The following is an 84,487-nucleotide window of genomic DNA, read 5'->3' as shown; positions in this document are numbered from 1 at the left end:
GATACAATTGCTTCTATTTCAGTTGATAATTCAGCGATAGCTCAACAAATAGCTGCATCCTCTGAGGAGATGAGTGCATCTGTAGAAGAGGTAGCTTCTACTGTGCAAGTGCTAAATGAAATGACCTATGATATGAAAAATGAAGTTGAAAAGTTTAAAGTGTAAAAAGAAAAAGCCTCTAACAAGGCTTTTTCTTTTTAGGAAGACTTTGTTTTATGATTTTTGGTATGATCTATTTCGCTATTCCACTCCTTTTCAAAAAAACTTCTAGAATCAAAGGCATCTACATCCCGCATCATATCTAAAGGCATTACGTAGGAATTCATGTCTTTTTCTGGTATCTCAAAATCTCGTGCGTTATAGGTGTCATCAATTATATCCTGTGGATTTCGTGTAGTATGCTGACGATCTTTTTTCAAATGATCCCTCCTTGTTTAGAAACAACTTTACCATATTCTATAGGTAACCAACTACAGAACTTAAGCAGATGACTGAAATCTATGATTTCATGTCAGTCGCTTATACAAGGTGAAATTTTGATATACTAAGGGCTACATTTGCAGCCCATGGTTTTGGGCGAAACCGTAGACCGTGTATATCAAAAGTAGATGACCCAAATCTTTGATTTGCTGTCAGTCACTTTCACAGAGTGCAATTAAAGTTTAAAATTGGTTATCTATAATAATCTTTAAAAATTCTAAAAATATTTTAAGCGGCATGATTATATTAGTATTTGTTATCATCAAAAAAATAAAATGGTAAATTTTGAATATAGACAAAACACTGGCAAAATTGCAAAAAAGTAGAGGGGAATCTACAATTATTGAGAACTGTAAATAAAAGCGAGACAGGCTAGGAAGTAAAATCTAGGCTCAATTTAACTACTTCCGTTGACTTTAACGTTTTTCTTTTTCAGAGTATAAATAATACAGATAAGCAAAGGTATGATGAAGAAGTTGAATAATGTAATATATGTATACCAATTTAAAAACTTGAAAAGTATAAATAAGTTATTTCCAACGAAATAGGCTATAATACCTGCTAAAGTACTAATGATGATGGTCAAATATTTATGCCGTAAATTTAAAGCAGAAAGAATTTTAATCAAAGCATAAAGGGTAATAACATATCGAATATACCATCCCCCTACGATTTGAAGCATCACATAAAGTTCCCCTGCCTCTATAAACCTAAGTTTACTTATCATTTGAGTCTGTAACAATTTCGGATAAGGGATTGAATTAACTCTAGTAATTTCGAAGGTCATTAAAGTTCCTGTAATAGATACAATTAATATCTGTATGACAAAAATCATACCAAGTATTGAATGTAAAAATAATTTTCTTTTATCTTTAATTTCTGTTAAGTAGGGGAATATTATTGTTAAACTCCCATAAAGTCCTAATGTCTGTAGAATGGATAAGAAAAAGCCTTTTGTAATACCATCACGAAAGATAGGAAACAATAGTCTGGAGTCTTTATATTCAGAGGTTAACATCCCTAGATTGATTCCAGCAAGGATAATTAAAGTAATACCTATTAGTGTGATGGTTATAATTGATACTAAATCTCTTGAAGCACTATAGGCAGCGGGGATAACAAAGAATAGAATGAAGAACCACACGGGGGTGTCCAACAACATATTGGTATGCATAGAACTGGCCTCTACAGCAGCTGATTCCACTAACGTTATAAAAAGTGTAATGGCAAATACAAATAATAATAGATTTCCTGCCTTATGACCAAGGGCTTGTCGATATATGCTAATAAAATCATAGTTATTGGTTTTTTGACAAATTTTCAAAAAAAGCATTAGATACAATAATATGATTATAGAGGAAATGATTACTGCAATCCAGCTGTCTCGACCTCCATTGAGAGTAAAAACCTTTGGATATGTTTTTTGAGATACAATCGTAACTGAAAGAATAAGAAAAGCAAAGTGTTTTGTGTTGAATTTATCCATACAAACAACCTTTCCCTTTTTAAAAATGATGTTATTAATATTCAATGATTATTTCCAGCTAATGTAATATTATTCAATTCTATAGTGATAAGGGTGATTAGATGAGTAAAAAGAAAATATCTCTGAAAAAATATGAAGAGCACCTTGCAATTATCAAAGAACAATTAAGGAATAACTATGATGTAATTTATCGAAGTATAGATACAGAAAAGGGTCCTATTACTGTTATTTATATAACCAATATCTGTAATAAGAGTTTTATCAGTGATTATATTGTAAAGCCCTTGGTAACTTGTGAAAACATTCCAGAAAATATAGAAAAAATAAAAAATGATCTTATCTTTGCAGATGATATTGGTTTTGTCAATGATGTTGATCATGCACTGCAATTGATTTTATCTGGCAATGCTGTAGTCCTATTTGGTTTTATAGATAAAATGATTTACTGTGAAGCAGAAGAATATACCTCCAGAAATATTGAGGAACCTCCCACAGAAATAGTTATTAAAGGGCCACGAGAAGGTTTCAATGAAAAGCTTTCTGATAATATCTCTTTGATTAGGCGTCGTATCCATAACCCTAAACTAAAGTTTGAGAAATTGTTAATAGGAGAACAAAGTGATACTGCTGTTGTTTTAATGTACATAGAAGACCAAGCCCCTGCAAAAGTAGTGGAATTTGTTAGAAATCGCATACAGAAGGCAAAAATAAAGTTTCTACTGGAGTCTAAAACTTTAGATGAAGCACTACAAACAAAAAGAACTATCTTTGATACCATAGGTTATACGGAAAAACCAGATAAAGTTGTTGCAAAATTAACAGAAGGTAGGGTGGCCATCCTACAAGAAAATACCCCTTTTGCTGTGACGGCTCCCCACTTTTTTGTTGAATATTTCAGTGTAGGTGAAGATTATTATTTAAATGGATATGGACAAAGCTATTTTAGAACCGTTCGTTGGGTAGCCTTTTTTGTTTCCCTATTACTACCAGGACTGTATATGGCTTTAATTGCTTACCACTTTAAGCTGATACCCTATATCTTTGCTTTTAGAATGGCAATTACCAGGTCGGGGGTGCCTTTTCCTGCCGTCGTAGAGATTATGATTATGATGTTCTTTTTTCAGGTATTGCGGGAGGCTGGTATCCGATTGCCTCAGCCCATAGGCTCTGCCCTCAGTATTGTGGGGGCATTGATTTTAGGAGATGCTGCCATTGGAGCTGGTCTAGCATCAGAGATTACACTTCTTATCATAGCTTTGTCATCGATTTCATTGTTCTTAATTCCTAAAATGTATGCTGCTATTCTTTTATGGTCTAATATTCTTCTATTATTGTCGGCACTTTTAGGTTTACCAGGGTTCTATGTAGGATTTATTTTATTTTGGTCCCATGTAGCAGACTTAACTACCTGTGGCTATCCCTATTTATATCCAATGGGGACCTTTAAAACCTTTAATTTCCAAGATTTGATTTTAAGAGATGATTTAGATGATATTTCTAAAAACATTTTCTATAAGGATGAGAAATAATGAAGGTAAAAATGATTGCTATTCTTTTATTATGTAGTATTTTTTTGACTGGTTGTTTTAGTTATATAGATATTAATAGAGTAATTTTTGTTACTGCCCTCATTATTGATGTAGATGAAGAGGGAGCCCCCATATTTATAGCAGAAGCTTTCCACTCTTTCCGTAGCAATGAAACCAATACAGAAAGAGGGAATAAAGTCTTTTATAAAAGTAAGGGAGAGACTGTTTTTGATGCGGTGCGTCAACTTAATGCCTATTCCAGTTATAAACTTAACTACACGCAAAATAGAGCCATTATTTTTACTGAAAGGGCTGCTAGGCATGGATTGAAGGAATTTCTTGATTTTTTGCACCGTGATCAGGAACTATTAATAAGAACTTTTATTTTAATTTATATAGGGAATGATCCGGAGGAATTGATGGAAACGAATTTAAAAGAGAATGAATATCTAGGGCTATACTTATATGAAACCCAGGAGAATCCTGTTTTAGCAGGACAAAGAGCAATTGAACGGTTTAATCAATATCTAAATAACCGTTTAAAAGGAAGAAGGGTAGACATACTAACTACTTTCACCCATGATAAAATTATGGGTGAAGATAAGATTAATATAGCTGGTGCCGCTGTTATGCAGGAGGATAAATTAGTGAGTATTTTAAGTAACGATGAAGTAAGAATATATCACCTATTGATGGATACATTACATACGGGTTTGCTCATTGTCCCTCACCCTGCTTATCCAGATAAAAAGGTGGTATTGGAAGTGTTAAAGGGTAATACGAAAACCTCTATTAAAATGGAGGAGAATACGATTATCTTAAAAAAGTCTATCGATATTAGAACGACCTTTGCAGAAACCCAAGAAAGCATTGTCTTAGATCAGGGTACTATTGAAAAGCTTCAGCAAGAGGCTGATTTTAAAATTGAAAATGAAGCGAAGGAATTGTTCAACTTATACAAAGAAAAGGGGATTGACTTATTTGATGTCCAAGATATTTTTGAAACAAAATATCCACAAGTGACTATACCTAATGTTATGGAAGTTACTGATTTGGAGATTGATGTGAATGTCAAAATCGAGGGGAGTACAGATATACTAAATTTTAGATAGTGCAGTATATGTATAGTCGTACGACCCTGTCGTCCCCTACAAAATTTCAGACACGTAAAGGGGTGGACAGAGTCGTCCACCCCTACGGGAGAAAATAGATTTTATTTTTAGTTACCTAAAATGCAGGCACAATAGCACCTTCATATTTTGTTTCAATGAACTCTCTAACTTCTGGGGAATTTAATATAGCAACTAAAGCTAAGATGTTTTCATCTTTTACATCCTCTGGACGTACTGTCAAGATATTTGCGTAAGGAGAGTTTGCATCCTCAATAATTAACGAATCATTAACAGGATTAAAGCCTGCCTCTAAAGCATAATTGGTATTAATAACAGAAGCATCAACATCATCTAATGATCTAGGTAATTGTGGAGCCTCTAATGCAATGAATCTAAGATTTTTAGGGTTAGAAACAATATCCTTCTCTGTAGCTGTTAAAGGAGCATCCTTTTCTAGTTCTATCAATCCATAGTATTGAAGTAACAATAATGCTCTACCTCCATTGGTTGGATCATTTGGAATAGAAATTCTTGATCCATCTGCTAAATCTTCTATACTGGATAATTTTTTAGAGTAAAGTCCTAATGGCTCAACATGAACTTTCGCAGCTGAAGCTAGGTTCAGACCATTGTTTTCTGCAAAAGTCTCCATATAAGGTACGTGTTGGAAGAAGTTAGCATCAATTCCACCATCAGCTAAGGCTAAATTTGGTGTAGTATAATCTGTAAATTCCACGATCTCTAGCTCAATACCTTTTTCAAGTAAAATAGGTGCTGCAAACTCTAATATTTCTGAATGAGGCACTGGTGTAGCACCAACCTTTAACACCTTCACCTCATTTTCCACAACAGCTGTATCACTAGGATTTTCAGACTGTGTGCAACCTACTAATAAAGCAACCACCAATACGCCTACAATAAATAATATTCCTCTTCTTTTCATTGTCATTACCTCCTGTCAATTTTCTTTGCAATATAGTTTCCTGAAACCTGAACAAACTGTACCATGATAATTAATAAAAATACTGTCCATATCATAATGCTTTTATCAAAGCGATGATATCCGTAGCGTATAGCTAAATCTCCTAAACCACCTCCTCCCACTGCGCCTGCCATAGCAGAATAACTAATAACACTAACGATAGTAATCGTAAGACCTAATATGATTGCTGGCATGCTTTCTGGTATTAATACCTTATAAATAATCTCTAAATTTGTAGCGCCCATAGCTTGGGAAGCCTCTATAACTCCTTTATCAACCTCTAGTAGAGCATTTTCTATAACCCTAGAGAAGAAGGGGATCGTGCCCACTGTTAAAGGAACAATAGCGGCGGTAGTACCAATAGATGTTCCCACAATCATACGGGTAAAGGGAATGATGGAAATCATAAGTATGATAAAGGGAAAGGATCGTCCTATATTAACAATATAAGAGAAACAATGATGAATTATTTGATTATCCATAATATGATCCTTCTTCGTTACTACTAAGATGATTCCTATAGGAGTTCCTATGAAAACTGCTAGCAAAGTAGATAGGGAAACCATATAAAGTGTCTCATATATAGAGGGAAGCAATAGATTTAACAATCTTTCCATTTATAATCCACCTACCTTAACATTTCTAAAAAAGTCTAGTGAAATAGGATCATGTTTTTCAAAGTCTCTGTGGCCCAGTAGAAGTTTAGTATAGGGATGCTGAGGAGCTTTAAAGACTCTACTGACCAAACCCTGTTCTACGATATTCCCATCCTTCAAGACAGCAGTCTTGTTACATATCTGTTCTATTACCTCCATTTGATGAGTGATTAAAACAATGGTAATACCTAATTTATTATTAATTTCCTTTAACAAGTTAAGAATACTCCTACTTGTTATGGGATCTAAGGCAGAAGTAGCCTCATCACTTAACAATATTTTAGGGTTAGTAGCTAAGGCTCTGGCAATGGCAATTCTCTGTCTTTGGCCGCCGCTTAATTGAGATGGATAATTGCTTCTTTTTTCCTTCAAGCCTACTAAATCAAGTAGTTGATCCACTCGTTCTTTAATTTGATTCTTAGGTAATCCATTAAGTTCTAAAGGATAAGCGATGTTTTTTTCAACATTTCTACTAGTAAGTAAATGATAGTGTTGAAAAATCATCCCCATGTTTCTACGAGATTGGCGAAGTAAGTTAGAGGAAAGCTTTGTTAACTCTACGTTATCTACCCAGACTTCTCCAGAAGTAGGACATTCTAATAAATTAATACAACGGATTAATGTAGATTTGCCAGCACCACTAAGACCCATAATCCCATAAATATCTCCTTTTTCTACAGTTAAATCAATATTGTTGAGAGCTAATACATTTCCCTCATTAGACTCATAAAGCTTACTGACGTTTTTTAATTCAATCATGTGATCACTCCTTAAGTTGTAATTACAATAAAAAAACCTCTTTCACAGGGAAAGAGGCATCATTCAAAAACAGTTGCTCTTCCCTTATCTTTCAGCACTTTGTGCTGCTGGAATTGGCACCTTCGATGATGATCGTGGTTGCCGGGCTTCATAGGGCCAGTCCCTCCGCCTCTCTAGATAAGAGTATCTAAGTATTAAATTTTTCCAATAAAAAAACCTCTTTCGCAAGGAAAGAAGCATCACTTATAAACCGTTGGCTTCTCCCTCATCTTTCAGCACCTTTTGTGCTGCTGGAATTGGCACCTTCGATAATGATCGTGGTTGCCGGGCTTCATAGGGCCAGTCCCTCCGCCTCTCTAGATAAGAGTATAATATTCATTTGTTTTTTTGTAACATCAATCATGAATTAGATTATATTAGCTTTCTTTAAAAAAGTCAATACTAAAATTTAAAAATAAATTTGGATAGTTAGTTAAATAAAACCATAAACTTAGTAAAAAACACCGATGATCTTCTAGATAAGAAATCTAATAGAAAATCTGTAGTGTAAATATACGCTTGAAAAAATTAATACATTAAGAGATATCTTTTTTAGTTAAAAACAGAACAATAGACCGTGTATATTTAAATTTAATTATAAAGGCGTATATCTATAAAAAATGAAAAACTTTTAGAAGTTAATTTTAAAACTTAAAAGGAAATAGAGAAAAAAAGGCGAAATTTATATTTAAAATCTGTATTTGAGGTGAGAGCATGTCTTATCAATCCAAAATTCAAGATGAGTTTACGGACGCTTTGTTTAAGTCTATATTAAAATTAGAAACAATAGAAGAATGCTATAGATTTTTTGAAGATATTTGTACGATTAAGGAGATACAATCGATTTCCCAAAGGTTAGAGGTGGCAAAGCTACTAAAGGAAGGACGAACCTATAGCGAAATAGAAAAGGTCACTGGTGCTAGTACCGCTACCATTAGTAGGGTCAATCGATGTCTTCATTATGGAGCAGATGGATATAAGTTAATTTTACAAAGACTAGAGGAAGAACAGGAAGAAGAGACAGAGTGAACTGGTTTCATCAAGCGAAACGAGTCCATTTAAAAAGAAGATTGCTTTTCAAAAGCAATCTTCTTTTTTATGTCATTTTTTAGCTTTTGCTTTATCTCAACTTTAACCTATCAAAATACTTTTGATAAGCTATTTATTGATCTAAATGAAAAGCTTCATGTAGAAGATTTACAGCTTTTTTAGCAGCATCTTCCTTTACAAGGCAGGAAATTGTAGCATGGGAATCAGAGCTTTGTAGTATCTGAATATTCTCTTTTGCTAAGGCATTAACTACCGTAGCCATAACACCTGGAATACCTGTAATTCGAGAACCTATAATTGTAACTTTACTACAACCATCTAAAACATTGTACTCCAACTGAAAATCTTCTAATACTTCCTCAAGAGAATGTTTTTGTTCAGTAGCGATTGTAAAAACCTTTTTATCAACAAAGAAATTAATCATATCAATGCTGATGGTTACTTGGGCTAAGGCTGACAACAATTGACTATCTTTTTGAAGGTTTTCTTTGAGGTGGATAAAAACCTGGGAGATACCATCCTTATGAGTGATTGCTGTCAGAAGCCGATGAACTCGTTTAGAAGAATAGGGAATATGACCATTTTTACGACAAGAAAAAATACTGGTTCCTGGATGTGCAGACATAGTATTTTTAACTTTTACTGGCAGATTACCGTATTGAGCAATTTCTACTGCCTTGGGATGAATAACCTTTGCTCCTTTTTCTGCCATCTGAAATACTTCATCGTAATTTATTTCATCAATAATTTTTGCATTAGGCACAACATTTGGATCCGCTGTCATAATCCCATCCACATCCGTATAGATTTCTACATACTTGGCATGTAATGCTACTCCTAGTGCAGTGGCAGTAGTATCACTTCCTCCTCTTCCTAAGGTTGTAATTTCTCCGTCATTTGTAGCCCCTTGAAATCCTGAAACAATAACAATGTTCCCCTCCTCTAAATAGGGTAGAATTTTGTTAGCATCCACAGATAAAATATCAGCATTACCGAAGGTATCGTCCGTTAAGATACCTGCTTGAAAGCCTGTAAGTACAGCTACTTTGTAACCTAATGCTTCTAAAGAAGAAGCCAGTACAACAGAAGAAATAATCTCACCACAGGACATTAATAAATCTAAGTGTTTCAGACTACATGTAGGGGTGTTTTCCAATGCTAAGCCTCTTAAAGTATCTGTAGCATAAGGCTCACCCTTGCGGCCTATAGCGGAAACTACTACTACAACTGCATTGCCAGTATTTTTAACAGCGGTTATTTTATCAACTACCATTTGTCGTCTTTCTTTAGTAGAAACAGAAGTACCACCAAATTTTTGCACAACAATATTCACAAAGACCACCTCATACATATTTTTAGTTATTCGCTTATATATTAAATTATGCTTTTGATGTGGAAATGTTCTATATTAGAAAAGGTGACGGAAAAAATCCTTTTATTGAAAATTAACTTTTGACTAACAATTTAACTTGTGATAAAATGGTCTGAAAAATTAAAGTTATATTTCAAAAAATAAAACAATACTTTAATAAAATATTATAGGAAATATATCTTTTTTTAGTAATAGCGAGGGGGAGAAGTAGATGAATATTGGGGTTTTGATTAAACAAGTACCGGATATGGAAAAAGTTAAGTTTAATAGCGAGAGGGGATTAATCGATAGAAAATCTGCTGGTACAGAAATTAATCCCTTTGACTTAAATGCATTAGAGGCTGCTATACAATTAAGAGAAATGACAGATGGAAAGGTAACTGCCATAAGTATGGGACCTCCTAGTGCAGAAGAAGCTTTAAGAGAAGCGATTGCTCGAGGGGCAGATGAAGGATTTCTCATTTCTGATAAACACTTTGGTGGAGCTGATACAAAAGCTACTGCCCATACACTATCAGCAGCGATTAAAAAGCTAGGGGGTTTTACCCTCATTATTGCTGGAGAAAAAACTGTTGATGGTGATACGGGACAGGTGGGAGCTGAAACGGCAGATTATTTAAATATACCTCATGTATCCTATGTAAGTCATATTCAAGCGGTAAACTTAGACAATATTCAGGTAATATCTGATATATGGAGTGGAAGATATTTAAAGGAGATGGCTTTGCCAGGGTTGCTTACGGTAACGAAAAATATCAATACACCACGATTGCCCTCCTTCAAGAGAAAAATGGCAGCTAGAAAAGCAGAAATAAACAAATTAACCTTTGAAGATTTAAAGGAATACATAGCTTTGGAAGAATGTGGATTAAAGGGGTCACCTACTTGGGTGAATAAGATAGAAGTGCCACCAACAGCTACCAGGAAAGGGAAAATTATTCGTAATGACACGGAAACGGCAGTAAATCTACTGGTGGAGTTATTTAAGGAAATGAAAGTGATGGAGGGATAGAAGATGGGGGATGAAAAATATACAGGAATTTTAATTTTTGCTGAACAAAAAAATGGTATTATACATAAGGTTAGCTATGAGCTTTTAAACAAGGGGAGAGAATTGGCAAATCAGCTTATGGCACCTGTCTATTGTATTGTAGTGGGTCCTAAAAGTATGGACCTTCAAGAGCTAATTTATCGGGGCGCGGATGAAGTATATTATGTGGGAAACGATTTTTTGAATCTACCAGAGGAATTGATCTACACAGAGAATATTATTAATCTGATCAAAAGGATTAAACCAGAGATATGTCTCTTTGGAGCTACTAGCTTTGGACGGTCGTTGGCACCTCGTATAGCGGGAAACTTAAAAACTGGATTAACAGCAGATTGTACCGAGTTAAAAATAGATGAAGATGGAAAATTAATTCAAATTCGTCCTGCCTTTAGCGATAATATTCTAGCTCATATTAAGACGAAAACTTATCCACAAATGGCTACGATTAGATACAAAGAATTTTCCGAAGCTGAGAGAGATATAAATAGATCAGGAAAAATAATTAAAGTTGATCCTATATTGGTAGAGAAAACAGGTGTAAAGATATTACGGGAATTAGAATGTATGGAAAACGACATTTCAGAGGCAGAAGTAGTGGTGGCTGGGGGTAGAGGCATAAAAACGCCAGAGGATTTTAAAATACTATATGAACTAGCAGAGTTACTAGGTGGTGTTGTGGGTGCCAGCAGAGCAGTAGTGGAGGAAAATTATATTTCCAGCCAGCATCAAGTAGGCTATAGTGGCAACCGAGTTAAGCCCAAGCTTTATATAGCCTGTGGCATTTCTGGAGCACCTCAGCATTTAGCAGGTATGCGGGAGGCGGAAAGGATTGTTGCAATTAATTCTGATCCATCGGCCCCTATATTCAATATTGCTGACATTGGTATTGTAGGGGATTTGTATGAGGTAATACCTACATTGATAGAAAAATTAAAGAAAAAGGAAGTGGCGGTTTAATACAGCCTTTTCTTATACATAATGCACTTTAGTAATGTACATCTATAAAGGAGTAAAATGAATATTATCAAGTCAAGGAGTTAGCTAGCACATAATGAGATTTCTGAATTAAGTCTCATTGTAATTATATAATGGCTAAAAGAAAAGTAGTTAAGGGGGATGAAGATGAGAGCAGAAGTAATTGAGAGTTTAAAACAAATCGTTGGAGAGGATTGGGTGCTGACTAGTCTGGATCAAACAAAAGGGTATTTATACGATGAAACTGAAGAACTTATGCGGCCTGAAGCAGCGGAGGATTCTATTGTTGTAAAACCTGGTACCACTGAGGAAATAGCAGAAATAATGAAGTATGCTAACAAAGAATTAATCCCTGTGGTTCCAAGGGGTGGTGGTACCGGTCTTTGTGGAGGTGCGATTCCTACAGAGACTAGTATTATTCTTTCTGATGAAAGATTAAATAAAATTATAGAAATTGATGAAGAGAATTTGATGGCAACCTGTGAGGCAGGAGTAACCCTAGCTGACCTTCTAGAGAAGCTAAGGGAATATGACAATTTATTTTTCCCAATTCATCCAGGAGATGAAGGTGCCCATATTGGTGGTATGGTTGTAGAAAATGCTGGTGGAGCAAAGGCAGTAAGACATGGTATTATGAGAAATCATGTAAAAGGTTTAGAGGTGGTACTGCCTACCGGAGAGATTGTAAACCTAGGAGGAAAGTTGATTAAAAACAACAGTGGCTTAGATCTTTTACATTTAATGATCGGTAGCGAAGGAATATTAGGAATCGTAACAAAAGCAACACTAAAGCTTTATCCAGAGTCTAAATATAGTGGAACATTACTTATATCCTTTGATAATAGAAGGGATGCCATCGGTGTGGTACCGAAAATCCTACAATCAGGAATTATACCTTTAGCTATTGAATATATGGAGAGAGATATTGCATTAGAATCGGCAGCTCATATAGGAGAAAAGTGGCCGGCTGAAGAGGGAAGTGTTGATGTTATCGTTATGCTTTCAGAGAATAAAGAGGATGATCTTTATGAAAAAAGTGAAGTAATTGCAGAACTTTGCGAGGAACACAATGCAGTTTATACTATGATTGCAGAAACCACGAAGGAACAACGATCAATTTTAGCGGTGCGGAGCAATGTTTATACAGCCGTTGTCCATGATGCGGCAGATGCACTAGACATGGCGGTACCAGTTGCCTCTATTGCAGATTTCATGAATGATATCTTTGCCCTTGCAGAGAAATATGGGGCAAGAACTCCTTCAGTAGGCCATGCGGGGGACGGAAATATTCACAATTTTATTATGCGGGAAAATGGAGAAAGACCCTCTTATTTTGACGAGTTAAAGGAGGCTATGTATAAAACAGCTGTTAAATATGGCGGTACCATCACAGCGGAGCATGGTATCGGTAAAACCAGGGTATCAAACTTAGCTATACAGTTAAGTCAAAAAGAAATTGAATTAATAAAGGGTATTAAAAAGGTTTTTGATCCTAATGGCATTCTTAATCCTGGTACCATTGTAAATAAGAGATAAAAAAGGGGAAATGGAGAGTGAAATGATATGAAAAAAAGTCCCGTTAGTGGAATGCCAGCTTATTTTGCAGTGGCCTTTGTATGGTTTACAACTCACTTTGGAGGAGGATTTGCATCTGGCCGACAATTGGTACAGTTTTTTGTTCAATATGGATGGTATGCACTGTTTACACCAATTATTGCAATTCTTATCAATGCTTTAGTTTTTTACTACGCTTGGGAATTCAGCATTAAGCACAAAAAGTTTGAATATAGGAGCTGGGCGGATGCCTTTTACAGTCCCTATGAAAAGATTTTTTCTAATCTTTATGAATTTGCTTTTAATCTTACTTTAGTAACAGCTACAGCAGTGGCTTTTGCCACCGGCGGAGCTACAATGACAGGCGTATTTGGTACACCTTATATGTTAAATACTGCGGTTATAGCTGTAATTATGTTTTTTCTGACTATATATGGAGCAGATGTTATCCGAGCAGTGGCATCTTGGATTGCCATCATTGTTATAGTGGGACTTTTGATTATCTATGGCAGCAATTTTATTGCTATCATACCCAATCTTAAAAATGTTATTGGAGAGCTTCCCTCCCCTAATGGTTTTGGACCAGCACTATGGGAAGCATTAAAATACTCTAGTCTACAGGCGGCAGTAGTAGGTAGTTATATAGCAGTGGCGGATGTATTAAAGGATAAAAATGATGTAAAAAAAGCAGCGATTACAGGCTTTATTTTAAACGGATTTTTACTGGGATTGGCAGCAATGGTTATATTAAGCTATTATCCTAACATTTTGCCTGAGGCAGTTCCTGTGTTATATGTTATTAATAATGGTGTAGGAGGCAGGGCAGGAGAATTGCTGGTATCTCTTTTGATTTTCTTAGGTGTTATTTCTACTGGTGTTAACTTAATTTATGGGGGAGCTAAAAGAATCATAAATATTTCAGTAAAAGAGGGAGCACAGCGAAACAGTAGAAAAAAAGAAATTATTGCATCTGCTGTCTATGTTTTGTTTACCTGGGGAATTGCTTTGTTTGGATTAATTCCGTTAATTGCAAAGGGTTATGGTTATATTGGTTATGTAGCATTTCCAGTTGTTGTACTACCTATATTGTATAAAGGAATTTTCAAAAAAGATCGGACACAAAGAATTGATGCATAAATACTATAGAAGTATGAAATTGGTATTATTCATTACTAAAATTTAAATTACTTATTAATAAAAAAACAAACGACTTTTATAGTTGTTTGTTTTTTTATAACCAATAGGAAATTATAAACTTTACTTAATTGTGGATAAGTATAATTTCCGTTATTGGTTTCAAAAAAGTCGTCCTTTAAATCTTTCAAAGGAAGACTTTTTTATTTTAGTATTTCTTGTCAAGAGAACTATGCACCAAAACATGGCTTTATTCATAATATAAAATGAGACTTGATAAGAAATCATTGAGAGAGCGAGGTATCAAATAATGAGTGACACAGTAAAAGGAACAGGTATTTTTGGTGACTTTTTTGGAGGTACGAGAGGAGGAAATACTTCACTATTGTTCTTCTTTCTATTACTGGTGATTATATTCTGTAATTGTCCAGCATTTAAAGGAGCAGGAGACAGCTTATTATTCTTCTTGTTAATTCTGATAGTATTATTCACTGGTCGTGGAATTTGTGGTGGCATTTAATCTGATAGTGAATCAAAAAATGAGTGTTCTACAAATGGGTAGTTCACTACTGTCCATTTGTAGAACAAAAGTAACCATTTCTATCGTTTCAACATAATATATATTAAGACTAGAGATAGTCCTAATAAGAATATAAGGAGGGTGCTATAAATGAGTGATATAGCTAAAACTAATGTATTAGGTGGCTTGTTTGGTGGTCAAAGCAGCTTATTGTTTTTCTTCTTGTTGCTAGTTATCATCTTCTGCAACTGCGGTATCTTTAGAGCTGCAGGTGATAGCTTACTATTCTTCTTCCTATTGTTAGTTGTATTATTTGGTGGAAGACATTTCTTCGTTTGTTAATTTAATAGGTTTGCCATGAAAAGGGTGGAGGTTTCTACCCTTTTTATGGTTCTGAAAGGAGACGGTTGTGTAGTCTGAAAAAATTAAGACAAAGGAATAGGATTGATAATATTTATGTAATATCTTACGCATAATTATAAAAAATGTATAAATATCTATTGGTTATAGAAAATAATATTTGTTATAATAAATATCAATTACTTGGAGAAAAATTGAATAGATACTTAAGAAGATATCGAAGGGAGAATTACTCATGAAGCTTATACTTGATACTCATTGCCATACGATAGCAAGCGGACATGCCTACAGTACCATTCAAGAAATGGCTGCCTATGCTAAGGAGATAGGATTCAAACTAATTGCCATTACAGATCACGGACCTAAGATGCCTGGAAGTGCTCATATATTGCATTTTAAAAATTTAAGGGTGGTACCGAAGGAAATAGAGGGAGTAGAAATATTAAAGGGTGTAGAAGTAAATATTATGAATCATGAAGGTAGATTAGATATCCCTGAGGGTGTTTTGAGGGGATTGGATATTGTAATTGCCAGCCTTCATCAGCCCTGCATTAAGCCTGGTAAGATGGAAGAAAATACTAATGTTCTTATCAATTTAATGAAGCTTCCCTACATACATATTATAGGACATTCTGGAAATCCTGCATATCCTGTGGATATTGAAAGACTCATCAATGCAGCTAAGGAGCATAAAACCCTAATAGAAATTAATAACAGTTCATTAAAGCCAGAAACCTTTAGAGTTGGAAGTAAAGAGAACTGCTATAATATCCTTAAAGCCTGCAGAGATAAAGGGGTGGGGGTTGTAGTAGGCAGTGATGCTCATATGGCCCATAGTATCGGCAAATTTTCTGTAGCACTAGAAATGATTAAGGATTTAAATGTACCAGAGGAGCTAGTGATAAACACTTCGGTTGATAGATTGAAGACATATCTAAAAAAGTAAAGGGTTAAAAGAGGCACTAGTAGTACATGAAATGGTAAAAAGAGATGTAACATATGGTTAGCCACATTGTGCATTGGTGGGGGTATGGGTACTGCTGTAATAGTGAAAAGATAGAATAAGTGGTACAACATCATAAAAAATCCCTGGCTAAAGGGATTTTTGTTTTAACCAAACTTGTACTGTGTATAATAATACTTAAGGGGGGGTGGGAGTATGATAGATCAGTATAAAGAGTATTTTTCCTTAGAGGACAAAGAAGTATTATTAGAAATGTATAAAACCATTTTTGAAATTATTTATAATTGGATCGTTGTTGTAGATAAGGAAGGCTATATTAAAATGATGAATAAAGGCTACTGTGATTTTTTGGGAACAACAGAAGAAGAGGCTATAGGGAAGCATGTAACAGAGGTTATTGAAAATACAAGAATGCATATTGTTGTAAGAACTGGTAATAGGGAGATTGGAGATGTTCAACAGATCAGAGGAAATAAAATGATTGCAGATAGAATTCCTATTATTAAAAATAGAGAAGTAATAGGAGCAGTAGGTACAGTTTTATTTAAGGATCTTGTTGAGCTAGATACTTATGCTAAAAGAGTAAATGTGATGGAAAAAGAATTAGAATTCTATAAAAAGGAACTAAAAAAGGCATTAGGAAATGATAATACCTTTGATCATATTATAGGGATAAGCCAAAGTCTTAGAAAAGTAAAAGAATTAGCTAAGCAAGTAGCAAATACAAAATCCAATATCCTGTTATTAGGAGAAAGCGGAACTGGTAAGGGATTGTTTGCCTCGGCTATTCATAACTCAAGTCTAAGAGGAGAATACCCTCTGATCAAGATAAATTGTGCAGCGATTCCTAACGAACTATTAGAATCAGAACTGTTTGGCTATGAGCAAGGAGCCTTTACAGGGGCTCAAAAAGGTGGAAAACCGGGGAAGTTTGAACTAGCTAATAAAAGCACTATCTTTCTAGACGAAATAGCAGAATTGCCTTTGAACATGCAGGCAAAGCTTCTAAAGGTTATTCAAGAGAGGGAAATTGACAAAATTGGAGGAACAAAAACTCAGAAGATAGACATAAGAATCATAGCAGCAACAAACCAAAATCTAGAAGAAATGGTAAAAAAGAAATTGTTTAGAGAGGATCTCTATTATCGACTAAATGTTGTCAGCATAAAGATTCCTTCTTTAAGAGAACGAAAAGAAGATATTTCTCTTATTATTAAGCACCTGATTAAGAAGTTTTCCAAGGAAATGGATAAGTTTGTGACAGAGATTACGCCTGCTTCTTTGAGCGCCTTAATGAGATATGGATGGCCAGGCAATATTAGAGAGTTAGAAAATGTTATAGAGAGAGCCTTCAATTTAATTGATAAGGAAGCCATGATTATGCTTCAGCATTTGCCTCTCTATATCACAAATCCTTTGAATAGTGCTATCACAAAAAATAGTAAAACTTTAAAATTCATGCTGGAGGAAATTGAGAAGCATGCTATAGAAAAAAGCCTCATAGAAAACGATGGAAACAAACGAAAGACTGCAAAGGATTTAGGGATTAGCAGAACAAGCTTGTATGAAAAGATTGAAAGATATGATTTAGATATGTAAGAAAAATTGACATTGTAAAATTTTTGGACACTATAATTAGGACAAACCTGCAACAACAATAAACTACAACCCATGCTTAGTTAAGTGTATAATTATTATAATATTCAGAAAAACACCTTGTTTTAATGTAAAAAAAATGAACACAGCTTGCCTTTTCTTTACTCTTTTGCCGTAAACTATTTAATTCTTTCGCTTTAGCAGTTTTGAAAAATAGAAACAATATAGAGATCATAATTTGATGATTTGGAGGGCCTTATAGGGCCCTTTTTTTATTAAAAACATCGCATGAAAGTTAAGAAACTGATTTCTCTCTAAAAAAATATTTGTTTTGGCATGTGGCTTGCAAAATTAGTAATTAATTCTTAGTTAAGGGAGGAATCTGGATGAGGCTAAAATTTTTGACAGCAGAAGAAGCAGTAAAAATCATAAAATCTGGCAGTACTGTTGCTACGGGAGGATTTGTTGGTAATTGCGTTCCAGAAGAGCTGGAGATGGAGCTAGAGAAAAGATATCTACAAACTGAAGAACCTAAAAACTTGACGTTGGTTTATGTGGCAGGGCAGGGGGATGGAAAGGATAGGGGGATTAACCATTTTGGATATGAAGGTATGATCAAAAGAGTAATAGGTGGTCACTGGGGTTTGGCCCCTAAGGTACAAAAGCTAGCTTTAGAAAACAAAATAGAAGGATATACCTTTCCCCAAGGAGTTATAGCACACTTGTTTAGAGATATTGCGGCAGGTAAACCTGGTACGATTACTCATGTAGGATTAAAAACCTTTGTTGACCCCCGAATAGAAGGTGGAAAACTAAATAAAAAAACAAAAGAAGATTTAGTAGAAGTAATCGACTTATATGGAAAAGAGTACTTGTTTTACAAAGCTTTCCCCATAGACTTTGCCCTACTAAGAGGAACCTATGCAGATGAACGAGGCAATGTCACCATGGAAAAGGAAGTTGGATCACTAGAGGTTTTATCTATAGCACAGGCTTGTAAAAATTCGGGAGGAAAAGTGATTGTTCAGGTGGAAAAAGTAGTTAAAGCAGGTACATTAGATCCAAGACTAGTAAAAATACCTGGAATTTATGTAGATACGGTTGTTGAGGTTCAGGATATGAAAAATCATATGCAAACCTTCTCGGAGCAATACAATCCAGGATATACAGGAAATATAAAAGTGCCAGTATCCTCAGTAAAGCCAATGGAGCTGGACGAAAGAAAAATTATTGCCCGTAGAGCTGTTATGGAGCTAGTACCTAACGCTATTGTAAATTTAGGCATCGGTATGCCGGAGGGCGTGTCTATTGTAGCAAATGAAGAAGGTGTTAGTGATCAAATGATATTGACGGTGGAGCCTGGACCTATCGGAGGCATACCAGTTGGAGGTTTAAGCTTTGGGGCAACCATTAACCCAGAAGCCATCATTGATCAGCCAAATCAATTCGATTTTTATGATGGCGGTGGACTTGATGTTGCATTTCTTGGATTAGCAGAGTGTGATGAGTTTGGCAATATCAATGTTAGTAAGTTTGGTCCCAAGATTACTGGACCTGGCGGATTTATTAATATCACTCAAAATGCTAAAAAAGTTGTATTTTGTGGTACTTTTACAGCCGGAGGATTAAAAATAGAAGCAGCCAATGGAAAGCTTAGTATTCTTCAAGAGGGAAAGGTTGTGAAATTTATTGGAAAGGTTGAGCAAATTACCTTCAGTGGAAAATATGCTGAAGAAGTTGGTCAGACTGTAATATATATTACAGAAAGAGCAGTCTTTGAATTAGGGGAAGATGGTCTAGTTCTTACGGAAATAGCACCGGGAATTGAACTTGTAAAGGATGTATTAGAATATATGGATTTTAAGCCAGTGATTAGCAAAAATTTGAAGTTGATGGATGAAAGAATATTTAAATCTGAAAAAATGGGTGTACAAATAGAACAAAAATTTCCTTCAGAAGCTTTAGAAGTTAGTTTGGTTGAAGCACATTGAGGAGATTTAGATGGAGCCTATTATGAAAAAATAAAGGAACAAAAGAGTACATAATTTCCTATGGATTATAAAGAGAGGAGTGTGCAATTGATATGTTAGGAATTATTATTGGATTGGCTTTATTAATGTATTTGGCATATCGTGGTATGTCCATTATATGGATTGCCCCTATATGTGCTGCGATTGTTGCTTTAACAGGAGGCTTGAATTTAGTAGAGGCTTATAGAGAAGCTTACATGGGAGGATTTGTAGGATTTGCTAAATCGTGGTTCCCAGTATTTATGTTGGGAGCTATCTTTGGTAAGGTAATGGATGATTCAGGAGCAGCTAAATCTGTAGCCCATTGGGTTACTTCTAAAATAGGAACAAAAAGAGCGATTTTAGCCGTAGTGGTAGGATGTGCAGTACTAACCTATGGCGGGGTGTCATTATTTGTAGTTGTATTTGCTATGTATCCGTTAGCAGTAGCTCTATTTAGAGAAGCAAATATTTCTAGAAAGCTTATACCCGGAGCAATAGCATTAGGAGCCTTTACCTTCACGATGACGGCAATACCTGGAACACCTCAAATCCAAAATCTTATTCCTATAGATTATTTCGGTACAACTCCAACAGCAGCCCCTATCATGGGAACTGTAGGAGCCCTGATTATGTTTGGTGTAGGTATGCTTTGGATGACCTATAGAGAAAAGAAGCTTACGGCAGCGGGGGAAGTATTTAATGAGCCAACCGGTTCGGTGGCAAAAAAGGGAAAGGCTTCATCATCTAATGGTAAGGGTGGTGCTGTAGCAGGAGGAGAAGTAGCTGCTAAAGAGAAGGAGGAGGTTAAGGAGATAGATGAGGCTACATTACCCAATCCTATGTTATCCTCTTTACCACTAATAACAGTAATTCTTTTGCTAAATCTATTTGAATTGGACATTATCATTGCATTGACAGCGGGAATTGTTTTAGCATTGCTACTAAATGTCAGTAGGTTGAAAAACGTTGTGCAAAGCATTAACGCAGGAGCATCTGGCTCAGTTTTAGCTATCATTAATACCAGTGCAGCAGTAGGATTTGGTGCAGTTGTTAGAGCCGTGCCAGGATTTCAGACTTTAAGCAATCTCGTGATGGGAATAGAAGGAAATCCGCTGATTTCTGAAGCAGTCGCTGTAAATGTGTTAGCAGGTGCTACCGGGTCTGCCTCAGGAGGGATGGGTATTGCATTGGCGGCTTTAGGTGATAGATTTGTTGAACTGTCTGCTGCTTCAGGGGTTCCTCTAGAGGCCTTCCATAGGATTGCTTCCATGTCTAGTGGTGGTTTAGATACACTACCCCATAATGGTGCAGTTTTAACCTTATTAGCTGTAACAGCCATGACTCATAAGGATTCTTATAAAGATATATTTATGGTTGGAACAGCCATCCCAATCTTAGCTGTAATAGCAGGTATTATATTAGCTACCATAGGGTTAGTTTAGTCGATATTACAAATTGAATAGGTTTTGTGATTTTTAGTCCTTGATAAAAAAAGAGGTGAATCTCTGTGAAAAATGTAAGTATAGACCACATCCTTTGCTGAAAAAGATGGTAAGGGGAGGTCTATTGGGAAGGAAGACTGGTAAAGGCTTTTTTGACTATAAATAAAATAATTCAAGGAGGTAATCGTATGAGATTAAAGGACAAAGTTGCTATTATTACAGGAGCTGCTCAAGGTATAGGAAAGGCAACTGCGATAAAATTTGTTAATGAGGGGGCAAAGGTTGCCATAACTGATATAGGTGTTGATAATTTAAAAAGCACCGTAGCAGAGCTAAAGGCCTTAGGAGGAGAAGTATTATTTTATGAAGCAAACGTATTGAGAAGAGATGAAATTCAAACAGTAGCAGAAGATGTAATAAGTAAATGGGGTAAGATAGACATACTAGTAAATAATGCTGGAATCACGGCGGATAGCCAGTTGTTAAAAATGTCAGAAGAGAACTTTGATAAGGTAATTGCTGTAAATTTAAAAGGTGTCTATACTTGTACACAAATCTTAGCTAAAGTAATGGCAGAACAAGGTAGTGGCGTGATTTTGAGTGCATCTTCAGTAGTAGGTATTTACGGGAATTTTGGTCAAACCAATTATGCTGCTACAAAGTGGGGAGTTATAGGAATGACGAAAACCTGGGCAAAAGAATTGGGAAAAAAAGGAATTAGAGTCAACGCTGTAGCACCAGGGTTTATATTAACTCCTATGGTACAAAAGATGCCAGATAAGGTGCTGGATATGATGAGGGATAAATCGCCACTTAAAGACTTAGGTTTACCAGAAGATGTTGCAAATGCCTATGCATTTCTTGCATCGGAAGAAGCTAGATTTATTACAGGTACTGTGTTAAGCGTAGACGGTGGAGTAGTACTGTAACTAATAGAAAATGATAAGCCTATCAAAGCTCACTTAGATTCTTTAAGTGGGTTTTTTCTCGTCAAAGAGAATTAGATTTAGAAAAGAATAATAAATATGGATTTAATAAACAATAATAGGTGAACTATACCTATTTGAATTTAGAGAGGAAGGAGTTATATGCCAGAAGAACTTAGAGTGAAGGGAAAAAACAATAATGAAAAACCTATACCAAAGGAGCATTATGAGGAGCTGGAGAGATACATAGACAGTTTACCTTCTCTTGAGGGTAGACTGATACAGGTATTGCATCGGGCACAGGATATTTTTGGTTACCTACCAAGGGATGTTCAGCTTTTTATTGCTAGAAGATTAGGTCTGGCGGGTGCTAAAGTAAATGGTGTTGTTACGTTTTATACCTATTTTACGGAAGAGCCAAGGGGAGAATACGTCATTAATATCTGTACAGGCACTGCCTGCTTTGTAAAGGGAGGCAACAAATTGTTAGAGGAATTTGAAAATAAGCTAAAGGTTTCCGTAGGGGATACTACTGAGGATAGGAAGTTTACCCTAAAGGATGTACGGTGTGTAGGGGCCTGTGGACTAGCTCCCCTAGTGGTGATTAATGATAAGGTATACGGACGAGTAAAGCCAGAGGAAGTAGAAGGGATTCTATCTGAGTATCGACAGGAGGTGCTGCAATGAGACAAATTAAATCTCTAGAGGAACTAAAAAAAATTAGAGAAAATGCCAATGAAGGCTTAAACATAAGAAAGGTGGGGGAAGAAGAGAATATAAAATTGAAGGTGGGAATGGCTACCTGTGGAATTGCAGCAGGAGCTAGGGAAACTTTTAACACTCTTTTTCACGAAATTGAAGAAAAAAACCTAACAAATGTTTATTTGGTACAGGTGGGATGTATGGGTTATTGTCATGATGAACCTATTGTACAGGTGAATGTGCCAGGGCAAGCCCCTATTTTGTATGGCAAAGTTGATAAGGAAAAGGCAAAGGAAATTATTGAGAAGCATATAGAAAAGGGAGAACTATTGCAGGATTCAATTATTTCTAAATCCTTTCATAAAGAATAAGCGTTTGGAGGACAAGTATATGAAGCGATATCGATCACATATTCTGGTTTGCGGCGGCACCGCCTGTGAATCTCAAGAAAGTAGAGAAATGATAGGAAAATTTGAAGATGAATTGAAAAAAACTGGTTACTCTGAAGAAGTACAGGTTGTAAAAACCGGTTGTTTCGGTTTTTGTGAAAAGGGACCCATTGTTAAGATTCATCCAGACCATGTTTTTTATGTAGAAGTGAAGCCTGAAGATATTGAAGAAATAGTAAAAGAACACATCATTAAAGGAAGAATCGTTCAAAGATTGCTTTATGAAGAACCTACTCTTGAAAAAAAGATTGAGGAACAGGAGAAAATATCCTTTTATCATAAGCAGCTGCGAATCGCCCTTAGAAACTGTGGCTTCATTAACCCTGAAAACATAGAGGAATACATAGCTGAAAACGGATATTTAGCCCTTGGAAAAGTCTTAACAGAAATGACACCTGAAGAGGTTATTCAGACTGTTAAAGATAGTGGACTCCGAGGAAGAGGTGGAGGAGGTTTTCCTACAGGCTACAAATGGGAGTTGACTTATAGAAACAAAAATGATGTAAAGTTTATTATCTGTAATGCTGATGAAGGAGACCCCGGTGCCTTTATGGATAGAAGCATACTGGAGGGAGATCCCCATAGTGTATTGGAGGCTATGGCTATTGCTGGCTATGCTATTGGTGCAGAAAAAGGTTATATTTATATTCGAGCAGAATATCCTTTGGCTATACAACGGTTAAATATAGCAATAGAGCAGGCGAGGGAATATGGCTTTTTAGGAGAGAAGATATTTAATAGTGACTTCAATTTTGATATTGAGCTAAAGTATGGAGCTGGAGCCTTTGTATGTGGAGAAGAAACAGCCTTGATTAACTCAGTCGAGGGAGGTAGAGGGGAACCAAATGCCAAACCCCCCTTTCCTGCAGAAAGTGGATTGTGGGACAAACCAACCTCTGTCAACAATGTAGAAACCTTTGCTAATATACCTCAGATTATTTTGAAGGGTCCAGCATGGTTTAGTCGTGTTGGAACAGAAGGCAGTAAGGGTACCAAGGTATTTGCATTGGCAGGAAAAGTAAATAATGTAGGATTAGTAGAGGTACCTATGGGAATCACCCTCAGAGAGATTATTTATGATATCGGCGGAGGGATTCGAGATAATAAGAAATTTAAGGCAGTACAAACCGGGGGGCCATCAGGAGGATGTATTCCTGAGGAGTATTTAGACACCCATATTGATTATGAAACTTTAAAAGAAATAGGGTCTATGATGGGTTCAGGCGGCATGATTGTCATGGATGAAGATAACTGTATGGTAAACATATCAAAGTTTTATTTAGAATTCACAGAAGATGAATCCTGCGGTAAATGTACGCCTTGTAGAATTGGGAATAAACGACTACATGAAATTCTAACAAGGATTACCAATGGTAGAGGAACAGAGGAGGATTTGGAAAATCTAAAGAGCTTAGGGGAAATGGTAAAGGAAAGCTCTCTTTGCGGATTAGGACAAAGCTCTCCTAATCCTGTATTAAGCACAATGAAATACTTTGCAGAAGAGTATCATGAACACGTTGTCAATAAAAAATGTCCAGCGGGAGTATGCTCTATGGGTAAGAAAAAAGCAACAACTATTCCTAAAAAGTAAATAATTGAATAAAGGTGGTGTTAACTTGAAGGAAACTGTAAAAGTAACCATTAATGATAAGGAAGTAGAGGTTCCTAGAGAATATACAATTTTAAATGCAGCAGTAGAGGCAGGCATAAAAATTCCTACTCTATGCCATTTGGATTTACATGACTTAAAAATGGTAAATCGTACTGCCTCCTGTAGGGTATGCATGGTAGAGGTGGAGCAAAGACCGAATCTTGCACCGGCCTGTGCCACACCAGTCAATGATGGTATGGTAATTCGTACTGACTCATTAAGGGCTATACGAGCTAGAAGAATGGCAGTAGAGCTACTGCTTTCCAATCATCCAACCGACTGCCTTATATGTCAAAGAAACCTAAGGTGTGAGCTTCAGGCCCTTGCAAAGGAGCTAAATGTTAGGGAAATCAAATATACAGGAAAACGCAATAAATACCATTTAGATACATCTAGTCAGGCGGTAATCAAAAACCAAGATAAATGCATTCTATGTCGTCGCTGTGAAACTGCCTGTAATGAAATACAAACCTGTGGGATTTTATCCGCATTAAATAGAGGCTTTGATACAATCGTAGGACCTGCCTTCAATTTGCCTATGGCAGAAACCTCCTGCACCTATTGTGGACAATGTGTAGCCGTATGTCCAACGGCTGCCTTAACAGAAGTATTTCATACCCATAAAGTATGGGAGGAATTACATAAGCCTGATAAATATGTAGTAGTACAGGTTGCTCCAGCCATACGAGTGGCTTTAGGAGAGCTTTTTGGTATGGAGCCAGGAACCATAGTAACAGGAAAACTGGCTGCGGCATTGAGACGAATGGGATTTGACCAAGTTTATGATACAGAGTTTGGTGCCGATGTTACCATTATGGAGGAGGCAAAGGAACTCATTCACCGATTAGAAAATGGTGGAAGATTACCTATGCTCACCAGCTGTTGTCCTGCGTGGGTAAGCTTTATTGAACATCAATTTCCTGACATGGTCGACGTGCCTTCTACCTGCAAATCCCCTCATATTATGTTTGGTACAATAGCAAAAACCTATTTAGCTGAAAAAATGGGGATAGACCCTAAAAAAATGGTGGTGGTTTCTGTTATGCCCTGTGTTACTAAAAAAGCAGAGGCAGCTAGGACAGAGCTTAGTATTGATGATAATGACAATGTAGATATTGTTATTACCACAAGAGAATTGGGAGATATGTTGAAGGAAGCAGGAATAGATTTTGACAAGCTGCCAGATGAGGACTTTGACCATCCATTAGGAGAATCAACAGGAGCGGCTACCATTTTTGGTACCACTGGTGGTGTGATTGAAGCAGCTATGCGAACCGCTTATGAATGGATTACAGGAGAAACATTAGAAAAAGTAGATTTTAAACAATTAAGAGGTATGAAGGGCATTAGAGAAGCTACTGTAGATTTAAAGGGACAAGAAATAAAGATCGGTATTGCTCACGGTTTAGGCAATGCACGGCAGATGCTAGAGGATATCAGAAATGGCAAATCTGAATTCCATGCGATCGAAATTATGGCATGTCCAGGAGGTTGCATTGGTGGTGGTGGACAACCCTATCATTATGGCAATGATGAAATCGTAAAAAAACGGCAGGAGGCTATTTATAAAGAGGATGAAAGAAAATCCATCAGAAAGTCCCATGAGAACCCTGAGGTGATTAAGCTTTATGAAGAATATCTAGGAGAGCCTTATTATGGCGAAAGAGCCCATAATTTGCTCCATACAAAGTTTGAGGCAAAGGAAAGAATATAATATAAGAAACGATAAAAGGAGCTGTCTTTTTAAATGATTAATAAAATCATGTAGAGAAAGCTCCTTTTAATAAGTGCCCGTCTGTATATATATTAATTTAGGGTACAGACTTTAAGGTTTGCTTCAGTCTCATAATGGATTTTTTAAATCCATTATGCCACAGATGAGCGCATCTAACTCCCTGAAACCATTGTCTTCTTCATAAGTAATGGATTGTGTTTTCATGATACCCAGGATTGCTTGTATCTCAATAAACAAGTTAATAACGCTTTCTTTTTGAATCTCGTGGGATTTTAGAGTTAAGTCAAGATGATTCAAGTATTCAAGTAATCTCTTGATTGAAATTTTTAATTGATAAATATTTAGGGAATCAAGATTTTGTCTGTTTTTTACCATCTCATTTATTTTTTCTTTTTGGGCTTCAATTTCAAAAAGTATATTCATATTTGCGTTTTCCATTTCAAATACGCTTTCTTCTTTTTTAAATTCAAATAATTTCGTATTTTTATCTGATGAAAGAACTTTCTCCTCAGGAGGATCGATGGAGTTACTAAGTATTTGTATAGTAGATCCCATTTCTTTTGTCACAAATAATATACTTGCAATACCTATAAATGCCATTGCAATAACTCCGAAAAAAATAGTATCTGCCATATCTTTGACGCCTTTATTCAAATTGTTTTGTTCAATAACACCCACAATTTTCCATCCCGTAACCATATTGGTTGTAAAAGTAATGTAATAACTTCCAACTTTATTATCAATATAAAAGTTCCCTGATTTTTTCTCATACAAACTATTCTTAAGGTCATTGGTAAAAAGAGACTTTAAGTTTATATTTTCATGGGAATCTATCACGAAAAAATATTCACTGTTATCTCTTGAAATAATAAGCAAATGTCCTTCATTGAATTCTTGGAAATAGTTTATTTTTTTTGATACGTCGTCAAGATAAAGATCAATTGCCATAACGCCTTTAAAGTTGTTTTCCCGGTCTCTGACTTCCTTTGAAAACGTAATAATATTTTTTTTTGTAGTTGTATCAATATAAGGTTCTGTCCAAGCAATTGTTCCTTCTGATTTTATGGCGTTAATATACCACGGTCTTTCTTCAGCAATCCATCCGATATTTGATAATTCTTCTGAGGTATCTGGCCAAGAGACAAATTGGTTTGTCCTACCGATTTTTTTCTTTGGTGCAAAGTAAGCATAAGCAGTAGAGGCGTAGGACTCTTGAAAAGCCTTAAAAAGCTCTAGTGTAGATTCGTAATATTTCTCAGGATGATCTGATACATATTGTACCATTTCATTTTTTGAAAACATTTCGATAGCGTTTTCGAAGGAGGATAGAAACTCTGCAATGTATAAATTATGCTGCTCTACAGAATTGTCAAATGATTTTGCATATTGGTTTATAAATATTTTACTAGAGTTTGTTATATAGAAATTTATTAAAAAAATAATTATGACAAAAAAAAGAATAAATTTTGTTGTTAACCTGTTCATGAAAACACCTCTTGAAAGAATTTAATAACAATATTTTATCATATTCTAAAGTTTTTCACCTTCATAAATTTTCGAAAGATTATGGATTGTAGAAGCAATTTATCTAATCCGATAGGGCGTTGTATTTTGGTAGCCTATTGAAAATATTTATTTTTGACCGTAAAAAGTATATAATGAATCTATCAATTTTTAGCAAAGGGAGATATCCTATATGAAGCTCAAGCTTAAAAGAAAAATTGCAGTGCCTATACTAGTTTTGATGATCATGCCTACCATGATTTTGAGTATCCTATTTTTTAATAATATGCAAAAAAATTCTTATGAAAATGCGAATCAAAACATTGAAAATTCTTTTAATGCTATCTCTGTAGCAATATCTCAGACAAATGATGAATTCTATTCTAGACAGATTCTTTTTAGCTCTCTTTCTGCATTAAGCAACTTCGGAATTGTGGTATATGAAGGAAACGAAGTGGTCTATGAGAAAATAGAGGGATTGAATTTAGATGTTGATAAAATTCATAGCGATTACGTAGAAAGCAGAAGATATGAAATTAAGAGAAGGACCTATGAGAATTTAAATATCTCAGTTTATATAATTATTGACAAATTTCAACTCTTTTTGAAGGTTCTAAACGTCAATAAACCTTATCTCATATTAATAGCTGTTTCAATAATCATTTCCTTAAAAACTATACTTTTCATGATAGAAAATTTTTCAAAACCGATAGGAATATTTTTGGAAGGCTATAATAATATCATATCCGGTAATTTTCAACGTGATATAAACATAAAAAGGGAAGATGAGCTTGGACTTTTGGGGCAAGCTTTTAATGAAATGAAGAATCAGATCTCTATTCGCACCAATAGATTTCTTCAGATGAAAAGATTTAATGAAGATATATTAAGAAGTATATCAACGGGTATTATAACTGCGGACATGCACGGGAAAATAAAAAATTATAACGATGGGGCTGCACAGATTATCGATAGGGTAATGGGTTTAAACGAAAAAAACCCCCAGATCATAAAAAAACTTATGCTTCAACTTAATGAAACAACTAAAAGAGTGGAAACTATCAATCGAGTTCAACATTTTTATGAAAGTGACAAAAAAGAGTCAATCTATCTTGACATTACGACTTCTTTAATGAAAGACGTTTCGGGGGAATATATTGGTGTCCTATGTAGTTTAAGTGACATCACAAGCAGAAAAAAAATTGAAGAAAGTGTTGAAAGAATAAATCGACTGACATCACTGGGACAGCTAACAGCAGCTCTGGCCCATGAAATCAGAAATCCTCTTTCAGGAATTAAAATGAGTGCACAAATATTAAATAAAAGACTTATGGAGCATGTCAAACCACGGGAACAAAATCTTTTTCAAGCGATTATTGGAGAAATTGAGCGACTGGATATATTGATTACGGATCTTTTGAATTTCTCAAAGCCAAGAATTCCAAAGCTTCAAATTGTAAATGTAGTGAATATACTTGAAAAATCACTTCTTTTTTCTGATACAAAGGCAGAGGAAAAAGAAGCAGAGATTAGTGTTACGTATAACATAGAGGATAGAAGCGTTTATTTTGATAAAGGGCAGCTTTCACAGATTTTTCTTAACATCATTTCTAATGCATTAAATGCCATTGATGTGGGAGGGGCTTTGAAAATAACAGTGGATAGTTCAAAGGGGAAGGAAGATAAATTTATACTTGTCCTATTTGAAGATAACGGATGTGGAATCAAGAGAGAAAACTTAGATAAAATATTCGATCCTTTTTTTACAACAGGAGAAAGTGGAACGGGATTAGGACTTTCTGTGGTGCATAAATTGATTGTGTCAAATCATGGAGACATTGAAGTGCAAAGTAGGGAAGGCATCGGAACAATCATCAAAACTTATTTGCCAAAATATAGGGGGAATGTCAATGAAAACAAAAATTCTTGTGATTGATGATGAAGAAATCATGCGACTAACGCTTGAAGAAGGATTCCTTGACCTAGGGTATCATGTGGAGACTGCGCAGAATGGTATAGATGGAATAGAAAAATTGAAATCCTTCAGACCTGATGTGATTTTATTAGATATGAAGCTTAAAGGAGAAGACGGACTTCAAGTTGCCGAAAAAATTAAGGAAATAGATGAATATGTGGCAATCATTATTATGACAGCATATGGAGATATTAAGACTGCCATCAAAGCAATAAAGCTGGGAGCAATAGACTATATAAAAAAACCTCTGGATATTGAAGAAATTGAAGTTACCATCTCTAAGGCTATTGCCAGTCAGCATATGAAGAAAAAGCTTATGCTTTATGAAGAAAAGGAACTAAGAGAAGGGAATGTTTTTATAAGTAAAGATCCAATTATGGAAGAGACCATAAAAAAAATGAATATATTGGCTGAAAATGATTCTGTCACAGTACTTATTAGAGGAGAAACGGGAACCGGAAAAGAAGTTGTTGCCAACTATATACACAAAAACTGTTCTAGAAAAGATTCTGTTATGCTCAGTATTAACTGTGCAGCAATACCTGGACAGCTCCTTGAAAGTGAACTTTTTGGATTTGAAAAAAATGCTTTTAGTGGTGCAAATGCCAGAAAAAAAGGACTTTTAGAGCTGGCCCATGGTGGTACCCTGTTCCTTGATGAACTAGGGGAAATACCTCTTGACATACAGGCTAAGCTTTTGAGATTTCTTGAAACCAGGAAATTCAAGCGGATAGGAGGACTTGAAGAGATTGAAGTAGATATAAGAATCATAGCTGCTACCAACAATAATCTTGAAGAAGCCGTAGATAAAAAAGAGTTTAGGGAAGATTTCTATTATAGGCTCAATGTAGTTCCCATATGTATTCCTTCTTTGAAGGAAAGAAAGCTTGATATTGAAGAACTCTCAGAATATTTTCTTCATGTTTATTGCACAAAATTCAAAAAGAAATTCAGAGGATTTACAAAAGAAGCCATAGAGAAAATGATAGACTACGATTGGCCTGGAAATGTTAGAGAACTTAAAAATATTATGGAGAGAATCGTTATCTTAAATGATGGAGATCTCATTGAGGTAGAGTACCTTCCCAACGAGATGCAGAAACGAGGTTGTAAGCCCAAAAATATTGAAGCATTGTCCCAAAAAGAAGGCGGTATAGAAGAAGGTTTTTCGTTGGAAAAGGCAGTAAGGGAGTTAGAAAAGCTTTGGATTTTAAAGGCTCTCAACCAGTCAAAGGGCAATTTTAGTCATGCGGCAAAACTACTTGGCATTTCAAGACATGCATTAAACAGAAGAATGGAAAAGTATATGAAAGACTACTAGAGGATGTTCTATGAAGATTAAAAATTGATGTATATTGATGTATTATGTAGAAAAAAAGTGCTCGATGTCGAACTGTGCGTTTGAAATCGAGCACTTTTAATGCTCGATTTCGAACATATCTATAGGATAGGTGGATAAACCCCTCTATTTTGCCAGTGTGTTTCAAAAATTTAAGTTGGCATTAGTTTTGCTATATATTTATATGCTTATAAAATCAAAATAGAGGAGAGGTGTTATGTAATGGAATCTATACTAAAAAATGCCATCGAAAACAATAAAAAATGGACAGAGTTTGGACAAGTAGCATCCTACATTCCAGAGCTTGCTAAAGGAAACAGCGAGGCTCTCGGTGCGTGTATTTTTGATACCAATTGCAATATGATATTGGGAGGTGATTATGATACAAGATTCACCATTCAAAGTGTATCTAAAGTAGCAATTCTCATATGTGCCCTTATTGATAAGGGAAAGAAAACGGTTTTCTCAAAGGTTGGTATGGAACCTTCCACAGATCCCTTTAATTCCTTAGCAAAGTTGGAAACCAGAGAATCGCATAAACCATTGAATCCTTTTATCAACGCAGGGGCAATCGTTTGCACATCTTTAGCGTCGGGAGATAATGGCATTGAAAAGTTTAATAGAATTCACAATATGATAAAAAGGATGACAAATAATGATGAAATTGAAGTAAATCATTCAGTTTATCGTTCTGAAAAGCTTACTGGAAATACCAACAGGGCAATTGCGTACTATCTTAAGGGAGCAAATATTATTGAAAAGGACGTTGAAGATGTATTGGATACCTATTTCAAGTTATGTTCAATAGAGATGGTGGTGGAGGATGTAGCAAAGATGGCATGTGTAATCGCAAATGATGGTATAGCACCGTGGTCTAATGAACAAATCATACCTAAAGAAGTGAATGGAATTGTCAAAGCGATCATGATAACTTGTGGATTATACGATTCATCTGGGGAATTTTCTGTTAATGTGGGTACTCCAGCAAAGAGCGGTGTAGGAGGATGTATTATGGCTGTTGCACCAAATAATATGGGGATAGCAGTTGTGGGTCCTGCCCTTGACATGCATGGAAACAGCATTGCAGGAAAAAAAGTTTTGGAAGAACTTTCTCAACAGCTTAATTTAAGCATGTTTTAATTATATCTGGACAGTCAAAAGTGCTATAGTAAAATATTGATATTTCAATGTTTTTTTATGATGTAATTCCCAACAAAGCAAAGTATATTAAACTTTAAAAAGGAGTGTTGAAAACATGTATGAAATTTTTATTAACAATTTAAACAATTGGCTGTATACCTATATTTTGATAGTATTATTAATAGGAACTGGTATATATTTTACAGTTAAGACAAAATTTGTTCAATTTAGATTACTGAAAGAATCTCTAAAAGTAGTAACGGAAGAAAAAGAAGACGAGGGTTCTATTTCTTCCTTTGAAGCATTAATGGTTTCTACAGCATCACGTGTAGGTGTAGGTAATATAGCTGGAGTATCAACTGCCATAACAATGGGAGGTCCAGGAGCAGTATTTTGGATGTGGGTTATAGCTTTATTAGGAAGTGCAACTGCTTTCATAGAAAGTACACTTGCTCAAGTGTATAAAGTTAGAGATAAAGATGGTAGTTCATTTGGTGGACCTGCATACTATATAGAAACTGCTTTAAAAAGTAGAACATTAGGGGTTTTATTTGCTACTATGTTGATACTAACTTATATGGGTGGATTTAACATGGTTGCATCCTTTAATATAGCTTCAGCATTTGAGGGGTATAATTTTTATACAGATTCTACACCGATGATAGTGGGGATTATATTGGCAATTGTTGTAGCATTATGTATATTTGGTGGAGGAAAAAGAGTAAGTAAAATTACTGGGATAATAGTTCCTATTATGGCTATATCTTATATATTAGTATCTTTAGTAATAGTATTTTCAAACTTAAACTTAGTACCAAAGATGTTTTCAGATATATTTAGTAATGCATTTGATTTAAAAGCTGCTTTTGGTGGTTTTACAGGTTCGGCTATAATGTACGGAATTAAACGTGGTCTATATTCTAATGAAGCTGGTGTAGGTTCAGCCCCTAATGCAGCTGCAGCTGCAAGCGTTTCTCATCCGGTAAAACAAGGTCTTGTTCAAATGTTATCTGTTTTCATAGATACTATGGTATTATGTAGTGCAACAGCATTTATGCTTTTAGCTTCAGGCATAGCACCAGATCCATCCCTTAGAGGAGTTCCATATGTACAATTGGCAATAGCTACAAAATTTGGAGATTTTGGTATATGGTTTATTACATTTGCACTATTTTGTTTTGCATTTACTTCTATCTTAGGTAATTTTTATTATGCAGAAGCAAATCTTAAATATTTAAACAAAACAACACCAGAAAAAAACACGCTTTTAATATTTAGAATAATAGCAGTTATAATAGTATTTTTTGGAGCACAACTTAATTTTGCAGTAGCTTGGGATACAGCAGATGTACTAATGGGAGCTATGGCTCTTATAAATATTCCTATAATAGTAGTTTTAGGAAATATTTCTATTAAATGTCTTGATGATTATACAAAACAAAAATCAGAAGGAAAAAACCCTGTATTTAAAGTTGAAACTATAGGAATTAAAGAAAAAGTAGATTTTTGGAACGAATTATATAAGGAAAATAAAGTTTAAATTTAAAACTTTATTTCTTTACATAAAATGACTATAAATTATGGTTCAATGATAAATCTTGTGGTATCAAGCACACCTATCCTATAAATGAATAATTTACAGGAAAAATTTTCACATGCTTGGGAACCTTCATTTTCTTATCTTGTATAAGTTTTTCTAATAATGATTTTGTTGATGCAAAGACTAATTAGTTTAACCTGATAAAAGATATTTGCGCTTCAACAGCATACGAAATATTGATGTTGTTGCGTGGGTTTACCACTTTATATAGTAGTACTTGCTAAGGTCAAGGGATTTTATCAGGTCAATCTAATTATAGAAATCTAAATACTTAGACTTTCTCTATGCACCTTAAAAACCTGAAAGGAAGTCAGGCTTTAAGAACATAAAAATTTGTACTTAACCCTAACTTCCCAATTTCTACTATTGCGATAGCCATAGGCTCTACGTTTAATATTCTTAACCTTATGGTTATTGCGTTCGGTAGTGCCGTTGGATATAGGATAATCGTAATAATGTAAGATGTACTCCATCCCATTATCCAGAGTCTTTACATGAAAATAAATTATCGCTATTCCTTGAAATCCAATTAAATTTTGGATAATACTATAATTGATATTCATCCTATACACTTCCTGATTTGATTGTGTTGGCGCATTTAATAATACAGGGTGGATCGGATTTTTTGCACCCTTTTTGTCATTAATATGGCAATGAAATTTATGGGAATATTATTGTTTTACATAATTCATGGTTGAACCTAAATTATTTTATCAAAAGGGGAGAGGATTTTATATGTATCCAAAGGTAAAGATAGATGCTAAAAAGTTAAAAAATAATATAAATACATTAAAGACTTTATGTAAAGAAAGAAATATAGAAATTACAGGGGTAACAAAGGTATTTTCAGGAGATAATAATATAGCTAAAATATTAGTTGATGGGGGTTTAAATAAATTAGCCGACTCAAGGATTGAAAACTTAAAAAATCTAAAGGATCTAAAGTCGGAGAAATGGTTAATAAGACCTCCGATGAAGACAGAAATAGATGAACTAATAGAATATGCAGATGCATCCTTGAATTCAGAATTAGAAACAATAGAGGAAATAGATAAAAAAGCTAGAAAAGAAGATAAAGTCCACAAGATAATATTAATGGCGGATTTAGGTGATATAAGGGAAGGGTATGTAGACTATGAGGAACTAATAGAAGTGGCTATAAAAGTTGAAGAGATGAAAAATGTACATCTATATGGAATAGGTGTAAATCTAACTTGTTTTTCCTTTATTCAATACAGTAGTGAGAAATTAGAGAAGCTAGTTAATATAGCTGAAAAAATAGAAAAAAGGATCAATAGAAAACTCGAGATAATAAGCGGTGGAAACTCAGCTGCCATAGATTTAATGTTAAGAAATGAAATACCTAATAGGATAAATAATTTAAGACTAGGGGAATCTATATTATTTGGAAAGGAAAGATCTAAATATAAATACCTAGAAAATACCAATAAAGACGTATTCATATTAGAAGCTGAAATAATAGAGATTAAAAATAAACCTTCTATGCCTTGGGGAGAAATTGGAGTAGATTCCTACGGAAACAAACCTGAATTTAGTGATATTGGAATCAGAAAAAAGGCTATTTGCGCCTTGGGAAAACAAGATTTTGACGTGGAAACATCTAGACTAATAGATGAAGACATAAAAATACTAGGAGCCAGTTCGGATCATTTTATTTTAGACATAACTGATAGTAATAAAAAATATGAATTAGGAGATATAATAGAAATAGAATTAGGTTATTTCTCCACAATGAGAGCATTTACATCTAAATATGTGAAAAAACATAATCAATTATAAAGTCTTTTGAAGGAAGAAGTTCCTTTGGGAGACTTTTTCTTTATTCAAAAGTGGATTCTTGCCATTGTTAATTGAAAAACACACCCTATTTATGAATGTAATGTCAAAGGGACGGAGTTGGTGACAACCTTTGATCATAGATGTGAGGAAAGATAAGTGTCAAAGGATAAAAGGGAGGAACTGTTGACAACCCATTATTTAAGCAACTTAGCTCATTGATGATAAATCTCCTTGTTATGGGCCGAAACAGTCGGCTACAATTATACAACAGCAAGAGAGCCAACGAAAGCAACATTGCTGGAGGTCAAAGAAATACAATATCTGCATAATGCCCGGGAGAAAGACAGGCAGGAAAGAAAACAGAGTAACAACAGAGAACTACCTATGGGAAGAATTAAGGCTGCTGGCGGTATATGACAACAATGACAATCTAAAAATCCGCTTTACATATGCCGATACACCAAATCCCATAAACATGGAAGAGGAGGGAAAGCATTGATATAGGAGCAGTGGTTTTTCTCTTTGCTATTTAGTTTTTTGACTATTTGATTATCTAATAGCTTTTGGACTGATGATAGTTTTTTTCTATTGGAATCTATGGTTTCCTATCCTATATACTATAGGGGAAGATGATTAAAAAATTAACAGGAGGAATTAAGAACATGGAAAAAAGTGTATCTGTAGAGTCTATTCGTCAACAAGCGGAGGGTTATTTTCAAAGAGGAGAGTTCTTCTGTTCTGAGGCGGTTGTCCATACAATCAATGAATTACTAGGCTGGCCATATCCAGAGGAGGTTGTGAAACTGGCTTCTGCTTTTCCTATTGGGTTAGGTAAATCTGGATGTCTTTGCGGAGCCGTCAGTGGTGGTGCTATGGCATTAGGTATGGCTTATGGGAGAAAGCATGGAGACCCTATGAATGAAAAAATGTTTCCGGTTTCTGCAGCATTGCATAATCATATAAAAGAGATGTATAAAAGCACCTGTTGTCGTGTTCTTGTAAAGGGATATGACTTTACCAGTACTGAAAGAAAAGCCCATTGTGTACAAATAACAGGTGAAGTAGCTGCGTGGGTTGCTGAAAGATTGCTGGAAGACCCAGAGATTGCAGAAAAAATTGAAATGGCTGAAAAGTAGAGAGGTGGATTATGAATAGCATAATAAAAAAAGTACCTATACCTATGGCAGGGTTAATGTTAGCTCTAGCAGCAGCAGGGAATCTAGTGCTATCCTATGGAAGTTTATATAGAAATATCTTTGGAATTGTATCTGCTGCTTTAATGGGTTTACTTGTCATGAAAGTGGTAACAATGCCCAAATCATTAGGGGAAGGATTTGAAAATCCTGTTATAGCAAGCGTGATGCCTACATTTTCTATGGGATTAATGATTTTGGCCACTTATGTAAAACCATATATACCAGCAGTAGCTTATGGGGTATGGCTTTTAGGTTTAATTATGCATGTGATCTTGATAATTTATTTCACTAAGAAATATATATTGAATTTTAATATGAAAAAGGTTTTTCCAAGCTACTTTGTCGTCTACGTTGGAATTGTTTCTGGAAGCGTAACTGCACCAGCGTTTGATTTAGCCCACTGGGGTCAGTATATCTTCTGGTTTGGATTTATTGGTTATCTAATACTATTACCCATAATAATGTATAGGGTTTTTGTTATAAAAGAAATGCAGGAACAAACAATACCAACACTTACAATCTTTGCAGCACCAGCTAGTCTATGTTTAGCTGGATATTTAAATTCCTTCCAAGAAAAAAACATAACGATTGTAGGTTTTCTGGGTGCACTATCATTAATTATGTTTATTGCGGTGATGGTGTGTATTCCTAAAATGTTAAAGTTGAAATTTTATCCTAGCTATTCAGCTTTTACCTTCCCCTTTGTAATTACTGCTATTGCAATAAAAGGAACTAATGCTTTTTTAGCTAACATAGGAAGCGGAATACCTTCCTTAGTATATTTTGTAAAGTTTCTAGAATTGTGGGGAGTTGGGATGGCGCTTTATGTATTAATCAGATATATAAACTTTATTATTTCAAGTCCAGAAACTGGTGTTACAACAAACAAAAAACCTACCTTTTCCAACTAATTTGCTCATGATAAAAGCTATAACCTCTCCTATTGCAGAGAAGCTATAGCTTTTATCATGTGAATTCACATTACTCATCAACTAATCATTTCTTCAATCTCATAAGTAGTTAACTTATCAGCTACAATGAAATTACATTTCTGAATTTTTGCTTTTGTAGAAGCTAAACTTGCAAGATTTATGAGATCTCTTACGATGGTTGTGTTTATATTACGGGGACGCTCAAGTAATCTTCTACCGCCTGAAATGCCAGCAGCTAATGTTATTTTTAGTCCGTTGGTAAATGTATGATTACCTACAGCATGAATTAATTTTTCTGCAAGTAAAATACAGTCATCCAAAAAATAAGGGGTAAGTATTAAAAATTCATCACCAGCATAACGGCATAAGTAGGTATCCTTTGGTATTTCTTTTAGTAACAGGCTGGAAAGCTCCTGCAATATATTGTCGCCTATTATATGTCCATGGTCTTTATCGATCAAGCCAAACTTGTTGATATCTAGGAAAATAAAAGATATTTCTTTGCTTTGGCGAATTAATTTATTTGATAAATAATATATGTAATTACTTTTATATAAACCTGTTAAGGCATCAATGTGTTTACTTAATGTTATATCTACTTGAGATTCAGTTAGAATCCCTGTAATTTTGTCACCTTCTGTAACAAATAATGCTTCTACATCTGTATTGACGAACTTTTCCTTTGCAGTCCAAATAAAATCATCATAAGAAATAGTAGAGAATTCACTTGACATGACATCAGCGACAATTCTATTCGGGTGTGCAACCATTAGATGTTTATGGGTTAGAACTCCAACTAAATTATTATCTTCAATGACAGGAAAATAATATTGGTTTTTCTTTAACGCTATATCTTTTACCTTAAGAACACCATCTAAAGGATGAAGAAATATTGGATTATTTGTTGAAATTTCAATAACTTTTTCTATCATAAATCTATTGATTTGCTAACTTGAAGGGTGATACCTATTTGAGCCTTGACAATCATAGTTTCGTTAGCAATACATCCTCCTTCTTCTAAAATTAATGAAACTAATTTCTCTTGAGGAAGCATAGTCAACAATGGTTTTCTAATGACAATAGCCTCAATAATTGGATGGTCTACTCTAATAATCACATATTGATCCGGTGAAAGAATATCAACCATTCTACGGGCTGCTTCTGGTCCAATCGGTGCTTGCTTTCCAATAATTAATGCATCTTGCATTGGAGGCATTTCAAATTCAGAAATTTTCATAACTATTTCAGCTTTCTTTCTATCGCCAATTGTTCTGTTTATCAAGCAAATCTCCTCCCTTAAAAAACATTTTATCATAGCATTTGTGATACTGTCTATTTGTATTAGCGAAATTTGTGGAAAAAAGTTGTAATAATTGAAAAATAATGAAAAAAATCAATCATCTACTTTTTTTTATCTCATAGATAATTTTTTCTATCTTATCTATAAGGATATTTATAAGAAAGACACCAGTCTTAGTGAACAATATAAAATAGACTTAGAGGACGCTAGGTCTTCTAAGTCTGTTTTTCATTATCGGCATGAGTAAAATTCGATGATCAAAAAAAGAATGAGTTTCTATTAAATTGCAGCAATTTTTTCTATAGACCGCATTAATTGTGCAAACTTCTCAGGCTTAAGGGATTGAGCACCATCTGATAGAGCACATTCCGGTTGATGATGTACTTCGATGATGAGCCCATCGGCACCCACAGCAATGGAGGCTTTAGATAGAGGTTCCACCATAGACCATTTCCCAGTGGCATGACTAGGATCAATAATAATCGGTAAATGACTTAGTTCTTTGATTACAGGAACAGCACTGAGGTCTAATGTATTTCTTGTGTAGGTTTCGAAGGTACGAATCCCTCTTTCACAAAGAATGACATTTGGATTACCATTAGCCATAATGTATTCCGCTGACATTAAGAGTTCTTCGATGGTGGCGGATAAACCTCTTTTCAACAAAATCGGTCGTGTGCTTTTGCCGCATCGTTTTAGTAAAGAGAAATTTTGCATGTTCCTAGCACCAATTTGAAGCATATCAGTATATTCTTCAACTACATCAAAGGTATCTTGCCCCATCACCTCTGTTACGATAGGCATGCCAGTGATTTCTTTGGCTTTTTTTAATAACTTCAAGCCTTCCTCCTGCATTCCTTGAAAGCTGTAGGGGGAGGTTCGAGGTTTGTAAGCACCACCCCTTAGCATATGGGCTCCTTCCTTTTTAACCGCATAGGCAATTGTCATCAATTGTTCTTCACTTTCTACAGAGCAAGGCCCTGCCATGATGGTAATATTTCCTCCCCCGATTTTCACACCATCTACTTCAATGACGGTATCCTCAGGGTGAAACAACTTACTGGCAAGCTTGAAGGGATGCTGTACTTTTAAAAGCTTTTCAACATAGGGATTGGCTTCAATTTGACTTGGGTTAATTTTACTGGTATCCCCCACTAAGCCTAATATGCAGTAATTTTCTCCTTGGGTCATATGAACCTCACATCCTAAACTAATCATTTTCTTTTCAATTTTTTCAATGATCTCCTGCGGTGCGCCGGGTTTCATAACAATAACCATAATAACTTCCTCCTTAAATTTTTAAATGTAAATCATTTTTGTTGAAATTTAAATTAAATTAAAAAAGTGGATTCCGTCTAAGAGTCCACTTTATGTACTAAAGTTAGAAGTATAGTTTTTATCCTATACCAGTATGAATGATTGATTCATGCTGTTTCTTAGAAAGATTTCTTTATATTTATTATTTTTCCATGTAAAATAGCTGACGCTAAAAAAGTAGAAGCCCCAGAACCAGAAAAAGTTAAAAGAATAGATATAAAATTGTATATGTTTTCTAGTTTTATCTAACATGGCAAACATCCTTTACATAATGATATAATTATAAAGATAGACGATTCTATGGATATATGATTGGAAATGCTAACATTTTTAAGAACGGATATAAACCGTTCCCTACTACAAAAATTTAGTTGAGTAGGGAATGGTCTGTGACCATTCCTAGATTAGGTTTCTCAGTCACATATCTATATAAAAGCTAATAGGAGTATAGCTTGAGTTATCTATCTCTATTTAATTGCAGCAATTTTTTCTATAGACCGCATCAATCGTGCAAACTTCTCAGGCTTAAGGGATTGAGCACCATCTGATAAAGCACATTCCGGTTGATGATGTACTTCGATGATGAGTCCATCGGCACCCACAGCAATGGAAGCTTTAGATAGAGGTTCCACCATAGACCATTTCCCAGTGGCATGACTAGGATCAATAATAATCGGTAAATGACTTAGTTCTTTGATTACAGGAACAGCACTGAGGTCTAGTGTATTTCTTGTGTAGGTTTCGAAGGTACGAATCCCTCTTTCACAAAGAATGACATTTGGATTACCATTAGCCATAATGTACTCCGCTGACATTAAGAGCTCTTCGATGGTGGCGGATAACCCTCTCTTCAACAAAATCGGTCGTGTGCTTTTGCCGCATCGTTTTAGTAAAGAGAAATTTTGCATGTTTCTAGCACCAATTTGAAGAATATCAGCATATTCCTCTACTACATCAAAGGTGTCTTGACCCATAACCTCTGTTACGATAGGCATGCCAGTGCCTTCTTTGGCTTTTTTCAATAATTTTAAGCCTTCTTCCTGCATTCCTTGGAAGCTATAGGGTGAGGTTCTGGGCTTGTAAGCGCCACCCCTTAGCATGTGAGCGCCTTCTTTTTTAACCGCATAGGCAATTGTCATTAATTGATCTTCGCTTTCTACAGAGCAGGGCCCTGCCATGATGGTAATATTTCCTCCCCCAATTTTCACACCGTCCACTTCAATGATGCTATCCTCAGGGTGAAATAACTTACTGGCAAGCTTGAAGGGATGCTGTACTCTTAAAAGCTTTTCAACATAGGGATTGGCTTCAATTTGACTTGGGTTAATCTTTCTGGTATCCCCCACTAATCCTAATAAACAGTAATTTTCTCCTTGAGATTTATGAACCTCACATCCTAAACTAATCATTTTCTTTTCAATTTTTTCAATGATCTCTTGTGGTGCACCGGGCTTCATAACAATAACCATAATAACTTCCTCCTTAAATTTTAAAATGTAAAATATTTTTGTTGAAATTTAAATTAAATTAAAAAAGTGAACTCCGTCTAAGAGTCCACTTTATCTACTAAAGTTAGAAATATAGTTTTTATCCTATACCAGTATGAATGATTGATTCATGCTGTTTCTTAGAAAGATTTCTTTATATCTATTATTTTTCCATGCAAAATAGCTGGCGCTAAAAAAGTAAAAGCCCCAGTAAAAGTTAAAATAATAGATGTAAAGTTGTGTGTACTTTCTAGTAATGTCTAGCATTAGAATCATCCTTCATAAAGTTGTTTTTTGTTTTATATTAATTATAGTGTATGATTTTCTAAAAATAATGCACACTTTTTCTAAAATTTAATTAATTTTAAATTAAGTTAAATTATAATTATATTATCTTACTCTGTCAATAAGAATTTTTTTTAACTCACCCTAAAAAATTTTAAAAAGAATAATCTGAATATTTTTCTTGACAAAAGTTAGAGAAGGTAATAAAATTTAAAAAAATGAATGATAACAAATTCTAAGATTGGAAAGAGTAAATAAGCTCTAGAGCTACAGCGAGTCAGGGGGGGTGGAAGCCTGATGTGTATAGACTTATTGAATGGTTCCATGAGAAGCAGTGGGAAATCATGAGAGAGTATCACTGGCCGTGGGTTTCACGTTACAGAGACAGGGTATCGAAATAAGCAGTAGCGTTGTTTCCGTACCTGAAAAGAGTGAGATGGTAAATACCATCTAAGATAGGTGGCAACACGGAGTGATAACATTTCGTCCTAAAGAGGGATTGGAGTGTTTTTTTTATTCCTCTTTATCTATTAAGTCATCTATTATGGTATTTCATCTAATTTGGGTGGCAACACGGAATGTAAAGCATTTCGTCCCTGGTTTTAGGGATGAAGTGCTTTTTTTTATCAATTCACGAGGAGGAAGAATTATGATTTATCCATCGTTACAGCAGTTTCAAGAGTTAAGCAATAGCTATAGAATGATTCCAGTTTCAATGGAGATAGAAGGGGATACGGAAACCCCTATTACCCTTTTTAAAAAACTTTGCCAAAGAGGCAACTGCTACTTACTGGAAAGTGTAGAGGGTGGGGAAAAACGAGGACGCTATTCTTATATTGGCAGAAATCCACTAATTACGATAAAGGGTTATGACAATAGAGCCCTCATCCAACAAGGAGGACATAGCTACACTGAAAAGGGGGATGTATTAGAGATTACTAAAAAAATTATGAAGACTTTTGAAGCGCCTTATATGGAGAAGCTGCCAAATTTTACGGGAGGCGCTGTTGGTTATATAGCCTATGATGTGATTAGAAAATATGAAAGACTACCCCATATCAATGAAGATGATCTTCAGGTTCCGGATATTCATCTTCTGATTACACAGGAGGTCATTGTCTATGATCATGTAACACAAAAAGTAATCATCATCGTCAATACTTTGGCAGAAAAAGAAGGAAAAGGAGGTTATGAAACAGCATTAGAAAAATTGAAGTCCATCCAGAAGGAAATATATAAGAACACTTATCGTCTTTACAAAGAAGAAATAGTAAATCTTTCCCCCATAAAATATCTCAGCAATGAAACAAAGGAAAGCTTCATGGAGAAGGTAGTAAAAGCAAAGGAGTACATTAGAAATGGAGACGTTTTTCAGGTTGTTTTATCTCAACGATTACAGGTAGATACGGATTTAAGCCCTTTTCAAATTTATAGAAACTTGAGAAGCATCAGTCCCTCTCCCTATTTGTTTTATATAGACTTTGGAGAATATCAGGTGGCAGGTTCTTCACCAGAGCTTTTAATCAAGGTACAGGGTGATCGATTAGAAACCTGTCCTATAGCAGGCACTAGAGCCAGGGGAAAGACAGTGGAGGAGGATGAAAAACTGGCAAAGGAGCTGATACAGGACGAAAAAGAACTGGCGGAGCATTTGATGCTGGTAGACCTAGCCAGAAATGATATTGGAAAAATTGCAGAGTTTGGCAGTGTTGAGGTAAGTCAGTATATGGAAATATGTAAGTACTCTCATGTGATGCATATCGTATCCAACGTAATAGGGGAAATGAAGAAAAGATTTGACATGTATGATGCGTTGATTTCCTGTTTGCCAGCAGGAACCCTCTCGGGGGCGCCTAAAGTAAGAGCCATGGAAATCATCGATGAACTAGAGAACAAAAAGAGAAGCATCTATGGAGGAGCTGCAGGATACTTCGGGTTTAATGGAAATATGGATATGTGTATTACTATTCGAAGCATTTTGTTTAAGGATCAAAAAGCTTATTTACAAGCAGGAGCAGGTATTGTAGCTGATTCTAATCCAGAGGAAGAATACAAGGAAACTCTTAGAAAGTTAAAAGGGTTGATGGAAACCATAGAAATATCTAAGGAAGTAGCAAAGGAGGGAGTAAGTTGATTGTTATTATTGATAATTATGATTCATTTACCTATAACTTGTACCAATATATAGGAGAAATTAATCCTGATGTGGCGGTCTTTAGAAATGATGCAGTAACGATTGAGGATTTAAAAGAGATGGAGATATCCCATATTATTATCTCTCCAGGTCCAGGATTTCCAAAGGAAGCGGGGATATCTCTAGAGGTTATTCAGCAGTTAGGAAAAGAGATTCCTGTTTTAGGAATTTGCCTAGGGCACCAGGGGATAGGAGAAGTCTTTGGAGGGAAAGTTCTACATGCTAAGGAAATGGTACATGGGAAAACCTCTCTAATCCAACACAATGGAAAAAATATATTTCAAGGAGTTACAACGCCTCTAAAGGCAGCAAGATACCATTCTTTAGTGGTAGACAGGGATACGATACCAGAGGAACTAATGATTACGGCGGAAGGACCAGAAGGAGAAATTATGGGACTCAAGCACAAGGTTTATCCTGTTTTCGGTGTACAGTTTCACCCAGAGTCCATAGCCACAGAGGAAGGAAAGAAGATATTAGAAAATTTTCTATTAATTGGTGGAGGTGAAAAGCATGATTCAATATGCGATTGATAAAGTCATTAGAAAACAACACTTAACAGAAGGTGAAATGATAGAGGTGATGTCTGGCATTATGGAGGGTAAGGCTACCCCTTCTCAAATAGGAGGGTTTTTAACGGCTTTGAGAATGAAGGGGGAAACGGTAGAGGAGATTACAGGGAGTGCCAAGGTGATGAGAGATAAGGCACTAAGGGTAGATATCGATAGAACCTATGCCATTGACACCTGCGGCACCGGTGGAGACCAGGCTAATACCTTTAATATTTCTACAGCAGTTGCCTTTGTGGCAGCAGCAGCAGGAGTGGCGGTGGTAAAGCACGGAAACCGGTCTGTATCCAGCAAATGCGGCAGCGCAGATTTACTAGAGCATTTAGGGGTGAATATAGATTTAACTCCAGATAAGGTACAAGAATCCGTTGAAAAATTAAATATTGGCTTCATGTTTGCTCCAAACTTTCATCAGGCTATGAAATATGCAGTGGCCCCCAGACGAGAACTGGGAGTAAGGACAATTTTCAACATATTAGGACCTTTAACAAATCCTGCTAGAGTACAGGGGCAGGTATTAGGGGTATATGACGAAGCCCTAACGGAAGTAATGGCACAGGTTTTAAAGGGCTTAGGAGCAGATAGAGCAATGGTGGTTCATGGCTTAGATGGTTTAGATGAACTCACCATCACAACAAAAACAAAGGTGAGTGAACTGAAGGATGGAGAGATAAGCACCTACTATGTAGACCCTCGAAGGTTTCATCTACCACTAGCTTCTAAGGAAGAAATACTAGGAGGAGGTCCTGAGGAAAATGCCAGAATTATTCTTAGTATTCTGAGGGGAGAAAGGGGAGCCAAGAGAAATATGGTATTGGTGAACGCGGGGGCCGCCATTTATGTAGGAAAACAAGCGAATTCTTTGGAGGAAGGCATTGATAAGGCACGAGAAGTAATTGACATGGGATTGGCTCTAGAGAAACTAAATCAATTTATTCAGTTAAGTCAGGGGATGAAGCAATGATTTTGGATGAAATTACAGCCTATAAAAGAAAAAAGGTAGAAGAAGAAAAGCAACAGCTGCCTATGAGTTTGCTACTAAAGCAGCTGGAGGATATTGAAGCTCCTAAGGATTTTAAAAAGGCTTTAAAAAGGGAAAAGGGATTAAGTATCATTGCAGAGGTAAAAAAGGCTTCTCCTTCAAAGGGGATCATCAGGGAGGACTTTCACCCTTTGGAGATTGCAGACCTCTATGAAGAAAACAAAGTGGAGGCCATATCGGTACTAACGGAGGATAAGTTTTTTCAAGGGTCACCCCAGTACCTGAAGGAGATAAGACGCAGCACCTCTTTACCACTATTAAGAAAGGACTTCATCATCGATCCTTATCAAATCTATCAATCAAAGTTTTTAGGGGCAGATGCTATTCTATTAATCGCAGCCATTTTAACGGGGAACCAGTTAATAGATTTTCAAAAAATTGCAATGAAGATGGGACTTTACTGTTTAGTGGAGGTTCATACCCAGGAGGAGCTAGAAAAAGTACTGGAAACAGAGGCAGACATCATTGGCATTAATAATAGAAATCTAAAGACCTTTGAAACCACCCTCGACACAACAAAGGAATTAATGGCTATGATTCCAAAGGAAAAAATTATTGTTAGTGAAAGTGGAATCCATGGAAGAAGGGATATGGAGTTTTTAGAAGAGTTTGGAGTAGATGGGGTACTGATAGGTGAAGGTTTGATGAGGGCTTCTTCTATAGGAGAAAAGCTTCGAGAGCTAAGGGGTGAAGCAGTATGACAAGGATAAAGATATGTGGTTTAACAAGGGAAGAGGACATAGCCTATGTCAATGAGCTTAAGCCGGACTATGTAGGATTTGTGTTTGCAACCAGTAAAAGACAGATTACTCCTAAAAAAGCTATAAAACTAATAGAAAAACTAGATAGGAGAATAAAAAAGGTTGGGGTCTTTGTAAATCCTTCCATGGAGGAGGCTAGAAGAATAGCAGAGGCCTGTGATTTAGATGTGTTGCAATTCCATGGAGAGGAAAAGCCTGAAGACATTATAGGCCTTCCACGGGAAACATGGAAATCCTTTAGGATAAAGAATCAGGAGAGCTTCCAGGAATTAGAGGCATATTCAGTAGGAGGTTATTTGTTGGACACTTATGTGAAGGGACAGCAGGGAGGAACTGGAAAAGCCTTTGATTGGAATATAGATTCTGACATAAATAAAAATAAAATGATCATATTGGCTGGAGGACTAAGTTCAGAAAATGTTGAAGAGGCAGTGGAAAAAATGAAGCCCCATGTAGTGGATGTTAGTAGCGGGGTAGAAACCGATGGATGTAAGGATTTTGAAAAGATAAAGAAATTTATAGAAAAGGTGAGGGGATCACATGATAGCTAAAGAATTACCAAAAAGATTTGGAAAGTTTGGTGGACAGTTTGTCCCAGAGACATTGATGAATGCATTAACAGAATTAGAAAGGGAGTTTATTAAGACAAAGGAAGATGCCGAATTTCAAGAAGCTTATAAATATTATGTTAAGGAATACTCAGGAAGACCTACACCTCTATACTATGCTGAAAATCTTACAAAGAAGCTAGGCGGAGGAAAGATCTACCTGAAAAGAGAGGATTTAAACCATACTGGAGCCCATAAAATCAACAATGTAATTGGGCAAGTGCTATTGGCCAGAAGAATGGGAAAAAAACGAATTGTCGCTGAGACAGGAGCGGGACAGCATGGGGTAGCCACCGCCACCATATGTGCCATGTTTGACTTGCAGTGTGAAGTATATATGGGACAGGAGGATATAGAAAGACAGGCATTAAATGTATTTAAAATGGAATTGCTGGGGGCAAAGGTGAATTCTGTTACATCCGGCACAGGAACCCTAAAGGATGCTACCAATGAAGCCATAAGAGATTGGGTAGCAAATGTGGAAGATACCTTTTATGTGATTGGTTCTGTAGTAGGGCCCCATCCTTATCCCACTATGGTAAGAGACTTCCAGAGAATCATTGGAGACGAGGTAAAGGAACAAATTTTAGCAGTAGAAGGAAGATTGCCAGATTATTTAGTGGCTTGTGTTGGGGGAGGCAGCAATGCTATGGGATTATTCTATCCCTTTATTGAGGATAAAGAAGTAGCTATCTATGGCGTAGAGGCAGCAGGTTTAGGGGTAGATACTGATAAGCATGCAGCAACCATTACCAAGGGCACCATGGGGGTAATCCATGGGATGATGACCTATCTACTGCAGGATGATAATGGGCAAATTACGCCGGTACACTCTATATCCGCTGGTTTAGACTATCCTGGTATAGGACCAGAACACGCATATTTCCATGAAATCGGCAGAGTCCATTATGAGGGTGTTACAGATCAAGAGGCGGTAGAAGCATTTCAGTACCTAACGAAGGTAGAGGGAATCATACCAGCATTAGAAAGCTCCCATGCTATCGCCTATTTAATGAAAATGGCGGCTAATACCAGCAAAGAAGATATCATCGTAGTCAATCTATCTGGTAGAGGAGATAAGGATATTCATACAATACGAAAAGTGTTAGGAGGAAAAGAAGATGAAGAGTAGAATAACAAAAAAGTTTGAAATACTAAAAGAGAAGAAACAAAAGGCATTGATTACCTATATAACCGCTGGAGATCCTGATTTAGGAAGTACCCAGCAATTGGTGTTGGAAATGGAGCGGGCGGGGGCAGATATTATTGAACTAGGCATTCCCTATTCTGATCCTTTAGCTGATGGGCCAGTGGTACAAAGAGCTTCTCAACGGGCTTTAGCGGCAGGAGCAGATATTGATGCCATTTTTCAATTGGTTGAAGACATAAGAAAAGAAACAGAGATTCCTCTAGTATTTTTAGTATATTTTAATTGTGTGTTTAAATATGGCTTTGAGAAATTTCTAAATCTCTGCCAAGATAAAGGAATAGATGGTCTGATTATACCAGACTTACCCCTAGAGGAGAGGAGAGAGTTAAAAGAAATGATGAAAAACTATCCGGTTGATTTGATACCTCTAGTAGCTCCAACCTCTGAGGAAAGAATCAAAGAAATTGTAGCGGATGCCAGCGGATTTATATACTGTGTTTCCTCTATGGGGGTTACGGGAAAAAGAGATAAATTTGAAGTAGACTTAGGAAAATTTATTAACCAGGTAAAAACTTATACAGATGTACCAGCAGCTCTAGGCTTTGGTATATCCTCTCCTGAAATGATAGGGAAACTGAAAAATCTTTGTGATGGACTGATTGTAGGAAGCGCAATTATTGAAAAAATTGAAGAGGGTTTAGAGGATCAGACATCGAAGGATAAAGTATTTAACTTTGTTAAAAAATTAGATGAGGCAAAAAATATTGCTTGACAGGTGACATAATATTCAGTAAAGTAATTAATTAAAAACACAGATAACTATATAGATCTAAGCTTCTATACGTTAATAATAATTTACAAGTATATATCTATAACACAAAGGAGAGAAGAAAAATGCAGCAATTTCAGGAAATACTCATAATTGGTATGGGCTTGATAGGAGGTTCTTTATCATTAGCTTTAAAAAAGTCAGGCTATCAGGGTAAGATCATTGGATGTGACTTATCAAAAGAAGCATTGATAGAAGCTAAGGCTATGGGAGCCATTGATGTTGCCTGCGAAGTCCCTCAGGAAGCTGTGAAAAATGCGGACTTGATTGTAATAGCGGTGCCAGTAGGATACTATGATGAAGTATTTAAGGAAATTGCAGCTTATCTCCCTAAAGGTGTTGTGATTACAGACGTAGGCAGTATAAAGGGCTATGTGGAAACAGCTGTTGCTAGGCATTTGCCAAAGGATATTCAGTTTTTAGGGGGACATCCAATGGCAGGCTCAGAAAAAGGAGGCATCAAGGCTGCCACACCTTTTCTTTATGAAAATGCGTACTATTTTTTAACACCAAATGGCAATACCAGAAGAGATACTATTGAAAAGCTAGAGAGTCTGGTGAAAGGCATAGGGGCTTATCCCGTAATTGTGGAGGCCCGTGAGCATGATAAAATTGTAGCACAAATCAGTCACATTCCTCACTTAGCTGCTGTATTGCTGGCTAGTTTATTAGAAAAAAGAAATAGCACCTCCTATATTCCCTTTGTGGGGGGAGGCTTTAGAGATACGACTAGAATTGCTGCAGGAAACCCAAACATGTGGAAGGACATCTTTTTCTTAAATAAAGGGGAAGTGCTAGAAGGAATAAAAACCTTAGAGGGATTGCTTCAAGACTTTAAAAGCAAGTTATTAGAAGGAAAGCAAGAAGAAGTATTAGAAGCCTTAGAAAAAGCCAAGAGTATTCGTGATGGCATTCCCCATACCGCCAGAGATTATATTCCTCCTCTTTATGATCTGATTATCGATGTTCAAGATCGACCAGGGGTACTAGGGGAGCTTACTCAAGTGATTGGTACAAACCATATTAATATTAAAGAGATAGAGATACTACATGCTCGAGAAGGAGAGTTGGGAGCAGTACGAATTGGCTTTTCCTCTAAAGATGAACAGGAAAAAGCACTTATGATATTAAAAAAAGGGAGTTTCCCCTTAACCTATCGTAAAGGAGAGAATGAAGATGTTTGCAACCCACAAAATTCATAAACTAGAAGGAAAAATCACAATACCAGGAGACAAATCTATTTCTCATAGAGCCGTTATGCTCTCAAGTATCAGTAAAGGTACTAGTAGGGTAAGCGGATTTTTGAGAGGAGAGGATTGCTTAAGTACAATTGCTTGCTTTCAAGGATTAGGAATCGAAATTGAAGATAAAGGTGAAGAGATCGTTATAGATGGTAAAGGCTTGAATGGACTGAAGGAGCCGGAGAACGTTTTGGATGCTGGAAATTCTGGAACCACGATGCGACTTCTTTCTGGCATATTGGCGGGACAAGAATTTTTAACCATTGTTACAGGAGACGGCTCCTTGAGAAAAAGACCTATGGCGAGAATTGCCACACCCCTAAGACAAATGGGGGCCACCATAGAAGGTAGAGATAAAGGAAACTTAGCTCCCTTAGTCATTAGGGGAGGCAACCTAAAGGCGATTGACTACGCATCACCTGTTTCCAGCGCTCAGGTGAAGTCGGCCATCCTATTGGCAGGACTTTATAGTGAAGGAAATACTATAGTACGGGAAGAAATTGTTTCCCGAGACCATACAGAAAATATGCTGACCTCCTTAGGCGCCAATATTAAAAGAGAAAATGGTGTAGTAACCTTGGAAAAATCAGAGCTTTTTGGGCAAGACATACAGGTGCCAGGGGATATTTCATCAGCAGCCTTCTTTATGGCAGCGGCTGCTGCAATCCCAGGTTCTCACTTAATCATTGAAAGGGTAGGATTAAATCCTACTCGAACAGGGATTATTGATGTTTTAAAGGCTATGGGGGCGGATATTGAAATAGATAATCTATTTACAAGCGGCGGAGAAGAAATCGGGGACATTATTGTAAAGGGCAAAAAGCTAAAGGCTACAAGCTTAACAAAAGAAATTATGCCTAGACTAATCGATGAAATTCCTGTGATTGCGGTGATAGCAGCAGTGGCAGAGGGTAAAACCACCATTACTGGAGCAGAGGAATTAAAGGTAAAAGAATCCAATCGTATTACTTCCATGGTGACAGAAATGAAAAAACTAGGTATACAGGCGACAGAGCTATCTGATGGCATGGAAATAGAAGGACCTAATGAAATCGGTGGAGGACAGATAGAAAGCTACGGAGATCATCGTATAGCCATGGCAATGGCGATTGCAGGGTTGTTTGCTAATGCCCCTGTAGAAATTCAAAATAGTGAATGCATTGCAGTGTCCTTTCCAGGATTTGAAGAGACATTGAAAGAGATTGCAAAATAGGAAGGAAGGGGTAAGATGGAGTTAGGGTATTTGGGGCCGGAGGGCTCCTATAGTTATATAGCTGCAAAACACTATCTGCCTAAGGGAAATATCATAGCAATGAAGACCTTTCGACAGATTATCACAGCAGTAGAGGAGGGAAGTATTGAAGCTGGAATTCTGCCGATAGAAAACTCTACAGAAGGAGCTGTTACCCAAGTAATGGATGGGTTAATGAATACAGTTGTTTCTAGAATCCAAGGAGAAATGATCCTTCAAGTGAGACTAAATCTATTGAGTATAGGAGAAAATATAAAGGAGCTGCGCTATGTATTATCTCATCCTCAACCATTGGAACAGTGCAGAGAATTTATGGTGAATCATTTTCCACAGGTAGTCCTAAGGCCCTGTGGAAGCACCTCTGAGGCTTGTAAAATAGCAAGGGAAAAAGGTAAGGAATATGGGGCTATCGCCAACAGTTGGGCGGCAGAAAACAATGGTTTAAAAATACTATATAGAGATATACAGGACAATGTTAATAATCAAACTCGATTTGTAATTATTGGTAGAAAAGATACGATACCTACTGGAAGGGATAAAACCTCTATTGCTTTTTCCTTTCATGATGATTTTCCAGGTAGCTTATATAATGTATTGAGGGAATTTGCAGAAGAAAGAATCAATTTAACTCGAGTAGAATCACGACCAGCTAAAACAGAGTTAGGAAAATATATTTTTTACGTTGATTTTGAAGGCCATAAAGAGGCCATAAAGGCTAAGAAGGTATTAAGCAATATTGAAAAGATGACAAATAAGTTAAAGATTTTTGGGTCCTATCCCATAGGAAGGGTCTTTTAAGGAGTGATGTAGGTATGTTTCGATTAATTACCGCTGGAGAGTCTCATGGTAAAGGATTAGTAGGGGTTGTAGAGGGATTCCCAGCCAATGTGAAGATAGACATAGAAGAAATCAATAAAGACTTGGCTAGAAGACAAAAAGGCTATGGTCGAGGTGGAAGAATGAAAATTGAGAAGGATCGGGTGGAAATCCTTTCTGGTATAAGGGGAGGTAAAACCTTAGGAAGTCCCATTTCCTTCCTTATCGAGAATAAAGATTATGAAAACTGGAAACCCTATATGAATCCTGTAGATGTAGATGGAGAAACACGAAAAGTAACAGAACCTAGACCTGGGCATGCGGATTTAACTGGAGCAATGAAATATGGATTTGAAGATGTTCGAAACGTATTAGAAAGAAGCAGTGCTAGAGAAACTGCTGTGCGGGTGGCAATAGGAAGTATAGCCCGACAGCTGTTACAGAACTTTAACATAAAAGTAGTCAGTCATGTAACTGCAATCGGAGAAGCATTCCTTCAAGAAAAAGTTGAAGATATAGAGAAGATAGAGCTGGCGGAAGCTTCGGAGGTACGATGCTGTGATGAGGCAGTAGAATTAGCTATGATAGAAGAAATAAAAAGGGCAAAGGAAGAGGGAAATTCCTTAGGTGGAGTTTTTGAGATTCATGTAACTGGTGTGCCGGCAGGATTAGGAAGCTATGTACAATGGGATAGAAAATTGGATGCAAAACTAGCCTATGCTCTAATGGGAATTCAGGCCATCAAGGGAGTAGAAACTGGTTATGGATTTCAAAATGCTGAAAAGAGAGGTTCTCTTGTTCATGATGAAATCTTTCATAGCCCTGATAAAGGCTATTATAGAGAAAGTAATCATGCGGGAGGTATAGAAGGGGGTATGTCTAATGGAGAAAACATCATGATTCGATGTGCTATGAAGCCGATACCTACTTTGTACACCCCTCTTAGAACTGTGGATATTGAAACAAAGGAAGCTGTTTTGGCAACGGTGGAAAGAAGTGATACCTGTGCGGTACCAGCGGCCTCTGTTGTGGGGGAAATGGTAGCGATTACTGTAATTGCTCAGGAGTTTTTAAACAAATATGGTTCAGATTCTTTGGAGGAGATTACAAAGCGATGGAAAGATTGTTTATAGATTTAAATGATAATAGCTATATGATAAGTATAGATAGAGGCTTACTTGGAAACCTTCAGGATTTCTTAGGAGAAGGGGATAGGTGGGTTATTGTCACTGACGAGAATGTGGATGTTCTATATGGTCAAAAGCTGATGCAACTGCTGAAAGATAGAAAAGTAGAGAAAATTGTTATTCCATCAGGAGAAGGCAGTAAAAACCTGCAGACAGTGGAGTATCTTCTAAAAACTATGCTGGAATACGGTTTAACTAGAAGATCGAAGGTGATCGCATTAGGTGGTGGGGTAGTAGGTGATATAGCAGGATTTTGCGCTTCAATTTATATGCGTGGTATTCCCTTTATTCAAGTGCCAACAACACTATTGGCACAGGTGGATAGCAGTGTAGGGGGAAAGACGGGGGTAAATATGCCACAAGGAAAAAATATCGTGGGAAGTTTTTATCAGCCTCAGACAGTTGTAATCGATGTAGAAACCTTAAGTACTCTTTCGAAAAGGGAGCTAATCAGCGGAATTGGAGAAGTAATCAAATACGGTATTATTTATGACTATAATTTTTTAGAATATATTAATAAAAATCTTTCTAAACTCTTCGCATTAGAAGAGGAAGTGATCATAAAAGTGATAAAAAGATGCTGTGAAATCAAGGCTGAAGTTGTTTCAAAGGATGAAAAGGAGGAAGGGCTCCGTAAAATTCTGAACTATGGACATACCATAGGCCATGCCCTAGAGACAGCCACTCATTATAAAAACTACACCCATGGAGAGGCAGTACTAATTGGAATGTATTATGAAGCCCTTATGGCAAAGAAATTGGGGTACATTGATGAATCCTATTATAAGCAAATCAGTGAAACTATTAGAAAAACAGGGATTTCATTAGAGATATATAGAACCCCTTTGCCTGTATTGATTGATTGTATGATGAAGGATAAGAAAAATAAAGACGGAAAGATATCCTTTATTTTGCCAGAGGGAAAAGGAAAAGTAACAGAAGTGCTATTGACTAGAGAAGAAATAATTAGTATTGCTTAAAAAATTTAATTATGACAAAAAGTTACCTTGACACATTTATAAATATTACGTATAATTTTATTAATATTTTAAAAAATATAAATAATATAGCTTGAAAAGAGGATTACCATGTTAGAGAAAATTAGAAAAGGCTGTCAAAACTACATCTATTATTTTAACTTTTACTGGGGCTTTTATTTTTATAGCGCTGGTTACTTTACATTGAAACTTAATAGATATAGTAAGCTCTTTCTAAGAGATAATTTGGAATATAGATTAGCATGAACATAGTGTAGAAAAATACTAACACTTTTCTATAAACAAAAGGAGATTCTTAGAGGAATCTTCTTTTTTATTTTGGGTAGATAAAGTACTAAATAATTTACAACATAAAATCAAAAAGCTTCAAGGATAATAAATAGGTTCATATATAAATTTATAAAAATGGAGGTTATATTATGGTAATACCGGCAAAACATCAATTAGAAGAGGAAGAAATGGAAAATAAAGAAAGAATAATTAGTAACTTTATTAGAAAACCTTATTTACATGAAGATAATACAGTGAACTATTCCTATCTTATTAAAAAGCTATCTTTAGAGGAAAACAGTGATATGAATAAGAAAAGGACGGTGAGTCCTCTGGACCAAATAGACGTATTAAGAAAAGAGATTGATGAATGTGACAAAGCCTTGGTACAAATTTTTCAACGACGAATGGAACTAGTTATGGAGGTTTTAGATAATAAAAGGAAAAATAACCTACCTATTCTTCATGCACAAAGGGAACAACAAATTTTAGAAAAAGCTCTATCAAATTTAAATGAGAGTCATTTTGCTGATGAAGTAGAGCATTTACTGAGGGAAATATTGAAGATAAGTAGAGGTTTACAATCTAAGAAGCTTTTCCCCTATAATATTGTATTGGTTGGATTCATGGGAACTGGTAAATCTACTGTAGGAAGAGATTTATCCCGAAAGCTAGAGATGGGATGTAGAGATACAGATGCCATGATCCAAGAAAAAGCGGGGATGTCAATAAAGGAGATATTTAAAAAATTTGGTGAAGCCCACTTTAGAAAACTTGAGAAGGAAGTTGTAGCAGAAGTCAGTCAACTTAAAAACACTATTATTTTCTGTGGTGGAGGTGTAGTGTTAAAGGAAGAAAATGTTGAAAACCTAAGACAAAATGGCAAAATCATACTACTTACAGCTCAGCCTGAGACTCTTTATGAAAGAATTAGTCAGGATGATACAAGACCTGTGCTAAAGGGACAAATGAGCCTAGAGGGGATACGGAGTCTGTTAAAACAGAGAAATCAGGCCTACAATGATTCAGCTGATGTGGCTATACAAACTGATGATAAAAGTGTAGATGAAATTAGTACTCAAATCATTACGAAGTTGTATGCTATGGATCAGCATCATGAGAATAGAAATAATTAGAAGTATGCTAAATAAATAGCTTTCAGCAAGTCTTTTGCAGGTATACCTGCAAAAGACTTATTGAAAAAATGAATGAATTTTCAGAAAGAAATTGGCGTAATTAGAATATGAATGATAAACTGAATATAATTCAAAAGTAAGAAAAAAGGTTCTGATTTGTGGGACTATGGGAATGAAGTTAGAGACAAAATGAGACTAAATTCAGTGGGAAGGTGATGAATAGGTTATGATAAAAGAAATAACTCCAGTAGTAATCAAAGGAAGAAGTATCGGTGGGGAAAAGCCTCAAGTATGTGTTCCCTTGGTAGGAAAGACAGAGGAAGAATTACTAAGAGAAGCAGAAGTAATAGCAGATATTAAACCAGATTTAGTAGAGTGGAGAATAGACTTTTTTGACGATGTAGAGGATATTGAAAAAGTTATAAAAGTCCTTGAAAAAATACATAATATACTCTCAAGCTATCCAATGATTTTCACTTGCAGAGCTATAGAAGAGGGTGGCTATAAAGAAATTGACCAGTCAAAAAGAATAAATTTGATTCAAGCTGTTATAGCAACAAAGCTTGTAGATTTGGTAGATATAGAACTTATCAATGGTGCAGACTTAATTAAAGAAGTGCTTCAGCAGGCCCATGAAAATCATGTGAAAGTGATTGTTTCCAATCATGATTTTAGGAAAACTCCCAGCAAAGAAACTATTGTTGAAAGATTAGTAAAGGCCCAGGAATATGGTGCTGATATTGCAAAAATCGCTGTAATGCCAACCAATGAGAGGGATGTTTTAACATTGTTAGAAGCAACGCTGGAGGTTAAAGAGAAGGCTGCTAACATTCCGCTGATTACTATGTCTATGAGTGGAAAGGGTGTCATTAGCAGGATTGCTGGTGGAATATTTGGATCTGCTGTTACTTTCGCCGCTGGCAAGGAGGCATCTGCCCCAGGGCAAATAGCTATCTCTAGGTTAAGGCAAGCTATCGATATATTATATGCTTCTCTGTAGAAAGCTTTTAAAGCAGAGAAAAACTAAAAAGGCAATAGCTCTTCATCTAAAAAGTGAGTGTTGTCAAAAAACCAATAACGGAAATTATACTTATCTACAATTAAGTAAAGTTTGTAACGCTAGTTTTATCAATTTTTTCTTTTTAATTTTTATTTGAAAAATTGATTTAATTTCCTATCGGTTATAAAAAAATGAAAAAAAGTAGGTTAATTACAAAACTATCTTGCATGCTGTTGGTGATGGTATTGGTAATGGCTACAGTTGTAGGCTGTGATACTCAAACAACTGAACCAGCTTCCAGTGGAGAGAAAGAAGTTGAGGGACAGATTAGTTTCCCAGAAAGAGATTTAAATGGAATCATTATGTGGGGAGCTGGAGGAGCAACTGACAACGTAGCTAGAACGATTACACCTTTAGTAGAAAAGCACTTAGGCAAATACATTGTACTTCAAAATAGAACAGGTGCAACTGGGGCCATTGCAACCCAATATGTTTTTGATCAAAAGGCTGACGGATATAACATATTATACGGTGCAGAAAATCCTCAATTGTATGGAGTTCTTGATATATCTAAGCTAAGTTATGATGAGTTTGAAGCCATTAACATATTTGGTAGAGGTGTAGCCATTGTTGTTGTAGCAACTGATTCAAAGTGGGGTACATTGGAAGATGTGTTAACAGAAGCTAAGGCAAAGCCAGGACAAATATTACTAGGTTCAATCGGACCTGGAGGACTTCCCTTTGTAGTATCCTCTCTATTTAAAACTGTAGACGATGTAGAGTTTAACCTAGTGCCATTTGATGGAGAGGGACCTGCTATGACAGCAATGCTTGGAGGGCATGTTGATATTACTATAGCTGGCTTAACAGCAGCGAGAGAAATGTATCGTGCTGGTAGAGTAAAGCCCTTAGCGGTTATTTCTAATGAACCTGTGGTAGGGCTAGAAGAGATACCACCTATCGGTGAGATGATGCCACAGTATCAGCCATATTTACCATGGGGACCTTTCTATGGTGTATTTGTAAAAAAAGAAACTCCTGAAGAAATTAAAGAAGTCTTAAGAGAAGCTTATAGAAAAGGATTTGAAGATCCTAAATTCCAAGAATTCATTGTCGATTTTAGAGCGGTACCAATGGGTATTTCAGGAGAAGAAGCAGCAGAATTTTTGGATAACTGGAGAAGAATTTCCGCATGGTTATTATATGATGCAGAGGGAGCAGATATTTCACCAGAAACCCTAGGAATTGAGCGTGTTAATTAATAGCAAGATAGGGGGATTATTAGTGGAAACAAAAAAATTGAAGGTTGGAGAAAAAGTACTGTGCTATGGTATAGGGCTATTAAGTGTATTTATACTATACCAAGCTTCCAAAATATCGGGGTTTGTTCCTAAACCATCATCTCCAGGAGCTTTTCCACTAATGGTATCTATCGCCTTATGTATATTTAGTCTAGGTATTTGGGGAGAAAGTAGAAAATTCTCCCCAAATCACTTTACTACATTAGGTGAATATTTCAAAGCTATTGGAGAGTTGGTTTTTACTAAAGATATCATTATTATGATTATGTTCTTAATATTATATAGTGTGCTACTGCCACGTTTAGGATTTAATATTGCTACAGTATTATTTCTATGGAGTGGTATAAGCTATTTGACATCAGGAAACTGGGTAAGAAATCTGTTGATTGCTTTTTTGAACTTAGGGGTTATTTTATTAACCTTTAAATTTATCTTTAAAGTGATTCTGCCCTAAGGAGGTTTAAAGATGGATGATGTTATTATGAATATATTTGTACCCCTGCTAAATATAAAATTACTGCTTTTGGTGGCAACTGGTACCTTTGCAGGGATTTATATAGGTGCAATACCAGGACTATCTGTTACGATGGCGGTATCTCTATTGATTTCCTTTACCTTTTCATGGAGTACGCACGAGGCGTTGGCATTGATGATAGGTATTTACTGTGGTGGGGTTTATGGAGGTTCCAGATCTGCCATATTATTAAATATCCCAGGAGCTCCAGCAGCCATAGCAACCGGTTTTGATGGACATCCATTGGCAAAGATGGGGGAAGCAGGAAAGGCTATAGGTGTATCGACAGTACAATCTACACTAGGAGGACTGATTGGTGTTATTGTTTTAGCCGTTGCGGCACCAGCAGTATCCGAGTTTGCGTTAAAGTTTGCACCAAGGGACTACTTTCTTCTTGCAGTTATGGGATTGATGTTGGTAGGTAGCTTAGGTACCAAGTCTACAGCTAAGGGTTTGTTTATGGCAACATTAGGAATTCTCTTAGGTTTAGTAGGAATGGATCCTTTAACAGGACAAGGAAGATTTACCTTCGGCAGTGTCGGACTTATGGGGGCATTAACTATGTTACTGCAATGATAGGTTTGTTTGGATTATCAGAGGCATTGGTACAGGTGAAATCAAGAAATCTCCCTGTTGTAAAACAAAAAATTGAAAAAATTATTCCCTCATGGAGCAGTGTTGTTCAATTCTTACCTCTTTCTATTCGGACGTCTATATTAGGGGTAATTGTAGGAGCATTAATTTTATCTAACATTTTTATGTTGGTTTTTGGATTGACGGGAGTTAAAATATTTACCAAAATTGTTGAAGTACCAAAGGGTATCCTTATACCAGTCATTACTATTCTTTCGGTTATAGGCTCTTATACAATCAATAATAATATTAACGATATTTACTGGATGATTGGCTTTGGTATATTTGGATACATTTTAAAGACCTATGACTATCCTGTAGGGCCGTTGGTTTTAGGAATTATACTAGGACCACTTTTAGATGTGTCTTATAGAAGAGCAGTTATGACAGCTCAGGGAACTATAACTGGGTTTCTGTTAGATATATTGAAAAATCCTATATCTTTAACCCTATTAACAGCAATTATTGTTATGATTTTAGCACAAAATAATATTTTTACGCTTTTGAAAGATAAATTGAAGAGCAAAAATAAAGAATCAGATAGAGAAAATAAAGAAAAATTTATTTAGTAACTAATTAATAAATTGATAAATAATTTTGACTGGTGGTGTTTTGATGAGTTATGCAATTACAGATGAAACAAGATTGACAGGAATCATAGGTACTCCTATAAAGCAAAGTTTTTCTCCAAAAATTCATAACAAAGCTTTTGGACATTTAAATTTGAATTATTTGTACATTCCTTTTGATGTACAGCAACAGTCTTTGGGAAAAACAGTGGAGGCCATGAAAACCCTAAATTTTAGAGGGTTCAATGTCACCATGCCCCATAAACAAGAGATTATGAAGCATTTAGATGGTATTTCTGAAGAAGCAAAAATCATTGGCGCGGTAAACACTGTGGTAAATCAGCAGGGAAACTTGATTGGGTACAATACTGATGGGAAAGGCTATACTAGATCTTTAAAGGAGGAAGGCGTTGCCATCAACAACAAAACCTTTGTGATTGCAGGGGCAGGGGGTGCTGCAAGAAGTGTAGCTATTCAATTGGCTCTAGACGGGGCAAAGAAAATTATTCTTTTAAATAGGACACTTCAAAAGGCCCATGATATTGCTGAACTAATTACAAAAAATATTTCTGATGCCATTATCGAGGTAAATACATTAGAAAACAAAAACTTAGTGAAGGCTCTTGAAGAGGCAGATGTATTAGTGAATAGTACTCCCTTAGGGATGTACTCAGCGAAAGATCAAAGTATCATAGAGGATGAGGAGATAATTCCTGCCGGCTTGGTGGTTTCTGATTTGATTTATAATCCAGCCAAGACCAAATTATTACAACAGGCAGAAAATAGAAAATGTCAAACCGTTAATGGACTTGGAATGTTGATTTGGCAGGCGGCTATAGCTTTTGAGCTATGGACACAAGTACCTATGCCAGTTGATTATGTAAAAAATGCAATATTAAGGGATTAAATATATATAGGCTAAGAGAAAGAAAAGATTAGGTCATCTAGATTTGTATTTGGATGACCTAATTATAAGCATGGACGTATCATAAGACAATCCTCCTACTTAGTAGAGTGGGGAAGGATTTCTTTTTTGTAAGAACATGAGTCCCTAATAATAAGCTCGGGTTGGACAATAATAGACTGGGGATTCATAGTAAGCCCTTCCATTCGTTCGTTTAAAAGTTTAGCAGCACGGGCACCTCTAATCTGTGGAAATGAGGAAACGGTTGTGAGCTTTGGAGTAAATATAGATGCCTCAGGGATATCATCGACACCTACTATTGCCATATCATGACCCGGAGTGAATCCCCTTTCTTTCAGCTTCATCATAGCACCGATAGCAATAATATCATTATAGCAAAAAGCAGCACTAGGAGGATTTGGCAGATTTAGAATTTGATCCATTAACTCATAGCCGCTTTCGCGGGTAGCATGGCCTTCAACAATCAAAGAGCTGTCAATCTCCAGCCCAGCCTTATGATGAGCATCTTTATATCCTTGTTTTCGCTCCTGCCAGGAAGAAAGTTGGTTAAAACCACCAATAAAAGCAATTCGGTGGTGGCCTTTTTTAATGAGATGGTTGGTAGCCAATGTTCCAGCCACTACATTGTCGATTCCAATGTAATCATAAGAAAGATCTGTAAAATTTCTATTAATTAAAACCACAGGAATACCTAAATGCTTAATTCGAGAGATAAGCTCTTCTGGAGTATCTGGTACTGCAAATAAGATAATTCCACCAACCCTATATTCAAGCATCGTGGAAATAAGACGATCCTGAGCACTTAGAGACTCAAAGGTAGTACCTAAAATAACTGTTTTGTTATATTTATTTAACTCTTGATTGATACCTGCCAATAATGCAGTATAGAATGGGTTATTCACATCAGGGAAGACTAACCCGACAGTTGAAGAAGATTTTGAACGCAGGTTTGCTGCACTGCGATTATAAACATAGCCCAGCTGGCGGATTGACTCAAGAACTTTTTTACGGGTTGAATCAGAAACATGAGGACCTCCACTAAGGACATATGAAGCTGTAGACCGAGATACACCAGCGTGTTTTGCCACCTGAAGTAAGGTTACGGGAGTAGATTTATTTTGTTTCATGGGTAACCTCCTCGTATTGTGCTAAGTGACTGAAGGAATCAAAGCTTTAACTCCTTTACTTAGCTTAAATCTATATCAGAATTATACTACCCTTAACATCCAACTATTGAGGCTATAAGGAACAAATCCTTATTAAATATTGGATGAAAAATTGATTTTTATTATATCATAGATAATTATTTACTGTCAATTAAAGTACTAATTTCCAAACATCATTACTAACCAAGCAAGTTATTTGTTATTTAAGCCATGAATCCATCATATTAGAGAAAAAAACTACTTTATTAGATAAAAGCTTTAGATAGGTATATATCTACCTATTTTTTCCCATCTTAAGTATTATTTAAATAATTATTTAAATAAATATTCAGAAAATCATTGACGAGTATTAATATTTAGAATTATAATGAGTTATACGAAGTAAATCGAATCGATACGAATATTGAAAATTCATACTTCGGATATCAATATATATGAAGAATCATGCTAGAGGGTAAGAATAGCAAAGAAATACTTATCAAGAATTAAGTATTAAAAATACTTTTACAATAAATTCGGATCGATACGAATTGAAAAATATAAACAGGTATGAAATTAGCAGCAGGTCTTTAGAGAATCCTAAAATTCTAAGCTATTTAAGACAGAAGAGATTAAGGGCGGTAAAGGGAAAATATCAGTTGCTTTAAAAAGTTCTGAATACAAGTTGGATTGTAGTATCCTCTGAAGAAGTACTTAAGAAAAATGATGTAAATATTTTAGACTTATTTATAAGGAGTGGTAGGATGAAAAAATCATTACGAAAGGGAAATCAAGTGTCAGTTCTTGAGGCTGATGAGGCTGTAAGACTGATTCTAAGTAATGCTACAGTTGGGTTTGTAGGGGCTGGAGGAGGATTGACTGAAGCAACAGTTCTGATTGAAGCCTTAGCTCAAAGATATAGAAAGTCACAAGAACCTCGAGATTTAACGCTTTATCATTGTTCAGGTCTTGGAGATCGTGGAGATCGAGGAATATCACCTCTTGCTCAGGAAGGATTATGCCGCAAAATTATTGGGGGTCATTGGGGGCAATCTCCAAGACTGGCAGAAATGGCAGAAAAAAATAAAATTGAGGCTTATAATTTTCCACAAGGTGTAATGGCCCAGCTACTTCGAACAGCAGCCGCAAAGCAACCTGGAATCCTTACCCATGTGGGACTGGGTACCTTCATTGACCCTCGTCAAGGGGGGGGTAAATTAAATGAAAAAACTAAGGAAGATTTAGTAAAGTTAATGGAAGTGAATGGTCAGGAATGGCTTTTTTATCCAGCTATACCGATTGATGTAGCAATTATTCGCGGAACAACAGCTGACACAGAGGGTTATATCAGTATGGAGGATGAGATTGCCTATTTAGATGCATTGGCTATGGCACAAGCTGCCCACAACAACGGTGGAATTGTTATAGCCCAAGTGCAGAGATTAGTAAAGGCTCGTACCTTACATCCAAAATCTGTTAGAATTCCTGGATATATAGTTGACGCTGTGGTAGTAGTTCCAGAACAGCCGCAACTTTATGCTGGCTCAGTAAATCGCTTTATGTCTGGTGATTTTATAATGGAAACTGGATCGATAGTACATGCTCCTTTAAATGAGCGCAAGGTTATTGCTAGGCGCGCTCTTTTAGAGGTAGCCCCCGGAAATGTTGGTAACGTAGGAGTAGGTATCTCAGATGGTATAGGCATCGTTGCAAGGGAAGAAGGGGTTGAAGAGGAGTTTACACTAACGGTAGAACTAGGTCCTATTGGAGGGGTTTCCGCTCAGGGAATTTTTTTTGGGGCTACCGTCAATATGCAAGCCATGTTGGATATGCCGGCGCAATTTGATTTTTATCATGGTGGAGGCTTGGATGTATGTTTTCTTAGCTTTGCGGAGGTAGATCAGGCAGGAAATGTCAATGTACATCGATTTAATGGAAAAATTATGGGGACTGGTGGATTTATTGATATCTGCCAAAATAGTAAAAAAGTTATATTTAGTGGAACCTTAACAGCTGGTGGGTTAAAGACAGAGGTTGAGAATGGAAGGATTAAAATTGAGCAGGAGGGCAAATTTAAAAAGTTGATTTCCAAGGTTCCAGAAATAACCTTTAATGGTAGGGATGCTCTAACAAGAGGGCAAGAGGTAATCTACATCACTGAACGAGCTGTTTTTCGTCTGACTTCAGAGGGATTAGAATTGAGTGAAGTTGCACCAGGCATAGATATTCAGAAGGATATTATTGACAAAATGGGTTTTGAACCAAAGATTACAGAAGATTTAAGGGAAATGGACCATCGGCTTTTCCTACCGGAACCCATGGGAATAAATAAGGAATGGATTAAGTAAGGATATAAAAATATTTTATCTATATGCAAGGGTATATATCTTCATATAAAGCCTAGAAGGAAAATAACAATAAAGTTAATTTGAAGGAGGAGCAAATATGAGTAATAAAGTACCATTTCAGGTTGGAGATACTATCTCATATACCAAAACCATAAGTGAGTCAGATGTATATCTGTTTGCAGGAATTACGGGAGATTTTAGTCAAATGCATATGAATGAAGAATTTATGAAAACTACACCCTATAAAACACGAATCGTACACGGAGTTCTTACTTTTGCTTTAGCTTCCACTGCTTCAACCCTTATTCAAGTACAAGCACGAGCTGAGATTCCAAGTGTTTCCTATGGCTATGACAGACTACGATTTATTAAACCAGTATTTTTTGGAGATACAGTAACAGCCGTATATACTATTAGTGAAATTGATGAAGAAAATCTAAAATCCTTTGCTAAAGTAGAAGTTTATAATCAAAAAAATGAACTATGTACTGTTGCCCAGCATATTTTGAAATTTATTCCTATTTAAAAACAGAGATTGTTCAATAATGTGCATTATAATATAAATATCTGCATTTAAAAGCAAACTGAGGATAAGGTCAATAGTTGAAATGGATTTATGGTTTTGTAGGCATCAGTTTATTTTATTATTTATAAAAAACTTATATGAAAGGGGGATACATCTTGAAAACTGTTAAGTAGCTTTAGTAGGGGCGGGCTACGGAGCATTTTTGCATGCCAATGGATATGCCAAAGTACATGGTGTAAAGGTCAGATATGGGACATATAGAAAAATACCTTACTGAATATGATAAAAGGCATTTAACCAGCAATCCAATTGATGTGGAGGACTTTTCAAATGTTACGCTAACTTTTTCTGACAATACAAAAGCAATTATTATTGCAAGTGACAATGTATTAGGTGGTGTGAAAAACTATGTTGAAATTTATGGAAACGATGGAACAATTGTGTGCAATATAACACCAGCAGATAATTTGAAGGCTTACTTCTTAGATTAGAAGGGCTTGGAAGATGTTTATTTTTCAGAAATGCTGTCAGAAAAAACAGGATGGAATAATGTATTTATTTGTGATGAGATTCTTAGGGGCTATGTTTATGAGCTTCAAGATTTTGTTGAATGTATTGCTTATGGAAGAAAACCTGTTTCAGATATTGATTTAGCATATGAGACTACAAAAATCATGTATGCAGCATATCTCTCTGGCAGTGAAGGAAGAAAAGTTAATTTATAAGATATATGGAGCATTCATGAACTTGCAATTTCACAAAGCGTAAAGAAAATAGTTTTATTTTTTTAGGAAATTGTATGCTTTCATAAATTGGGGCTAGGAAAGGGTGATAAAAAATGAAAATTTGCGTATTGGGCTCTGGTGCATTGGGTAGTTCTATCGGGGGTGCACTGGCAGAAGCTGGCTCTGAGGTTTATTTAATAGATCAGTGGGTAGATCACATTAATGAAATAAACAAGCATGGGTTGAAGATTAAGGAAGGCGATACAAAGAGAAGGGTAAAGGTACAGGGGAAAACAGATTGTACAGGGATTGGAGCAGCTGACCTTATTATTGTTCTAGTAAAGTCTTTTCATACTAAGGAAGCTATCCAAAAGGCTTCTTCCATCATTGGAGAAAAAACCATAGTGATGTCTTTACAAAATGGCCTTGGCAATGAAGAGACCCTCATCAAAGTTGTTGGAAAAGACCGAGTAATTGGAGGAAAAACCTATGTAGGTGGTGTTCTGGTTGGTCCAGGGAATATAGTCTCTGGTATTAAAGGAAAATATACCTATATTGGAGAACTAGATGGTACAATTACTGAAAGGATTAACCAGGTAGCAGAAGAATTTAATCGAGCTGGTCTGTTGACTGCCATCAGTGACAATATCGGTGGCATGATATGGGATAAGCTGCTGATTAATGTTGCAACCGGTGCACTGTGTGGTATCACTAAGCTGCCCTATGGCGGATTATATAAAGTGCCAGAAATAAGAGATTGCGCCTTTGACGCAATATCAGAGGGTATTGCCGTAGCTAAGGCAAATGGAGTGATGTTATCGGTTGAGAATCCTGAAAGGATATGGCTAATGGCGGCAGTAGGTTTGCCAGATGAGTTTAAAACCTCTATGCTGCAAAGTTTAGAAAAAGGTTCTAAAACCGAGATTGATTATATTAATGGGGCAGTAGTAAGATTGGGTGAGAAGTGGAATATCCCAACGCCTGTAAATAAAGCACTAGTAGCTAATGTTAAAGGAATAGAATATTGGCTAGAGCACTATAATACAAAGGCATAGCCTCTGGAATTTATCTCTATTGAAGTTTTTTTAGGGATAAGGGGATCTTTAAAGAAAGGAGAAGTTTTTATGGCTTATCAGAAAAAATCCTACGTAGAACATATGGCAGTTCGAGTAAAGGATATCCAATGGCATATTTCTTTCTTTCAAGAGGTGTTAGGTATGACCATTAAGAGTGTTGATGGTTCGCAGGATAACCCAAAGCAGATATGGACCATCGGTGGTCTCCAGCTTATTTCAGATCCTACCTTTGAAGGACCTGAAGGACGGGCAGCACACCTTGGTATCATGACGGAGGATTTAGAAGCAGCTTTAGAAGAAGCATATGAAAGGGGTGTTATAGAACTGCCTCAAGGGCGGAATTGGTTTGTCTTGCCTGATGGGCTATGTATAGAGTTGATGCAAGCAAAGAACAATGCAGTAGAAAAGGCATTGATTATTGAGCCTAGAGACTAAGGTCTTTTATGAAGAAAACTAGGGAAAGAGAAGAGATTAAATCCATTCAAACATAATAAAATTAGTATTTTGAAGGATTTTAGAGGTAGATTCTTACTTCTGTTATCTATAAATTATATTGTCTAAGGAGGAAATAGTAATGAAAAAAGTATTAATGCTACACGGAATAAATCACAATATGTTTGGTAAAAGAGACCCTGTACAATATGGAAGGATTACTCTTGATGAAATCGATGAAAAAATGCGAGAATTAGGGAAAGAGCTTGAAGTTGAAGTAATAAGCTTTCAAACCAATCATGAAGGTGCCATGGTTGAAAGAATACATCAAGCGTTTCTAGAAAATGTAGATGCCGTAGTCATCAACGCTGGTGCATGGACTCATTACAGTTATGGCTTAAGGGATGCTCTTGCTATTCTTACAGTACCCATTGTGGAGGTACATATGTCCAATATTCATGCAAGGGAAGAGTTTAGACATTATTCTGTATTTGCTGAAATTGCTAAAGGACAAATCAGCGGATTTGGTTTAGATAGTTATCTTATCGGTTTAAGAGCTGCTGTTGGGGCTATAGAGTAGATTAGAAAGCCTCTAAGCAGTAAAGCTATAGATAAATTTATAATTATTAATCGTGAAATACTGTTCTAAAAGTAACGGAGAACAGTATTTTTTGTTTTTGTATGCAGAAAAAGAATCCTTTTATCATCTAATTTAATCTTCATTATTAATAGAGATGGGAAAACGTAGAAATTTTTTATATAAAATATAAACCAAAATAAAAGATTATTGATAATTCTTAAAAAGGATAAAAAATAAGGCTAATAAGTCACATTTTTTAAATGTGACAAATTCAGAAAATGATATTGACAAGTATTGATGGGCAATGATAAACTAAACCTAAATCAAGTTCCACATAAAGAGAATGAGTTCCATCAGATGGTGCCACTTTTGAAAAAGCACGAAAGGCTCTTGCCATTATTGAAACCTATGATCAAGAAAAGGTAGACCGACTATGTCAAGCTGTAGCTTGGGCGGTATCTAACAAAAAGACTTTTCTTAGATTGGTTGACATGGGTATTGAGGAAAGTGGTCTTGGCGATCCTATCAGTAGACAAGGAAAACGTTTTAAAATCAGAGGAGTTTTAAGGGATGCCTTACGTCAAAAAAGTATTGGAATGTTAATTTGGCAAGCCGCCATAGCTTTTGAACTGTGGACAGGGGTACCTATGCCAGTTCATTATATTAAAAATACAGTTTTTAACCAATAGTTAGTAGCAATATGACTTTACTAAAGGGAGGAGATATGTAAGAATGAAGGTTGCAAGGGCAAAAGAGTCTATCAAGATTAGACCAGAGGCCTTTGAAAAATCTGAACATACATCCATTGCATGGCTGGCGGGGGCAGGATTTTTCATAAACTCCAGAGGTACGATCATTCTGATTGATCCAGTTTTAATGACTAAATCTGAGGAAAAAAATATAAGCGAGTGTGGTCTTAAACTGCTGGTTCCTTATCCCATACATGCCGTAGACATACGTAAAGTTGATGCTGTGCTATATACTCATCCAGATAATGATCACCTTAGCCAAGATACAGCGTTAATCTTGGCACAATTAAGTCCAAGATTTATTGGGCCGAATACAGTATTTAAAAAGCTTGCACAAATAGGAGTGGATCCTAATATTATTGAGACATGTCGTGTTGGTGATAGCATTAAAATAAATGATGTTATCATTGAAGTAACCCCTGCAGATCATCCGTGGCAGCTTCAAGATCCAAAACGTTGTGGTAAGCCTTTTCGAATAGGTGATTGTTGTGGTTTTATTGTGACAACGGCTGATGGAAGATGCTTTTTTCCTGGAGATACAAGGCTTATGGAAGACCATTTAGCAATCCAGAATATAGATGTTTTAGCACTTGATGTTTCTCTTGATCCTTACCATCTTAACCATTTAGGTGCAACAGTGCTGGCTAATTTAATGTCTGAAGCTTTCTTAATCCCCATTCACTATGGAACCTATGATGTACCTGATAAACCTGCCCATTGTGGAGATCCCAATGACGTTATTGAAAAGATAGAAAATGGAAAAAAGAGAGCAAGAATACTAGCACCAGGAGAATTACTTATTTTGAAGAAGGGAATGGAAATATGATTAGTCATTTATAAAATTTAACTATCTATAACTTCTGACAAATACTGATTAGTGGATTTGGCTTGGATAGCTATCTTATCGGTTTAAGAGCTGCTGTAGGGGCAATGTAGTAAGCTAGAAATTATCTAAGGATAAGATTAAGCTGTAGATAAATTTTCAAATAATAATCACAAAAAACACTGTTCTGTAATTAATAAAGAACAGTGTTTTTTTGTATATAAAATCTTTTTTTACCATTTAATTTAACTTTACACCTCAAGAAATGGACTTAAGCTGCATGAAAATAGAAAGATAATTATACATCTTAAGGTACTGTCACACGGGTAAGAAAGGAATAAAGACAGTAATTACAATATAGAAATAAAAAGAATCTTTCGTGGTATGATTCCATGAAAGATTTTATATTTTCTTTAAAAATGTAAAATTCTGAAAAAATCATTGACAAATATCGAAACACAATGATAAACTAAAAGTAATTCCACACCGAGAGAATCAGTACCACCAGATGGAACTATCCGAATTAAATGATACATATAATCTAGAATAATTAGTTAGTTTTTCTACTAGAAGCATTTAAGGATGCAGAAAAAATTAGATAAAGTACTTCAGAGTAATTGCTAAAAATTGCTTATTAAATAATCATTAATGTATCACTTGTTGAACATAAACTGTTAAAAATTCTAAAGGAGGTAATATTTTATGGAAAAGGTGCTAACACAAGAACAACAATTGGAGCTAGAAACTGCTTTCGAGAAAGCACAAAAAGCTCTTGCCATCATTGAGACTTATGATCAAGAAAAGGTAGACCGACTATGTCAAGCTGTAGCCTGGGCTGTATCAAACAAAAAGACTTTTCTCCAATTGGTGGACATGGGTATTGAGGAAAGCGGGCTTGGCGACCCTATCAGTAGACAAGGAAAACGTTTTAAAATCAGAGGTGTTCTAAGGGATGCCTTACGCCAAAAAAGTATTGGAATGATTGAAGAAATACCAGAAAAAGGTATTGCAAAATATGCAAAACCAGTGGGAATTATAGGTTCCATAGTACCTACTACAAATCCTGACCTTACACCAGCTGGAACAGCTATCTATGCAATCAAGGCAAGAGACGTTGTTATTTTCTCTCCCCATCCTCGTTCAAAGAAGACAACTTTCGAGACAGTAAGATTAATGAGGGAAGCTCTTGCAAAAGAAGGAGCACCTGCAGATATTCTTCAATGTCTACAAAATGTAAATATTCCTATGACCAAAGCTCTTATGGCTAAGTCAGACCTAGTACTTGCCACTGGTGGACCAGCACTGGTGGAATCCGCCTATAGTTCAGGAACACCTGCTTATGGAGTTGGAGCTGGAAACTCTACTATGATCATTGATGAAACAGCTAATATAGAAGAAGCAGCCCATAATACCATGTTAAGTAAAACTTCTGATTTTGGTTCTGGATGTTCTGCTGATGGTAACTTGATTATTGAAGAAAGCATCTTTGATAAAATGGCAGAGCAGCTTATAGCAGAGGGTGGATACCTTGCAAACGAAGAAGAAAAAGCTAAGTTGAAGGCAGCTATGTGGGATGAAGAAGGTCATAGATTAGTTGACACCGTTGCAGTTGCACCACAAAAGCTTGCTGAAATAGCTGGATTTACTATACCAAACGATAGAAAATTCATTATGGTTCATGGAGATGGTATTGGTAAAGAACATTTCTTCTCTAGTGAAAAATTAACTACACTTTTAGCATTATACAAGTATAAAGGTTTTGACAATGCATTAAAAATGATGCAAGGAATATACAACGTTAAAGGAAAAGGACACTCCTGCGGCATCTACTCCTTCAACGATGATCATATCCACAGTCTTGCTTTAGAGGCTCCGGTAAGCAGAATCATGGTTAGACAGCCTCAATCAAAAGCAAATGCTGGAGCTTTTAATAATGGAATGCCTATGACCTCTAGTTTAGGGTGCGGTACATGGGGTGGCAATATTGTTTCTGAAAATGTTAATTTAAAGCACTATATGAATGTTACCTGGGTATCTCGACCTATTCCTGAAGATAGGCCATCAGATGAAGAGCTATTTGGAGATTTTTATGATCCAGAGTTTGAAAAGTAGAGAAAACCAAGATTGTATAGCTGGGATGTAAATATATAATTTGGAAGGAGTAGAAGCTTTGAAAAAATTAGTTTCACATCAATTAGTTGACTATCTAGAAAGAAGAGGGGTTGAACATGTATTTGGCTTATGTGGGCATACAGTGATAGCAATGCTTGACCCATTAAAATATGCCAAATTAAAATTCATATCTGTAAGACATGAACAGTTAGCCGCTCACGCTGCTGATGCATATGCAAGAGTAACAAAAAAAGCCAGTGTAGTACTTTGTCACTTAGGACCAGGACTTACTAATGCTGCTACAGGGGTTGCCAATGCTTCGTTAGATTCAGTTCCAATGGTTGTAATCGCCGGGGATGTTCCTAGCTTCTACTATGGAAAACACCCACATCAAGAAGTGAACATGCATGCAGATGGCGCACAATATGAAATATATAGACCTTTTGTTAAGAGGGCTTGGAGAGTAGATCGAGCTGAACTATTCCCAGAAATTCTTGACAAAGCATTTAGACTTGCTGAATCTGGAAGACCAGGACCGGTGTTAATCTCTGTTCCTATGGATATGTTTTCAAGAGAAATTGAGACAAGTCATTTTGAGAGAACTTACCATGATTCACATACAACAGTAAAACCTGCTTTACCTAAAGAAACAGCAGTGGAAATTGCTAAAATACTTATTGAAGCCAAAAAACCAGTCATTCATGCTGGAGGGCAATTAGTTCCAACTGGAGCTTCAGAAGAGCTTACAGCGCTAGTTGATTTTTTAGATATCCCTGTTACAAGAACCCTTATGGCGCAAGGAGCTATAGCCGATACACATCCTCTACATGTAGGAATGACTGGATTCTGGGGAACAAACTTTGTAAATGGAATATCATCAAATGTAGATGTCATCCTTGGAGTAGGAACTAGATTCGCTGAAGCTGATAGTAGTTCCTGGTATAACAATGTAACCTTTAGCATGAAAACAAAGTTTTTACAAATAGATTTAGATCCTGCTGAAATCGGTAGAAACTATCCTGTAGCTATAGGAGCCGTAGCAGATCCTAAGCAAGCGCTAAAAGCTATCCTAGAGGCAGCAAAAGAATTAAAGCCAGAGGGAATAGATAGACCTGAGCTTAGAAAAGAAATCGCTGAGTACAAAGCTGTATTTAAAGCATCTAATAAGGAGATTTCTGAAGACAATAGATTCCCAATGACACCACAAAGAATCCTTAAAGATGTAAGAGAAGTATTCCCTGAAGATGGAATCATCGCCACAGATGTAGGCTGGAATAAAAATGGAATGGGACAACAGTTTGATATAACACAGCCTGGAACAATACTTCACCCAGGTGGACTGGCTACTATGGGATTTGGACCAGCAGCTGTATTAGGAGCGAAATTAGCAGCGCCAGATAAAAAAGTAATCACCTTAGTGGGAGATGGTGGTTTCGGTACAAACCCTTCAGTAATGGCAACTGCCGTAGAGTACAACATTCCTGTGGTATGGGTAGTAATGAATAACTATGCCTTTGGCACAATAGCTGGCTTAGAAGCATCTCACTATCATCATTCCTTTGGAACGCTATTTAAGAAGCCAGACGGATCTCCTTACAATCCAGAATGGGCAGAAGTTGCAAAGGCCTACGGTATCAAGAGCAAAAGAATAGCCTCTGCTGAAGAATTCAAAGCTGCTTTCCAGGAAGCATTAGATGCAAATGAACCTTACTTGTTAGATGTTCCTATGGAGAACATCCCAGTTCCCACAGATGGGATTTGGAACATCAACGATATTTATACACCAAAAGAAAATGTTGTTGAAGGTAAACTAATGTATGGAGAAGCTACTAAATCTAAACATGTATCTACAAAGTAGATAAATACAATTAATTGTTATGCTGGGAGGCTGTGTTTAAAGAAAAAATGAAACCTCCTCCCACATATCCCCCTGGTAATCTGCAATATGCTATGATTTCTTAGGGACTAAGAGGAAAAAGAAAGTTTGAGGATGCTCTTATAAATATATATTTTAAAATTGGAGGTGATTAATATGGCTGTATTAAAATGGTTAGATGAAAATTTTGAAGAGGTTATTTTAATGATTTTTTTAGTTTTAATGGCTTGTATCATGGGAATTCAGGTTATTATGAGATATGCTTTTAATGCCTCTTTGACGTGGTCAGAAGAGATTACCCGATACTTCTTTATTTGGTCTGCTTTTATCAGTACTAGCTATTGTATAAAAAAAGGTACATCTATTAAAATTGACCAGTTTACTAACATGCTGCCAGATAAAGCAAAAAAAGTTATTGAGTTTGTGGTAAAAATAGTGGTGCTATTATTCTTTGCCTACCTCCTTAGATACTCAATAGACGTTGTTAGAGCTGCATATCAAAGTGGACAGAAGAGCCCAGCTCTTGGTATACCAATGTACTTAGTTCAAGTGTCTACAGTAGTAGGTTTTTCTTTATCTGTTGTACGAATCATCCAAAGCCTATTGGGAGGATTTAAGCGACCGCCAGCTGGTTATGAGCCTATAGAATAAAAGAATACGCGATATTAAGAAGTTTATGACTTTATAATATAACTAGTAGAAGAAAAACAGAAAGGGGGAAATCTTTTGTCAGTAGGTATTTTGTTTTTGATTTTTATCGTCCTTATAGCAATATCTGTTCCAGTAGGAATGACATTAGGTATTTCAGCACTTTTGCCTAGTTTGTTTAATCCATCTTTTGCAGCTACACCTCAGTTTATTATACGGAGTATGCTTGGAGGGGTAGATAGTTTTCCTATTCTAGCCATCCCAATGTTTGTTTTCTCCGGCATTATTATGGCTCATGGAGGGGTATCAAAAAAACTTTTTGAAGTATTTTCTTACTTTTTAGGGAATAAAACAGCAGGTATGCCCTGTGCTGTTATTGTAACCTGTTTGTTTTATGGTGCCATATCAGGATCTGCTCCTGCAACCGCAGCAGCTGTTGGATCCATGACCATTCCTTTACTAGTAAGCCTCGGCTATGACAAAGTATTTGCAACAGCTTTAGTTGCTGTAGCTGGTGGCCTAGGTGTAATCATACCACCGAGTATTCCTTTTATCTTATACGGCATGGCATCAGGAGCTTCGGTAGGTAAATTGTTTATTGCTGGAATTATTCCAGGGTTACTAATCGGATTTTGTCTAATGGCTTACTCCTACTATTATTGTCGTACGAAAGGTGAGGACAAAGAAAAGCTGAACGAGCACTACCAAGCTTTAAAAAGTCGAGGTTTTGTAAACGTATTCAAAGAAAGCTTTTGGGCATTATTAGCCCCTATAATTATTTTGGGAAGTATTTATAGTGGTATTGCATCTCCCACAGAAGCTGCTACGATTTCCGTGTTTTATGCACTAATTGTAAGCTTGTTTATTTACAAGTCCTTAAAGCCAAAAGATATTATAAATATGATGAGGGAAAGTATTCGAACCTATTCGACCCTGCTCTTCATCTTAGCAGCAGCGATTGCCTTTGCAAGAGTATTAACATTGATGCAGGTTCCTCAAATTGTTGCAGGAGCGATTACATCTGTATTTACTACAAAGATCTCTATATTAATTATTATGAATATATTACTTCTCTTTGTTGGTATGGTGATGGATGGTGGTCCAGCAATATTGATTTTGACACCAATTTTATTACCTATTGTGACAGCAGTTGGGGTTGATCCAATACATTTTGGTATCATTATGGTTGTAAACTTAGCAATAGGCTTTGTTACACCACCTATCGGAATCAACTTGTTTGTTGCGAGCTCTCTGACTGGTATCGAGGTAGATAAGATTGCAAGAAAAGCAGCGCCTTTTATTGTTGGTTTTTTAGTAGCTTTGGTGCTAATTACTTTTATTCCACAAATTAGTTTATTACTTGTAAGATAATAGCTTTGAAGAAGGATCGTATCATAGGATAGTAGGCTTTGTAAAAGTTATTTGGAAATCATAAGTGTGAGCCTATTTAAGTCTTATAATAAATGAATAGTTTTATTAGTAAGAAGACGAAATCATAGAATAGTCTTTAAGTAGATGATCTATAAAGAGGGTAGGCTTTCACTTGTTTTTAAAAAAATTAATTAATGAGAGGAATGGTGGGGAGTGAAAAATTTCAAAAGAATAATCAGCTTAGGATTGGTAAGTTTATTGGTGTTACTAATGGTTGCATGTAGTGGTGGAAGTGGTACTGGTACTGAAACAGGAGGCAATACTGATGGAGAAGAGAAACCTAGCTTTACCTTCAGCTTGGGTATGGACAGCCCAGAGGACACTGTAACTTATCTTTTTGCTCAAAAATTTGGTGAATTGCTTTCAGAAAAGACAGAGGGCAAAATTACAGTACAGCTGTACCCTAATGGTCAATTAGGATCAGATAGAGAAATGGTAGAAAGTGCGATGTCGGGAGAAATTGATTTTGTTGTACAAACCACAGCACCTCAAGTAAACTTTATTCCTGAGCTTGCAGTATTTGATATGGCCAATGTTTTCCCTAATGTAGATGTAGCGAGAGTTGTACTAGATGGACCTTTCTTTAATGATATCGCTGTAAAATATGATAGTGCAGGACTTAAATTATTGGGTTATGCTGATCAAGGCTTCAGAACCTTAACAGCAAATAGAAAGGTTGAAAGTTTAGCAGACTTAAGGGGATTGAAGGTAAGAACTATGGAAAATCCTAATCACTTAGCATATTGGAATGCATTAGGAGCTAACCCTACTCCAATGGCTTGGGGTGAAGTATATATTGGCTTACAACAGGGCATTATTGATGCACAGGAAAATCCTTATGAGGTTATTGTATCTTCTAAAATGTATGAGCAACAAAAATATGTAATTAACACGAACCATATTTTACACACCCTTTCTCTAATCTCAAGTGGAAACACTTATAGTAGTATACCAGCTGAATACCAAAAAGCTATTAATGAAGCAGCAGAAGAAGCAAAGATATATGCTCGTCAACAAGCCGATGCACGTGTAGCAGACAGAGTTAAAATTATGGAAGATAACGGAGTAGAAATCCTTGATATAGCCCCAGCAGTGTTATCTGAGATGCAGGAAAAAGCTGAGGCACAGTACGAATTAATTCGTAGTAATATCGGCGCAGATTTAGTAGACAGCCTTCTTAATGCATCTAAAGCAGCTCAATAAGAAATTTTCTTAATACTGTTGAAAATTTAAAAATCAATGATAGGTGAGATTACACGCTGATAGAAGTCTAATAAAGAAAGAGACTCTGTCAAATACGAAATCTCACCTATTAATTAATGTAAGTAGGGTGACATAAAATCAGAGGATAATACAATAAATTAAATAGAATTTTTATCAAGATTCAAGATTATTAAGGAAGGCAAACTAAGTGGTTTATGGGCTAAGTTGGTCAGAATACGAGGATAGAGGAACTGAATAGCAAGGAATCTAAGCACTAGAGAGAAGGTAACATATTGAATAGAAAGACATTATTTTGCATAATCACAGGGTTTTTCTGGTTTTCATTATATGCATATGTTCCTCAAATAGCTAATTATGCAAAAGAGATGGGTGCTTCATATAAAATGATTGGACTTATTGCTGGTGCTTATGGATTAAGTCAAACAGTTTTAAGAATACCACTGGGAGTTACCTCTGATATGCTAAATAGAAGAAAAATATTTATTACAGTAGGCTCTTTGGTAACAATTCTTAGTGCCCTATCAGTTTTTTTTCTCCCTAATGCCTATACTCTGTTAATAGCACGGTTTTTGGCAGGTATAGCTGCTGCAACGTGGGTTACTTTTACCGTGATGTTTTCCAGCTATTATGAAGATTCTCAATCGACAAAAGCTGTTGGAATTCTTAATTCAGTAAATAAAGCTGGTCAATTTGTAGCAATGCTTGCAGGTGGAATTATTTCTTTATATATAGGTGTACGATATATATTTATGCTTAGTGTCATCACAGGTATTATTGCTTTTGTTTTGAGTATATCAATTGAGGAAGAAAAAAGTCCGATGCCTAGAAGAGCTTTTGAAATCTCTGATATAGCTATATTTATTAAAAACAAAGAAATAATGTACATCTCCTTTTTAGGAGCATTGTCTCAACTAATAACCTATGGAACAACCTTTGGATTTACGCCATTGGTGGCCTCAAATATAGGAGCTAACAATCTTCAACTTGGATATTTAACAATGATTTTTACTTTACCACAGATATTGTTTGCAGCTTTATCTGGGACAGTATTTATAAAATATTTTGGTGAAAAAAAGACATTATTGATGGGTTTCGGATTAAATACAATTTTATCCATTTTTATTCCCTTTGTACCTACTCTTACAATGCTTTATGTAGTGCAGATGATTAACGGAATTGGTAATGCCATATCTTTTCCACTATTAACTGGTTTGGTTATAAGAAATGTTGAATCTAATCTACGAAATACAGCGATGGGTTTTTATCAAGCTCTATATGGGGTAGGTATGATTGTAGGACCGATTCTATTAGGAAATATTGGAGATCGTTTTGGATTAGTATCGGGATTTATTGTTACAGGCTTACTAGGAATAATTGCGATAGCATCTATATTACTATATGAAGTAGATAAACAAACTGTAGAAGTACTCTAATTAGGAGGGATAGCATGACTGAAAAAAGCAAAGATAGTGGAGTAAGATCTATACAAAGAGCTCTTCATATCCTACTTTGCTTCAATTGGAATGAAAGAGAGCTTACCATGACAGAAATTACTGAAAAAATAGGTTTAGCTAAATCTACTACATCCAGATTGCTTATGACTTTAGAAATAGAAGGTTTTATAAAAAGGGATTCTTCTACTAACAAATACTCTTTGGGACATAACATCTACTATTTAGGAAGAGTGGCAAAAGAAAGTATGGCTATAAACGATGTTGCTAGACCTATCATGGAAGAAATTAATAAAGCTACACAGGAAACCATTAATCTTTACCTATTAGATAACATGGAGTCCGTATGTTCTTTTCAAATTGAAAGTCAACTACCGATAAGACAGGCGGCAAAGATAGGAGAAAGGTCTCCCCTTTGGGCAGGTGCCAGCGGTCGAGCTATACTATCGGGTTTAGAAGAAAAGACATGGTATCAACTGGCAAAGGAACTAAAGGCATATACGCCTAATACGGTTACGGATCCAGATATATTTATTGATATTATGAAAAGTATTAAGGAAAAGGGATATGTCATTAGCTTAGGAGAAAAAAATGATCAGGTAGGCTGTATCGCCTCACCAATTTTTGATGTCCATGGGAAAGTGATTGGAAGTGTAGCCATATCTGGACCTGTATTCCGTTTTCCTGAGGATACCGATTTGTTTTCCACCCTGATTGTTGATGGAGCAAAGAGGATTTCACGTCAGCTAGGGTACTATGAAGAAAACTCTAAAAGTAATAATAATGAAAAAGGAGTTGGATAAGATGAAATACACAATAAGCGGGTACACAAGATTAGTAGGGTTATTAGGTTATCCAATAAGACATAGTCGGTCTCCCCATATGCATAATATGGCTTTTCAACATTTGGGATTAGACTATGCATATCTTGTTTTTGAAGTAAATGAAGATAACTTAAAAGAAGCTGTAGTTGCTATGAGAACTTTAGATGTGGCTGGCTTTAATGTAACTATGCCTAATAAGAAAAATATTATGCCTTTATTAGATGAGGTATCAGAAGAAGCGCAATTGATAGGTTCGGTAAACACTGTGGTGAACAAAAAAGGGCGATTAATAGGATATAATACTGATGGTAAAGGATACGTAATGGCTTTAAATGAGGAAGGAATTGCAGTTGAAGGGAAAAGAATTGTAATCGCCGGTGCAGGCGGTGCCTCAAGAAGTGTTGCGATTCAACTGGCTCTAGATGGGGCAAAAGAAATAACAATTCTAAATCGTACTTTAAATTCGGCAGAAGAAATTTGTGACATTATTAAAAACAACATACCTACTTGTAAAACCTTAGCTTCAGGCTATGATGATGATCAGTTAAAACAACAACTAAAAGAAACAGATTTGTTTATTAACTGTACAAACTTAGGTATGGGTTCCCATGAAGAGAAAAGCATTATTCCAAGCACTAATATGCTGCATCCAGACTTAATCGTATCAGATGTAGTCTATTCTCCACCTAAGACAAAACTGCTACAAATGGCAGAAAAGGTAGGTTGCAAAACACTAAATGGGCTGGGAATGATGATTGGACAGGGAGCTTTAGCCTTTAAGATATGGACAGGAGAAGATATGCCTACGGATTATATTAAAGAAATAATTTTTGGAGAAAAGTAGAAAAGGGATTTGCCTCATTTTCTTCAAGGATTATCTTTGGATATCAGAAAAATACAATAAAACCGAGAAGGGGAGGAGAGAACATGCTTTTTAATGGGTTGAAGGATAAAATAGAATGGCCTTCTAGTGTTTTAATTTGTGAAGTAGGTCCTAGAGATGGATTACAGAATGAGAAAAAGCTGTTAACTGTTGAGCAAAAAGTACGACTGATTGAAGACTCTGTAGAAGCTGGGGCTAAGATCATTGAAGTGGGTTCTTTTGTTCACCCAAAGGCGGTTCCACCAATGGCAGATACCGATGAGGTGGTTCGAAGAATAAAAAAAGTAGAGGGTGTAGAATATCGAGCATTGGTTTTGAATTTGAAAGGTCTGCAACGAGCAGAGGCTGTTGGTTTACGAAAAGCCAAATTAACCGTGTCTGCAAGCCGAGCTCATTCTATGAGCAATTTAAATAAAACTCCTGAGGAGGCAGTACGAGGATTTGAGGAATCTGCTGAATATGCGGCTAAGCAAGGTATGACCCTTTCTGGAGCAATTTCTACAGCCTTTGGATGTCCCTTTGAAGGAAAAGTACCTTTAGAACAGGTTATTTCAGTGATTAAATGCTTCCGTGAAATTGGGGTTAAGGAATTATCTTTATCAGATACTACTGGTATGGCCAATCCTCAGCAGGTTTATGAATATAGCCTTCAGGTGAAGGAGCAGTTTCCTGATATTACTTGGAATCTTCACTTCCACAACACTAGAGGAATGGGGCTTGCTAATGTAATAGCTGGTATAATGGCTGGCATTGACCGCTATGATGCTTGTTTCGCTGGTATAGGTGGATGTCCGTTTGCTCCGGGTGCATCAGGAAATATAGCTACAGAGGATTTGATTCATATGTGTCATGAAATGAATATCAAAACAGGCTATGACCTAGACAAAATGATATCCATAGGTAAAAATCTTCAGCAGATGATTGGGCGGGATACATCTAGCTTTATTCTCAAGGCTGGTAAATGTAGCGATATAGTTTGTTAAATTCTGATTTTATTCTAATATCTAGAAAGAAATATTAAGAAAAACATTTAAGTCTTATAATCGGTAATTTTTTTTAACTCTCTTTCCAAATAATTGGTTGAGAAGAGCTATTAATGAAGAAAAATAAAACATAATTCCATTTTATGGAACTTGAGAGGAGTTAGCAAATGAATATACAGTTTTCTTTAGCACATCTGACTGTACTAGGATGTCCACCGCCTGAGATGACTTATATAGCCGCTATGGCTGGATATGATTATGTCAGCATACGTCCTATTTATATGGGTTTACCTGGAGAGCCTAATTATGATTTAGCAGTGAACAAACAGATGATGAAACAAACGAAAAGAGCCCTTGCCGATACTGGAGTGAAGCTTCTTGACATTGAATTAGCTCGAGTTTATGATGATCTGGATCCCAAAAGATATCTACCGGCAATGGAAGTTGCTGCCGAATTAGGCGGTAAACACGTTTTAAGCAGTATATGGACCTCTGATCGCAATTTTTATATAGAAAAATTTGGTGAAATCTGTGATCTAGCTAAACAATTCGACTTAACAGTGGATCTAGAATTTGTCCCCATTGCCGAAGTATTTGATCTTGCAGGAACAGTGGATGTTCTTCGTACTGTTAACCGTGAAAATGCCGGTATTATGATAGATACTCATCATTTCCAGCGTTCGAGAGACAAGGTTGAAGATTTGAGGGCATTACCCCAGGAATGGTTTCACTTTGCACATCTTTGCGATGCCCCTGGAGAAATCCCTAATGAAAGAGATGAGATGACTCGTATCCTTCGTGAGGCACGTTCTTATGTGGGTGAGGGCGGCATTGATGTTGCTAGTATCATAAATCAAATGCCTAATATTCCATACTCAATAGAGTTACCAAACCTTGAGAGAGTTAAGGAATTTGGTTATGCAGAACATGCACGTCGTTGTTTACAAACTGCCAAAGATTATATAGATGCTCATCCACGGGGATAGTAAAATTGAGTTGAGGCAAGTGACTCTTATTTGAGGTCTGAATTATTAGATTATTATTGAATTTTTAAAAAGCCTTCTGATAGGAAGTAAAGCGTTTAGAAAGAACAAAGCATCAGGAGGTAATACTATGCAAAAAAATGAAAAATTAAAGCCAGTTAACTTTCTAAATATCATCCCTAAAAGTGAGGAGTAAATGTAGTGATATTGTTTATAACTAGACAGGAAAAAGCTCATAAGGTAGGTGGCGATAATTGGAGATTTCAAGTAGAACTCTGTAATCATATTTACAGAGTTTTATTTTATGTAATTTTTCTGGAAATAGAAGGATTCTAATGGAAAAAAAAGAAAATATTTAATATAAGTAAATCGAATTTTACTAGTAGTAACAAAATTAATTTTTTTTAGTTATTAAAGGTTGATTTTGTTGAAACATATAACGGAAATTATAACTTTGTTCATAAATCGTAGAAGTTTATAATTTCCTATGACCAACTCCAATTGTTCGTTCTATTCAAGAGCAAATGGGAAAGGAAGTAGTAGCCTTTGGGGATCCTAATTTTATTAAAGCTTTAAAGGGCTAGTAGATGATTTAAAGACCCTATGGAAAACAGAAGGGGAGGTTTTTGTAGTAGCAGGTACAGGAACTATGGCAATGGAAATAGCTATTGCCAATACCCTTAAATCAAGAGACAATATATTGATTGTATCCCATGGTTTCTTTGGAGACAGATTTGCTTTTTAAGTATAATAAATAAAAGATATCTTCAACTAGTTTATTAGAAAATTGGATTTTTTTATAAATATATTGGATTACAGTATAATAAATTTAGAATAAAAATTCCAAAGAGGGGGCCTATTATGATCAGCATTAAAAACCAAGGCAATGATCCACATTTCAATCTTGCGTTGGAGGAATATGCATTAAAGTATTTAAACCCTGAAGAAAACTATGTTATACTATGGCAAAATGAGCCTTCCATTATTATAGGAAGAAATCAAAACACGATAGAGGAAATTAATACTACCTATGTTAAAGAAAATAACATCAATGTTGTTAGACGTTTGTCCGGGGGTGGGGCAGTTTATCATGATTTTGGAAATCTAAACTTTACTTTTATCGTAACGATTAAGGATGACAGCGACGTAAATAACTTTAAAAAGTTTACAGAGCCTGTTATTAAGGCATTAGATAAGTTTGGTATCAAGGCAGAGTTATCGGGGCGAAATGATATTACTATTGATGGAAAAAAATTTTCAGGGAATGCCCAGTATTTTTATAAAAATAGATTGTTACATCATGGAACCATTCTTTTTAATTCTAATCTTGCAGTTGTACAGGAGACGTTAAATGTAAAACAAGATAAGATAGAATCTAAAGGAGTCAAGTCGGTAAAAAGCAGAGTGACCAATGTACATCCTTATTTAGAAGAAAAAATTGATGTAAAGGAATTCAAAGAAGCTCTTTTAGGCTACCTTATGGAGGATGAAAACAATAAGCAACAATACATATTAAACGAGGAAGATTTAAAGAAAATTAGAGAATTGATGGAAGAAAGATATCTAAAGTGGCAATGGAACTATGGGGCATCTCCTAAATATAGTATACAAAAGACAAAACGATTTCCGTGGGGAGGAGTAGAAATAAGGCTGAAAGTAGTTGAAGGAATGATTGAAGACTGTGTTATTTTTGGAGATTTTTTCAGTTCTGAGGATTTAGATAGTTTAACAGAAAAGCTGAAGGGGCTGAAATATAAAGAGGAAGAAGTAGCGGAAACTTTAGGAAGCATTGATCTACCAACTTATTTTAGAGGGATTGAAGAAGGCGATTTTCTAAAATGTATGTTTGAATAAGGATGAAAGTATGCTAATGTATCATTCTAATCAAGGAGAAATCCTTGATTTTTTTTGCAACATAAACTGAATGAAAGACGGATTGTACAATGAGTGAATGGAAAAAAATTATAATTGAGAAGGAAATGCTGTCGAAAAGAAGAATATTATAATCATGAACGTTTTACCAAAATTAGGAAGCAAGTGCGTGGTTTATATATAATTTTTTTAGAAAAAAATATTTAAAAGATTCAATGAGAAATAAATATTACCGAACCAAAGTTCGTGAATACCACTAAATATTATATATAAAGCGAACTTCGTGTCGGAAACACAACGTTAGTTGACACCACAATATCGGGGTAGGGCATTGGGGCCAATTGGTTTGTTTGATGCTACTAAACATTAGATGAAAATTGTGAAACAAATC

General features: G+C 36.0%; 78 protein-coding genes, 2 pseudogenes, 2 riboswitches and 1 other annotated feature. Of the genes and pseudogenes, 67 read left to right on the top strand and 13 right to left on the bottom strand.

Annotation, left to right across the window (positions count from 1 at the left end; translation table 11 throughout):
- Positions 1-197: 197 nt before the first annotated feature.
- Positions 198-419 carry a hypothetical protein gene (locus CHB72_RS18050; protein ID WP_089284275.1) on the bottom strand — a complete coding sequence of 74 codons (222 nt, stop codon included), beginning with the start codon at positions 417-419 and terminating at the stop codon, positions 198-200.
- Between the two features lie 458 nt (positions 420-877).
- Positions 878-1,966 (bottom strand): GerAB/ArcD/ProY family transporter, encoded by a 1,089-nt coding sequence (locus CHB72_RS18045; RefSeq protein ID WP_089284278.1) that lies wholly within the window; start codon positions 1,964-1,966, stop codon positions 878-880.
- A gap of 101 nt (positions 1,967-2,067) precedes the next feature.
- Between CHB72_RS18045 and CHB72_RS18040 the strand changes: the two genes are divergently transcribed.
- Positions 2,068-3,495 carry a spore germination protein gene (locus CHB72_RS18040; RefSeq protein WP_089284274.1) on the top strand — a complete coding sequence of 476 codons (1,428 nt, stop codon included), beginning with the start codon at positions 2,068-2,070 and terminating at the stop codon, positions 3,493-3,495.
- Complete coding sequence (locus CHB72_RS18035) at positions 3,495-4,607, top strand: Ger(x)C family spore germination protein (RefSeq protein WP_089284273.1); 1,113 nt, start codon at positions 3,495-3,497, stop codon at positions 4,605-4,607. Before CHB72_RS18040 ends, CHB72_RS18035 begins: the two co-directional genes overlap by 1 nt.
- Positions 4,608-4,722: 115 nt before the next feature.
- On the opposite strand, the gene CHB72_RS18030 is transcribed toward CHB72_RS18035, so the two are convergent.
- The 3 genes from CHB72_RS18030 to CHB72_RS18020 are packed head-to-tail and all read right to left on the bottom strand — an operon-like array spanning position 4,723 to position 7,004.
- Complete coding sequence (locus tag CHB72_RS18030) at positions 4,723-5,550, bottom strand: MetQ/NlpA family ABC transporter substrate-binding protein (protein ID WP_089284272.1); 828 nt, start codon at positions 5,548-5,550, stop codon at positions 4,723-4,725.
- A 5-nt stretch (positions 5,551-5,555) separates the two neighbouring features.
- The gene (locus CHB72_RS18025; protein ID WP_089284271.1) at positions 5,556-6,206 is read right to left on the bottom strand and encodes a methionine ABC transporter permease; all 651 of its coding nucleotides are present in this window, start codon (positions 6,204-6,206) and stop codon (positions 5,556-5,558) included.
- Positions 6,207-7,004 carry a methionine ABC transporter ATP-binding protein gene (locus CHB72_RS18020; protein ID WP_089284270.1) on the bottom strand — a complete coding sequence of 266 codons (798 nt, stop codon included), beginning with the start codon at positions 7,002-7,004 and terminating at the stop codon, positions 6,207-6,209. It lies immediately after the preceding gene.
- An 81-nt stretch (positions 7,005-7,085) separates the two neighbouring features.
- Positions 7,086-7,188: riboswitch (SAM riboswitch) on the bottom strand.
- A gap of 78 nt (positions 7,189-7,266) precedes the next feature.
- Positions 7,267-7,371: riboswitch (SAM riboswitch) on the bottom strand.
- A 386-nt stretch (positions 7,372-7,757) separates the two neighbouring features.
- Between CHB72_RS18020 and CHB72_RS18015 the strand changes: the two genes are divergently transcribed.
- Positions 7,758-8,072, top strand: a complete 315-nt coding sequence (locus tag CHB72_RS18015) for a YerC/YecD family TrpR-related protein (RefSeq protein ID WP_089284269.1) — start codon at positions 7,758-7,760, stop codon at positions 8,070-8,072.
- A gap of 133 nt (positions 8,073-8,205) precedes the next feature.
- Here CHB72_RS18015 and dapG read toward each other — a convergent pair whose 3' ends face one another.
- Entirely contained in the window at positions 8,206-9,426 is a 1,221-nt protein-coding gene (gene dapG / locus CHB72_RS18010) for an aspartate kinase (protein WP_089284268.1), read from the bottom strand.
- A gap of 250 nt (positions 9,427-9,676) precedes the next feature.
- On the opposite strand from dapG, the gene CHB72_RS18005 reads away from it, so the two are divergent.
- From CHB72_RS18005 to CHB72_RS17930, 16 genes and pseudogenes are all read left to right on the top strand, one after another.
- The gene (locus tag CHB72_RS18005; protein ID WP_089284267.1) at positions 9,677-10,477 is read left to right on the top strand and encodes an electron transfer flavoprotein subunit beta/FixA family protein; all 801 of its coding nucleotides are present in this window, start codon (positions 9,677-9,679) and stop codon (positions 10,475-10,477) included.
- Positions 10,478-10,480: 3 nt separating this feature from the next.
- Positions 10,481-11,473, top strand: a complete 993-nt coding sequence (locus tag CHB72_RS18000) for an electron transfer flavoprotein subunit alpha/FixB family protein (RefSeq protein WP_089284266.1) — start codon at positions 10,481-10,483, stop codon at positions 11,471-11,473.
- Between the two features lie 165 nt (positions 11,474-11,638).
- Positions 11,639-13,027, top strand: coding sequence for an FAD-binding oxidoreductase (locus tag CHB72_RS17995; protein WP_089284265.1), 1,389 nt, complete (start codon positions 11,639-11,641; stop codon positions 13,025-13,027).
- A 27-nt stretch (positions 13,028-13,054) separates the two neighbouring features.
- Positions 13,055-14,182: a YkvI family membrane protein gene (locus tag CHB72_RS17990; RefSeq protein ID WP_089284264.1), complete on the top strand. Its 1,128-nt coding sequence runs from the start codon at positions 13,055-13,057 to the stop codon at positions 14,180-14,182.
- 307 nt (positions 14,183-14,489) lie between these two features.
- A complete protein-coding gene (locus tag CHB72_RS17985; RefSeq protein WP_089284263.1) occupies positions 14,490-14,699 on the top strand; it encodes a hypothetical protein in 210 nt (69 codons plus the stop codon).
- 150 nt (positions 14,700-14,849) lie between these two features.
- Complete coding sequence (locus tag CHB72_RS17980) at positions 14,850-15,041, top strand: hypothetical protein (RefSeq protein WP_089284262.1); 192 nt, start codon at positions 14,850-14,852, stop codon at positions 15,039-15,041.
- A gap of 253 nt (positions 15,042-15,294) precedes the next feature.
- Positions 15,295-16,005: a phosphatase gene (locus tag CHB72_RS17975; RefSeq protein ID WP_089284261.1), complete on the top strand. Its 711-nt coding sequence runs from the start codon at positions 15,295-15,297 to the stop codon at positions 16,003-16,005.
- A gap of 213 nt (positions 16,006-16,218) precedes the next feature.
- Positions 16,219-17,622 (top strand): sigma-54 interaction domain-containing protein, encoded by a 1,404-nt coding sequence (locus CHB72_RS17970; protein WP_089284260.1) that lies wholly within the window; start codon positions 16,219-16,221, stop codon positions 17,620-17,622.
- 383 nt (positions 17,623-18,005) lie between these two features.
- A complete protein-coding gene (locus tag CHB72_RS17965) occupies positions 18,006-19,610 on the top strand; it encodes an acyl CoA:acetate/3-ketoacid CoA transferase (RefSeq protein WP_089284259.1) in 1,605 nt (534 codons plus the stop codon).
- A gap of 92 nt (positions 19,611-19,702) precedes the next feature.
- Positions 19,703-21,073, top strand: coding sequence for a GntP family permease (locus CHB72_RS17960; RefSeq protein WP_089284258.1), 1,371 nt, complete (start codon positions 19,703-19,705; stop codon positions 21,071-21,073).
- Between the two features lie 76 nt (positions 21,074-21,149).
- Positions 21,150-21,239: pseudogene (locus tag CHB72_RS17955) on the top strand (3-hydroxyacyl-CoA dehydrogenase family protein); the annotation flags it as partial.
- Between the two features lie 22 nt (positions 21,240-21,261).
- Positions 21,262-22,002: a 3-oxoacyl-ACP reductase FabG gene (gene fabG, locus CHB72_RS17950; RefSeq protein WP_089284257.1), complete on the top strand. Its 741-nt coding sequence runs from the start codon at positions 21,262-21,264 to the stop codon at positions 22,000-22,002.
- A gap of 159 nt (positions 22,003-22,161) precedes the next feature.
- Complete coding sequence (locus CHB72_RS17945; protein WP_089284256.1) at positions 22,162-22,686, top strand: NADH-quinone oxidoreductase subunit NuoE family protein; 525 nt, start codon at positions 22,162-22,164, stop codon at positions 22,684-22,686.
- Positions 22,683-23,072, top strand: a complete 390-nt coding sequence (locus tag CHB72_RS17940) for a (2Fe-2S) ferredoxin domain-containing protein (RefSeq protein ID WP_089284255.1) — start codon at positions 22,683-22,685, stop codon at positions 23,070-23,072. The genes CHB72_RS17945 and CHB72_RS17940 overlap by 4 nt, the downstream gene beginning before the upstream one ends.
- 19 nt (positions 23,073-23,091) lie before the next feature.
- Complete coding sequence (locus tag CHB72_RS17935; RefSeq protein ID WP_089284254.1) at positions 23,092-24,741, top strand: NuoF family protein; 1,650 nt, start codon at positions 23,092-23,094, stop codon at positions 24,739-24,741.
- A 25-nt stretch (positions 24,742-24,766) separates the two neighbouring features.
- Positions 24,767-26,515 (top strand): NADH-dependent [FeFe] hydrogenase, group A6, encoded by a 1,749-nt coding sequence (locus CHB72_RS17930; protein WP_089284253.1) that lies wholly within the window; start codon positions 24,767-24,769, stop codon positions 26,513-26,515.
- Positions 26,516-26,644: 129 nt separating this feature from the next.
- Here the strand turns inward: CHB72_RS17930 and CHB72_RS17925 are convergent, their stop codons facing one another.
- The gene (locus CHB72_RS17925) at positions 26,645-28,021 is read right to left on the bottom strand and encodes a cache domain-containing protein (protein ID WP_089284252.1); all 1,377 of its coding nucleotides are present in this window, start codon (positions 28,019-28,021) and stop codon (positions 26,645-26,647) included.
- A 211-nt stretch (positions 28,022-28,232) separates the two neighbouring features.
- On the opposite strand from CHB72_RS17925, the gene CHB72_RS17920 reads away from it, so the two are divergent.
- The 4 genes from CHB72_RS17920 (at position 28,233) to CHB72_RS17905 (ending at position 34,033) form a co-directional block, all read left to right on the top strand.
- A complete protein-coding gene (locus CHB72_RS17920; protein WP_089284251.1) occupies positions 28,233-29,975 on the top strand; it encodes a sensor histidine kinase in 1,743 nt (580 codons plus the stop codon).
- Complete coding sequence (locus CHB72_RS17915) at positions 29,950-31,335, top strand: sigma-54-dependent transcriptional regulator (RefSeq protein ID WP_176431455.1); 1,386 nt, start codon at positions 29,950-29,952, stop codon at positions 31,333-31,335. Before CHB72_RS17920 ends, CHB72_RS17915 begins: the two co-directional genes overlap by 26 nt.
- 240 nt (positions 31,336-31,575) lie before the next feature.
- A complete protein-coding gene (glsA, locus tag CHB72_RS17910; RefSeq protein ID WP_089284249.1) occupies positions 31,576-32,493 on the top strand; it encodes a glutaminase A in 918 nt (305 codons plus the stop codon).
- 115 nt (positions 32,494-32,608) lie between these two features.
- On the top strand, positions 32,609-34,033 hold the full coding sequence (locus CHB72_RS17905) for an alanine/glycine:cation symporter family protein (protein WP_089284248.1): 1,425 nt from the start codon (positions 32,609-32,611) through the stop codon (positions 34,031-34,033).
- A 377-nt stretch (positions 34,034-34,410) separates the two neighbouring features.
- On the opposite strand, the gene CHB72_RS28325 is transcribed toward CHB72_RS17905, so the two are convergent.
- On the bottom strand, positions 34,411-34,656 hold the full coding sequence (locus tag CHB72_RS28325; RefSeq protein WP_089284247.1) for a transposase: 246 nt from the start codon (positions 34,654-34,656) through the stop codon (positions 34,411-34,413).
- A gap of 172 nt (positions 34,657-34,828) precedes the next feature.
- On the opposite strand from CHB72_RS28325, the gene CHB72_RS17895 reads away from it, so the two are divergent.
- The 4 genes from CHB72_RS17895 to CHB72_RS17885 all read left to right on the top strand — a co-directional run bounded on the left by CHB72_RS17895 (position 34,829) and on the right by CHB72_RS17885 (position 38,000).
- A complete protein-coding gene (locus tag CHB72_RS17895; RefSeq protein ID WP_089284246.1) occupies positions 34,829-35,893 on the top strand; it encodes an alanine/ornithine racemase family PLP-dependent enzyme in 1,065 nt (354 codons plus the stop codon).
- A 231-nt stretch (positions 35,894-36,124) separates the two neighbouring features.
- Entirely contained in the window at positions 36,125-36,310 is a 186-nt protein-coding gene (locus CHB72_RS26710; protein WP_176431453.1) for a hypothetical protein, read from the top strand.
- A gap of 245 nt (positions 36,311-36,555) precedes the next feature.
- On the top strand, positions 36,556-37,029 hold the full coding sequence (locus CHB72_RS17890) for a C-GCAxxG-C-C family protein (RefSeq protein ID WP_089284245.1): 474 nt from the start codon (positions 36,556-36,558) through the stop codon (positions 37,027-37,029).
- Between the two features lie 11 nt (positions 37,030-37,040).
- Positions 37,041-38,000: a TDT family transporter gene (locus CHB72_RS17885; RefSeq protein WP_089284244.1), complete on the top strand. Its 960-nt coding sequence runs from the start codon at positions 37,041-37,043 to the stop codon at positions 37,998-38,000.
- A 77-nt stretch (positions 38,001-38,077) separates the two neighbouring features.
- On the opposite strand, the gene CHB72_RS17880 is transcribed toward CHB72_RS17885, so the two are convergent.
- The 4 genes from CHB72_RS17880 to aroF (CHB72_RS17865) all read right to left on the bottom strand — a co-directional run bounded on the left by CHB72_RS17880 (position 38,078) and on the right by aroF (CHB72_RS17865) (position 42,107).
- Positions 38,078-38,953: a GGDEF domain-containing protein gene (locus tag CHB72_RS17880; protein ID WP_089284243.1), complete on the bottom strand. Its 876-nt coding sequence runs from the start codon at positions 38,951-38,953 to the stop codon at positions 38,078-38,080.
- Positions 38,950-39,303, bottom strand: coding sequence for a hypothetical protein (locus tag CHB72_RS17875; protein WP_330397083.1), 354 nt, complete (start codon positions 39,301-39,303; stop codon positions 38,950-38,952). Before CHB72_RS17875 ends, CHB72_RS17880 begins: the two co-directional genes overlap by 4 nt.
- A gap of 297 nt (positions 39,304-39,600) precedes the next feature.
- Positions 39,601-40,599, bottom strand: a complete 999-nt coding sequence (gene aroF / locus CHB72_RS17870; RefSeq protein WP_089284241.1) for a 3-deoxy-7-phosphoheptulonate synthase — start codon at positions 40,597-40,599, stop codon at positions 39,601-39,603.
- A 506-nt stretch (positions 40,600-41,105) separates the two neighbouring features.
- Positions 41,106-42,107 carry a 3-deoxy-7-phosphoheptulonate synthase gene (gene aroF / locus CHB72_RS17865; protein WP_089284240.1) on the bottom strand — a complete coding sequence of 334 codons (1,002 nt, stop codon included), beginning with the start codon at positions 42,105-42,107 and terminating at the stop codon, positions 41,106-41,108.
- 531 nt (positions 42,108-42,638) lie between these two features.
- Positions 42,639-42,904 (top strand) — a binding site (T-box leader).
- 155 nt (positions 42,905-43,059) lie between these two features.
- Between aroF (CHB72_RS17865) and trpE the strand changes: the two genes are divergently transcribed.
- From trpE to aroE, 19 genes and pseudogenes are all read left to right on the top strand, one after another.
- Positions 43,060-44,544: an anthranilate synthase component I gene (gene trpE, locus CHB72_RS17860; RefSeq protein WP_089284239.1), complete on the top strand. Its 1,485-nt coding sequence runs from the start codon at positions 43,060-43,062 to the stop codon at positions 44,542-44,544.
- Positions 44,541-45,137: an anthranilate synthase component II gene (locus CHB72_RS17855; protein ID WP_089284238.1), complete on the top strand. Its 597-nt coding sequence runs from the start codon at positions 44,541-44,543 to the stop codon at positions 45,135-45,137. Before trpE ends, CHB72_RS17855 begins: the two co-directional genes overlap by 4 nt.
- Positions 45,118-46,137, top strand: coding sequence for an anthranilate phosphoribosyltransferase (gene trpD / locus CHB72_RS17850; protein WP_089284237.1), 1,020 nt, complete (start codon positions 45,118-45,120; stop codon positions 46,135-46,137). Before CHB72_RS17855 ends, trpD begins: the two co-directional genes overlap by 20 nt.
- A complete protein-coding gene (gene trpC / locus CHB72_RS17845) occupies positions 46,134-46,916 on the top strand; it encodes an indole-3-glycerol phosphate synthase TrpC (RefSeq protein WP_089284236.1) in 783 nt (260 codons plus the stop codon). The genes trpD and trpC overlap by 4 nt, the downstream gene beginning before the upstream one ends.
- Entirely contained in the window at positions 46,913-47,527 is a 615-nt protein-coding gene (locus tag CHB72_RS17840) for a phosphoribosylanthranilate isomerase (RefSeq protein ID WP_089284235.1), read from the top strand. Before trpC ends, CHB72_RS17840 begins: the two co-directional genes overlap by 4 nt.
- On the top strand, positions 47,517-48,716 hold the full coding sequence (gene trpB, locus CHB72_RS17835; RefSeq protein ID WP_089284234.1) for a tryptophan synthase subunit beta: 1,200 nt from the start codon (positions 47,517-47,519) through the stop codon (positions 48,714-48,716). The genes CHB72_RS17840 and trpB overlap by 11 nt, the downstream gene beginning before the upstream one ends.
- Positions 48,706-49,506 (top strand): tryptophan synthase subunit alpha, encoded by an 801-nt coding sequence (gene trpA / locus CHB72_RS17830; RefSeq protein ID WP_089284233.1) that lies wholly within the window; start codon positions 48,706-48,708, stop codon positions 49,504-49,506. Before trpB ends, trpA begins: the two co-directional genes overlap by 11 nt.
- 122 nt (positions 49,507-49,628) lie before the next feature.
- Positions 49,629-50,765 (top strand): prephenate dehydrogenase, encoded by a 1,137-nt coding sequence (locus CHB72_RS17825; RefSeq protein ID WP_089284232.1) that lies wholly within the window; start codon positions 49,629-49,631, stop codon positions 50,763-50,765.
- A complete protein-coding gene (gene aroA / locus CHB72_RS17820; RefSeq protein ID WP_176431452.1) occupies positions 50,740-52,017 on the top strand; it encodes a 3-phosphoshikimate 1-carboxyvinyltransferase in 1,278 nt (425 codons plus the stop codon). Before CHB72_RS17825 ends, aroA begins: the two co-directional genes overlap by 26 nt.
- 15 nt (positions 52,018-52,032) lie before the next feature.
- Positions 52,033-52,854 (top strand): prephenate dehydratase, encoded by an 822-nt coding sequence (gene pheA / locus CHB72_RS17815; protein WP_089284230.1) that lies wholly within the window; start codon positions 52,033-52,035, stop codon positions 52,852-52,854.
- Between the two features lie 14 nt (positions 52,855-52,868).
- Entirely contained in the window at positions 52,869-54,005 is a 1,137-nt protein-coding gene (gene aroC / locus CHB72_RS17810) for a chorismate synthase (RefSeq protein ID WP_089284229.1), read from the top strand.
- Positions 53,987-55,039, top strand: a complete 1,053-nt coding sequence (gene aroB, locus CHB72_RS17805; RefSeq protein ID WP_089284228.1) for a 3-dehydroquinate synthase — start codon at positions 53,987-53,989, stop codon at positions 55,037-55,039. The genes aroC and aroB overlap by 19 nt, the downstream gene beginning before the upstream one ends.
- Positions 55,040-55,476: 437 nt before the next feature.
- Positions 55,477-56,463, top strand: coding sequence for a chorismate mutase (locus CHB72_RS17800; RefSeq protein ID WP_089284227.1), 987 nt, complete (start codon positions 55,477-55,479; stop codon positions 56,461-56,463).
- Positions 56,464-56,689: 226 nt separating this feature from the next.
- A complete protein-coding gene (aroD, locus tag CHB72_RS17795) occupies positions 56,690-57,463 on the top strand; it encodes a type I 3-dehydroquinate dehydratase (RefSeq protein WP_089284226.1) in 774 nt (257 codons plus the stop codon).
- Positions 57,464-57,654: 191 nt separating this feature from the next.
- Positions 57,655-58,725, top strand: a complete 1,071-nt coding sequence (locus CHB72_RS17790; protein WP_089284225.1) for a tripartite tricarboxylate transporter substrate binding protein — start codon at positions 57,655-57,657, stop codon at positions 58,723-58,725.
- A gap of 22 nt (positions 58,726-58,747) precedes the next feature.
- A complete protein-coding gene (locus tag CHB72_RS17785) occupies positions 58,748-59,218 on the top strand; it encodes a tripartite tricarboxylate transporter TctB family protein (RefSeq protein WP_176431451.1) in 471 nt (156 codons plus the stop codon).
- A 12-nt stretch (positions 59,219-59,230) separates the two neighbouring features.
- Positions 59,231-59,958, top strand: a pseudogene (locus tag CHB72_RS27085) (tripartite tricarboxylate transporter permease); the annotation flags it as partial.
- Positions 59,935-60,480, top strand: coding sequence for a tripartite tricarboxylate transporter permease (locus tag CHB72_RS27080; protein ID WP_408606579.1), 546 nt, complete (start codon positions 59,935-59,937; stop codon positions 60,478-60,480). The pseudogene CHB72_RS27085 and the gene CHB72_RS27080, both read left to right, overlap by 24 nt.
- A gap of 46 nt (positions 60,481-60,526) precedes the next feature.
- Entirely contained in the window at positions 60,527-61,387 is an 861-nt protein-coding gene (gene aroE / locus CHB72_RS17775) for a shikimate dehydrogenase (protein WP_089284223.1), read from the top strand.
- Positions 61,388-61,482: 95 nt separating this feature from the next.
- Here aroE and CHB72_RS17770 read toward each other — a convergent pair whose 3' ends face one another.
- Positions 61,483-62,532: a LacI family DNA-binding transcriptional regulator gene (locus tag CHB72_RS17770; protein ID WP_089284222.1), complete on the bottom strand. Its 1,050-nt coding sequence runs from the start codon at positions 62,530-62,532 to the stop codon at positions 61,483-61,485.
- 782 nt (positions 62,533-63,314) lie between these two features.
- Between CHB72_RS17770 and CHB72_RS17765 the strand changes: the two genes are divergently transcribed.
- The 21 genes from CHB72_RS17765 (at position 63,315) to CHB72_RS17670 (ending at position 84,078) form a co-directional block, all read left to right on the top strand.
- The gene (locus CHB72_RS17765) at positions 63,315-64,898 is read left to right on the top strand and encodes an acyl CoA:acetate/3-ketoacid CoA transferase (protein ID WP_089284221.1); all 1,584 of its coding nucleotides are present in this window, start codon (positions 63,315-63,317) and stop codon (positions 64,896-64,898) included.
- Between the two features lie 97 nt (positions 64,899-64,995).
- A complete protein-coding gene (locus tag CHB72_RS17760) occupies positions 64,996-65,424 on the top strand; it encodes a MaoC family dehydratase (RefSeq protein WP_089284220.1) in 429 nt (142 codons plus the stop codon).
- Positions 65,425-65,672: 248 nt separating this feature from the next.
- On the top strand, positions 65,673-65,915 hold the full coding sequence (locus CHB72_RS26705) for a Gfo/Idh/MocA family oxidoreductase (RefSeq protein WP_176431450.1): 243 nt from the start codon (positions 65,673-65,675) through the stop codon (positions 65,913-65,915).
- Positions 65,916-65,921: 6 nt separating this feature from the next.
- The gene (locus CHB72_RS26700) at positions 65,922-66,149 is read left to right on the top strand and encodes a hypothetical protein (protein WP_176431449.1); all 228 of its coding nucleotides are present in this window, start codon (positions 65,922-65,924) and stop codon (positions 66,147-66,149) included.
- 113 nt (positions 66,150-66,262) lie between these two features.
- Entirely contained in the window at positions 66,263-67,204 is a 942-nt protein-coding gene (locus CHB72_RS17750) for a ketopantoate reductase family protein (RefSeq protein ID WP_089284219.1), read from the top strand.
- A 69-nt stretch (positions 67,205-67,273) separates the two neighbouring features.
- Positions 67,274-67,660: a VOC family protein gene (locus CHB72_RS17745; RefSeq protein ID WP_089284218.1), complete on the top strand. Its 387-nt coding sequence runs from the start codon at positions 67,274-67,276 to the stop codon at positions 67,658-67,660.
- Positions 67,661-67,799: 139 nt separating this feature from the next.
- On the top strand, positions 67,800-68,237 hold the full coding sequence (aroQ, locus tag CHB72_RS17740; RefSeq protein ID WP_089284217.1) for a type II 3-dehydroquinate dehydratase: 438 nt from the start codon (positions 67,800-67,802) through the stop codon (positions 68,235-68,237).
- Positions 68,238-68,728: 491 nt separating this feature from the next.
- Entirely contained in the window at positions 68,729-68,926 is a 198-nt protein-coding gene (locus CHB72_RS26695) for a hypothetical protein (RefSeq protein ID WP_089284216.1), read from the top strand.
- Between the two features lie 43 nt (positions 68,927-68,969).
- Positions 68,970-69,812, top strand: coding sequence for an MBL fold metallo-hydrolase (locus CHB72_RS17730; protein WP_089284215.1), 843 nt, complete (start codon positions 68,970-68,972; stop codon positions 69,810-69,812).
- Between the two features lie 699 nt (positions 69,813-70,511).
- Positions 70,512-71,921 (top strand): aldehyde dehydrogenase family protein, encoded by a 1,410-nt coding sequence (locus tag CHB72_RS17725; RefSeq protein ID WP_089284214.1) that lies wholly within the window; start codon positions 70,512-70,514, stop codon positions 71,919-71,921.
- 58 nt (positions 71,922-71,979) lie between these two features.
- Positions 71,980-73,779: a thiamine pyrophosphate-binding protein gene (locus CHB72_RS17720; protein WP_089284213.1), complete on the top strand. Its 1,800-nt coding sequence runs from the start codon at positions 71,980-71,982 to the stop codon at positions 73,777-73,779.
- A gap of 174 nt (positions 73,780-73,953) precedes the next feature.
- On the top strand, positions 73,954-74,448 hold the full coding sequence (locus tag CHB72_RS17715) for a TRAP transporter small permease (protein ID WP_089284212.1): 495 nt from the start codon (positions 73,954-73,956) through the stop codon (positions 74,446-74,448).
- 75 nt (positions 74,449-74,523) lie between these two features.
- Positions 74,524-75,816, top strand: coding sequence for a TRAP transporter large permease (locus CHB72_RS17710; RefSeq protein ID WP_089284211.1), 1,293 nt, complete (start codon positions 74,524-74,526; stop codon positions 75,814-75,816).
- A gap of 213 nt (positions 75,817-76,029) precedes the next feature.
- On the top strand, positions 76,030-77,079 hold the full coding sequence (locus CHB72_RS17705; protein ID WP_207652597.1) for a TRAP transporter substrate-binding protein: 1,050 nt from the start codon (positions 76,030-76,032) through the stop codon (positions 77,077-77,079).
- Between the two features lie 293 nt (positions 77,080-77,372).
- On the top strand, positions 77,373-78,533 hold the full coding sequence (locus CHB72_RS17700; RefSeq protein WP_089284210.1) for an MFS transporter: 1,161 nt from the start codon (positions 77,373-77,375) through the stop codon (positions 78,531-78,533).
- 14 nt (positions 78,534-78,547) lie between these two features.
- The gene (locus CHB72_RS17695) at positions 78,548-79,354 is read left to right on the top strand and encodes an IclR family transcriptional regulator (protein WP_089284209.1); all 807 of its coding nucleotides are present in this window, start codon (positions 78,548-78,550) and stop codon (positions 79,352-79,354) included.
- Position 79,355: 1 nt separating this feature from the next.
- Entirely contained in the window at positions 79,356-80,219 is an 864-nt protein-coding gene (locus CHB72_RS17690; protein WP_089284208.1) for a shikimate dehydrogenase, read from the top strand.
- A gap of 83 nt (positions 80,220-80,302) precedes the next feature.
- Positions 80,303-81,241, top strand: a complete 939-nt coding sequence (locus CHB72_RS17685) for a hydroxymethylglutaryl-CoA lyase (protein WP_176431448.1) — start codon at positions 80,303-80,305, stop codon at positions 81,239-81,241.
- 167 nt (positions 81,242-81,408) lie between these two features.
- A complete protein-coding gene (locus tag CHB72_RS17680; RefSeq protein WP_089284207.1) occupies positions 81,409-82,227 on the top strand; it encodes a sugar phosphate isomerase/epimerase family protein in 819 nt (272 codons plus the stop codon).
- Positions 82,228-82,425: 198 nt separating this feature from the next.
- A complete protein-coding gene (locus CHB72_RS27855) occupies positions 82,426-82,560 on the top strand; it encodes a hypothetical protein (RefSeq protein WP_278277869.1) in 135 nt (44 codons plus the stop codon).
- Positions 82,561-83,085: 525 nt separating this feature from the next.
- Positions 83,086-84,078 (top strand): lipoate--protein ligase, encoded by a 993-nt coding sequence (locus CHB72_RS17670; RefSeq protein WP_089284206.1) that lies wholly within the window; start codon positions 83,086-83,088, stop codon positions 84,076-84,078.
- Positions 84,079-84,487 lie beyond the last annotated feature (409 nt).

Source organism: Anaerovirgula multivorans, from assembly GCF_900188145.1.
Classification (GTDB): Bacteria; Bacillota; Clostridia; order Peptostreptococcales; family Natronincolaceae; genus Anaerovirgula; species Anaerovirgula multivorans.
The sequence above is the reverse complement of the archived record's forward strand: the minus strand, read 5'-3'. Positions and strand labels throughout refer to the sequence as shown.

What these genes read in the sequence shown, in the direction of transcription:
- CHB72_RS18045 (WP_089284278.1), bottom strand. Translation starts at nt 1,966, where the DNA reads ATGGATAAATTCAACACAAAACACTTTGCTTTTCTTATTCTTTCAGTT.
- CHB72_RS18040 (WP_089284274.1), top strand. Translation starts at nt 2,068, where the DNA reads ATGAGTAAAAAGAAAATATCTCTGAAAAAATATGAAGAGCACCTTGCA.
- CHB72_RS18035 (WP_089284273.1), top strand. Translation starts at nt 3,495, where the DNA reads ATGAAGGTAAAAATGATTGCTATTCTTTTATTATGTAGTATTTTTTTG.
- CHB72_RS18030 (WP_089284272.1), bottom strand. Translation starts at nt 5,550, where the DNA reads ATGAAAAGAAGAGGAATATTATTTATTGTAGGCGTATTGGTGGTTGCT.
- CHB72_RS18025 (WP_089284271.1), bottom strand. Translation starts at nt 6,206, where the DNA reads ATGGAAAGATTGTTAAATCTATTGCTTCCCTCTATATATGAGACACTT.
- CHB72_RS18020 (WP_089284270.1), bottom strand. Translation starts at nt 7,004, where the DNA reads ATGATTGAATTAAAAAACGTCAGTAAGCTTTATGAGTCTAATGAGGGA.
- CHB72_RS18015 (WP_089284269.1), top strand. Translation starts at nt 7,758, where the DNA reads ATGTCTTATCAATCCAAAATTCAAGATGAGTTTACGGACGCTTTGTTT.
- CHB72_RS18005 (WP_089284267.1), top strand. Translation starts at nt 9,677, where the DNA reads ATGAATATTGGGGTTTTGATTAAACAAGTACCGGATATGGAAAAAGTT.
- CHB72_RS18000 (WP_089284266.1), top strand. Translation starts at nt 10,481, where the DNA reads ATGGGGGATGAAAAATATACAGGAATTTTAATTTTTGCTGAACAAAAA.
- CHB72_RS17995 (WP_089284265.1), top strand. Translation starts at nt 11,639, where the DNA reads ATGAGAGCAGAAGTAATTGAGAGTTTAAAACAAATCGTTGGAGAGGAT.
- CHB72_RS17990 (WP_089284264.1), top strand. Translation starts at nt 13,055, where the DNA reads ATGAAAAAAAGTCCCGTTAGTGGAATGCCAGCTTATTTTGCAGTGGCC.
- CHB72_RS17985 (WP_089284263.1), top strand. Translation starts at nt 14,490, where the DNA reads ATGAGTGACACAGTAAAAGGAACAGGTATTTTTGGTGACTTTTTTGGA.
- CHB72_RS17980 (WP_089284262.1), top strand. Translation starts at nt 14,850, where the DNA reads ATGAGTGATATAGCTAAAACTAATGTATTAGGTGGCTTGTTTGGTGGT.
- CHB72_RS17975 (WP_089284261.1), top strand. Translation starts at nt 15,295, where the DNA reads ATGAAGCTTATACTTGATACTCATTGCCATACGATAGCAAGCGGACAT.
- CHB72_RS17970 (WP_089284260.1), top strand. Translation starts at nt 16,219, where the DNA reads ATGATAGATCAGTATAAAGAGTATTTTTCCTTAGAGGACAAAGAAGTA.
- CHB72_RS17965 (WP_089284259.1), top strand. Translation starts at nt 18,006, where the DNA reads ATGAGGCTAAAATTTTTGACAGCAGAAGAAGCAGTAAAAATCATAAAA.
- CHB72_RS17960 (WP_089284258.1), top strand. Translation starts at nt 19,703, where the DNA reads ATGTTAGGAATTATTATTGGATTGGCTTTATTAATGTATTTGGCATAT.
- fabG (WP_089284257.1), top strand. Translation starts at nt 21,262, where the DNA reads ATGAGATTAAAGGACAAAGTTGCTATTATTACAGGAGCTGCTCAAGGT.
- CHB72_RS17945 (WP_089284256.1), top strand. Translation starts at nt 22,162, where the DNA reads ATGCCAGAAGAACTTAGAGTGAAGGGAAAAAACAATAATGAAAAACCT.
- CHB72_RS17940 (WP_089284255.1), top strand. Translation starts at nt 22,683, where the DNA reads ATGAGACAAATTAAATCTCTAGAGGAACTAAAAAAAATTAGAGAAAAT.
- CHB72_RS17935 (WP_089284254.1), top strand. Translation starts at nt 23,092, where the DNA reads ATGAAGCGATATCGATCACATATTCTGGTTTGCGGCGGCACCGCCTGT.
- CHB72_RS17925 (WP_089284252.1), bottom strand. Translation starts at nt 28,021, where the DNA reads ATGAACAGGTTAACAACAAAATTTATTCTTTTTTTTGTCATAATTATT.
- CHB72_RS17920 (WP_089284251.1), top strand. Translation starts at nt 28,233, where the DNA reads ATGAAGCTCAAGCTTAAAAGAAAAATTGCAGTGCCTATACTAGTTTTG.
- CHB72_RS17915 (WP_176431455.1), top strand. Translation starts at nt 29,950, where the DNA reads ATGAAAACAAAAATTCTTGTGATTGATGATGAAGAAATCATGCGACTA.
- glsA (WP_089284249.1), top strand. Translation starts at nt 31,576, where the DNA reads ATGGAATCTATACTAAAAAATGCCATCGAAAACAATAAAAAATGGACA.
- CHB72_RS17905 (WP_089284248.1), top strand. Translation starts at nt 32,609, where the DNA reads ATGTATGAAATTTTTATTAACAATTTAAACAATTGGCTGTATACCTAT.
- CHB72_RS28325 (WP_089284247.1), bottom strand. Translation starts at nt 34,656, where the DNA reads ATGAATATCAATTATAGTATTATCCAAAATTTAATTGGATTTCAAGGA.
- CHB72_RS17895 (WP_089284246.1), top strand. Translation starts at nt 34,829, where the DNA reads ATGTATCCAAAGGTAAAGATAGATGCTAAAAAGTTAAAAAATAATATA.
- CHB72_RS17890 (WP_089284245.1), top strand. Translation starts at nt 36,556, where the DNA reads ATGGAAAAAAGTGTATCTGTAGAGTCTATTCGTCAACAAGCGGAGGGT.
- CHB72_RS17885 (WP_089284244.1), top strand. Translation starts at nt 37,041, where the DNA reads ATGAATAGCATAATAAAAAAAGTACCTATACCTATGGCAGGGTTAATG.
- CHB72_RS17880 (WP_089284243.1), bottom strand. Translation starts at nt 38,953, where the DNA reads ATGATAGAAAAAGTTATTGAAATTTCAACAAATAATCCAATATTTCTT.
- aroF (WP_089284241.1), bottom strand. Translation starts at nt 40,599, where the DNA reads ATGGTTATTGTTATGAAACCCGGCGCACCGCAGGAGATCATTGAAAAA.
- aroF (WP_089284240.1), bottom strand. Translation starts at nt 42,107, where the DNA reads ATGGTTATTGTTATGAAGCCCGGTGCACCACAAGAGATCATTGAAAAA.
- trpE (WP_089284239.1), top strand. Translation starts at nt 43,060, where the DNA reads ATGATTTATCCATCGTTACAGCAGTTTCAAGAGTTAAGCAATAGCTAT.
- trpD (WP_089284237.1), top strand. Translation starts at nt 45,118, where the DNA reads ATGATTCAATATGCGATTGATAAAGTCATTAGAAAACAACACTTAACA.
- trpC (WP_089284236.1), top strand. Translation starts at nt 46,134, where the DNA reads ATGATTTTGGATGAAATTACAGCCTATAAAAGAAAAAAGGTAGAAGAA.
- CHB72_RS17840 (WP_089284235.1), top strand. Translation starts at nt 46,913, where the DNA reads ATGACAAGGATAAAGATATGTGGTTTAACAAGGGAAGAGGACATAGCC.
- trpB (WP_089284234.1), top strand. Translation starts at nt 47,517, where the DNA reads ATGATAGCTAAAGAATTACCAAAAAGATTTGGAAAGTTTGGTGGACAG.
- trpA (WP_089284233.1), top strand. Translation starts at nt 48,706, where the DNA reads ATGAAGAGTAGAATAACAAAAAAGTTTGAAATACTAAAAGAGAAGAAA.
- CHB72_RS17825 (WP_089284232.1), top strand. Translation starts at nt 49,629, where the DNA reads ATGCAGCAATTTCAGGAAATACTCATAATTGGTATGGGCTTGATAGGA.
- aroA (WP_176431452.1), top strand. Translation starts at nt 50,740, where the DNA reads ATGTTTGCAACCCACAAAATTCATAAACTAGAAGGAAAAATCACAATA.
- pheA (WP_089284230.1), top strand. Translation starts at nt 52,033, where the DNA reads ATGGAGTTAGGGTATTTGGGGCCGGAGGGCTCCTATAGTTATATAGCT.
- aroC (WP_089284229.1), top strand. Translation starts at nt 52,869, where the DNA reads ATGTTTCGATTAATTACCGCTGGAGAGTCTCATGGTAAAGGATTAGTA.
- aroB (WP_089284228.1), top strand. Translation starts at nt 53,987, where the DNA reads ATGGAAAGATTGTTTATAGATTTAAATGATAATAGCTATATGATAAGT.
- CHB72_RS17800 (WP_089284227.1), top strand. Translation starts at nt 55,477, where the DNA reads ATGGTAATACCGGCAAAACATCAATTAGAAGAGGAAGAAATGGAAAAT.
- aroD (WP_089284226.1), top strand. Translation starts at nt 56,690, where the DNA reads ATGATAAAAGAAATAACTCCAGTAGTAATCAAAGGAAGAAGTATCGGT.
- CHB72_RS17790 (WP_089284225.1), top strand. Translation starts at nt 57,655, where the DNA reads ATGAAAAAAAGTAGGTTAATTACAAAACTATCTTGCATGCTGTTGGTG.
- aroE (WP_089284223.1), top strand. Translation starts at nt 60,527, where the DNA reads ATGAGTTATGCAATTACAGATGAAACAAGATTGACAGGAATCATAGGT.
- CHB72_RS17770 (WP_089284222.1), bottom strand. Translation starts at nt 62,532, where the DNA reads ATGAAACAAAATAAATCTACTCCCGTAACCTTACTTCAGGTGGCAAAA.
- CHB72_RS17765 (WP_089284221.1), top strand. Translation starts at nt 63,315, where the DNA reads ATGAAAAAATCATTACGAAAGGGAAATCAAGTGTCAGTTCTTGAGGCT.
- CHB72_RS17760 (WP_089284220.1), top strand. Translation starts at nt 64,996, where the DNA reads ATGAGTAATAAAGTACCATTTCAGGTTGGAGATACTATCTCATATACC.
- CHB72_RS26705 (WP_176431450.1), top strand. Translation starts at nt 65,673, where the DNA reads ATGGGACATATAGAAAAATACCTTACTGAATATGATAAAAGGCATTTA.
- CHB72_RS17750 (WP_089284219.1), top strand. Translation starts at nt 66,263, where the DNA reads ATGAAAATTTGCGTATTGGGCTCTGGTGCATTGGGTAGTTCTATCGGG.
- CHB72_RS17745 (WP_089284218.1), top strand. Translation starts at nt 67,274, where the DNA reads ATGGCTTATCAGAAAAAATCCTACGTAGAACATATGGCAGTTCGAGTA.
- aroQ (WP_089284217.1), top strand. Translation starts at nt 67,800, where the DNA reads ATGAAAAAAGTATTAATGCTACACGGAATAAATCACAATATGTTTGGT.
- CHB72_RS26695 (WP_089284216.1), top strand. Translation starts at nt 68,729, where the DNA reads ATGGGTATTGAGGAAAGTGGTCTTGGCGATCCTATCAGTAGACAAGGA.
- CHB72_RS17730 (WP_089284215.1), top strand. Translation starts at nt 68,970, where the DNA reads ATGAAGGTTGCAAGGGCAAAAGAGTCTATCAAGATTAGACCAGAGGCC.
- CHB72_RS17725 (WP_089284214.1), top strand. Translation starts at nt 70,512, where the DNA reads ATGGAAAAGGTGCTAACACAAGAACAACAATTGGAGCTAGAAACTGCT.
- CHB72_RS17715 (WP_089284212.1), top strand. Translation starts at nt 73,954, where the DNA reads ATGGCTGTATTAAAATGGTTAGATGAAAATTTTGAAGAGGTTATTTTA.
- CHB72_RS17695 (WP_089284209.1), top strand. Translation starts at nt 78,548, where the DNA reads ATGACTGAAAAAAGCAAAGATAGTGGAGTAAGATCTATACAAAGAGCT.
- CHB72_RS17690 (WP_089284208.1), top strand. Translation starts at nt 79,356, where the DNA reads ATGAAATACACAATAAGCGGGTACACAAGATTAGTAGGGTTATTAGGT.
- CHB72_RS17685 (WP_176431448.1), top strand. Translation starts at nt 80,303, where the DNA reads ATGCTTTTTAATGGGTTGAAGGATAAAATAGAATGGCCTTCTAGTGTT.
- CHB72_RS17680 (WP_089284207.1), top strand. Translation starts at nt 81,409, where the DNA reads ATGAATATACAGTTTTCTTTAGCACATCTGACTGTACTAGGATGTCCA.
- CHB72_RS17670 (WP_089284206.1), top strand. Translation starts at nt 83,086, where the DNA reads ATGATCAGCATTAAAAACCAAGGCAATGATCCACATTTCAATCTTGCG.